This is a genomic window from uncultured Gardnerella sp. (assembly GCF_947280595.1).
Lineage (GTDB): Bacteria > Actinomycetota > Actinomycetes > Actinomycetales > Bifidobacteriaceae > Bifidobacterium > Bifidobacterium vaginale_A.
On the sequence record NZ_CAMYOS010000003.1, the window covers coordinates 1 to 115,343 of the forward strand.

A 115,343-nucleotide genomic window follows, 5' to 3' on the forward strand; every position below is an offset into this window, starting at 1 on the left:
CGCATTATTCTTTTAACGGGGAGTCACTTGACTCCCCGTTTTCTTATATTACTTTAAACACTATTAGTCTTTACTACTTTAAACACTTTATGGTTTAGCTGTTTAAACACTCTTAACACTATTACTTTAAACACTTTATGGTTTACTATTAACCCCTATAACCCCTATTATTTAAACACTTTGGGGAATAACCCGGAATAGCCCGCTTTTTAACCTGAAAGTAATAGGTTACAAGGGATTTACAAGGGATTGTAAGCAAAAAAGTAGAGTTTAATGTTATAAACCAAAGTTCATAAAATAAAAAAATAAAAACCTCACAATTAAAAGCCAAAACAATGAACACGTTATAAGCACTCGAAACGCTAGTCTTAGAAACGCTAGTCTTCGCTTATAACACGTTTTATAGACCGGCTTATAAGTTAAGCACGGTTTATAAGTTAAATTAAAAACCCTGGGGCTTTAGTCCCAGGGTTTCTAACTAAAAGAGAAGAAGAAAATTAAATTATATTAAACACAACTCAAAACCATTAAACTCAATGATTTAAATCCTATTAAAAATAAAACCACACTATCCTGAACAAAAGAATACCAAACCCTTAAAAAACCCTGAAAAAACAACGTTAATTATCTAAGATTCTTATTTTTTATATTTTATATTATTTCTTACTTATATATTTAAAGCATGAGAACAGTTATAACGTTTGCTAATCGTAAATAAAGCGATAATTGCGTGTAAATAACGCCACATTGCGAGTAAAGATTGCTACCACACTAAAATGAGCTGAAGTAGACGAGAATAACGAATAGATCGCGCGATAACGTTTGCTAATCGTAAATAGGGAAGTTGTGATTACATGTGTGAGAATTTGTTATTAAGTACACTCGTATGATTTTGCGATTGATTGATAGTGTAATAATTTATGATTGATTGAATAATGATTTGTAATTTAGTGTGTATGATTTTGCGAGTAATGATCTTAAATTTTGGTAATTCTCTAATTTGCCGTATGCTTGAACTATGCCTGAAGATATTTCGTCTAATTGTGAAGCTCAGAAGTCAGCTTACGATGGTGTGAAGCCCGAAGAAAATCACTCAAATAGAGGGCTTTGCTGTGAGTCTAATGGTGAGCATTTGCATGCAAATAGTGAACTTTGCAATGAACCTTCGCATGCGAATAGAGAATGTGTGCTTAGTGAAGACGTAGATAGTAGATATGGCGAATGTGATTTGCTTAATGTTGGTGTGAATGCAAATTTGAATATTGCTAATGATTCTAAACTTTATGAGAGCCGTGTTGATGAAAATGATTTTGCATGTAGTCGCGTTAGTGAAAATGATTCAGATGAAGTAAACGTTGTAAAAAGTAGTGTTGAAAGTTCTACTACTCATGATGTTGTAAAGTCTAATGTTAAGTTACCTTTATCTATTTCAGCGCGACTGGGTCAATTGCAATTCCATCTTTCTGGAAAGTTTCGTGTGCTTCAGTGTGCTGATATACAAGAAAATTCTAAAGTTTCAAAAGATACTATTCGTCTTATTGAAGCTGCTTGTGATGAGGCTAGACCAGATATAGTTATTTTCACTGGAAATCAGATTGCGGGATATGATAAAGATTTTTCTAATACTTTTACGCGCCGTCGTTGGGAACATAATTTAGATTTTTCAGATTCTGATTTAGAAGATACGCGTGAAAAAATTCGCAAGCATATAAGTAGCGTTGTAAAACCCTTGGAAGATAGGGGGATTCCGTGGGTTGTAACTTATGGAAATCATGACAATCAGTGTGGTTTGAGCAATGCACAATTAGATGATTTATATAGAGAATTTTCAGGTTGTTTAAATCATAGCGGAAATATTTCCGATAGAATGGAATATGAAGATAAAAATTGTGATTTTAGTGAAGAATCTGCCTTTAAATCTGTAAAAGTACAACATGCAAAAGGTGTACAACGCGTGCATGGAATATTGCCTAATCAAGTGATTTTTCCTTGTGAACCTGGTACTTTAGCTTTGCCTGTAAAAGACTGTAAGAATAAAGATATAGTGTTTTCTTTAGTGTTAGTGGATTCTGGTGACTATTCTCGCGCGGGTGGTTATGGTGAGCCATCTAAAATAGCTCTCGATTTTTTGAGCAAAATTTCTAGCTTTTTGCCTGCAAGGTTTTGTGTATTCCAGCATTTTGCTCTTAAGCAATATTACGATTTGCTTAGAGAAGTACCTAAGAAAAATGCAAGTGCTGAGCGTGCGATAGAAGGGTATCGTGCTTTTAGTGGAAAATACTATGTGTTAGATGAGTCTAAAGTTTTATCTGATTGTTATCTGAGTGAAGGCGTAAGCTGTCCAGATCTAGATAGTGGTGAATTTGCTATTTTGCGTAAAAATGGCACGTTTTCTATTGCTTCTGGGCATGATCACCGTAATTCTTTTGCAGGTAGAGAGAAGTCACATAATATGCTGCTTGTTTCTACTCCAACTTGTGGATTTGCTTCTTATGGCCCTGAGCCTTATAAGCGTGGTATTCGTCTTTTTGAATTTGATATACGTCATCCATTTGAACCTCGTACTCAGATGCTTGAGTTTGGTAAATTAGTTGGTAAGCCATCATCTCGTAAAGCCTATACTTATGGTCTAACTGCAGAATCTGAACACAATCTTCCTGAAGTTGATTTATTGCGCAAGCCGTCTATATTTACGCGTTTAATTCATAGATTACGTAAAAGGTGATTTGTTTTAGTTTTTGTTTTAGTTTTTGTTTTAGTTTTAGTTTTTGTTTTAGTGCTTTATTGATTAGATTTGCTGATTTGCTTTAATTTTTAGTGCTTATTGCTGTCGTGCGAGAGTTTCGCGCGTTTGTATACGTATTTCATACGCGCATTTTGTACGCGCGTTTTGAAAGTCTGTTTCGTGGGTAAGTCTTTCGCTATTATATATATAGTATTTTGAGTGCGCTGCAATTTTCATGCAAAATGTGAGTTTTCTTGTCAGCGATTGCTTATGGAAGTTTTGACTATGCACGCGCGTAAACGAAAGAGGTAAATGTGTTTGCACAGAGCGTAGCTGATACTAGCGATAATAACGCATTAGATGTGTTACATGTTGAAGGTGGTAAGCCCTTAAATGGCACTATTAAGGTACGTGGTGCGAAAAATTTCGTCAGTAAGGCAATGGTTGCGGCACTGCTTGCTGCTGAAAAATCTACATTAAAAAATGTTCCCGAAATTCGCGATGTGCATGTTGTTTCAGATTTATTGCGTTTGCATGGTGTTAATGTTGATGTAAATGTTTCTGATGGTATTGTTGAAATTGATGCTGCAAAAGTTCAATTAGCAGACGTTGCAGATGTTGACACTCTTTCAGGCTCTTCTCGTATTCCAATACTTTTCTCTGGTCCATTGTTACATCGTTTAGGGGAAGCTTTTATACCTGCATTAGGCGGTTGTAATATTGGTGGACGCCCTATTGATTTTCATTTAGAAACCTTGAGAAAATTGGGCGCTAATGTAGATAAAGATCACGAGGATGGCATACATATAACTGCTCCTTACGGTTTGCATGGAACTAAAATTCATTTGCCTTATCCGTCTGTTGGTGCAACTGAGCAAACATTATTAGCAGCTGTTTTAGCTGAAGGACGCACTGAAGTTTCTGGAGCTGCAATTGAACCTGAAATTATGGATTTGGTTGCTGTATTACAAAAAATGGGCGCTATTATTTCGGTTGATGTTGACAGGACTTTCCGTATTGAAGGCGTTGAAGAGCTGCATGGATATACTCACACTGCTTTAACTGATCGTATTGAGGCTGCATCGTGGGCTTCTGCTGCATTAGCAACTCATGGAGATGTGTTTATTAAAGGTGCAACTCAGCCTGAAATGATGACTTTCCTGAATGTTTTTCGTAAAGTTGGCGGTCGTTTTGATGTTACTGATCAAGGCATTCGTTTTTGGCATCCGGGCGGTGACTTGCAACCTGTTGCGATTGAAACAGATGTGCACCCTGGTTTTATGACTGATTGGCAGCAGCCTTTGGTTGTGGCTCTTACTCAAGCAAAAGGTTTGAGTATTGTGCATGAAACAGTGTATGAAAACAGGTTTGGTTTTACTAAGCCTTTGGTTGATATGGGTGCAAAAGTTCAGCTTTATAGAGAATGTTTAGGATCTTTGCCGTGTCGTTTCCAGCAGCGTAATTATAAGCATTCTGCTGTGATTTTTGGACCTACTCCTTTAACTGGTCAAGATATTGATGTTCCTGATTTGCGTGGTGGCTTTAGTCATTTGATTGCTGCATTGACTGCTAAAGGTCCGTCTAATGTACACGGAATTTCGTTGATTGATCGCGGTTATGCTGATTTTCGTGGCAAGCTGCTTGCTTTAGGTGCAAATATTGATTAGCTATTAGTTTGTTAGTTTTTTAAGCTGCTAAATCTTAGTTTTTTAAGTGGCTAAAGCGATGTTTGTCTATTAAAGCGTCATATGTTTCTGTGTGTTATAGTTTTCTAGGTGTTTTAGAGCGTTCGCAAGATTCTTGTGAACGCTTTTTGTTTTACATTAGTGTTAGATTTTGTAATATTTAGTTTGTTTATGTAATAAAAATGTTGTGTTAAACTTTCGACCACATTGGCGGAAAAAGCTTGGCTTAGTAAAAAATCTTCATTAAAGTAATATTCACATTGAAGTGTAGCTGCTTTAAATAATTGTTTTTAGAGTAAAAAGTTTGCGTATTTGGTTTTATAGTTTTTTTTTTATTTGAGAGTAGATGTTATTTGGAAGCGTACATAACAATATGCGAATTGCTGAAAATTGGGGGAATAATGAATTGCGTAGGTGGTAGATACCAGCTACTTGGCGAGTTGGGGCGAGGTTGCACGTCTATAGTGTATCTCGCTGTAGATAATGTATTGCAATGCAAATGGACTGTGAAAGAAGTTGTTCTTGAACAGTCTAATCAGTCTGCAGATGTATTGAAACAGGCATTGCGTGCAGAAATCGCTATTCTTAATCGCTGTGATAACCCGTATATACCACGTATTGTCAATTATTTTGAAGAAGGGAATCGTGCTTACATAGTTCGTGATTATGTTCAAGGAAATCCACTTTCTTATATAGTTTCTAAGAATGGTGCTCAAAATATTAAATTTGTGATCCGTATTGGTATTGAATTATGTGAAATATTAAAGTATTTGCATAATTTGCATCCTGCTGTTGTTTATGGTGATATGAAGCCATCGAATGTGATGATAAATCATGATGGTCACGTAAAACTTATAGATTTTGGTGCTGCTCAAGAATTGCGTACAATTCAGCGAGAAAACTTAATGAATAGTAGTAACGTGACTTTTGGAACTAAAAGTTTTGCTGCTCCTGAACAATTTTCTAATTTAGGATTAGTAAGTGTTCAATCAGATATTTATTCTCTTTCTGCAACTTTAGCTTATGCGCTTTTTGGTAGAAAAGTTAATGGGAAGATTGATTTTTCGCGATTTTGCACCGTAGATGATTGTAATGAATTAGACTTTTGCTCTACATCCGGTGTTCCTAGTGTTCTGGGTGTCTCTAGTTCTCGTAGCGTATCTAATGCGTGTGAAACATCTAGCATGTTTCGTGATGGCAATTATAAGCGAGTGAGCGCTTTAGATAGAGATGGCTATGCGGATGATAAAAATAATTTTTGTCGAAAGTCTAATGATGGATTTGATGAAAGTTTGTTATTAAATAATTATGTAATGGCAAAATTATGTAGTGTTATAGCTCGCGGTATGTGCATAAAACCAGAGAACAGATATAAATCTTGCGATTCCATGATGGAAGATTTGCTAAATTTGCAAGAATTATTGATCAAAAATAAATATTGCAATAAAAATATGAAAATTGCTGAATCTCGTGATTGTGGATTGCATGGTTGTAAATCTCTGGATTGCGAATCGTCATCTTGCGAATCGCGTGATAGCAAATTGCGTGATTGTGAATCTAGCGATTGTAAATCGTATTCCGGAAAATCTAAGTCAGATAGTTCAGTTGCTAGTAATTTAGATCTTGAAAAATCAAATTATATTGAGTTAAATTCTCTTGAATCTGGTGTTCGTGAATCTCGTGATTGTGAATCTGGTGTTCGTGAATCATCATCTCATGAATCTGGTATCGATAATTCAAGTTTTAGTCAGTTTGATAGAAAGTCTAATAGAGTTAAGAAATCATTTGTTAGTAGAAGAGAAATTAGGGCTAGAAAACGTAGACATTTTGCTTATGTTTTAGTTCTAGCGATTTCTGGGTTATTGTGTTTTGTGCTTAGTCCAGTAAGTTTTGCTGTTTCTCAGCGTGTTCGTAATGAGAATTATGACAGAAATATTCGCAATTGTTCTTTAGCATTGGATTCTGAAAATGCTGAAATGTATTGCGAGCGTGCAATAAGTGATGAGTCTATGCCTATGACACCTTTATTGCAATTATTGAAATATCACTGTAGAGATTTTCGTTGGGATTCTCGCGAAAGGCGCGTATTTAATAAATTGCTTTCGAAATATGATTCTAGATTGCGTAGTCAAAGTGAATTGTGGTCTAAGCTTTCTTTTGAGATTGGTAAAGCGTATTGGTTTTATGCTTTTGATTTTACTAAATCAGAAAATGTTGGGAATAATTCACTCTTAATTGATAGAAATGATAAATTGAAGAATTCTTCATCTCAAGATGATGCTTTAGAAAATGAGTATGTTGAATATGTTCATGAAGCATTAGATTGGTTTGATAAAGCATCGCATGATGTTAGTTATCAGCAGCATGAGCTTATTTCGTTATATAAATCTGTTGCTAGTGCATATTTTAAGATAATACAAAATTCTCAAGTTGATTCTAAAGAAGATAGTGCTATTGGAGATAAAAATGTTGGAAATTCTGATAAAAGTTTTAGCGATAATGAGAAAGAGAGTAATAGTGTAAAAGATGTTTATACGGATTCGTATTATCGCAATTTTTGTATGAATCTTCTCGACTTTCTTGAAGTAAATCGTAATAGCAGTAATGAAGTTGTTCGTATTGGTAGTGCAGAAGTTGCATTAGATAGTGCTCAATTCTTGGAGAAAAAATTAAGTTCTGAAGAAGATAGTAATTCTATAGAAAAGCTTTATAATCTTTCGCTTGATATAGCTAAATCAACTAAGACTACAAGTTATGTAACAGAATCACGTAAAAAACAATTGCTTAGTGTTTTTGAACTTTTTGAAAGTAGCAAGAATGTTAATCACGATGTAGTAAAAGGGATTCTTATTAAAAAAGAAGATTTGAGTTCAAATAAATATGCGAATACTGGTGGAGTAATTATCAATGATGACAGTAAAGATTCTGAGAAAGATTCTGAGAAAGGAGATAATAAAGCATCGCGTAAAGCATTTGGTAAAGGCTCTAAGAAGGGAAAATAAGGAAAGAAAGTAAGGAAATTGAATGAAGTTAAAGAAAGAAAAAGTTAGCTAAGGAGGGAAGTTAAGTGGGGGTGTGTTAAGTGGGGGTGTGTTAAGTGGGGGTGTGTTAAGTAGGGATGTGTTAAGAAAGTTAAGAACTTTAAGAAGGGAGTTAAGAAGGGAGTTAAGAAGGGAGTTGAGAAGGAAATTTAAGAAAGGAGGTTAAGAAATTTAAGAAGGAAGATTTGAAACCTGAAAATAAAGGATCTTGCAGAAAAGAGATAAAAATCATTTGTGAGCCTAGAAAAGATGGGAGGCGTGGATAGTGATGAAATAAATGAAGATAAAGAAAATCTTAATAATATTTCTGAAGGAACGAATTGGAGTAGTACGCGAGTTGAATACAACAAAAATATAAAAAGAAAAATAAATGAATTAGATTTCTTCATAAAATTTAGTTCATTTGCATGAGTTTCGGGGGATTTATGACAGCTGGAATGTGGAGCATGCTGGGGTATTTTTTGCTAATAATTGGAGCTTTACTATGCTTTAGTGCAATTATTGTGTCAAAAATCATAAAGATAAAACGTGCGATTAGATATATAAGTTCGTTTTTATACACTTCTGCAAGACATAGTCATAAATCATCTTTAAATTCTAGAAAGCTTTTTCTTCGTTGTAAGTCGAATCTTGCAGGTTCATGTTTGATTGATAAGGGTTCTGCTGATAAGGGTTCTGCTGATACGTATTCAGTTGATACGTCTTTGGCTGATGTAAATCATGCTGTAAGTATAAGGCATATGAATCGCAAGAATAGAGTTAATAATTTAACTAGTATGAATCGCGCGAATTATATGAGTGACGTAAACAAGTCGAATATAGTTACTTCAAAATCTCGTTCTGCTTGTGCTAAAAAGCGTTTGCGTGCTCTTGTTTGAGTGCGCTATTCGAATGATTGTATAGAAAATATCACTATTTATTGGGGGAAATGTGATGATGAGAAAGTTGAGTAAGCATACTTTTTATGGAAAATCATCGCTAAGGAGATGGGTTTATGCTGCTATAGTTTGCGTTGTTATTATGTCTTGGATATGCATTGGTAGTGAAAATATTGCATCGCTTGTATATAATACAAAATCTTCTTCTGCTATGGCAACAGAATCTGTTTCTTCTGGGACAATTGGCGAATATATTGATTCGAGTTCGATTTCGAGTTCAATTGAAGAAATGCAACCTAGTATGCTTGGATTGCGTTATATTCATGTTAAGAATGTTGATTTTTGTGGAGAAAATTCAACTGAGATATTGAATAAAGGAGCTTTCGCGTTTGCGCATGCGTCTGTTCGCTTAAAAGTCAATATTGATGGTTTTACTCGTGCTTTTGCAAAACGTTTGCAAAAATTACGTGTAAGTATACAAAAATATAAAGTTACAGGTGATTCTCGCATTCTTGAGCCAACAAAATTATTGTCAGAAAGCGTTGATGTTCATTATAGGGAAGATCCTCAAACGAAGAGTCTGACTTTAGATGCTCCAACTAGTTATACAATCAATTTAACTCTTAGTGGTGAAGGTGTATACGATATTGGAACGTTAAAAGTACGCGCAATTGCTCTTAAAAGCATACCAAAAGCAAATAGATACTTCACTAATAGTAGCTTTGTGAAAAATTCTTATGAGAATACTAATAGTTCCATAATTGATTCTATACAAAATCCTACTGGTGTTCGTTTCATAGTAATCGACAACACGCGTCCTTCTATGAAAGTTATGTATGAAGATAAAAAAGATGGTAATACTAAGTATTTTAATCATCATCGAATCGCGCATATAACTGTTAAAGATGCGAATTTTTCTTTAATGAAACTATTGCAAAATGATGCAATAGCTCGTACAGATGATGAAAAATCTCAAGTTATTATTAGTGCATCTGATTTTATAAAAGATAATAAATCTAGTGAAATATGGCATTCTACTTTGAACTACGATGATGGCGATTGGCGTGTGATTTACAGAGTAACTGACATGTCTGGTAATAAATCGGAGTATGTAAAAAATTCATTTATTGTTGATACTAAAGATCCTAATGTTGAAATTTCTGATATTGCGAGCAATAAAACTTACGAAGTAGAAAATTCTGGTTTTCCATTTAAAGCGATTGTTCGCGATAATATGCGATTGAAGTCTTTTCTTATGCGCGTTAACGGAAAAGTGGTTATAAAGTGGAATTCTAGTTCTAAATCTGAAAGTAATAATATTAACTCTGATTCTGAAGATTCTAGTTATTCTAATGGCGTTGTAGTAAAAAATGTTTCAGATTCAGAAAAGTTATTAACTTACACGTTAGAACCTTCCGAAAAGCTATACGATGTTTATGTTGAAACTACGGATTTTGTTGGTCGTACTGTGTTCCAGAAAATTGAAAATGTTAGAGTTAAATCGCGTTCTAACAATAGTTCAAATTCTGATAGTAACAAAGTTGTGAACGATTCTTATGATAGTGAATCATCTTTTGATAAACTTTACAATATTGTGCGTGGAATTATTAAAATTCCAGTTTCTACAGATAAACCAATAACTAATACTGATCAAGAGAATCAAAATTCTGTAAATTCTGGGAATTTAGGTAAACAAAAGCCTGCTTCAAGTGAAAAATCTTCTAAAAAATTATCTCATCATTCTATAAGTCCGAAGAAAATACTTTCTAACAATGGTAATAGTGTAGATAATTCACATTTGAAGAATCAAAAGACTTCGCTTAAAACTAAAGATCCGTCCAAGAGTCAAGGACCAAATGAAAAAGATTCATTAAAAAGTGGAGGAGATAGCAAAGCTCACAATTCAGATTCAAATGATGAATCTTATGGTCCAATAGATAAGAAAAACTCAAAAAATAAAAATGTAAGCGAGAATGAGAATAGTATTTTGAGTAGCTCTTATAGGTTGCATCCGAGGTGGAAAGCAATATTAAAAGAACGTAATCGAGTTATATCGCATGACTTAGCTGATGCTATACATTTGCATAGTTCTAAAAATGTTAGTAATGGGAATGATAAGAATAGCAGACATAATGCTGATGTTGCTCACTCTCGTTTTAGTGATAAAACATATGATTCGCAAAATAAATTGCGAAATAAGAGTAAAGATGCTAATAAAAATGACAAAGATTTGGTTAGTGGAAATATGAAGAAGAATGAATCTAGTGGAGATGATAGCGAGGATAGTTATAAAAAAGATTCTAATGATGATTCTGAGGAATTGTTAGATAAAGACACGCAAAAACTTATTTCTGACGCAAAATCGGATTCGCATTCTAATGATTCTAATAATTCTAATAATTCTATGATTATTTTGCTAACAATTGGAGTAGTAATTATTAGCATCGTTTCTGTGTTGGTAGTTGGATATGTTGTTTATAAACGTAATGGAGGAATTTTTATGAAACACTAATTTCATGTATTACTGTTCCTTACTTGCGCTCGCAACTCTCTTGAGCGTCAAGCATAAGTATTGTGCTTAAACTCTAGAGAGTTGTTGTTTAGTGTTTAAATATTTCTATTTAATATGACTATAGTTTGCTTGTGCTGTGAAGGACAGTTGATGTTTAGTTACTTTAGCATGTTGATGTTTAATTACTTTTAAGCGTTGGCTTTTAGTTACTTTAGAATGCTTGCGTTTAATTACTTTTAAGCGTTGGCTTTAATGAATAGTCACTGTTAAAAAATATGAGTTAAGAAAGCTAGTTAGTTAAGAAAGCTAGTTATTTAGTGCGTCACGTATTCTTCCAATAGTAATTGCTGTTTGCAAAACGTACGCTTCACGCGGATCTGTGGCGTCCCAACCAGTTGTTTGTGCTACTTTTCTTAAACGATATCTCACTGTATTTGGATGAACATTAAGCTCATGTGCAGTTTGATCTAATGCTCCGCCAAATCTTAGGAACATATCTACAGTAGGAAGAGTTGGATCATCTGTGCTGTAAGGCGCTAAGCTTTGATAAACAGATTTATATAGAGTTTCTATTGCAGATGAATCTCCAATGAGCGCTCTTTCTGGAAGAACGTCATCTGTGTGAATAATATTTGGCAAATGATTAACAGCTGGTGCTACTGCAAGAGATGCTAAAGTAGCTGTGATTGCGTCCGCAACTTGATTTACGTTTTGAGCTATTCTACTAACTGCAATCGGCTTTTTAGAAGGAGCAAATAACTGACATAGTTTTTCTAAAGCTTGATCAGATGGATCTTCTCGAATTGCGAGAATAATAATATGAGATGGAGCTGAAAAACTTGAAGTTCGCGTAGCTGAACTAATATTCCATGCATGTGCTATGCGCTCTATTGCATCATTTTGAACGCTTTCAACTATTGCATCATAAGCATTACAAGATCCTAACATTGGCCAAACTGCTCTTCGCAATGAGTCAGTGTTGTTTGCGAATTCATGTGTAGCAATATGCCTTGTTGGACCATTATCTTTATGCTTTATTGCCCCATATGTTCCTGCAATAACAATAATTTTAGGATTATTTTGCCATTGTAAAAGATGCATCAATGCGCTTACTCTCTGATCTGCAATTCCATTCATAAGGCAAGTTGCAATAAGAGTGTGTAAACGAAGTCGTGTTGTTGAATCAAAAACTTTTCCATCGCGATTATCGTAAATACCAAATTGTTGTTCGCATATTGGTGCTGTTGGCAATACAGTGAAATGTGGAGTTTCGCTGTTTGTATTATTTTGAGTTTTTTGAGTTTTTTGTGAATTTCTAGATCCAAAATGCCAAAGACGATGCTTATGTTTTTTTGTATAATCTTCAGAAGGTTCTGTGTTTTCTATTTGCGAATCTTTTTGTTGTGTATTTTTGTAGTTTTTATGTTCAGATTCATCAAATGTTGTTTCTTTTAAAGAAGATGAAGAAGAAGATGATTCAGATTCAGATGATGAAGACGAATTTTCTAAAAGTTGCGTTTCAATATTGTTTGAATAAATACTACTTCCATCTGCTTTAATGCCTGTAAGCAAAGAAAGAAAATCAAAGTCATTTTTAATAGATTTAGGTACGGAACTTCTAGGAGAGCTTGAGTCGCTTTGCGCAATTCTCTGGCTGTTCTCATCTTGAGAATCATGGCTATCAGTCGAAATTGCATCAATCATTGCACACCTTGTTATTTGTAGTAAGCATAGAAGTTTCTTCTATTTTATTCACATTCATGCCATTTTCTTTTTCAATCGGCATTTTGTTTTCTTCTAATAATTTTTTAGTATTTAGTTCAATAGATTTCTGCTCTTTGCTAGATTTGCTAGATTTGCTAAATTTATTAGATTTACTAGATTTTGATTCGTTATTGCTGAGTTGTGATTCTTTACTAGATTTACTAGGTTTCGGCTCTTTGCTAGATTGTGATTCATTCCAGAAAGTTAAAGCTGTAAACCAAAAAACAAAAGTTATAGGTAACATGTGTCTTTCAAAATTATTTGCTGGAGCTAGCATCATAACTCCAACTAAAAGCGCTAAAGGTATGTGTAAAGCAACTGTTTTCCATCGTTTACAAATAATTTCAGCTGCTCCAATCAGCAAAGTTGCAATAACATAAGTATTTCCGTGAATTAGCCAACCTAATTCAGTATTATCACTGAAATCGCTTGCGTTCCTATAAACTTTATTTCTCCAATCAGGCATCCAATAGCGAATCCAAGTTGAATTTTGAATATTATCTGTGTTTATATAATATTCAGGACCAACATAAGGTTTATCTGTTATATCAAAGTACCCATAAGTTTTAGCCAAAAATGCGTCTATTGCTGTGAGCGGACTGTTTTTAACAATCAGCCACCATGCTCGATTAAACTTTTGTAAATCTTTTTTAGTTACGTAACGCCATCTATAACTTACTTTTTTTGATTGTAGCCCAGAAGATTTAACAGGATCTGCGTCTTGCGGATTGTATGTTTCTGCAGTCTGATCTAGGTTGAAAATCGGCTCTATATCTTTTCTAGCTTCGTACGGAATGCTTTTTGGATTTAATCTTGCGGTTCTAGCTATTTGTTGAAGTTGTAATCCTTTGCTTTCAATAGGATCTCCACTTATAATTACTCCGTTGTGTATGAGCAATGAGATTGATCCGTGAATAGCAATAATTGGAAGAAGTATGCAACAAACCCATATGCACCAACGTTTTCTTTCGCTTATAAGTAATATTACGAATTGAATTATTAAAATGTACCATGCATATTTTGCTGCTATTAGCATTACGCATACAGATATAATCAGCTCAAATATTGTGTGGTATCGATAATTTTTATTTCGAAGTTCATATAGTGTTCCAAACCACCACACGAATGCGAACGCGAATAATGGTGATTTCGTTAAAGATATAGTGCTGAAAGTTACTAGTGGGCTAAATAAGAATGTAATAAGTATTGCTAATCTAATAAAAACGGGTGTGCTTGTTGTGTTCGATGAGATTGGTGTGCTCTGTGTGCTAGTTGCGTCATCTGCGATCGTTTCGCTTGTTTCGCACACCGTACTAGTTCCACCAGTTTCGCTAGATGTAATGCATGTTTGTTTTATGTCTTTTATGCTGTTATTCCATGGTTGATTCAGAAATCTATTTGCGCTCGCTGAACAGCACCATATTGCGAATAAAAATTGAAGTGCTGCTAATAAAACAATTCCAGCATCATTTGAATTTGTAAAATATCTAGAAACTGCAGTAACTGATCCGTAAATAACAGTAAGAACAATATTATGTTGATCAGTTAAATATGTTGGGTTTTTGGGCCATAAATAATGTGCAGTTGGATAAATATCTGCAGGCACAAAGCTAAAGAATCCAATATAAGGTTGTTTTAATCCTGTAACTTGATTCCAAGCCCAGCTATATTCTCTTATTTGTGAGCAGATGTCAGCTCCGTAAGCAGCCAAAAGCGTTACTGGAATCCATAGCCATCCTATAAATAGCGTAATCATAATATTTCTACGCGTTCGTGTCATGTGTATTATGCACGCGCGCGCGAATTTATATAAGATTTTGAATAGATTATTTAAAGCTTTTGTGAATGTGTGTAAAAACGTTAAAAAACGTTGTGAATTTTTATGCGAGAATTTCGATACTATTTTTAATACAAAAGATTTTATGTGCTTTAATAAGAGTAAAAATTTGTGAGAAAATCGAATAATATGATTTGGCAAATGAGAAGTTTTACCAAAATGAACTATTACGCAAAGTATAAAATAATACAAAGCGAAAGAAATAACAAAAATTAAGAAATGTTGTAAACGGAAATTTGCGATAGAAGCGAAAACTAAATCGTCATTATGTGATATGTACTTATAATCTTGTGATCGGAAAATAGGTCCGATGCTTGTACATAAAGCGAACCATGCGCATAGTAGGACCATAAAAATATGGATTGCTATTGCTTGCGCAATTTTTATAGCGCTTTTGCTATGCGTGGAAGTGTTTTTCATATTCTACCTATGCTAGTAATAAAAACTACTTTATTAGCTTACATCTTTTACTTACTAAATTGTGTGTTTGTGTTTTTTAAATATTTGCGTGAATCGTGTTTGTGATTATTTTTGTGATTATTTTTCGTGATTATTTTTTGTGATTGCAATGTTCGTGATTGTGTTTATGCATTTGCTTTTTCAACTGTATGATTGTTCTTATTTTTGTTGATTTTGTAAATTTTATACAATCATAATTTAGCAATTTAATAAATATATAACTGTCAATATTTCATATAATAAATATTATGAATATTCCTATTTTTTCAGATGAAACGAAATTGCCTTCTAAAGCAGATTATGAAGTTTTGCCTTTGACTAAAAGGCAAGCAGATGGATTAGTTTACGTATCTTGCACTGATTCTACTCAAAATATTGCAAGAAATATGATTAAGAATGGCGATATTTGTGCTAGTAAAGATGGGAAATTACCTGTTTATGCAATAGTTGCAGATGATCAAACAGCAGGTAGAGGTCGTCTTGGACGCAAATGGGTTAGTAGACCTGGAGAAAGTTTTCTAGTTTCTTTCGTTGTTTTATTGCCTAAAAATATAGTAATGGACGCGAGTAGGAATGGATGGCTTCCAATAATTGCAGGTCTTTGCGCGAGGGATTCTTTACTTGAAACTTTTAGCGAATATAAAAGTAAAGCGATTCACGGTGATGAATGTACTTTGAAACTTAAATGGCCAAATGATATATTTTTGCATGATTGTAAAGAAGGCGGAATATTAACTGAACTAGTTTCTTCGACTGACAATAATTATATTGGAGTAGTTTTTGGAATTGGATTGAATTTGCATGTTCCGCAATTTGTTTTGCCTATAAAAATGGCAACTTCTTTGCAAATGCATATGACTTCTTTGCCTGAATCTTTAAAATTGCGAGATTTTATTGCTTCTCATATTGTTAGCGCTTTGCGTTTGCGATTAAGTGATTTTATAGAAAAATATCCAAATAACTATGATGATTTGCTTAGCGAATTTACTAAAGTTTGTTGGACGCTTGATCGTTTTGTTAGCGTGCATCCTGTTAATGGTAACGCTATTAAAGGTTTAGCGTTTAGAATTGGCGAAGATGCTTCGATTGCGATTCGAGAAGATTCTGGTAACGAAGTAGTTGTTAAAAGCGGAGATGTGCATGCTGTTGCGTATGAGAGTGAAGACTTGCTTTAGAGTTTAGTGCTTAGCATCCAAGCTTTTAGTGTTTAGAGTTTATGGTTTTTAGAGTTTAGATCTTAGAGTTTGGATCTTATAGTTTAGATCTTATGTTGATTAGCAATGTTGGAAAATAAATTCGCACGGGGAATCCATTGGACTTTCCGTGCGAATAAGCTTTTATTTTAATGTAAAATTTATGACGCTTTTTAGATTATAAAGCGAATCTTTTAAGCGCGCTTTTTATTTAAAGCATTGTATAATCCTGAGCAAATAGCGCTTGCTGCGAAAGCTTTAATCAAATCTCCAATCATGAAAATAATCAAAGTAGATGCAGCTGTTTGTAATGCCATTCCGGTTAAGTAGCTTTGTCCAAAGATTCCAAACGCGTAAATCACGATAGTGCCGATTATAGAAGCCACGGAGTAAGTGCAGAATCGTACGAAAGTCTTTTTGAATGAACGTTCTGGCATCATTGCATCGAGAGCAATGTCAAATATGCGTTTCAAAGCTGCAGTTGCTGCAACGCCAAAAATAAAGCCAACAAGGAATCCAGCAGTTGGTCCAACTAATACAGCTAAACCTCCTTTAAAACCTGCAAATACAGGCAATCCTGTAGCACCCAGAGCAAGATACATAACTACTGAAGCAATACCTTCACGCCATGTTAATGTTAAGCCAATAATGCATAAAACAAGAGTTTGCAATGTAATTGGCACAGGTGTAATAGGAAGATAAATTGCGCCTGCCATTGTAGATAATGCTAAAAGCACAGTAAGAAGAGCTGGTTTTGCAATCCAACGAGCTGCATAATTAACATTTTCTAATAAACGTGATGATGTTGTGCATTTAGTAGTGTTATCTAAATTGCTCATGATTAACCTTCTTTCGTTTATTTTTCCGGTTGATAAAAACATTACGTGCACTAAAAATCATGTGCATTGGAGAAGTGTACAAAATTTTGCATTAGGTTTTGTGTATGTTGGCTCATACTAAAACAGGATTTTTCAGATATTTTTTATCGTATGGTTACGAATATCAAAAAATTACTTATCGCTAATCGTGGTGAAATTGCTTTGCGAGTGATCCGCACAGCGCATGAAATGGGCATTTCTACTGTTGCGATTTACGCACCAACTGATCGCAATGCTCAATTTGTAGAAATGGCAGATGAAGCTTACGCACTTTCTGGAGATACATATCGCGATACTTATTTGAATGAAGACGCGATTCTTGAAATTATTAAAAGAAGTGGCACTGATGCTGTACATCCTGGATATGGATTTTTATCTGAAGTTGCGTCTTTTGCGCAAAAAGTCAATGACGCAGGTGTGATTTGGATAGGTCCTCGTCCGGAAGCTTTGATTGACCTTGGAGATAAGATTACTGCTCGCCGAGTTGCTGTGCGAGCTAAAGTTCCGCCTGTTCCTGGAATCTCTGAGCCTGTAAAAGATATTCGAGAGCTTTTAACGTTTGCTCAAACTCACGGTTACCCTGTGATGATGAAACGCACAGATGGTGGCGGTGGTCGTGGTATTACAGTCGTGCATAACGATGACGAATTGCGCGGTTTTTACATGAATCACGATGCTTTGCAAGGCGGAGATTTAGACGAATACTTCATTGAACGTTTTATAGACAAAGCTCGTCACGTTGAAACGCAATGCGGACGTGACGCTAATGGGAATTTCACCGTATATTCCACGCGCGATTGCTCTGTGCAGCGCCGAAATCAGAAATTGGTTGAAGAAGCTCCTGCACCGTTCTTAACGGACGATGAAAATGAGCAGCTTCGCAGATATTCTCGTAACCTATTTGAAGCTGTTGATTACGTAGGTCTTGGCACGTGTGAATATATGGTGACTTCTCAGCATAAAGTTTATTTCCTTGAAGTAAACCCACGTTTGCAAGTGGAACACACTGTTAGTGAAGAAGTAAGCGGACTCGACTTAGTGCGCGAACAGCTCAATATTGCTGACGGCAAGAATCTTACTAAAGATCCAGAGCCTAGAGGTCATAGTTTTGAGTTGCGAATCACTTCTGAAGATCCTGCTACTAATTTGACTCCAAGCTCTGGAACTTTAACGAAAATAAAGTGGCCTTCTGGTCCTGGAATTCGCGTTGATTTTGGAGTAGAAGAAGGTGATAACGTATCTCCAAAATTCGACTCTATGATGGGTAAGTTGATTATAACTGCGCAAAATCGTGAAGCTGCTGTTGCACGTGTTCGAAGAGCATTAAAAGAATTGTGTATTGAAGGTGTGCCAACTCCTGCAAAATTATTTGAACAAATCTTCAACGATCCTGAGTTTACTGCAGAAAATCACAGTTTTGACGTATCGACTAAGTGGTTGGAGCGCAAATATTTGAATCGTGTTCCAGCTGCATCTTTGGGAGGTCAGCCAGCTTCACTTGTTTCAGGACAAACTTCTGACGATTCTGAAAATAAGCAACCGGCAATGGAATCTTTCGTAATTGAAGTTGATAACAAGCGTGTAAAGCTTACGATTCCTCAAGATATTGTTGATAATCTTACTGGTTCTGCTCGCGTTCGCAACGTTTCTAGAGTTTCTCAACCTTTGCGAGGTCGTGGACTTAGAGGAGATACGCATAAAGGTGAAGAGCAAAAACAGATTCCAGGTGTGATTGCAGCTCCAATGCAAGCTGTTATTACTCGCGTGAATGTTGCTGAAGGTCAGAAAGTTGCTAAAGGCGATTTACTAGCTGTTCTTGAGTCTATGAAGATGGAAAATTACGTTTATGCTCCAGCTGCAGGAACTGTTACTGGTATTTTTGTTGCTCCTGGCGATGGCGTGGAAGCAGGAGCAAAGATTGTGACTATTGAAATTGCTGGAGATAGTGATAAGAATTCTTCGAATAAAACTGAAGGAGCACAAAAATGAGCAATTTATTGCAAGAAAAATCTGCTGTTTCTGAGGTTTCTTCTGTTTCTGGAATCAATACAAAAACTGTTTCTAGTTCTACTGTAGAAAATAATTTACAACCTCGTAGAGGTAAAGCTGCTGTGCAACACGCTGCTCAATTAGCTAGAGATGCAGAACAGAGCGCGTGTGATAAACAGCATGCTAAAGGAAAAGGAACTGCTAGAGAGCGTTTGGATTTGCTTTTTGACACTGGCTCTTTCGTGGAAATCGGTCGTTTTAACGGCGGAGATATTAACAATGATGTAGCTGGATGTGCTGTAATTACTGGTTTTGGTGAAGTTTATGGCAGAAAAGTTGCCGTGTATGCACAAGATTTTTCTGTAAGAGGTGGCACTCTTGGAAAAGCCGAAGGTGAGAAAATTTGTCATCTTTTAGATATGGCTTTAGAGCTTAGAGTCCCTGTAGTTGCTGTAATAGATTCCGGTGGCGCTCGCATTCAAGAAGGTGTTGGAGCGCTTATGCAATACGGGCGAATCTTTAAGAAAACTTGTGAAGCAAGCGGCTTAATTCCTCAAATCTCGCTTATTCTTGGACCTTGCGCTGGTGGTGCTGTGTATTGTCCTGCATTAACAGATTTGATTATTATGACTCGCGAGCACTCCAACATGTTCGTCACTGGTCCAGATGTTGTTAAAGCTGCAACAGGCGAAGCGATTAGCATGGACGATTTGGGCGGAGGACTTGTGCATAACGCAACTTCAGGAGTCGCTCATTATTTGGGAGAAGATGAAGCTGATGCAATCGATTATGCTAGAACTGTTTTAGCTTATTTACCTTCGAGTTGCGAATCTAATCCTCCTACTTTTGCTTATTGCGCAACGCGTGCAGATCGAGAAACTGCGCGAGAATTAGCGAATATCGTTCCAGATAACGATCGACAGCCATACGATGTACTCGATGTAATTCGAAGAATTGTAGACTATAGCGAGTTTGTACAAGTACAAGAATTGTATGCTGCTTCTGCAGTGGTTGGATTTGCTTGCATTGAAGGCCATCCAGTTGGAATAGTAGCTAATCAGCCTAAAGTGAACGCTGGAATATTGGACGTTAATTCTTCTGAAAAAGTTGCTCGATTTGTGAGATTGTGTGATGCGTTTAATTTACCTGTTGTGACTTTAGTTGACACTCCTGGATATAAGCCTGGATCTGATCAAGAGCATGCTGGAATTATTCGCAGAGGTGCAAAAGTGATTTACGCTTATGCAAATGCTCAAGTTCCTCTTGTAACTGTGATTTTGCGTAAAGCTTTTGGCGGTGCATACATTGTTATGGGCTCGAAATCTATGGGTGCAGATGTTAATTACGCGTGGCCGACAAGCCAAATTGCAGTGCTTGGTGCTCAAGGAGCTGTAAATATTATTCATCGTAAGGATTTGCATAAAGCAAAAGAGCGTGGGCAAGATGTAGATGCATTGCGTAAAAAGCTTGTTGATGAATATGAAGCTACTACTGTAAATGCAAATCTTTCTCTGGAAACTGGTCAGATTGATGCGATGATTGATCCTGAGCAAACGCGCGATATGATATCTGGCTCTTTAAGTCTTTTGCGTAGTAAAAAGCGTATTAAAAGAACTGGAAAACATCATGGGAATCAGCCTATGTAAAAGAAAGAAGAAAGTCTTCTGATTTACAAAATCCTAATAATTTTTAACTAAATATAAACCAATATCAGATTTACATCAGATTTATAAAAGATATACATCAGATATAAACGAGAAGGAAATATCATGACAACATACTTTTTCGATCGCCTTGCTAAAGATCCTCATGTGCTCGCTTTCGCCGGGCAATCAACACCATGGGTTGAATGCCTTTCTTCATTGTGCAAGGATGCTGAATTAGACGCTGAACTTCACCGTTATGAAAATGGTGCAAAAGCGTTATTATCTCCAATTTATGCAGAATTATTGGCTAATGCCGGTGGAGATATGAATGTTTTTGATGCAATCGAAAATAAGCATATTCATGCATCTGATGCTAAATTAAGTGTGCCTGGAATCGCTTTAGCGCAATTGGGAGCGGTTTTAGATTTAACTAATCTCGGTTATAACTTTGAAGTTAATAAGCCATATGCTGTACTTGGTCATTCGCAAGGTGTGATTGCAGCTAGAATGGTTGAAGCTCGTATTAAATCTGGATCTTGGCAGAAAGCTCGTGCACAAATAGAGGAATTGCTTGCTTGCGCTTATATAATTGGAGCTGCTGGAGATCGCGAATCGCGTATGCTTGAAATCTCTGGAGATGGCGATTTAACTCCAATGCTTTCACTTAAAGGCGTGACTGAAAAGCAAGCTAAAGCTTTGATTGCACGAGTTGAAAGAACGAAGGGCGCTATATCAATTGCTGTTAAGAATTCTAGAAATCATGTAGTTCTTTCTGGATATCCGGAAGATATGGAATCTGTTGCAAATGAAGCGCAAAAAGAAGCTAAGCGTTCTAAAAAATTGCGTGAAATGAAAGTGCGTGGTGGAGCTGTTTTCTCTCCTGTAGCCGAATATTTGGATGTAACAGTTCCATTCCATTCTCAAATGATGGAAGCTGCAGTTTTGCAGGCTGAAAATTGGGCTATGGAAGCTGGATTGAACGTAGAAATAGTGCGTTCTTTGGCTGATGAAGTTTTGGTTAAGGCTGTTGATTGGTCTGAGATTGTTAAAAATGTGCTTGAAAACACTGAAACTCGCACTCTTTGGATTCTAGATATGGGTCCTGGGGAAGTGCTTGGTAAGCTAACTAGTGTGCTTGTTCAAGGAACAGGCGCTGGTGTAGTCGAAGCGTCTAGCGTTAATTCTCGCGCAAATCTTTCTACATTGGATTGTGCTCCAGAGCGTAGTGGATGCTGGGCTGATTTTGCACCTCGTGTTATTGAAACTCCTGCTGGTCGTAAAGTTCTTACTAAGTTTAGTAAGTTGACTGGTAAAGCTCCTGTATTGCTTGCTGGAATGACTCCAACAACTGTTGAGCCAGAAATTGTTGCAGCAGCTGCAAATGCTGGATACTGGGCTGAACTTGCAGGCGGCGGTCAAGTTACTTCTGAAGTATTCGATAGGCATATGGATTCCCTAGAAAAGCAGCTTAATGAAGGCGCTACTGTGGAATTTAATGCAATGTTTATGGACCGTTATTTGTGGAATTTACAATTTGGTTCTAAGCGCATTGTGTCTAAAAAACGTCAATCTGGTGCTCCAATTGATGGTGTTGTAATTTCTGCAGGTATTCCAGAAATAGATGAAGCAAAAGAATTAGTGTCTTCTTTGCATGCTGACGGATTCCCGTATGTTGCATTTAAGCCTGGTACTGTTAATCAGATTCGACAAGTTATACGTATTGCTAAAGCTGTTTCGCCATCTATGATTATTGCGCAAGTTGAAGGTGGATCTGCAGGCGGACACCATTCTTGGGAATCGCTTGATGACTTGCTTATAAGCACGTACGCTCAAGTTCGCGAATGCGATAATTTAGTTCTTGTTGCTGGCGGTGGAATTGGTACTCCTGCTCGCGCTGCGGATTATATTTCCGGCGAGTGGGCGAATGATTATGGTTTGCCAAATATGCCTGTTGATGCTGTGATGATTGGAACTGCAGCAATGACAGCAAAAGAAGCACATACAAGTCCTGAAGTAAAGCGTATGCTTGTTGAAACTCCTGGAATTGTAGCTCCTAAAGCATCTAGTGTTGAAGGTTTTGATGATGATCCATTTGCTCCAATGGGAGAGCGTTGGGTTCCATCAGGTGGTGTAATTGGTGGAGTCACAAGTGGTTTGAGTCATTTGCATGCAGATATTTACGAACTTGAAAATTCATCTGCTAAATGCGGACGTTTGCTCGTACATATGATGAAGCATCCAGAAGAGCTTGAAACTCGTCGTGACGAAGTTATATCTGCTCTTAATGCTACTGCTAAGCCTTATTTTGGTGATGTTGAAACAATGACTTATGCTCAGTTTGCGCAAAGATTCCTTGATTTGGCTTATCCTTGGGTTGATCCTACTTACGCGGATCGCTATTTGCATTTGCTTCAACGTATTGAAGCTCGTTTAGTGAGCCAAGATTCCGGTGAGTTTACTTCAACTTTGCCATCTAGAGCAGAAGTTAGCGAACATCCTCAAGATGCATTGGATTCTTTGCTGAAAGTATTGCCTAAAGCGCGTGAACTTAACGTTGTTCCAATGGATGCAGCATGGTTCCCAACTTTGGTTCGCGAATATCCAAAGCCAATGCCATTTGTGCCTGTTATTGATAACGATTTATTGCGTTGGTGGGGACAAGATCAACTTTGGCAATCGGAAGATTCTCGCTACTCGGCTGATGCTGTTCGCGTAATTCCTGGACCTATTTCTGTATCTGGAATTACTACTATGGATGAGCCTGTTGCAAATATACTTGCTCGATTTGAATCAGCTATGATGCAACGTGCAGAAGCTCTAGGTGTTGATAATAGCTCAAAGAGTATTGCAAAGGGTAGTGCAAAGGGTAGTGCAAGAGATGCAGAGAAGAATTTTGAAGTAAATAAGATTGCTTTCAGTCAAATTGATGATTCAAAAGATGTTGAAGCATACGTGCGCGCATGCCCTAATATTTCTTGGATTGGTCATGTGACTTCTAATCCAGCTTATGGCACTAATATTAACGATGAAAATTATGTTATTAGTGTTCTTGATGAGAAAAATAATCTAATTAAGCTTGATTTGGATATTAAGTTAGACACTTTCTGGGATAATCAAAATTCTAATGATTTTGATAAATCAAATAAGTCATCTAATAAATCGGCTAACAAGATTGCATCAAATCCAAATGATAAATCTTCTGCTCCTAAGCATGCTGTGCGTGATATTGTTATCCCGCTGATCGTTGATTCTTCACGCGCTGGAAGTATTCCTGTAGTGGATCGAGATCGACTGCCTGAGCATGTTTACAATATGCTTGCTGCTACTGCAGGTATTGGAAATACTGCTATTACTGGCGATGTGCTTGAGAAAATGCCAAAAGTTGAAACAAATGGTGAAGGATCAAAGCTGAATTCAGATTTGATTGCAGAAGGTTATTCTGATTCTCCGTTTGGCTTAGTTCGTTCATCTTATACTTTCTCTCGCAATCTTGGAATAGATCATGAATCTGCTACAGCAGGTCGTCTTCCTGATGGCTTAAAGGCATCTCGAATCGTTCCAGATGCTTTAGTTGGACCTGCTTGGCCAACTATTTACTCTGCTCTTGGTTCAGTGCTGGTTGACGGTTATCCGATTATTGAAGGCTTACTAAATGCTGTTCATTTAGATCATTTAGTTGAGCTTGATATTGATGCTTCTGATTTTAGTAATTACGTAGGCAAGCGAATTAACTTGCTTGGCTGGGCAGAACAGTATTCTGAGTCTGCGTCAGGTCGTGTTGTAACAATTCATGTAATTCATACAGCTGCTGACGGAACGCGTCTTGCACATGAAACTGAGCGTTTTGCTATTCGTGGACGTAGCTTCAGTAATGCGCTACCAACTCCGGCTGCTGAATACGGTGACGCTGCTTCATTGCATGGATATGAGATCGAAGATACTCCACGCAGAGCGCTTCGAAGAGTTACTGTTCGCGCTCCTCATGATATGACAGCTTTTGCGCGTACTTCTGGAGATTTCAATCCAATTCATACTTCTAAGCGTGGTGCTGCAATATCTGGACTTTCTGCTCCTCTAGTTCATGGAATGTGGCTTTCTGCAACTGCTCAGCATGTTGCTCAAGCAGTTGATGCAAAAGGCGCGCGTTATGAACTAATCGGATGGTCATACAACATGTATGGCATGGTTCAGCTAGATGATGAAGTTGAAATAACTGTTGAGAGAGTAGGAAAGGTCCGCCGTGGTGGACTTGCTTTGGAGGTTACTTGCAAAGTTGCAGGTCAAATTGTTTCTAAAGCAAGTGCGTTAACTCGTGCTCCTCGTGCAGCATTCGTATATCCTGGTCAGGGCATTCAGAAGCAAGGTATGTCTTTGGATGAGCGTGCAAAATCACCAGCAGTACGTGAAACTTGGGAGCGTGCTGACAAGCTCACTCGTGAAAAGCTTGGATTCTCAATCCTTGCTGTTGTGCGCGATAATCCAAAAGAACTTACTGCTCATGGAGTGACGTATCGTCATCCTGAAGGATTGCTTAACTTAACTCAATTTACGCAAGTTGCTCTTGCAACTGTAGCTTTTGCTCAAACGGCAAGATTGCGTGAATCTGGATGCGATATTTGGCCTGCATATTTCGCTGGGCATTCTCTTGGTGAATACAATGCTTTAAGCTCTTTCGCTCAAATTATTCCACTTGAAACAGTGTTGGAATTAGTGTTCCATCGTGGCTCTACAATGCATCATTTGATTGACAGAGATTCTCAAGGTCGTTCAAATTATCGCATGGGTGCTCTTCGTCCTAACCAATTCGGCGTGGATGATAGCGGAGTAAAAGCTTATGTTGACGGTATTGCTAAGGAAACTGGCGAATTTTTGCAAATTGTAAACTATAATTTGGCTGGTCAACAATATGCTGTTGCTGGAACAATCAAAGGTTTGAAAGCTTTGGCTTCAGACGCATCTAAGCGTGCAAAAGAATATGGTGGTAAACCTCCATTCATGTTTGTTCCTGGAATTGATGTTCCATTCCATTCTCGCATTCTTCGAAAGGGTGTGCCGGAATTCCGCGATAAGCTTGATTCTTTGCTTCCAAGCAATATTGACTATTCACGTTTAGTTGGAAGATATATTCCTAATTTGGTAGCTGTGCCTTTCGAGTTGACTCGTGAATTTGCGCAGAAGATTTTAGACGTTGTTCCTTCCGAGCGTATTGAGGCTGCTTTAGAGGATGAAAATACTTGGAAGTCGTATGCTGAAGATGAACAAAAATTAGGTAGATTACTTCTTACGGAATTGCTTTCATGGCAATTTGCTTCTCCAGTTCGATGGATTGAAACGCAAGCTCTTATGTTTGCTGATCGCGCTCGTGGTGGACTTGGTGTTGAAGAATATGTTGAAGTTGGTTTAGGTAATGCTCCTACTTTGGCAAATCTTGGTGCTAAAACTCTAGCTTTGCCTGATTTTAGCGGTGAAAAGGTCACAGTTTATAATGTTGGCAGAGATGAAGGTCGAGTGTATATGACTGACACTGATTCTCTTGTTCCACAAAGTTTTGATGAAGAAGATAGTCAAGACGCAGCTCCTGCTTCTGTGCCGGCTGCTACTGAGTCGTCTGCTTCTGCTACTTCAGATCAAGCTCAAGCTCCAGCTCCTGCTGCTACTACTTCTGCTGCTCCTGCATCAAGTGGACCTGTAGAAGACTTGCCTTTCAAAGCGTCTGACGCAATCTCAATGCTTATTGCTTATAGTGCAAAGATTCGCATTGATCAAATTGGAGATACTGATACCACTGATACTCTTACAAATGGGGTATCTTCTCGAAGAAACCAGCTTCTTATGGACATTAGCTCCGAGCTTGGTGTTGCTAGTGTTGATGGTGCTGCTGAAGCTCCAATGAGCGCATTGCGTAAGTTGGTTAATTCTGTTGCTCCTCGTTACAAGGCATTCGGTGCAGTGCTTTCAGATATTGTTCGTGAACGTTTACGCGCGCTTTTCGGAGCTGCAGGCGTGAAACCAGCTCAAGTTGACAAGCGTATTAGCGAAGTTTGGCAATTGGGTGACGGTTGGCGTGCTCACGTTCTTGCTGCATTGGTTTTGCAAACGCGTGAAGGAGCGAGTGTTAGAGGTGAAAACCTTGCTCAGATTTCAACGCAGCCGGCGAAGAATGTTGCTGCAGCTGATGCTTTAATTGATGCTGCAATTGAGCAGGTTGCTCGCGCTAATGGTGTATCTATATCTAAGCCTGGTGCATCTGGTTCTGCTGGTGGTGCTGTAGTTGATTCCGCTGCTCTTGATGCTTTTGCGCAACGCGTTGTTGGTAGTGATGGTGTTCTTGCTGCAACAGCTAAATTCGTGTTAGCAAAGCTTGGAGTAGAGGCTCCTAAAGTTGAAAATGGAGAAGATGAAAACGCTGCTGTTGTTGAAGCTGTTGAATCTGAGCTTGGTGCGGATTGGCCAAAGCAGGTAGCTCCTCGATTTGATGAGCGTAAAGCTATACTTTTCGATGACCGTTGGGCATCTGCTCGTGAAGATGTTGCGCGTTTGTATTACGAATATGCTTTAGGTGATAACAATGCGTCTTCTGCTAATGATGTAGATCCAAGTGATGTTGCAGGAATATTAAATAACATTGGTAAATTCTTAGGTGCAGGATCTTCTGTTGCTGCTGAAGCTGATTGGTTTGCAAAGAAATCTAAAGAAAAATGTCTAAATAATTTATCTGCAATATTCGAGAAGATATCTAAGGATGCTAGAACAAGCGTATGTGATGCGTCTTGCGCTCAAGATGATAGCGAATCTCAAACTCGATTTGCGTCAGATATAGCAGTTGTTACAGGAGTTGCTCCTTCTTCGATTGCTGCTCAAGTAGTTACAGGTCTTCTTGCAGGTGGAGCTACTGTTATTGCAACATCTCACAGTTTTAAGCCGAGTGTAAAAGCGTGGGCAAAGAAAGCTTATCGTCAATATGCTTCCAAGGGTTCGAAACTGTGGCTTGTTCCAGCTAATTTATCTAGTTATCGTGATGTTGATGCGCTTGTAAAGTGGGTCGGCACTGTTTCTAAGAAGGTTAGCGGTGCAAAAACAACTATTTTGAAGCCAGCTTATGAGCCTAGCTTGTTCTTCCCATTTGCAGCTCCTCCGGTTCATGGAACTTTGGCTGATTCTGGTTCGCTTTTCGAATCTCAATCAAGGCTTATGCTTTGGGGTGTTGAGCGTGCTATTGCAGGATTTGCTCAAATTGGAGCTGATACAGATGTACAACATCGTATGCATGTTGTTTTGCCTGGTTCTCCAAATCGCGGTATGTTTGGTGGAGATGGAGCTTATGGCGAAGTTAAGAGTGCGTTTGATGCGATTGTTAATCGTGCGCATGCTGAAAGCGTGTGGTCGAATCGCGTAACTTTCGCACATCCTAAGATTGGATGGGTTCGTGGCACTGGCTTAATGGGTGGAAACGATCCATTAGTAGATGTTGTTGAGCGTCATGGTCTTACAACTTACTCAACTAAAGAGATGGCAAATCGCTTGCTTGATTTGTGCACAAAAGAATCGCGCGAGCAGGCTCTAATAGCTCCACTAGACGTAGATCTTACTGGAGGATTAGGTAAAGAGCCTCTTGATTTGAATGCTCTTCGTGCTGAAGCCTTAGAGGATCAACGTTTGGCTGCTCAAGCTAATAATGGTGGCAATTCAGATAATGCAACTAAAGATGATGAGAATAATGCATCTTCAAAGTCAACTAATAAAGCGTTACCAACTCCTTACGTACCTTCTCAGCCACGTGTCAATCTAGATGATTGGAAGAACGTAACAGCGCGTCCGGAAGATGAGATTGTAATCGTTTCTGTTGGAGAGCTTGGACCGTGGGGATCTGGACGTACAAGATTTGAAGCGGAGCTTGGAATTCAAGAAGATGGTTCTGTGGAGCTTTCTGCAGGAGCAGTACTTGAATTAGCTTGGAATATGGGATTGCTTACTTGGCAAGATTCTCCAAAGCCGGGTTGGTACGATTGCGAAGGAACGCTTGTTCCAGAAGCTGACATTGCTGAAAAGTATCGTGATGAAGTAGTAGCTCGCTCAGGTATTCGTCCATTTGAAACCGGTATGGGTGGCGATTATAAAGATGGAGCTAATGAGGAAGAAGCAGAGATTTTCCTTGACCATGATGTTAGCTTTAATGTTCCAACAGAACAAATCGCTAGAGAATACGTATCTCTTGATGAATCTAATACTGAGATTTCTAGTGATGATGAGTCTGGAGAATGGATTGTAACTCGTAAATCTGGATCTGTAATTCGTGTTCCTCGCCGTGCTGCAATGACTAGAACAGTTGGCGGACAATTCCCTAAGGGATTTGATCCACTTAAGTGGGGTATTCCAGCATCTATGGTTGGAAGTGTAGACACAATTGCGTTGTGGAATATTGTTACAACCGTGGACGCTTACATTTCTGCCGGTTTCACGCCTTCTGAAATTTTGCAATCAGTGCATCCGTCAATGGTTGCTTCAACTCAAGGTACAGGATTCGGCGGCATGAGTTCTATGCGCAAGCTGTATTTGGATCGTTTCCTTAACCACGAAATTCCGACCGATGTGTTGCAAGAAGCTCTACCAAACGTTGTTGCTGCTCACGTGATGCAAACATATATTGGTGGATATGGAAATATGATTCAGCCAGTATCTGCTTGCGCAACTGCAGCGGTTTCGCTCGAAGAAGGCGTTGATAAAATAGCGCTTGGTAAAGCTGATTTCGTTGTTACAGGTGCTATTGACGACATCGGCGTTGAGTCCGTAGTTGGCTTCGGCAATATGAACGCTACAGCAAATAGTGAAGAAATGTATGCAAAAGGCATAGATCCACGATTCTTCTCTAGAGCAAACGATCGTAGACGCGGAGGATTCCTTGAATCTCAAGGCGGCGGTACGATTCTCATAACTCGAGGAGATATTGCATTAAAGCTTGGATTGCCTGTTGCTGGAGTAGTTGGTTTTATTCATTCTTACGCTGATGGTATTCACACTTCGATTCCAGCTCCTGGATTGGGTGCTTTAGCTGCAGGAATGGGTGGAGCTAAATCTAAGCTTGTGCGCGATTTGGCAGCTTTAGGTGTTACTTCGGACGATATTGCTGTTGTTTCTAAACACGATACGTCTACGAATGCAAATGATCCGAATGAATCTGAGTTGCACAATACTTTAGCTCATGCAATCGGACGCACGGAGGGAAATCCTCTGTTCGTAATCAGCCAGAAGACGCTGACTGGTCACGCAAAAGGTGGTGCTTGCATATTCCAAATCAACGGTTTAACTCAACTGTTTAGAACAGGAGTAATTCCTGGAAATATCTCGCTTGATTGCGTAGATCCTGCTCTTGAGCGCGATGATCACATGGTGTGGTTGCGTAAGCCAATGCGTGTTGGTTGCACTTCAATAAAGGCTGCGCTCGCTACTTCTCTAGGCTTTGGTCACGTAAGTGGATTTGTGGCTCTTGTGCATCCTGGCGCATTTGAGTCAGCTGTAGCAGCTACTTGTGGTGTAGGTGCATTAGAAGAGTGGCGAAATCGTGCTAACGCGCGTTTGGCAGCAGGTCAGAGGCATTTGCAAGAAGGCATGATGGGGCGTGTTGAACTGTTTGAACCAGTTGAAAATCGTCACTTGCTTAAGGATGGTACTCGTATGGCTGATGGAACTCGCTACAATGGACATGAAGCTGAAAAGGCGATGTTGCTTAATCCTGACGCTCGCCTTAACGCGGATGGCTACTACTGCTGATTTTTAAGTTAATTTTATAAGTTGATTTTATAAGTTAATTTCAGCGTGATTATTGAGCTTGCTAAGGTTTTAAGCATATTATGCTTTCAGCTTTAGCAAGCTTTTTTATGAAGTGCAGCTTAATCATAAAATCCGCATGTTTTTGTTATTGTTGCTTAGGTGTTTGAAAAATAAAATAATATAGTAAGCTCTATTGGTAAAGAGTAAGTTTAGTTTTGTAAATGGGATTGTTACTTGCGATAGAAGGTTTAAATGTTTTGTATAAATTGCGGAAATAGGATTGACGAAGGTGATAATTTCTGCTGTTTTTGTGGATTTGCTGTTGAAGATGATGTGGATTCGAAAGCAGAAACGCAATCTTTTAAATATCAAGAATCAGATATCGCGAATAATCCAAGTAATTTAGCTATTCCAACTAAATATGCAAATCCGAATGCTTTTAATGAATCTAACAATCCTAATACTTCTACTGAATCAAACAATCTGAATACTTTTAATGAATCTAACAATCCGAATACTTCTACTCAATTCAATACTTCTAATAAGTCAACTTCGTATGACAATCACAGCAATAAGCAAAATCTTAAAAATCGCAAAAGTGTTGTGATTATTCTTGTTAGTGTTGTGCTCACAGTTGTACTTGTTTTAGCTGGTTCGATTTGGTATTTTGCTAAAAATAGAACTTCTGGCACTAATTCTTCAAGCGCAAATTCGGTGCTAATTCCTGAAGCGAAATCTGGCGATAACGCTGATAGTGTGGCAAAATCCTTGGAAAATAAGGGTTTTCGCACGAAGATTATTGATGAGTTTAGTGCATCGAAACGTGGAAACTTCCTTAGATATGCGAATGTTAAGCCTGGTTCGAAAGTGTCAACTAGAAAAGTTGTGAAAATTATAAGATCTAAAGGTCCTGGCGTTCCAGCTAGGGGAGTTGTTGGAGAGAATTTAAGTCAAGCTTCAAAAATTGTTAAGTCGATGGGTGTTCCAGTTAAGCTCCATCGAGTGCCTGTAACTGATTCTGCAGCAGATAAGATTGTGGCGTCTAGTCCACTTCCTGGAAACGCTGTTGGCAAAGACGGTGTAATAAATATTGCTGTTGGTGAAAAGTGCGATGGTGTTCCAGTTGATTTGTTTGGGTTAAATAGAGACAAAGCTAAGGATATGCTGTCTTCTAAGCCTTTTAGTGTGGATCTTCGCCCGAAGTTTTCATCGCCAAAATATTTTGGCAAAATTGTTGGTGCTTACCCTGCTTTAGGCACTAAAGGAAATCCTAAAGAAGTAACGCTTTACTATGGAGTTGACGCATCTAAAGCAAAAGATGTTGTAACTGAACCAATGAATCTTGGTGACGAAACGGCTTATCTTGTGCAACGTGCAGGCTCTTTTGTTGGCAAATGGTGTACGAATAGCGGTAAATGCATAACTCTTGTTCCGCATCGTATGCGCAATGAACAATTCGTAGAAGAACGAAATATTAGGAGTCTTATTCCAGTAGATTTTGATGATACAGACGGAAGAGTATCTGATTTAGATAGCATGGGTTATATAGATAATAAGAGTATTCTTGATTTGAATTCTGGAGGTCAAGATCCTACGGATTACGCTGTATTTGATAAGAATATTAAAAATAGTTCAATGATGAGGAATCATCTTATTTCCGGCGATACTGGTGCTGTAGAGCTGTATTCTGGAGGCGCTATTGTGCAATGTGGCAATCAAGATGTTCCTATTTGGGGTTCAGGAGTTACATGTTTGAACGGGAAATATACTGAGGCTCCTACTGATTCTTATGAGCAAGCAAGAATTGACAATGATCCAGGTAAAGGTATTGGATATTATTACACGATGCGAGATTTTATGGTAATAGTACCTGTTGGAGCGAAGTTCGATGAGCTTTTAAATAGTGGATATTTCGTTGGAAAGCCTACACGCAAACCAGATTTAAAGCGTCCGTTTATTTTGCGAAGGGATTCTGACCTTTATAAAGAAACACGCAAAGATTTGCCAAAAGGTGATTTTGTTAATCCTTTTGTTCCTACTTATCAAGGACATGCAGTGCCTTTTGCGCCAGCTCCAGATGATTCGAACGCGTACTATCTTGTTGAAGAGCCTTTTGACTGGAGCACAAATCCTGGCGAATCGCTGTGATTTCTCAGGAAGATGGTTTGTATGATTGCAGGACTTGGACACGATATTGTTAATGTTTCGCAATTTGCTGAGCAAATGAGCGTAAGCAATGGTTGGCGTGCGCTATTTTCTACTCGAGAACTTCGACAGTGTTCAATAATCGCGAAATGTAAGCATGATAATGAAGCTATACATATTGCTGCACGTTGGGCTGGTAAAGAATCTGTTATAAAAGCTTGGTGTGAAGCACTTGGAGCTTTTGAAGCAAAATATCCATATACTTTAGATAACACTCCATGGAATCAGATTGAAATTCTTAGTGACTCCCATGGTTGCCCTAGCATACATCTTTCGAGTGAAGTAAAAGAAAAACTTGTAGAATCGTTAAAATTGCAATCTTATGAAAACGTAAAATGGCATATATCGTTATCTCATGATGGAGATGTTAAAAGTGATTGTGCGCTTGCGTCTGTGGTTGTTATTTTAGAAATTTTATAGGATTTGCATAGTGTTTGAATAGAAGTTGATTGGTAAATAAAAGTTAGGGCATTTAGAGTTAGATTTGCGGATAGAAGTTAGACTTTCGGATAATTATGTAAATTGTGAGTGTTGCAAGCGTTTGTTTAGTGTATTTTGGCGTGTTATAACAATTCTATTTGTTATATGTCTTAAGTACCTGTATAATTAGACGAGTCGCCATTTTGCTGTGAAGTAAAGTGTGATGATTGCGGACGTAGCTCAATGGTAGAGTCTCAGTCTTCCAAACTGATTACGCGGGTCCGATTCCCGTCGTCCGCTCCACTTGAGGAGAGTTGATATATCAATGTTCTTCGCCTGTTCCTACGTCTTAGAAATAGGCTAAATGTGCAAATAATGTGTGCAATTGAATCTATTTGTTCTAATAGTTATTAGTGATTCAGTTAAATTCTTTTTATTTTATAGTTTTTCTCATATAGTGTTTGGTTTATATCTTTTTAACTCGTTTTTGATATTTACATTCATTCATCATGCGTTTGCAATATACTTGCATATCAAAGGGCATAAAGAATTTATAGTTGATTAGGAATACGGAATTGCAAAAATTTTTAGAAAAATTTTTAGAAAAAAATAACGCAATACGAAAAATATTACCTTTCGTAACAATATTTGTAATAACTGGTCTTATTGCAATCGCATTCTTCAGCAACCTGTATCTTGCGTACAATTCACGTAATTACGCGCAAAAACCTCTTGTTTTAAGTAAAGCAATCATACCGGATTTAAGCAGTTACAACGAGCGAACCGGTGAAAAAAATAACAGAGAACAAGCGCAAATTATCGGCAATTCCATTTCTATCCCAAATTCTGGTGCAGATGTAATATTAAGCGGAATTAACGAAAATACTAAAGCTTTAAAAATCGAGTTGCAGCAAGAAAAGCCGTCAACTTTCGTCACTGGCACGTTGGAAATTGAAGACTTTGGCATAGCTCCAAACGCGTACACTCTAGCGGATTCTTTCCAAATGTCTACCGGAAAGCACAATACTAGAGTTCTTCGTTTTGAAAGTCACGGAACTGCGTACAAAGCTAAGCTGCATTTTAATCAAACAGGAGCTCCTTTCACACTCAAAGCTGTTACGGTAAATCCGCCTTTTGCGCTGCATGTAAACTTTGGAATGTGGGCAGTACTTTTCGTTGCAAGTTCGCTTATATTCTTGGTATACAAGAAGAAGTGGTATTTGCTTAACTATGATCGCCACAATCTTACGCAAAATATAGTTTTTTGGGCACTGTGCGTAATGCTTATGGGATTCTCGCTCTACCTGTGCTTTGTTGTGTACCGTGGTCATGGCATACGAGTGCCATTTCCGTCTGACTTATATGATCGTGTCAACGGAAATCCGTACACTGAGCAGCTTAAAGCTTGGAAATCAAACTCTTTTGCGCTTCTGCAGCAGCCGCCTAAAGAATTAGTAGAATCCACAAACCCGTTTAGTTGGGGTGAGCGCATGTACTTGGGTTCTAAAGGAGTGTATATACCTTGGGATGTGGTGTTCCACAATAATCATTACTATTGCTACTTTGGTATAGTGCCGTTCTTGCTCACTTACGTGCCTTTTAATCTGATATTCCCACATGCAGTTCCTTCTGCAATATTAGTTGTTACAATATTTGCAGTTGCGATTATTCCGTCTATGTTCGCGCTTCTTAAAGAAGCTGTTGAGTTCTTTGCAATACGCGCCAATTACTGCCTGTTTTTGCTTGCTGCAGCAGCTTTCCCATTCGGATGCTTAATCTTCTACTTGCAATCCTCAGCATCCCTTTACTATATTCCGCTTCTTAGTGCAATACTGTTTGGAGTCTTATTCTTATATGCTTCTCTTAAAGCTGTGCGGCTTCATGCGGTCCGTCCGTGTGCTGGATATGCGCTTTTTGCACTAGCTGGCATAAGTCTTGCTTTGCAATGTGGATCTAGGCCAAACGCGTGCATTCCTGTCGTTGCTTTTATAGCGCCATTATTTATTGCGCTACTATTTGATGTAAAACGAAGTATTTTAAATCGCGTTGCTGCAGCTTCAAGCTTCCTTGTGCCTGCAATTGTAGGCGTATCTGGAATATTAACTTATAATTACTTGCGTTTTAAGTCTTTCTTTAATTTTGGAAATGAAGAGCAGCTTACTAATTTCGATTTGCGGTTTAATAGTAAATCTTTTGATCCTACTAAGGTTCGCGATATTATCCTTAATTATTTCTTAAAACCTTTTAATATTTCGGAAAATTTCCCATATATTTCTATATCTTGGGCAAATAATCAAGGTTATGGAAATTCTTTCTATACGCATATGATTTTCGGTCTTATGATGATTCCGCTTTTCTGGTGGCTGTTTACATTAAGACGCAAGTTTATGCAAAAAATTGAGTATATTATGACAGTTGTTGGATTAGCAGCATCTTTCTTGCTGTTGTATCTTAACTACTGTTTGGGTGGTAATTTGTACCGCTACTATTGCGATTCGATTATTATATTTATTTTGATTGCAATAATGAGTATGCTTCACAGAGTTAAGCCTTATAGCAAAGATCTTGATGTTACTTGTGAAGAAGATTGCGCAATTGCTGAGCAATCGTCTTTGCGTTTGTATGTCCCAGCTGTGCTTTGTGCAGTGGTAACTATGATAATAGTTGGTTTATTAGTATTCAGTAATCATACTGAGCCATCTGCAGATATACAAAACATAAACCCTGATTTATTCCTTAAGTGGAGTGATTTATTTACGGTTGGTCGCTGATTTGCGCATTTACTGACGTGTATTGATGCGTATTTTATATTGATTTGTTACATTTTACGCGCTAATCGTATATAAAAATGGTCAGCAAACTAGTAAATTAGCTTACTGACCATTAAATTATTTATGTTTTAGTTTACTTATGCTTACCTTGCTTTTAGAACATCATTCTCGCAACGCTGATGCCACCAGCCTCTGCCAACGTAACGCTCATCTTCAATAGGTCCGCCAACTTTATCAAATCCGCCGCGAGCATAATAATCTTTGCGAAGATTGAACATAATCACTAACTTCTTATCTCGGCCGTGAGTCCAAACATCACCATTCTGGCAACGTTGACGCCACCAATCGCCGCCCATATCCTCTTCATCAGCAACAGGAGCACCAAGCCAACCAGCACCACGATGTCTGTTGTAAGAGTCACGTAACTCGTACTGAATTACGTACTTAGTGTCTGTACCGTGAGTCCAAACATCGCCATGTTGGCAATGTTGGCGCCACCAGCCGCCGCCCATATTCTCTTCTTCGGCAACGGGGGCGCCTAGACGACCGAATCCGCCGTGATTGTAGTAGGAGTCACGTAACTCAAACTGAATCACAAACTTCTTATCTCGGCCGTGAGTCCAAACATCACCATTCTGGCAACGTTGACGCCACCAATCGCCGCCCATATCCTCTTCATCAGCAACAGGAGCACCAAGCCAACCAGCACCACGATGTCTGTTGTAAGAGTCACGTAACTCGTACTGAATTACGTACTTAGTGTCTGTACCGTGAGTCCAAACATCGCCATGTTGGCAATGTTGGCGCCACCAGCCGCCGCCCATATTCTCTTCTTCGGCAACGGGGGCGCCTAGACGACCGAATCCGCCGTGATTGTAGTAGGAGTCACGTAACTCAAACTGAATCACAAACTTCTTATCTCGGCCGTGAGTCCAAACATCACCATTCTGGCAACGTTGACGCCACCAGCCGCCGCCCATATTCTCTTCTTCAGCAACAGGAGCGCCTAGACGACCGAATCCGCCATGCTTGTAATAACAATCGCGCAATTCATATTGCAAAGTAAATTTCTCACCGTATCTACTCCACTTTTCACGCCTACCGTATCTGCTTACGTTCCAGCCATTGTAATCTTGAGCAGGAGAATCATCAACCCTATCAAAATACATCAAAGGCCCACTCGTAATAGGACTTCCATCATCCAATCCGAACGCACTCAAATCAGCATTACCTTCTACACCGTCAACGTGGCCATGAGAAGTGTATTGCCATCCTCTAAGTCTTGTAGACATAGAGAATCCAACACGAGAACTATAACTTGCAACCCAACTTGTACGATCATGAATAAACTTAGAATTCAATTCATTAAGCAAATAGTTCCTATACGAGTAAACACCAAGATTATGGTATCCAGCGTCAATCAATTGATTCCACCATGAAGCCACAATATCTTGATACTCTGAAGGAGAAGTTGGACGAGAGTGACCAGACCAAGTCCAATTTTCCAAATCGTAATACACAGGATAAGTCAAATCATCTGGGCTTACACCCAAACTTCTCAATTTCCTTACTAAATCACGGCCTTCATTAGCTCCATCCTGAGCATCTTGTGCATAAGAATAAAGATAAACTCCGAATGGAATACCAAGACGTTTACAAGCGTCAATATTTCGCTGAGCTTCAGGGTCAACACCATTATCCCATCCATAACCTACTCGAATAATAGCTCCATCAACGCCAGAAGTATAAACTTTATCCCAATCGATAGTTTTTTGATACTTAGAAACATCAATTACAGCTGCAGCATTGCGAGCAAACACAGTTCCGTCAGCTTCCTTGAAAATTGCATTACCAGATGAATCCTTATCCCAATAAGCACCTTCAGAGTTACCGTAAATGTCAACATTATAAACATCGCTTATGTAACGAACTATGCCTGAAGGATTTGTATGAGTAGTATTGAAACCATTCTTTAGAACAGCATTACTAGCTAAAGTACTATTCGTATTTCTTCTAGACTTAAGCAAAGGAGAGCGCAACACAGAATTTTTTACAGAATTTTGCGCAAAATCACTTACAGAATCACGCGCAACATTATTGTTTTTAGAATTCTTAGACTTTTCAGACTTCGCAATAGTTTTACGAAGTTCAGAAACTTTCACAGGCTCAAAATGCTCTCCATTGGTTATATTCAACGGATCAGCAGGATGATCTTTAGTACCAATAATGCGCTTGTCTGTTATAGTCTTTCCAGTTGCTAAAGACTTTAATTTCCCATCTTTAGTAAATGCATATTTCGAAGAAATAACTTCAGCGTCTTCTGGAATAGAAGCGCTTATTTTCTTAGGAAGTTCTACATTATTACTTGTAATAGAAGATGAATTATGCTGATTTAAGTTGGATTCTAAACTAGAAATACCATCAGCATTGCCAACGTTATCAACAGATGTAGTATTAGAAATGCTTGAATTTATTGACTTGTTAGCTCCAATCATATTCATGCTAAAAACAGTAGAAATTGAAACTAAACCTACAAGCACACGTATAATAATCTGTTCCACGAGTCCTCCAGACTTATGCTTTACGTGTTTATACGCTACTACAGTAGCAACAGCACCATAAAATTGGCGCAAAATCAACAGAAATGTTGTTTTTTATTTCTCTACGTGGCTTTAGATTCTTGTACTAGACTATACTGTTTACTTGTAAATACAGTTTCTGGAGATTGCTAGATTATGAATACTTCGTTAAACGGTGCGCGAGAAAGTATGCCAATTTTGTACATTGTTGTACCTTGTTTTAATGAACAAGAAGGTCTTAGTAAAACTGCAGAAGTTCTTAAAAATAAAATCAATAATCTTGTGTCTTGCGAGCTTATTAGTTCCTCAAGTCGCGTGATTTTTGTAGACGATGGTTCTAAAGATTCAACTTGGAATCTAATCGCCTCATTTAATAGCGAAAATCCTTCGCTTTTTGGCGGTGTTAAGTTAGCTCATAATCGTGGTCATCAAAATGCTTTATATGCAGGTCTTATGTATGCGCGCGAGCAGGGTTGTGATGCTGCTATTTCTATGGATTCAGATTTGCAAGATGATGTTAATGCTGTTGACGAAATGGTTAAGAAATTTGTGCAAGAAGGCTGTGAGATTGTTTATGGCGTTCGTTCTTCACGTAAAAAAGATACTTGGTTTAAGAGAAACACAGCTTTAGCTTTTTATAAGGTTTTTGCTTCAATGGGCGCAGAAGTTGTGCCTAATCATGCTGATTATCGTTTGATGAGTGCTGTTGCTTTAGATGCTCTTTCAGAATATAGCGAAGTGAATTTGTTCTTGCGCGGAATAGTTCCTATGATTGGTTTTAAAACTGGGAAAGTTTATTATGAGCGCGGTGAGCGAACTGCTGGAGTTTCGAAGTATCCTTTGAAAAAGATGATTTCTTTTGCTTTAGAAGGTATAACTTCATTCTCTGTTAAGCCTCTTAAGTTAGTAACTTATATGGGTTCTGTTTCTATTCTTATTGGCTTAGCAATGTTTGTTTATGTAATTGTGTCGCTGTTTTCTAATCATATTGCTGTAGGATGGTCGTCGTTAATGTGTTCAATATGGTTTATTGGCGGTTTTCTTATGATTTCTATGGGTATTCTTGGAAGTTATATTGGCAAAATTTATTTAGAATCTAAACATCGTCCGCGCTACTATATTGAGCAATCTTTATAAAAGGGGTTTAAAATTATGATTGAGCGTTTGCAACATATGAGCGTTATGCTAGGACGCTTTTTTAGTAATGCTGTTGTGTGGTGTTCTGCAATATTTTTCAGCGCTCTAGCTGTTACAAGCTTAATTCTTTCAGCTCATCTTATTCCAGGGCAGTATGAGTTGGAGTTTTGGTGGTTTCAATCTCCATTTGTGTTAATTATAAGCGTTTTAATATTTGCTTTAATTTATTACGCTCGCCGCAAAAATATTGTTGAAAAGATAAATCTTCGAATCGTTGCAATAGTAGTTTTTGCGTATATGATTATTTCTGGATTTGTTTGGATTCTTATTACTAACGTATGGCCTGAATGGGATTCTGCTTTTTTGTTTACTGCAGCAAAGTATTATTTGGATCCTAATCAAACACCTGTAAATTGTGCTGTTGATACTTCTCAATTGGCTTTTATTATTTGCCCGGGGGGTTATCTAACTAGATTCCCGTTCCAAATGCCTCTTGCTTTTCTTATTAAATTGCTTATTGCAGCTTTTGGTTCTAACGCATATTTTATTTTTGAAGTTTTGAATATTGTGTGCTCTGCTGTTACAGGAGTTCTTATTGCATATTACGCAAATATATTGTTTAAAAATAAGTCTGTAACTTTACTGTCTTTATTGTTGTATGCGCTGTTTTTGCCAATGATTTTTTATACAACATTTGCGTATGGTAACACTCTTTGTTTGCCATTCGTATTTGGAGCACTTATATTACATGCAAAGAATATTCGCACTGGATTATGGTGGCAAGCTATAGCATCTATGCTATGCATGTTTTTTGCAATGCTTTTGAAGTCAACTATGGCTTATTGCCTTCTTGCAATGATAGTTGTTTGGATTATATCCGCTTTGAAATCTAAAAAATTTAAGCATGCTGTTTGCGTGCTGATCGCGCTTGCATGTTTCATGAGCAATAATATTGCTGTTAGTGCTATTTCTGGCTCTTTCAATCAAAACGCTAAAAATGGTCTTCCTTCTACTGTTTGGATTGCAATGGGAACGGATCCTGTAAGAAAGATCGGCCCTAATAATCCTGGTTGGTATAGTGGATATCCTGCTAGTTTTGATGTTAAAACGTATAACAAGGAAAATATTAAGAAGGATTCTACTACGCGATTAGCTAATAATATTAAGCATTTTGTAAATAATCCTTCTGATGCTTTGAGTTTCTTTACTAAAAAACTCGCAAGTGAGTGGTTAGAGCCTACTTATGAATCTTTGCTTGCAAGTAGCTGGAGGTGGAGGGGTACAAGTGGGCAAGCTTTATTGAGTCGCAAGATGAATCGTTATTTGCGTTCTATTTATGAAGGTAAGTTAGGTGTTGTTGTATTTACTTTCTTAGATGCTCTTCAATTTATGCTTGCAGCGTTTGTTGCTGTATTTTTGTGTGTTATGTTGCGTAAGCGTAAGATGCTTTCTAAAAAAGATATTTGTGGACTTGAGTTTGAAAAAGATTCTTCTAATGGTCTTCTTGGAAAGCTTAGTGATATTCCGTGTGAATACTTAACTTCATTCGTTATTGTATGCGGAATGTTAGTTTTGTATCTTATGTGGGAAGCTCAAGCGCAATATATTTTGCCTGCTTATTTGCTTATTATTCCTTATGCTGCTCGTGGATTCGACATGTTATTGTCTTGCTACGAAAATCGTAGTGCACATAATAGTAAAGCAGCATATCCAAGCAATAATTGATGGCATTGTTTGGTAAATTAGCGAAGCTGCGACCATTGCCCATACTGCATATGTGACGTTTGCTGCCATAGCACGAGATGCTCCTACTTGTGCAATTCCGCGATAATAGCTTAAGTATGAGCCTGTTCCTAATAATCCTATTGCGATTATTATAGGTAATGTAGTTAAGTTCAATGATTCGAATATTTTACTTATTTCAATGTGTGATGCAAAGCATAATATTGACGCTATTATTGTGTATGAAATAGCTGATGTTGTTTCTCGAATGTGCAAGATTGTTTCATCGTCTATGCTTTGTTTTCTAGTTGCCCAAGCGCATACAACAGCTTCGCTGCCCCAGCCTATTACGCTTAAAAATGCTCCAGATAAGCCTAATAATACGTTGAGAATTGTAGAACTTACAGTGTTTTGAGCATCGTTACAAGAGTAGTATCCAAGTATTCCTACTGCTATAAGAGCTAAGGAGAAAGCTATATATTTTTTTGCGCTTAATCGTTCTCGTAATACGACTGCTGAAAGAACAGCTCCAAAAGCAGGATATAGTGCTGATATTGCTGCAGCGTATCCTGCGCCTATAGTGTTTGCTGCTAAAACGTATCCGCTCATTCCAAGAGGGCCGCCAAGTAAAGAACTTACGATAATTATTATGAAAATCTTTGGATTTTTTAATATTTCAAAAGTTTTATGCAATTTTTTTCGTGTGCTTATGTAAATCCACATGAAAATTGCGCATATAATATCGTGAAGTAATGCTCCAATAATTCCTGTTAATATCACAAGTGAAATACTATTTTCGTGTGCATTTGATCCTGCGAGCGTGAACAATGTAGTTAAAACAGCCAAAAGTACAGTGTCAATGCCCCATAAAAGTCCGCTGAGAAATGAATATTTCATAAAAACCTACTTGTGCTATTTGAATGTTTTATTGTTCTGGTAATTGTTCTGCTGGTTTTAGTTTTGGTCTTGTCTTTGGTCTGGTTTTGCTGCCGGTTTAGTTTTATTAGTTTTGGTCTTTGGTCTGGTTTTTGTATAGTTTCAGCTGTTTTACGGCTTTACGAGCTAGTTGGAGCTTGCGATTTTATGCTTTTATTTATTCCTTTTAGTTATTCGTATAAAGTTGCAAAGCTTTAGTGACATATTGTTTTGCGTACTTGTAGTATGTGTACATACAAGTTCCTACATTTTCTCCTTCATCTTCTTTAAGTAACGACCACAAGTGCCAACACCATCCTGCTAATCCTATATAAGCTAGTAAGTGACGTTTTTCTTCCATGCTTGCAGTGTGTGATAAGTATAGTGGAATCGCTTTTTCGATCTCGTTTTCATTAAATGCTTCAGATACGCATAATGTAGCAAAGTCTTGAGCGTAATCAGACATTCCTGCATATTCCCAATCAATTAGATGATAGCGATTCTGCTTGTCTATTAAAATATTTGCCCCTAGTATGTCGTTGTGACAAATACAAATATTCGTATTTTCTTCATTTGTTAGATAATTATGAAGACTTTCTACAATAGTTTCTAAATCGATAATTTCTTGAGGTATCGATGCGTTTCTATCTTTAAGTTCTTTCATGTAACGCTTAGATTCTTCGTAAAAGTCAAATTTACGATTCAATATTTCTCCGCTTTTATGTAAAGCTTGTACTAATTTTAAACATTCTTGTAGTTGATTGTAATCGTGCATATCAGCTGTTTTGCAATCTGGTAAGAATCGTGAAATTTTCCATCCTTCATTTGCGTTTGCGTCAATAAACGTACCGTCTAAGCCGAGTTTTTGGGCTTTCTTCAAAGCTTCTGTTTCTGCTTTTCTGTTAATAAGTATGTCTGTGCCTATTCCAGGATGCCTGTAAACGTATTCATTATTCCCAACTGAAAAATGGCAAGATAAATTAGTAAGACCTTTTTTAAGCGGATAAACATTATGAATATCAGACTTTTTGCAGTTAAGTGTTTTAGTAATATTATCAAAAATTTTACTATCAATATTTTCTAAGAAAAGCGGATCGAATTCTCTTAATTCGTCAATAGAATCAAATTCGTGAATGATTGGAGGATCATATTTTCGTATTTGCATGTCTAATTCATCAATATGCTCAATAAAAATATCTTCCCAAAGTTTTCCTGCTGTTTGCGCTAAATCGTATTCTTCATTAAGAATTTGCATGAAGCGCTTAGAAAACTCTTTGTCAAAATATACATGACCAATCATGTACCAAGAGTCGCTACCGCCAATAGTAACTTTCGTAATGCGATTGTGCGCTCCATAAGATATGCACCATTCTTTAGTGTGTCCTGTGTGATATTGAGCTGAATAATAAGCTTTCCAAACGTATTGTTCAAATGGGTTTTTGTCAAAATAATTATCTGATGAACAGATATAAGTGTTAGATAATTGATTTGAAACAGCTTTTATAGAGCTGTTGTTGTTACGCGTGCTATATTCGCTGTTAGTTTTAATTTTTACGTTAAAAGAATCTTCTAAGTAGAAAAATTGTTCTTGTTTATATCCAACTACAACTGTTATATTGTTGATTCCTGCTTCATGTAGTTGTTTGATTTGTCTTTCAATAAGTACTTCTCCGCGTACTTTAATAAGACCTTTAGGTTTTTCATAAGATATTGGTGAGAATCTCGATGAAAAACCTGCAGCCATAATAATCGCGTTGTGTACTTTATATGGTTCAAGTGATTGCATTCCTTGTTTTGTGATGTGCAATCCGTTTGTTAGTGCAATAAGATTCTTATTCTTTGCACTTTTAATTGCGCTATTTATACTTCCTAGAGATAATTCAGTGTGTTCTGCAAGATTTCTTTGGCTTATAATTTCATTGTTTTGTGTTGTATTTTTTATGCTTAAAAGTGCTGTAAGCAATTTGAATTCATTATGATTAAGTTGTTTTTCTTGATTTAATTGTCGGGTTTGTTGAGTTTGTTGAGTTTGTTTGGGTTGTTCTTCTTTAATTCGCATAATATCTTCCTCTTTCTAGCAATAAAATAATTATACAATGATTTGTTCAAAATTATCTAGTAAATTTTTTATTTGAACGAGTAGGCTTTTGCGCTCGCATTTGTTTTCGTTTCTTAATATTTACAAACGCATGCATTTTCATATTCGAAAGTCTTAGATCTTCTACGTAATGCTACGTAATATAAATAAGCAAGTGTTAAGATGTGAAAACGTATTATAATTAGCTGATGTATGTCTTATTGCAAATAATGAGAATAAGGTGAAGGGTGTGAACTTATGGTATCTATATTTCGCAAAGCGATGCGTAAAATTATTGACCATTTACCTTCTTCTAAACGTTCAATAAGAGATTTGAGGCAGCAGGTTAATGATTTAAACTTGAGAGTCGAAAACTTGCAATCTTTGCTAGATGGTAAGTTGCAAAACATTCTTGAAAATCAACGCAATATGCGTATTGATACACTCACGAATCGAGAACATGAATCTTTACTTGCTTGGGCAAATTATCGCCGTGAAAATGAAAATGATTTCGATGCGCATAAGCGCTTCTATTATAATCTTCCTCAAGCAACAGGCTCAGTTAGACTTATACAACGCGGATGCGCTACATTGCTTAGTGAATTTGCGCATTTTTCTAAAGAACATAATTTGAAGTATTGGGCTGATTTCGGTACTTTACTAGGAACTATTCGTCATCGTGGATTTATTCCATGGGATGACGATACTGATTTAGGCATGATGAGAAGTGATGTTGACAAGCTCATAGAATTGCTTAAAACAGATAAGGAATTATCTAAACGTTATCGCGCTGTTCTTGTTTTCGATCCTTATGTTCTATGTAGACAGTTGCGATTGCGTTATGCGAATCCTGAAAATCCAAGTTTTATTGATATTTTCTTCTATGATTACATGCCTAAATATGACGAGCATAATAAACAGAGATTCATTGAAATGCGTAAAGCTTTACAAGATGATTTGCGCTCACAGACTTTTTACGCTAAATGGCTTGAACATGGATATTTAGAAGATGGCTGCGAATTTAGTAGTCAAATAGAAGACGTTTTTACTAAATATCAAAATTTAGCTAAAAGTGAAAATATCATTTCGCGAGAAAGCCCTAACGAAGATTGCAACATTATATATGGATTAGATAACGTTGATGCTGACAAAATATATACTGCGCGATATGACGATGTATTCCCATTGAAGCAATCAGAATTTGAAAAATCTAGTATTTCGATTCCGTGTAAAGCAGAAAAAATTCTGTTTAGTTATTATGGAGATATTTATCAACTTCCATCAGATATGGTTTCTCATTTGCAACACGTTAGCAGAGAACTACTCGAAAACAAGTGTATTGTTGATGCGATCGAGAAAGATATTGCAGCAAATCCTTATAAAAGTGAAGTAGCTTAAAAATCTTTAAGTTAAGCATGTAGGAATCTTAGTTTTAAGCGTGCGTGAATATAGATGTAGCGCTTGATTTTCACCAAACGCTACATCTATATTTGCATTTGCATTTACATTTACATCTATCTATATGTTAAAAATTATTATTTGTTATCTCGCTTCATAAGGCGCATTTTTTTCTGTAATTTAGCAATAAGAGATGGGAAAGCTATCTTCTTTGCTGTTTTTACGATTTTTTCTCCGACTAAGTAACGTGCAGAAGTGCGTATATCGGAAATTTCATGTTTATAATTTTCGCTTGCGCGTTCAAAGTCAAACATGCGCTCTTTAAGCCATAAAATTCTAGAATCTTTATTCAATCTGATCTTCTGGAATTCGTTATATGCTTCTTCATTGTAGAAATATGTAGGTAAATTGTCTTTTTCGCAATTGCTTACAATATTTGCTACAACCTGTAATTTTTCTTCAATGAACTTTTCCAAAGATTCAGGCGTTTGACGCATATGACAATCGCGTATGAAACTTGTCATCAAAGCGTTTGCATAGCCTTGTTCGTATGTTTTGAGCAAACCTTTACTCTCTAGCCATTTACCTGTTTCAATAACGGAATCAACATCAAGAGGGAATTCATCTATAGAAATATTTTTTTCAATTGAAAGCCAGAAATTTCGTGGAATTTGTTTATTGTGAAGATTCTCGAAACCTTCTGCTGCTCCTACGCTAAATCTTCCATATGCATTTTCATATGCTTTAGCTAAATCGCAATACATAATATTTTGTGCATCTATTGCTGCTCTAGAGCTGAAAGTCATAAGTGTTGAAGGTTCATCGTTTATTCCAGCTTCTATGTGTGCATGCTTCAAAAATTCAGTTCTCCAAATTTTCTGCCAACCGTAGCTGTAACAACTATTTATAACAAGATCTGCAATGTCTTTAGGATTATAAGGTCCATAAGACGTATCTTTTACAGTGTTTTCATTGTCGATTGGCTTAATGAAGTTTTCTCTAGAAAGCTCAATGTTTTTCTTAATATCTTGCTTAATAGCGCAATCAATCAAATAATCTGTGTGTAAATTCGTATTATTGAAGAACGCTAAATCTATTGGCTTATTGTTGTTAGAGTACTTTTCAATATTCTCTAAAGCTTGATTTAGAACGATTTCATTGATGATATAACTCGATGGCATGCAAATCGTATATTTTCCATTAGCGCGTTCAATTGCTTGCTTAAGAATATCATTTATATTTTCATTATCTTCATGTTGCTGAATAGTGAAACGTTTATTGTTTTCAGTGAATTTTTTAGCAATAGCGATTGTGCTGTCGTTTGAATTATTGTCAACAATAATAAATTCGCAAGGAATATCTTGTATTGATTCGCAAGCTTTTAGTGAGTCAACAATCCAAGAATGAGCGTTATGCGTAAATATTATTATAGAAAGTTGAGGTTTATCTTGTGCTTTTTGTTTCTTTACTTCATATGACGATCCTAAGAAATCCATGTAATAATCCATGAATTTTGGCTGTAAACGGAAAGCCATAAGGAATACTTCTTTTGAATCCATAGAGCTAAAAACTTCATGGATTAGATTGCGAATTTCAGGATTTTTATCGTCAAAGCCAAATTCTGTAATAAGCGAGTTTACGTAATCAAATTCTCTAGAATAGAATGCTTGTAAAACTCCTCGTGAAAGTTTTTGCGTGTTAAGGAATTCTCGCATGTCCCGCAATCTGTCGAATGGCAGATGGAAATCTTTTAACAAGCTTGAAGCATTAGGATTAGTTTGCCTGTAGTAGTAGTACTTTCCAGGATTCCAACAAATCTTATTTGCTAGAACTAAAGTTTGAGCAAAGAAAGGATTGTCTGTCCAACCTGCTCCAGGAATTGGCTTAAAGCGTATTACTTTGTTGTCTTTATTATCTCCATTAAGAAAGTCTTTTCTATAAATTGCTGACCATATAGAAGGATGATGATAGAAAGGTTCAGCAAATTCATTCAGATTGAAGATTACTCTATTTTTAGGCATGAAATAGCACAAATTAGGCGTTTCTACAGCGTCTTTATATCCGTCTTTTCCATCGTAAAAAAGCCAATATCCGCCTTTAATAACGTCAATTTTTTCGTGTGAAAGTTGAGTGTTGCTTAATAATCTTTCATACATGTGTGGGTCAATAAAATCATCAGGCTCAATAATGCTAATCCATTCGCCTTTAGCTTTTTCTAATCCTCTGTTACAAGTAGCTCCGTATCCTTCATTAGATTTTTCGATTACTACGAATCTGCTATCTTTTTGCGCAAAAGATTTCATTATATCTATAGATCCGTCTTTGCTCCCATCAGAGAACATAAGGCATTCCCAATCAGTGAAAGTTTGATTTTGAATAGACTCTAAGCATTGTTGTAAAAATGCTTCAACGTTATATATAGGAACAATAATTGATACTTTTGGCATACACATGATGTTAGCATATGTGCTTTATGTGTAAATTTGTAAATTTATATTTTAGTATTCACTTACAATGTAGTCGCAAGTATTCGTTTACATTCTAGTTGCGAGTCTTCATTTACAATTGAGTATTCACTTACATTCTAGTTTCAAGCGTTCAATTACAATCTAGCTGATAATATGAGTATCGTGAAAAATCTAATAGATCATTGTCGTAAAAAATACTCTTACGCTAACATTGTTCTTCGCGGTTTAGTGAAAACTGATTTTAAGTTGCGCTATCAAGGATCTTTCTTAGGTGTAGCTTGGTCTGCTTTGAAACCGTTATTGATGTTTTGTGTAATGTATCTTATTTTTGGCAAGTTTTTGCGTATGACTGATGGCACTCCTACTTATCCGGTTGTGCTTCTTTTAGGTATTAGCGCATGGCAATTTGTTCAAGAATCTACGTCTATTGGATTGCGTTCTTTAGTTGATCGTGGTGATTTACTTCGTAAGATTCATTTTCCTAACTACATTGTAGTGGTTTCTGCAACTGTTGGATCTTTAATAAGTTTCTTAATTAACTTAGTAGTCGTACTTATTTTTGCCATATTTGGCGGTGTTCAGTTCACATGGAGAGTAGTGTTATTGCCAATTAGTTTGGTTCAGCTTTATATGATTGCTATTGGCATTGCTCTTTTAATGTCTACTATGTATGTGTATTTCCGTGATGTTATGCATATTTGGGAAGTTGTACAGCAGCTACTGTTTTATGGTATGCCTATTATTTATCCGTTAAGCTATGTGATTAACAAGGGCGGTATTTTTGCTGTTCTTGCAAAGCTTGAATTACTAAATCCTATTGCGCAATGTATTCAAGATATGAGGCATAATCTTCTTGCTCCGCAAACGCAGCCTACTGTGTGGAATGAATTTGGCTTCTCCTGGATTTCTTTGATTCCTATTGTTCTAACAGTGCTTATTTTGTGGCTTGGTATTTATGTATTTAAGAAAAATAGTCGCGCTTTCGTTGAAGTTATGTGATTTATTTAGTTTTAGAAAGTTTTGGAGAAACGCATATTATGAGTCAGTTGAGTGAAAATAATGAAGTTGTTATGAGTGAAAATAATGAAGTTATCACGAGTAAAAATAATGGTAATTCTGACGATGATATAGTTTTATCAGTTAATCATGTGGGTAAATATTTTAAGCTACCAACTGAGCAGGCGACTGGATTAAAACAAGCTTTTATAAATCTTACTAAAGGCATTAAAGGATATAGGATGCAGCACGTGCTTAAAGATATATCTTTTGATGTTCATCGTGGTGAGTTTTTCGGTATTGTTGGTAGAAATGGTGGCGGAAAATCAACGCTATTGAAAATTATTTCGCAAATTTACTATCCAAATACTGGAAGTGTTGAAGTAAAAGGTAAGCTTGTGCCATTTATTGAGCTTGGTGTTGGTTTTAATCCGGAGCTTACTGGACGCGAAAACGTGTATCTTAATGGAGCTTTATTAGGTTTTACTCGCGCGCAAATCGATGAAATGTATGACGATATCGTTGAATTTGCTGAGCTTGAAGATTTTATGGATCAAAAGCTAAAGAATTATTCTTCGGGCATGCAAGTTCGTTTAGCGTTTTCTGTTGCTATTAAAGCGCAAGGAGATATTCTTGTGCTTGATGAAGTTCTAGCAGTAGGGGATGAAGCATTTCAGCGTAAATGCGATGCGTTCTTTAGTGATATTCGCAAAGATCCTACTAAAACAGTTATTTTAGTTACTCATGATATGAATGCTGTTAAGAGATATTGTACTCGAGCGATGATGATTAGCGATGGTGAAGTTTGCGCAATTGGGAATACTGAAACCGTAGCAGATAAATATACTTTAGCAAATATTGAAGCTGAGAGAAAAAAGCAGGAAAAATATAATGAGAAAGCTGCTCATGGGCAGTATCCGCAAGGTTTGAATGAAAAGTGTCCATTATTAAGAACGTATGCTTTAGAAGACAAGATTTATAGAAGCGATGAGGTTTTCCGCTTTGCAGTTGAATATCAATATGATGAGCCTGGAGATTTTTATTTGGCTATTGCTCTACACGATATTCGCAGAGGTGGAATCACTTATGATACTGGTTCGAAAGTTTTGAAGATGGAAAAGCGTGGGCATCAAATTTTGCATTTTGAGATGCCTTTAAACTTGTTTAACAATGGTGAATTTACGTTATTCACATCTTTAAGAACTCCAAGTAAAACTGATGATTCAAGCACAGATTTACTAGCTGTTGCAGTTGACGCAAACTCTTGCACATTTGTGATTCGAGATAGTCGTAATCGTGATTATGCGCTTTTAAGTGATCGAGCTATGACGATTAAGCAAATTTCGTGAGTGTAATATCGCTTGTTTTTAATATATTTGCGCTCGCGTGGTCTTTTGCTTTTGCAGTGCATAATATACGCGCATAATATACGCGAATATGAACGCATAATATGCGAGAATAATATACGATTAAGCTACTAGTTTTTAAAAAGTAAAGTTTCACTTGTTAGTGTTTCTAAAGATTTTCTCCCATGTATTTACGCTAGCCATATCATAAGAGCGGTACGCTTTAGATAGTTTTTTCCATCGTCTAATCATTTTTAGAGATAAAAATACATCTTTACGCAACATTTTACGAAATAGCTTGCTATCTCTTTGGAAAAGATTAACTGTATTTCCATCTGGTGATGTAACAATCGCATTATTAATGCCTATGAATGAAGGCCAAGAAACGTCTTGAGCTGGAATTGCTACTTCTGGAATAAAATCTTTACTTTGTTTTTCTTTACTTCGTTTTTCATTAGAGAATAATGCTTGTCTTATTGCTTTAATTTGTAGCTTTCGTAAAGCTTTAGCATTATGTGCAGTGAAAGGTGTTACGTGCTCTCTTAAAACATTATTTCTCAAATTTACATCACTTATTGGCTGAGTGTCTGTAAAGTTTTGTCTTGCTTTTCTTACTTCGTTAAGCTTTGTTGGCATTGAATCTATTATGTATTGTGGCCCCATGAGAATATCTTGTAATCCCATGTGATGCAAGTGCATAGCTGAATACACGAGTTTCATTCCGCAAGCTAAGTCGCTTCTAAGCATTTCAATCGCAAAACGTAAGCTTGGGCGAGTGCAATGTAAAAGTCCACAAATCCAACGATTGCGTTGGAAGAAGTATTCTTCCCAAGTTCGCGAAGGATCTTTATCGTGCCAAGCTTGATGCCAAACGGCAACTCCTGGCAAACAAATCGTATGGTATCCGTGTTCAAGTGCTCTAATCGAGTATTCTGTATCGTCAAACTTAATGAAAACTGGAAGTGAAAGTCCGATTTCTTTCATAATTTCAGTCGGAATAAGACTCATCCACCATCCGTTGTAATCAGTGTCAATTCTTTGATGTCTCTCCGGGCAATCTTGCAAAGTGATAGCAGCGAAATCATGATTGTAATCTAAGTTATGGGATGATTTCATCCACACATTATCTCGCGTAAAACGTTCACCTTGAGTGTAAAGTACAGTTCGATTGTCAAGATGAAGCATTCCTCCGCCAATAATTGCAGGTTTTAGCGTATAATCTGCAAATTGCAGCGCGCGAAGAATGCATTCAGTTTCACTAATCGCGTCATCATCAAGTAGCATTGTGTAGCTACTTTTTCCAGCTTTAAGTGTTTCAAACATTCCTCGAGAGAATCCGCCTGATCCTCCTAAATTAGCTTGTTGTATGTATGTGAGTTGATCTTTTAGTTCTTCGCGAGTTTTTTCAAAATCAGGTTGATTTTTAACTAAATCAGTGCCTTGATCTGTGCAATAAATTGTGTCAAGACGTTCTCGTAGCGCTTTATTTGATGCGATCGCTTTTAATTGATTATGGCAATACGAAGGTCGATTGAAAGTTGTTATAGCAATAGAGAAAGTGCTGTTTTGCCTGTTTTCGCAGCCTTGTTTGTTTGTGCTGCTTTCATTGTTGCCTTTGTTTCCTTTATTTTGTTTGTTTTCTTTAGGAACGCTCCATGTTGCATTGCTTATATTTAAAGAAGTTGAGTCGTTTGCTTTAGCTTCAAACCAAAAATAGCCTCCATCTGAAACGCCTTGCATAGGTATTTCATAACTAATTTCGGTTTCATTATTAGATTTCAAAGAAAATTCTTTTATAGGATACGTAAGACCTCTGCCAGTAGATTTAATTAAAAGAAGTGAACCTTGACCTTTAACTTTTGCATTAAATTTTACTGTTTTTACATCTGTCCAATGTTGCCAATAACTTGCAGGAAAAGCATTGAAGAAAGTGCATAAAGATACGTGTTTTCCAGCTTTAACACTGAGCGTTTTGCGATCTATAACGTCACAAACATCGTGTGTTTCAACATTAGGTAAATGACTGCTTGTATCTGCTAATAATTTTTTAAGTTCAGATATATTTAATTTAGATAAATTTAAAGATTGCAAATTTATTCTTGGATCAAGCACATTACGTTGTAAATATGAACGATGCCAAGGTATTACGTACAGTGGCATCGTGATTTCTGCGTCTTTTATTGGATAAACTACTCGATTTACTACTTCCCAAAAAGTATTCTCATCTTGCTCATTTTGTTCTTTATTTTCGTATTCTTTTTTATTATCTTTCATATCTGCACGTTCTGCACTAGTCATAGTGACTATTATATATACGCTTAAGCCTATTCTTAAAGTGTATTGTGCTTGAATGAATTGAGTTGGATTCATGATTTTGAGTGCCGCTAAGAACTGTACGCATGAAAGGTAATATTATGATGGAATCAGCAGCTTACCCAGATTTAGTTGTTGTTGGAGCAGGTTTATTTGGTTTAACTGTAGCTCAGCAGGCGGCGGAAAAAGCAGGCGCTCGCGTTGAAATTATTGACGTGCGCAATCATATTGGCGGAAACGCTTACTCTTATTTTGATGAGAGTACAGGAATTGAAATTCATAAATATGGAGCGCACCTTTTCCATACAAGTAATAAGCGTGTGTGGGATTATGTGAATCGTTTCACAAGTTTTACTAATTATGTGCATCGCGTGTATGCAACGCACGATGGGGAAGTTTACCCATTGCCAATCAACTTAGGTACAATCAATCAATTCTTCCATGCGCATTACACGCCTGAAGAAGCAAAAGCTTTGATTGAAAGTCAAGCAGGAGAGCTTGCTGGAAAAGATCCTCAGAATTTAAACGATAAAGGCATTAGCTTAATTGGCCGTCCACTTTATGAAGCGTTTATTAAAAATTACACAGCAAAGCAATGGCAGACTGATCCTTCTGAGTTGCCTGCTGGAATTATTAAGCGTTTGCCTGTGCGTTTTAATTATAATAATCGTTATTTTAAGGATACTTGGGAGGGTTTGCCTAAGGACGGTTATACTGCTTGGATGCAACGTATGATTGACAATCCTCTTATTCACGTTTCTCTTGGAGTTGACTTCTTTGATGAATCTCAACCGTTCAATAAGCGTTCTTTGGCTCAAGCTGGAATTTCTGTTGTTTACACAGGTCCAGTGGATCGTTATTTTGACTACAAGCTTGGCGAGTTGAAGTGGCGTACTGTTGACTTTAAGGAAGTTAGGTATCGTGAGAGTGATCATTTTGGTTGCCCTGTTATGAATTATTCAGATTCTGACGTTCCTTTTACTCGCGCGATTGAGTTTAAGAACTTTAATCCTGAGCGTCAAGAAGTTGATGATTCTGCAAGTTTTGAGCCAGGTAAAACTGTTAAGGCTTGTGAAACTGTTGTGTGGCAAGAATATTCTCGTTCTGCAACTCGCGATGATGAGCCATATTACCCTGTGAATACTGATGCAGATAAAGCTTTGTATGCTCGTTATGCTGAGCTTGCTGCTCAAGAGCCTAGAACTGTTTTTGGCGGACGTTTAGGTACTTACAGTTATTACGATATGCACAATGTGATTGATATGGCTTTGCGTGCGTATGAATCTCAAGTTTCACCTCTTTTAGGGAAGTGATTAGTTTTGAGCGCAAGTTTCATGCAAAATGATTCTGTTGATATGCCATTACATTTACTTGTTACTGGCGGTGCTGGTTTTATAGGGTCAAATTTTGTACACTATGTTGCTGAACATCACCCTAGTGTTGCTATTACAGTTTTAGATTCGCTAACTTATGCAGGTAATATTGCGAATTTGTATGAATTGCCTACTGAATTCTTTAATAATAAGTATTCATTCATAAAAGGTGATGTGCGTGATTCTGATTTAGTTGATTCGATTCTAAATCCTTTTGCTCAACATAAAACTGCAGCTGGCTTAACCTTGCCAGCAATTGATGCAATTGTTCATTTCGCTTCTGAATCTCATAACGATAACGCAATCGAATGTGCTGATCCGTTTATTACTACGAATGTTTATGGTACGTACGTGTTACTTAATGCTGCTAGGAAATATAACATTCGTTTTCATCACATAAGCACTGATGAGGTATATGGTGGATTGCCAATAGGTAGTGAAATGCGTTTTAATGAGGAAAGCCCATATAATCCGTCTAGTCCGTATGCTGCTTCTAAAGCATCGAGCGATCATTTGGTTCGCGCTTGGTATAAGACTTATGGAGTTAGAGCAACTATATCTAATTGCGGTAATAATTATGGCCCTCGTCAGCATATTGAGAAGTTTATTCCTAGGCAGATTACGAATATTATGAGTGGAATTCCAGCTAAGTTATATGGCAGAGGTGATTCTGTACGTGAGTGGATACATGTTGAAGATCATTGCGATGCGATATGGCGTGTGCTGACTCGTGGAACAATTGGTGAAACATATGTTGTTGGAACTCAATGCGAGCTAAGTAATATTGATATGCTTAAGATTATTTTACGTATTATGGGAGTTCCAGAATCAAATATAGAGTACGTGAATCCGCGGTTAGGTGAAGATAAACGTTATGCTCTTGACTCTAGTAAGATTCGCAGTCAACTTGAATGGGAGCCTAAGCATTCGAGTATAAACATTGGAATACAAGATACAATCAACTGGTATGCTTCACATTTTGATATGTGGAATAGCTATAAAAATATAGTTGAAAATCATTATGCTAAATCTGGGCACTGATTTTAGATGAATTCTGGGATATTCCAAGGGTTTTGGGCATGAAAAAAGGGCTTCTAGCGATTGGCTAGAAACCCTAAGCGCGGAGAATACGAGATTCGAACTCGTGAGGCTGTTACACCAACACGCTTTCCAAGCGTGCGCCATAGACCACTAGGCGAATTCTCCAAGTCGAATGCCAATCGAAGTCCGTTCGGCAAACAACTTAAACAGAGTAACACATAGCAAAGATAAAGTAAATACGGTGTGCCGCATTTACTTTTGTTTTAAATAGTTGTGAAAAGTTGCTAAATAGTAGCTAAATAGTCGCGAAATAGTGAATTAAGATTATCGAGTTTTTGTTTTTAGGTTGGTTTGTTTAGCTAGAATCTAATTAGTTATAAGAATACTAAATTAGTTAATTGCGGAAGGCGTAAGTCATATGTCTATAACGCTTGAAACTTCGCTCGCTTCTATTATGAGCAATAAGCGTCGTATTTCAGCTTTGAAATCATTAGGTGTATTAAATATAAAAGATGCACTTACGTATTACCCTTTTCGCGTTTGCAAACCTATGAAAGTTATGCAGCTTAAAGACATACGCTCTGGAGATTCGTCTGTTTTCGTATGTGTTGTTGATTCTGTTTGCGTTGTGCCGATGAACTCGCGTCATGGATTTCGTTTGGAAGTTAATGTTTGTGAGCCTTTGCAAAATGTTGTGAATGATTTTCAAGATTCCTCAAGCGTATCCTGTGCTTCTCTTATCTATTTTTCGCAAAAGAAACCTTATATTGATTGGATGCTTTCTAAATTCCACAAAGGTGAGAAAATCGTTGTTTGCGGAGTTGCAAGTGAATTTAACAGTAGATTGCAATTCACTCATCCAAATATCATGAACGTTTGTGATGAAAAAAATTGCAATAATAATGATAATAATGATTTGAATAATTCTAATAGCGTGGAATATTGTCTTAAAAAGCTAAGTTCTCCTATGCCTATGTATCACGCTAATTCTCGAATATCTAGTGAGCATATTCACGATGTTATTTTGTTAGCTATGGATTCTATTGAAGAAAATATTCCAGATATAATTCCAGAATCTATGCGAAAAGCACATAATTTATTGCATAGAAAAGATGCTTTTTTTCAAATTCACAATCCACAATCTATTGATGATTTTAAGAAAGCTTTAGAAACTTTAAGATATGAGGAAGCGCTTGTATCTCAAATTGCAATATTATCTTCAAGAAATAGCTCTTATTCTGCTGTGGCTCAAAAATGTGCTTGTAATGATATGCGCAATTCTTTTATAAATTCTCTTCCTTTTGAACTTACAAAAGGTCAGAATGAAGTTATTGGTGAAATACTTAAAGATATGTGTAGCAATAAGCCTATGAGAAGGCTTTTGCAAGGAGAAGTTGGAAGTGGCAAAACAGTAGTTGCTATGAGTGCTATGCTACAAGCGATTGGCTCTTGTAAACAAGCTGTTTTAGTTGCTCCTACTCATGTTTTAGCTTTACAACATGCTGATAATTTGCGGAATATGATTCATAAAGCTGGGCTTCCTGTTAAGTTAATTGTTGTTACAGGAGGCATGAAACTTAGTGAGCGTCGTAAAGCTTTGGCAAGTGTTGCTAGTGGTGAGCCGGCAATTATAGTTGCAACTCACGCTGCTTTTTCTTCTAGTTTTAATCCAACTAATTTAGCTTTGGTTGTTATTGATGAGCAACATAGATTTGGAGTTGAACAACGTAATTCGCTTATGCGGTCTTTTGGTAGTGAATCTACTGTTCCTCCTACTGTTCCTCATCTGTTAGTTATGACTGCTACTCCTATTCCTAGATCTGCTGCTATGACATGGTTTGGAGATTTAGATGCATCGTATCTTACGCAATTGCCTGCAGAGCGCAAACCTATTCGAACTATTATCGTGAAAGAAAGCGATTCTCATACTATGGCTGCTATGTTCAAGCACATTCGATCTAGGATTGATTGTGGTGAGCGAGCGTATATAGTATGTCCTCATATTGAAGATTCTGAGATTGATTCTGAGATTGATTCTAAGATTGGCTCTAAGTTTAGCTTGGAGATTGGCTCTGAGATTGATTCTAAATCTAAATCTATAAGTAATCTTGCTGACGATAACAAAGCTTTTGATAATGAGTCTTTTATAGAAGAGGACGAGAATATTGAGTCTAAACAAGTAAGAAAGCTGCATACTGTTACAAATATTCTTAAAAGATTATCGTCTATTGAGCAATTTAATAACATTCGTTTGATTGCGCTTACTGGTAGAAATAGCGATGAAGAAAAGCAAGAAATAATGCGTAAATTTATTTCAGGTGTTGCTCCAATATTGGTTTCTACTACTGTAATTGAAGTTGGTGTTGATGTGAAGAATGCCACTTGCATGGTGATTTTTGACGCGGATCGTTTTGGTCTAGCTCAGCTTCATCAATTGCGTGGAAGAATTGGACGTAGTAATTTGCAATCATGGGCTTTTCTTGTATCTTGCGCTGAAGATGGTAGTTTAGCTAGTAAGCGTTTGCAGGTAGTTGAAAATTCGTGCGATGGAGCAGTTATAGCGCAAGAAGATTTGCGATTGCGAAATGTTGGCGATGTGCTGGGAGATAGGCAATCTGGAGGAAAATCTAGTCTTAAATTATTGCGTGTTATACAAGACGCATCGATTATTGCATCCGCTAGAAAAGACGCTAGTGAGTTGATTGCAAATGAGTCTGAGCTTAATGAAATGCAATATTTGCGTGGTGCTGTATTGGACTTTACTCGAATTGGATCGATTATTAGTAATTGATTTTTAGATTTAATTATTGTGTGATTTGACTATTGTGAATATCCTAGAAAGTAGTGGTTATTAGTTCTAGTTGTAGTCGTATAGAGACGAGGCAATGATGACTGAGAGAGAACAACAAATATTGGCTTGGATTCAACAAAATCCAATGATTAGTCAGCAAGAACTTGCTAATCTTGCAGGAATTACGCGCTCCGGTGTTGCAGCGCATATTTCTAATTTAATACGTAAAGGTTATCTTCGTGGTAAAGGATACATTGTTACTCCTCCTAGTTACGTGACAGTAATTGGCGGAATTAGCATGGATGTTTTGGGTGTTGCTCGCGGAGATTTAATGGATTACACTTCTAACGAAGCTCGTGTGCGTTATATGTTGGGCGGAGTCGGAAGAAATATAGCAGTTGCGCTTGAAAGATTGAATGTGCGAACTAGCATGGTTTCTGTTTATGGTGGAGATCATAATGGTGAGCTTTTTAAGATAGATGCTTCTGCTAACGGTTTAGATATTGGATATTCAAAGCAATTGTCTGATTTAATGACAGCATCTTATATGTATGTGGGAGATGCTTCTGGTCAACGTTTGCTTGCTCTTGACGATATGAGTATTTATAATCACATGACTCCGGACTTTTTGCGCGAAAGATTCTCGATTATTGAGAATGCAGATATGGTTATTATGGATACGAATATTCCGCAAAAATCTTTGGAATGGGTATGTGATCATTATAATCGCCCTATTATTGTTAGAGCTATAACAGATGCAAAAGCTCCGCGTGTGCTTTCTAGACTTAATCGTATAGATACCTTAGTGCTTGATACAGCTGAATCTCAGGCTCTTACAGGAATTAGTGCAATTGATGAGCGTTCTGCTGTGCGCTGTGCAACAGTGTTGTTAAAGCGAGGAGTCAAGCATGTGTTCGTTAATGTTGGGCGCGAAGGTGTTGCTTACGGTAATTGCGAAGATGTTGTTTTCTATCCTGTTTCAGTTAAGCGCGTTCAGCGAATGATGCTTACGCATGATGGTGGACGTGGTGGAGTAAAAGCAGTTGGAAACGATAACGGATCTAGCGATACTGCTACTGCTGCTTTAATTTACGCACGTTATGCTGGTTTTGACGATAAGAAAGCTAGTAGATTTGCTGTTGCTGCTGCTGTGCTGAATACTGAATCTATGGAAGCTGTTCACGAATCCTTAGATGCTGATTTAGTGTTGTCTTATATGGAAAAGATTCATGAGCGCGCGTGATGTAGAAAATGGCGTAAAGCGTGATTTTAAGCGTGATGTTAAGCGTGATGTAGAAAATGGCGTAAACCATAATTTTGCGAGAGCTGTAAAAGAAAGTAATTCAGAACATCCTGTAAAAGAAAGTAAGAATTATTCTATTATTGCTTTAATGATTGCATTATTTGTGTCAATCTTTTCTTTTCAGCTTAATATTTCTATGCTTTCTCCAGCTCTTGCTTCTATGGAATACGAATTACATATTTCACAAGTGCAAGTTGGATTGATACAAACTGTATTTTTCACGTCAGCTGCATTATTTTCGTTATTTTTGCCGCGACTTGCAGATCATATTGGTCGTAAAAAAGTATTGCTTGGTATTCTTACAGCAACAGTTATAGGAAGTTTTATATCTGCTATTACTTCGAATATTGTGATTCTTTCTATTGGACGCATTATGCAAGGTTCTTCTGGACCTATGATGCCATTATGTTTGATTATGCTTCGAGAGCGTGTTAAAGATGGTAAGCGTTATGCGCGTTTGATGGCTATTCTCACTTCCGTAAATGGTGGTATTGCTGGAATAGATGCTTTAGTTGGTGGGTGGATGTCAAGCGCGTGTGGATTTAGATCGATTTTTTGGATTATGGCGCTTATTGCAGTTTTCGCTGTGTTTTTAGTTATATGTACAACAGAAGAATCTAAGGCTGTCAATAATGCGAAAATGGATTGGTTTGGCGTTATTACATTATCAATTGCATTTTTATCAATGTATATTGCGATTGACGAATCACAAAAACTTCTAAATGCGCGCTTTTGGATTATATCTTTGCTTGTATGTGTTTCAATAGTATTTTTCATAATTTTTTGGCAAATCGAAAAACATATTAGTAATCCTATGGTTTCAACGAATTATATGAAACATAGGCGTACTTGGGGATTGTTAAGCACTACGTTATTGACGATGACTGGTGTTTTTGCAATTATGAATGGCGTTGTTCTTAAGTTTGCTCAAGATAAAATATCTGGAATAGGACTTTCAGAAGCTTTAGTTCCATTTGTGACTCTTACTCCGTATGCGATTGTTGGATTTTTATGCGGTCCTATTTCTGGTTTTTTGGCATCTAAATATGGTTATAGACGTGTTTTGCGCTCTGGTATTTTAGTAAGCATAATAGGATTATTATGTGGAATATTTGTTATGAAAAATCCTAGTATTCCAGGGTTGGTGGCTTTGTCTGTGTTACTTGGAATAAGTTATGCAGGAGTAGCCAATATTATGCTTAATGGGTTGGGAATTGTGTTATCTCCTAAGGATAATCCTGGGTATTTGCCTGGTATGAATGCTGGAGCTTTTAATCTTGGAGCAGGTTTAAGTTTCGCAATTATTTACGCGATTATGGGAATGTTTAACGTTAATATAACGCAATTGTCTATTCAATCTTCATCTTCTATTTCTGCAAGTGCGTCATCTAATGCTGCTTCAAATGCAGTGCAAAATGTAATAACTGTTGTAAAATCAGTTCCGTCATGTTCAAGTTATGTGTCTTCTATGATTGTTGGCGCTGTATTACTTGTTGGAGCAATATTGTGTTCGTTGTGGATTCCAAAATCTGAAGATTAGTGACATGGTCGGTGATAATCTAAACATATGACTATAGCAGTGTGCCCCGGTTCTTATGACCCAGTTACAGCTGGACATTTAGATGTGATACAACGTTGTACCAAGCTTTTTGATGAAGTTCATGTGCTTGTTGCTGTTAATTCGGCAAAAACTCCTATGTTTACGGAGAGTGAACGAGTTCAGATTATTTGCGATGCTGTAAAGAATATTACTAAGAATAATGAGGATTGTGAGGATAATATTCAGAATCGTGATGATTGCCAGAATCGCGAGTGTTGTAGGGATAATATTCAGAATCGTAAAAGTAGTGTTGGGAATTTAGTTGTTGCATCAACTGACGGTCTTGTTACGGATTATTGTAAGAAAGTTGGTGCTACAGTAATTGTTAAAGGTTTGCGTCAGAATGGCGATTATGAGGCAGAGCTTGGAATGGCGCTTGTTAATCGAAAACTTGCTGGCATAGAAACTATGTTTCTTCCTGCGGATCCGGTTTTAGAGCATGTTTCTAGTTCTGTTGTTAAAGATGTTGCGCGTCATGGAGGCGATGTTACAGGCATGGTTCCAGATAACGTAATACCTTTATTACAGAAGTTGTTTGCAGAGAAAATTTGAGAAGAACAGACAGGAGTTTGAAATTATGAGTGAAGATGATAATACTGAAGCGCAAACAGTTGTAACTGGTGAAAATAGCGAAATTCAGGACGATACTATGGAGCGCAAGGTTTCTGGTAATCTTGAGCAAAATCTTCCTAATCTTGAGCAAAATCTTCCTTTGAATCCTGCAATAAACCCAGATGATTCTTTGACAGATTCTATTTCAGCTGTTTCTAAAGATAATTCTGATTCCGCTAAGGATGCAAATAATACTGAATCTAGTGAGGATTCTGAAGCCTCTTCATCTGCTGAGGATTCTTATGAAAAATCATCTGTAAAGCCTTTATTCCCTATGCCTGATTTGCGTGAGCGTGATGATTATAGTGCTGCAGATTTTGACAGTGAAGAAGATGGGAATTCAGATCATATTGATGTAAAAATAAGCGATGAAGCTCGTTCAAAAAGTCGTGCTGAATTTACTACTGTTTACGACATTATAGATGTGATGGAAGATACTCTTTCTGAATCAAAAGGTGTTCTATTCTCTCCTGGAATGGTGAAGATTAGTCGTGAAGATTTTGAGGATCATCTTTCTCGTTTGAAAGATATGTTACCTGTACAGTTAGAGCGTGCTTCTGCGCTAATGCGTGAAGCAGAACGCCGTTTGCGCACTGCTCAGGCTCAAGCTAATTCGATTGTTGCAACTGCACAATCTCAGTCTGCACAGCTTATTTCAGATGCTGAAGAACGTGCTCAATACCTAGCTGGTCAAGAAAATGTGACTGCTATAGCTCGCCGTAAAGCTGCTAATATTTTGGAAGTTGCTCAAGCTAAGTCAGATAAGCTTACTCATGGAGCAGATCAATATTGTGCAACTGTTATGGAAGGCTTGAAACAACAATTAGATAAGCTTGAGCAAGATGTTCAAGCAGGACAGCGAGTTTTAGAGGAGCGCTGTCGTGGTGCTGCTCATCTTCAAGATGAAATTAGCGCTCAAGCTCGTCTTGATGATTCTGGCGATGATTATGATGAAAGGAATAACTAATGACATCGCATCCCTCTCAATCCTTGTGGGCTATACCTGTTGCACAAATGGGTGCTCGTGCTGGTCATAGTATGCATATTGATCGCGCATTTCCTGCTCCAGAGGGTATAGGCGATTGTGTTATTGGTGTAAAGCCTGGAAGTGATGTTCAAGTTACAGGAGATTTTGATTCTGTTGTAGATGGGCTTATGTTTCAGGGTAGTATTACTGCGACTGTTCATGCAGAATGTACGCGTTGCTTAATGCTTTTAAAGCGCGATTGGAAAGTTGATGTTTGCGTGTTCTTTCCATATAAAGATATTACAGAAGTTCAATCTTCTAAGCTAAATTCTACGAGAAAAAATGGTGTTAAGGATTCTAAGAGTTCCAATAAGAATAGCATTGAAGATGATTCACAAATATGGGAAGATAACGATGATTCTGGATGCTCGTATCCATTGGTTGCTGGCGGAGATTTTGCAGATATTGAGGCATTGATTCGAGATACTATGGTAAGCGAATTGCCTTTGCAACCTTTGTGTGAGCCTGATTGCTTAGGATTATGTTCTCAATGTGGTGAAAATTTGAATGAACATCCAGAGCATCATCATGATGTTAGTGATATTCGTTTTGCTGCTTTAGAAGGATTGAAAGAGCAATTAGAAAATAAGGATAAGTAAGCAGAAAGCACGCGAAAGCGAGAAAATGAGAATAGCTTAAGTAAGGGAATGTCTTAAGTGTGGGAATAGCTTAAGTGATTTTCTAGGCAATTCTCTAAGTGACTTTCTGTTCTGCAATCTGTGCTGTTTTCTAAGTAATCTTAAGATTAAAATCCAGTAAGATATGTGTAAAAGTATTGTTTTAAAGCTGTATTTTAATTAAATGTATGGCGCATGCTGTAATATACAGAACGCTTAAGCTCAATCGGTTGAACGAAATAGAGGAAAAATTATGGCACTGCCAAAATACAAGACCTCGCGCGCTAACACGCATTCGCGTCGCGCTAATTGGAAAGCGTCTGCCGTGCAGACTGTAACTTGCTCGAATTGCGGTTCGCAGGCATTGTCTCACATGGCTTGCCCGAATTGCGGTAACTTCCGTGGTCGCGTGTATCGCGAAGCTATCCGCTCGGCACATACCAAGTAGGTTGTATTTATGAAACCCTGCCATCGACGGGTGGTAGGGTTTTTCTTTATTGTGAGTGCTTGAGTGAGTGCTTGAGCGAGTGATTATTTTTTAGTGTTTTAGTTAGTTTTTTTTTAGTTAGTGTTTTACTAGTGTTTTAGTTGGTATTTTCCATAAGCGGGATAGTGAAAGTATTATGAGCCATAAAAATAAAAAAAATAGCGGTGTAATGCATTATGACGGTGAACCTCATGATGGCGATCCATCTAAGGCTCTTTTAGATGCTTTAGGGACTAGTATTTCTCCAGATCTGTTAGTAGAAGCTTTAACTCATCGTTCGTTTTCTCATGAGCATCCTGGAACGAGAAATTATGAGCGTTTGGAATTTTTAGGCGATGCAGTTTTGGAATTAGTTTCTACTGAAACGCTTTTTTCTAAGCACCCAGATATGAGCGAAGGGCAATTAGCAAAGTTACGTGCTAAAGCTGTTTCTGAGTGGGCTCTTTCTGCTGTTGCTCGTGAAAAATTGCATGTTGGTCCTTATATTTTGCTTGGTCGCGGTGAGATGGAGCAGGGTGGTAGTAATAAAGACTCGATTTTATGCGATATTGTTGAGGCTTTGATTGGCGCTACTTTCGTTGAACACGGTATTGATGAAGCTAGAGTAGTTGTACATCGTTTAATTGACGACACTTTAGCTGAAGTTCTTACTGAAGGACCTGCTTTAGATTGGAAAACATCGCTTACTGTTAAGGCTCACGATATGGGATTGCCGGATCCTGAGTATCGTATGGCTGTTTCTGGTCCGGATTTTGCTCCAGTTTTCGAAGCTCGCGCTGTATTGCCTTATTCTGATGGAGATGAATTGCTTTCAGAGGGCACTGGATCAAGTAAACGTAAAGCGCAATTGGCTGCAGCTGAAAAAGCGTGGCATGCACTTGATGAGCGTAAAACTAAATAATTTTAAACAAAGTAATGCGTTTTTTATTCTGTGTTTTGGTCTATTTTGGCAAAATTTGGCGTATCTTATAGAACGTTTTTGAGTGTTATCGGCGTGTCTTAACTTGCATTAGTCTCGCTCTCGTGGCACAATAACAAAGTTGCCGTTTGGAGTTATTCCTTACGATAACGTTGGCGGGTTACCAGAGCGGCCAAATGGGACTGACTGTAAATCAGTTGCTTCGTGCTTCAGTGGTTCAAATCCACTACCCGCCACGCCTCGATAGCTCAGTGGTAGAGCACTTCCTTGGTAAGGAAGAGGTCGTGAGTCCGATTCTCACTCGAGGCTCTCTGGCGGGGTAGCTCAGCTGGCTAGAGCGTACGACTCATAATCGTAAGGTCAAGAGTTCGAGTCTCTTCCTCGCTACAATGGCCAGCAGGAGTTGGTCAACATACAATATTCTAGAGGTGAACGAAATGGCAAGTAAGAGCGCAGACATCCGTCCAGGCATTACGCTTGCATGCACGGAGTGCAAGGAGCGTAATTACATCACGACGAAGAATCGTCGTAATACGCCTGATCGTCTTGAGTTGAGCAAGTTCTGCCCACGTTGTGGTAAGCACACACTTCATCGCGAAACTCGCTAAGCTTTTAAGTTTTTAGTTGATCGCGTTTTAAGCGTGTCTAGCTTTGAAAGATTTTACCTCGCTTTTTGCGGGGTTTTCTTTTATCTAAAATCTGAAGTTTAGTTTGTAATTATCTATTTTTACGTGAGTATTACACATTCGTGCATATTATTGTATAGAATCATTGACGGACCTGCTATGCAACCTTAAAAGAGAGGAATCGCCCGTGAATACCCAATTAGATACCCCTATTAGTGAAAACAAAGCTGTTATAACTGTTGTTGGCAAAGACGCAGTTGGCATTATTGCAGGGGTTACAACTCATTTAGCTGACCGTAAAGTGAATGTTTTAACAATATCTCAAACAATAGTAGACGGCTTTTTCAATATGATGATGATTGTTGATATTTCGAATATGAGCGTTGAATTTGGTGATCTTGTTTCTAGTTTGGCTTCTCTTGGTGAAAATCTTGGAGTGCGTATACGCTGCCAGCGCACAGAAATCTTTACAAGCATGCATCGCGTGTGATAGGAACATCTTTATTAAAGGGGAATTGCCATGTTAAATATGATGGAAGTTCGCGAAACTAACACCATGATTGAGCAGGAAAAGTTAGATGTTCGCACTATCACTATGGGAATCAATCTTCTTGATTGTGCTTCGTCTGATTTGAATGAAGTTTGCGAGAATGTATATAAAAAAATCACAACTTTAGCTAAAGATCTTGTTTCTACTGGTAAAGCTATAGAACGCGATTATGGTATACCGATTGTAAATAAGAGAATTACTGTAACTCCTATATCTTTGGTTGGATCTTCTGCGTGCAAAACTCCTGAAGATTTTGTTAAAATTGCGCATGCATTAGATAAAGCTGCTAAAGAAGTTGGTGTTGATTTAATAGGTGGTTATTCTGCTTTACCTGCAAAATCAATGACGAATGCAGATCGCATGTTAATTGAATCATTGCCTAAAGCGCTTTGTGAAACGGATATTGTTTGTTCTTCTGCTAACGTTGGCTCTACTCGTACAGGCATTGATATGAATTGCGTTAATTTGCTTGGGCGAGTGATTCGAGATATTGCAATAGCTACAAAAGACAATGATTCTTATGGGTGCGTTAAGTTTGTTGCTTTTTGTAATGCTCCAGACGATAATCCGTTTATGGCTGGTGGTTTCCATGGAGTTACAGAGGGCGATGCTGTTATTAACGTTGGCGTTTCGGGGCCGGGAGTTGTTTCTAGAGCTTTAGATGAAGCGCGTGGCAAAGATTTTGCATTTTTGTGTGAAACTATTAAGCGTACAGCTTTTAAGATTACTAGAGTTGGACAGTTAGTTGCTCAAGAAGCTTCGCATCGTCTTAATGTTCCTTTTGGAATAATTGATTTGTCACTTGCTCCAACTCCTGCAGTTGGTGATTCTGTTGGTGAAGTTCTAGAAAAAATTGGTTTATCTCAGGTTGGTGCTCCTGGAACTACAGCTGCTCTAGCTCTTCTTAATGATCAAGTTAAGAAGGGCGGAATTATGGCAAGTAGTTATGTTGGAGGTCTTTCTGGAGCTTTTATACCAGTTTCTGAAGATGCGAATATGATTTCTGCTGCAAAGACTGGATGCTTAACTATCGAAAAGCTTGAAGCTATGACGTGTGTATGCTCTGTTGGGCTTGATATGATTGCGATTCCTGGAGAAACTAGTGCGTCTACAATTTCCGGAATGATTGCAGATGAATCTGCTATTGGTATGATAAATCAGAAAACTACAGCAGTTCGTATTATTCCAGTGATTGGTAAAACTGTGGGAGATATGGCGAACTTTGGCGGTTTGATGGGGTATGCGCCTATTATGCCTGTTAATAACGCTTCTTGCGAAGAGTTTGTTAATCGTGGCGGACGTATTCCTGCTCCTGTTCATAGTTTTAAGAATTAGTTTTGGCTTTAATACTTAAGTTCGTGGATTTGCAAAGCTACAGAATTAAATAAACTTAGAATAATCAATAAGAGGTAATAATGACGCGTGAAACATCTGAAAATCAGCATGTAGATGAGAATAATGATTGCAATATTTGTAATTCATCTTCTGAGCAGTTGAAAAATCAAGATAGTGTATCTCGCGTACAACAAATGTATGAATATGGGTATAGAAAATCGGATTATGGCCCAGATGAGTTAGTTACAGATGCGCATGGTAATCCTATTAGTGTTGTTGACGCTATGCTTAGTGCTGATGATGCTGCGCGTAAAGAAACGCATACTCCTCATTTGTGTTTTTACTCTCCTAGGATTCCTGGAAATACTGGTTCAGCGATTCGTTTATGTGCTGTAACTGGCACTATTTTGCACTTGGTTGAGCCTTTAGGGTTTAATCTGCACGATACTAAATTGCGCCGCGCTGGATTAGATTATCACGATATGGCTCATGTTGTGATTCATCCAGATTTCAATAATCTTGTGGAATCTATGCCAAATTCGCGCATAATCGCGTTTACTGCAAATGCTACTAAGCTTTATACGGATATTGAATATAAGCCTAATGATATTTTGCTTTTTGGTCCTGAGCCTGGAGATATTCCTGATCCTATGGATATTATGGCAGGTCCTCATGTTGCGCAGCAAGTTCGTTTGCCTATGCGACCTGCTTTGAGGAGTTTGAATTTAGCTAATTGCGCATCTATTGCTGTTTATGAAGCATGGCGTCAGCTAAATTTTGCTGGTGGGAAGTAAGCTTTATAAGATATTTATATTTCAATTCATGCGTTACAATGCACTAGAATGGACATTATGACCAAACAATCGCAGCGATTTACTAGAGATACTAGACGAACTAAGAAACGCGTTATGAGCGAATCTGAAAAGCATGCTATGTATGTTCGTCGTAGAATTTTTGTTGGCGTGATTGCGTCGTTTGTTCTAGTTATTGCGTGTTTTTGTGTCTTTAGCATCGCTAAGGGCATTTCAGATTTAAGTGGTGGGCTTTTTTCATTTCATGAAGTAAATATTTCGCGTAAAAGCGTGCCTGATCCTCGGCCTGCAAGTTTAACACGTGATTGCACATCTCAAGATTTGCGTTTAGAGCTTTCTTCTAAGAATCAAAATGTTTCTATGGGTGGAAGTCTTGATTTTACTGCTCGAATTATTTTCGTAGGTAAAGGTTCTTGCTTAGTTGATGCGTCTAATAATAGTCTTGTTATGGCTATTAGCGATACGAATTCGTCCGATACTTCAAAAGACAAATCTGAAGATAATTCTGACAAAGGGACGACTGAAAATTCCGATAAAAATTCTGATAAAAATTCTGAAGATTTATCTAAAAATTCCGATAAAAATTCTGACGAAGAAAATAAAAATGATATATGGCGTTCAGATGTTTGTGTTGCGCCTGGTAAGCCGTTGCTTATGACTCAAGGCGATCATTTTGACGAAAAGTTTACATGGGATACGAATTCAACTCGAGGTGTTGGCTGCACTGAAAAGGATAACATGCCAAAGGTTGATCGTGGATCTTATCTTGTTAGACTTTATCATAAAAATATTTCTGGATTACATAGCGATTCTTTAGTCGTAAATGTTAAATAGCATGCCGACACGCCGCTAAAAATACTGGAAAATAGTCTTAATGTATCTATAAAATAGAAGGTCTGTATACGGTGTGTCATATAGCGGGCATACTGAATAAGTCGATGAAGCGCCCGCAGTTGCACATCAATTCTATGGCGTGTTTTTGCGCTTTTGCTTCTTGGCTTTTCAGAGTTCACGCATGCACTTACATGTGTATGCATAGGTAATAGCGAACGATAAGGAACGTCCATTGGCTGCTGAACAAGCTACGACGAGCACCACTAAAGTCATCGCGCGTGCTGACGAACACGACATTAAGTTGCATAAAGCGTCAGATCGTGTGAATTTTGGCTCAATTTGTGAGCCTATCGATGTGCCATACCTTCTTGGTGTGCAAACCGACAGCTTTGATTGGTTGATCGGTTCAGATCGCTGGAAGAAGCGCGTTGAAGAAGACGAAGCAAATGGTACTCACACAGTGCCTCATATTTCTGGTTTAGATGAAGTATTCCAGGAAATTTCCCCTATTGAGAACTTCGCTCAAACTATGAGCTTAACGTTCTCAGATCCATATTTTGAAGAACCACGTCATACAGTGTTAGAGTGCAAAGAGAAGGATTACACTTATTCTGCTCCTTTGTATGTGAATGCTGAATTTGAAAACGGTGAAACTGGCGAAATTAAAAGTCAGACTGTTTTCATGGGTGATTTTCCATTGCAAACTCCACACGGTACTTTCATTATTGGTGGTACTGAGCGTGTGATTGTTTCGCAATTGGTCCGTTCACCAGGCGTGTATTTCGATTGCACTCAAGATCGCGCTTCCGATAAAGATGTTTACGGTGCGAAGATTATTCCAAGCCGTGGTGCATGGTTGGAATTTGAGATAGATAAGCGTGATTTCCTTGGAGTTAGAGTAGATCGCAAACGTAAGCAGTCTGCAATCGTATTCTTAATGGCAATCGGCATGACTAAGCCTGAAATTGCTGAAGCTTTCAAGGGATATCCTTTGGTGCTTGATGCGCTTGATAAGGAAGTTATTGAAACTCAGGATGAAGCATTAACTGATTTGTATCGTAAGATTCGTCCTGCAGATACAGCAACCCCAGAAGCTGGTCATACTTTGCTTGACTCCTTCTATTTCAATACTAAGCGTTACGATTTGGCTCGCGTTGGCCGTTATAAGATTAACCGTAAGCTTGGTTTGGAAGCTGATTACAATGACCGTAGCTTGAATCGTGAAGACATCATTGCAACTATTAAGTACTTAGTTACTTTGCACGCTAATGCTACTGCTAAGAGTGCTGCTTTGAAAGCCACTAACCCTGCAGATAAAGCTGCTGCTTTGGCTCAAAGTGAGCAGACATTCCCAGGAAAGCGCAATGGCGAAGACGTGCAATTGCGTGTGGAAGTTGACGATATTGATCACTTCGGTAATCGCCGTATTCGTCAAGTTGGCGAGTTGGTACAAAATCAGCTTCGTACTGGTTTAAGCCGTATGGAACGCGTTGTGCGAGAACGTATGACTACTCAAGATGCTGAGGCTATTACTCCACAGTCGTTGATTAACATTCGTCCAGTAAACGCGACTATTAAAGAATTCTTCGGAACTTCCAAGTTAAGTCAGTTTATGGATCAAAACAATCCATTAGCAGGCGTTACTAATAAGCGCCGTCTTTCCGCACTTGGTCCTGGTGGTCTTTCTCCAGATCGTGCTTCTATGGAAGTTAGAGATGTTCACCCATCTCACTTTGGACGTATGTGCCCAATTGAATCTCCTGAAGGTCCAAACATTGGTCTTATTGGTTCTTTGGCAACATTTGGTCGCATCAATCCGTTCGGTTTCATTGAAACTCCGTACCGCAAGGTTGTGAACGGTCACGTTACTGATGAAGTCGAATATATGACTGCAGATCGTGAAGCGGATCACGTTATTGCACAAGCTAATCAGGAACTTGATGAAAACGGTAACTTCGTAGGCACTCAGGCACTTGCTCGAGTGGACGAAGAAGAAGCAGTCGATGTTCCTGTAAGCACTGTTGACTACATGGATGTTTCTCCACGTCAGATGGTTTCCTTGGGTGCTTCTTTGATTCCATTCTTGGAGCATGATGAAGGTCACCGTGCTTTGATGGGTACTAACATGCAGCGTCAGGCTGTTCCGCTTATTAAGTCTGAGCGACCACTTGTAGGTACAGGTTCTGAATGGCGTGCAGCTGTGGATTCTGGTGACGTAATCTTGGCAGAAAAGCCGGGTGTTGTTACATATGTTTCTGCAGATATTATTCGCGTTATGAACGATGACGGAACTCAATCAAGCTACAAGCTTTCTAAGTTCCAGCGTTCTAATCAAACTACTTGCTACAATCAAGTTCCACTTATTAAAGATGGCGAACGCGTTGAAGCAGGAACAGTTTTGGCTGATGGTCCTGCAACAGATAAGGGTGAGCTTGCTCTGGGTAAGAATTTGCTTGTTGCATTCATGCCTTGGAACGGTTACAACTACGAGGATGCTGTTATTATTTCGCAGCGTTTAGTGCAAGACGATACGCTTTCATCAATTCATATTGAAGAATATGAGATTGATGCTCGCGAAACAAAGCTTGGCTCTGAAGAGATTACACGCGATTTGCCGAATGTTGGCGAAGATGCTATTGCAAATCTCGATGAGCGCGGTATTATTCGCATCGGTGCTGAAGTTGAAGCCGGCGATATTTTGGTTGGTAAGGTAACTCCTAAGGGTGAAACTGAGCTTACTCCAGAAGAGCGTTTGCTTCGTGCAATCTTCGGCGAAAAGAGCCGTGAAGTTCGTGATACTTCTTTGCGTGTGCCACACGGTGAAACTGGTACTGTTATTGCAGTTAAAGAAATCACTCGTGAAGATGCTGAAGATGATGGCGATGAGCTTCCAAATGGCGTAAATCAAATGATCCGCGTTTATATTGCGCAGCATCGTAAGATTACGCAAGGAGATAAGCTTTCAGGTCGTCACGGCAACAAGGGTGTTATTTCTCGAATCTTGCCAGAAGAAGATATGCCATTCTTGGCTGATGGTACTCCAATTGACATCATGTTAAATCCGTTGGGCGTTCCTTCTCGAATGAACTTGGGTCAGGTACTTGAGCTTCACTTAGGTTGGATTGCTCACGCTGGTTGGGATATCAATTTGGATCCAGATCTAGAAGCAGCTTGGAAGAAGTATGTTCCGCAAGGAGCAGAGCATGGCGATCCTGGAACTCCAGTTGCAACACCAGTGTTTGATGGCGTTCGTCCAGATACTTTGAAGGGATTGCTTAGCACAACTTTGAAGGATGCTGATGGAAATAAGCTTGTTGGTTCAGATGGTAAAGCAGTGCTTTACGATGGACGTACTGGTGAGCCTTTCACTAAGCCAATTTCTGTTGGTTACATGTATATCTTAAAGTTGCATCATTTGGTTGATGATAAGATTCACGCTCGTTCTACTGGTCCTTACTCTATGATCACTCAGCAGCCGTTGGGCGGTAAAGCTCAGTTCGGTGGCCAGCGCTTCGGAGAAATGGAAGTTTGGGCGCTTGAGGCTTATGGTGCTTCGTACACATTGCACGAAATGATGACTACTAAGTCTGATGATGTTTCGGGTCGTGTGCGCGTGTATGGTGCAATCGTGAAGGGTCAGAATTTGCCTCCTGCAGGTATTCCTGAATCCTTCAAGGTGCTTCTTAAGGAAATGCAGTCGCTCTCCTTGAATGTTGAAGTGTTAAACGCTGATGGCGTTGCAATTGACATGAAGGATGAAGAAGACGATCCTGTTTCGTCCTCGGATGATTTGGGCTTTAATATTGGCGCAAGACCAGATTCTTCTGCCAAGGAAGATCAAATCATTTCTGAGCCGGAATATCAGTGATCGGCTATAGCCGCACTTATGTGATAGTAAAACGTTAAAAATTTCACAGACAGGACAATAAGAGTGCTGGACGTCAACACATTTGACAAATTAAGGATTGGACTGGCTACCGCTGACGACATTCGCGGATGGAGCCACGGTGAAGTAAAGAAGCCAGAAACCATTAACTACCGTACCTTGAAGCCGGAGAAAGATGGTCTGTTCGGTGAGCAGATTTTCGGACCGACTCGAGATTGGGAATGCGCATGCGGCAAATATAAGCGCGTGCGTTTTAAGGGCATTGTTTGCGAACGATGCGGTGTAGAGGTTACTCGTAGCCGCGTTCGCCGTGAGCGCATGGGTCACATCGAGCTTGCAGCTCCTGTGACGCACATTTGGTTCTTCAAAGGCGTGCCAAGCCGTTTAGGTTACTTACTTGGTATTGCTCCGAAGAATTTGGAGAAAGTTATCTACTTTGCAGCTTATATGGTTACAAGCGTAGATGTTGAGCAGCGTCATCAAGATATGCCTGACTTGCAAGACGAGTTTGACACCGAGATTTCAAATCTTGAAAAGCGCCGCGATAATGAGATTGAATTGCGCGCTAAAAAGGTTGAAGAGGACTTGCGTGAGCTTGAGGAATCAGGCGATACCAAGAGCGGTACCAAAGCTAAATTGCGTGCAAGTGCAGAGCGCGAAATGTCCACAATTCGCCAGCGTTATGACGAACAAATTAAGCGTTTGGATGCAGTATTCAGCCGCTTTAAGGAAATTCGTCCAGGAGATATGGAAGGCGATGTGGACTTGTGGCGTGAAATGGAAGATCGTTACGGCGATTATTTCCAAGGCTGCATGGGCGCTGAAGCTATTAAGAAGCGTTTGCAAGACTTTGATTTACAGGCTGCTGCAGACGAACTTCGTGAAGAAATTGATAGTGGTTCTGGACAGCGTAAAGCTCGCGCTTTGAAGCGTTTGAAAGTTGTGAATGCATTCTTGACTACTGGAAACAAGCCAGAAGCAATGGTTTTGGACGTTATTCCAGTAATTCCGCCAGATTTGCGACCAATGGTTCAGCTTGATGGTGGTCGTTTCGCAACTTCTGATTTGAACGATTTGTATCGCCGTGTAATCAACCGTAACAATCGTTTGAAGAGGCTGATTGAACTTGGTGCCCCTGAAATCATGCTTAATAACGAAAAACGCATGCTTCAGGAAGCAGTTGATTCTCTGTTCGACAATGGTCGCCGTGGACGCCCAGTAACTGGCGCATCTAATCGTCCATTAAAGTCACTTTCAGATATGCTTAAAGGTAAGCAAGGCCGATTCCGCCAAAACTTGCTTGGTAAGCGTGTAGATTACTCTGGTCGTTCTGTAATTGTTGTTGGTCCAAGCCTTCGCATGCATCAATGCGGTTTGCCTAAGCCAATGGCTTTGGAACTCTTTAAGCCATTCGTTATTAAGCGTTTGGTAGATCAGGGATTTGCTCAGAATATGAAGAGCGCTAAGCGATTAGTAGATCGCGGTGATTCTGAAGTTTGGAGCGTTTTGGAAGAAGTTATTTCCGAGCATCCAGTACTTCTTAACCGTGCTCCTACTCTTCACCGCTTGGGTATTCAAGCATTTGAGCCAATTTTGGTTGAAGGTAAAGCAATCCACCTGCCACCACTTGCTTGTGCAGCATTTAACGCTGACTTCGATGGTGATCAGATGGCAGTGCATCTACCTCTTTCTGCTGAAGCTCAAGCTGAAGCTCGTACTTTGATGATGGCATCAGATAATATCTTGAAGCCGGCAGATGGTCACACTGTGACTATGCCTTCTCAGGATATGATTTTGGGTCTTTACTACTTGTCTACAGTAATTGAAGGCGCTAAGGGTCAAGGCCGCGTATTCTCTTCTCTTGCTGAAGCTCAAATGGCTCTTGATAAGCATGAGATTGATATGCAAGCTAAAGTCTTGATTCGCATGCCTGAAGATTTCGTTCTTCCTGAAAATTGGGAGCCGAGCGATTTGAAGGTTATTGAGCCTGAAGCTGGTAGCCCAGATGTTGTTCATGAAGAGCGTTTCAAGGATGGAACTGTTTTGTTTGCAACGTCTTATGGACGTGTGCTTTTCAACGAAACTTTGCCAGTTGATTATCCATTCGTCAATGAGCAAGTTCCTAAGGGTGTTCTTTCTAAGATTGTTGACGATATTGCTACTCGCTATCCAACTGCACAAGTTGCTGCTACTTTGGACGCTTTGAAGGATCTTGGCTTCACTCGCGCTCCATGGTCTGGAGTAACTATGGCGTTCTCGGATATTGTGCTCCCACCAAATCGCGAGGAAATTGCTCAATATTATGAGAATCAGGCAGCTAAGATCAACATGCGTTACGAAACAATCGGTGATTTAACTGATGAGGAACGCCGTCAAGAATTGATTAACTTGTGGACTGAGTGCACAGATAAAGTTGCTGAAGCAATGCGTGAAAACTTCCATGACGATAACAACGTTAACATCATGGTTCAGTCTGGAGCGCGTGGTAACTGGATGCAGATTCGTCAGATTGCTGGTATGCGTGGTTTGGTGGCTAATCCTAAGGGTGAGATTATTCCTCGTCCTGTGAAGTCTAACTACCGCGATGGCCTTTCAGTCTTGGAGTACTTCATCTCTCAGCACGGTGCTCGTAAGGGCTTGGCAGATACCGCTTTGCGTACTGCAGAATCTGGTTACTTAACTCGTAAGCTTGTTGATGTTTCACAGGAAGTTATTGTTCGTGAAGAAGATTGCGGAACTAAGCGTGGTCTTAACATGAAGATTGCAGATCGTGATGCTGATGGCAATTTGACGCTTGTTAAAGCTGCTGATGGTGGACCATATTCTCGTTTGCTTGCTGCAGATGTGATAGATCCTGTAGATGGCGAAACTGTTTTAGCTAAGCGTGGAGATGCGCTTTCTATGCAGGTTCTGCGCGATTTGGTTGCTCATGGCGTAGAAGAAGTTAAAGCTCGTTCTGTGCTTACTTGCGAATCTAAGCGTGGAGTTTGTGCAAAATGCTATGGATGGTCTTTGGCTACGAGCCGACTAGTAGATGTTGGTGAAGCTGTTGGTATTGTTGCAGCACAGTCAATTGGCGAGCCTGGTACTCAGCTTACTCTTCGTTCCTTCCACTCTGGTGGTGTTGCTTCTGCTTCCGATATTACTCAGGGTCTTCCTCGTGTTACGGAGCTTTTTGAAGCTCGTACTCCTAAGGGTGAAGCTCCAATTGCAGAGTTCTCTGGAACTGTTGAGATTCAAGATACTCCAGGTCAAGGTCGAGTAGTCAGGTTGATTCCTGATGATTCTACTGTTGAGCCAATTGAGTATCCTGTAACTCGCCGCGCTCCAATGTTGGTAAGAGATCATGAGCATGTTGAGGTTGGTACGCAATTTATTGAAGGTTCTGTTGATCCTAAGAAGATTTTGCGAATCCTTGGTACTCGTGCTGCACAAGTCAACATTGTTGAGGAAGTTCACAATGTGTATCGTTCTCAGGGTGTAGATATTCACGATAAGCATATTGAGGTTATTGTTCATCAAATGCTTCGCCGTATTACTGTGATTGATTCAGGAGATACTAATTTGCTCCCAGGCGAGCTTATTGATCAGACGAAGTTCCGTGAGATTAACCTTGAAACCGTGAAGAATGGTGGCAAGCCTGCTGCTGGTCGTCCAGAGCTTATGGGTATCACTAAGGCTTCTTTGGCTACTGATTCTTGGCTTTCTGCTGCATCGTTCCAGGAAACTACTCGAGTTCTTACTGAAGCTGCTTTGAGCCAGAAGGAAGATGATCTTAAGGGCTTGAAGGAGAACGTGATTATAGGTAAGCTCATTCCTGCTGGTACAGGTTTGTCGCGTTACCGTAATTCTAATGTTGACGCAACTCGTGAAGCTCGTGAGAAGATGTATCCAAACTTCGGTTTGAATAATCAAGACAGCACTCCGTCTAACTTTGGTGAAACAGATATGGCGGATGTTGATTTCGCGAATATTGATTTCGGAGACATGAGTCTTAACGATGATTTCAACCCTGATGATTTCCTTGACGATCAAGGTGGTCAGAGTGATTACAACGATGAGTTGTAAACATTAGTTGAAGATTGAAATTTAAGCTCAGCTAAGTGGATTGTTAATGCGATTCACTTAACTGAGCTTTTTGTTTTGATTTTGTTTTGATTTTGTTTTGATTTTGTTTTGATTTTGTTTTGATTTTAGTTAAATTTTGGGGAATAACCTTAAATTTTAGTTTGATTTTAGTTTGATTTAGAACGTTGATATTTTAGAGCTTTAGTAATATAACTTTGCACTTAGCACTTTAGCAACAGAACCATAGAACTATAGAACTATAGAACCATAGAACCATAGTACTAGCACGTTAGAGCTTTAGTAATAAAACTCTAGTATTGAGCGTGAGTGTGATCGTGCATCACGTCTTTATTTTCAGAAGCATGCGGAATATGCAATACTTTCATTCTTGCAATCGCTCTTCGCGCCAGAGCGTGAGCAGATCCTGCACCTTCGCCTTTAATTCCAAAAATCACGATTGCTGCCATAATCGCTGTAATAATAGCGCTAATTCTAAGAGTCCACTGTACTCCAAAAATGCTTGCAGCTACGTCTGCAGCATGCCCTGAGCCTGCATAAGCATGTTTCCAGGTCGTTAGTGCAGTCATTGTTACAACTAGCACAGGAGCGCCAATTGCGCCCCAAAGTTGGCGCATTGTATTAGTTACAGCAGATCCATCTCCAAGTTCTTCGTGCTGTAAGCAATTTAGCGACCATGTTGTTATAGGCATGAGCAAGAATCCCATGCCAATCTGCCTAGTGAATTGCCAAATAGAAATCCACCAAATCCATGTGTGCATATCTATAAGACTCATCATAACCGTGCCGAAAAGTAATATAAGAGATCCTGCCATTGCAACAGGTCTAACGCCGAGTCTGTCAAGCATACGACCTCCTGCGAATTGTGAAATTGCCATTCCGAATGCGCCCGGAAGTAATATAAGACCACTCATAGTTGCGCTAAATCCGCGATCGTCTTGGATATAAAGCGGTATAAGTACCATAATCGAGCTGAAAGCGAAGAATGTTAAGCAAGCACAAATAGTTCCGATTGTGAAGTATTTATTTTTCAATACACTTAAGCCAAGGAGGGGGAGTTCTCCATGTTTTTGTTCGAGTAATTGCCTTGTTACGAACCATATGATTCCGATTGATCCGATTATCATAGGAGCAAACGCCATTGGGTGAGTGATTCCGTATGCTTCAATATTTGTGAATCCAAACATAACTCCGCCAAACCCGATAATTGAAAGGCTTACTGAGAAGAAGTCTGCTTTAGCTGTTTTATCTTGTTCGCCGAAATTATGTAATAGGAATGTAGAAAGAATTATAGAAATGATACCTATGATTGTTAAGGAGAAGAATATTGAACGCCAACCGTTAAAATCTGTTTGTAAACCTCCGATAGTTGGTCCAATTGCAGGCGCAATACTCATTGCCATTCCAACGCTTCCCATTGCCATTCCTCTTCTAGTTAGTGGGAAAACGGAGAATACTGTGATTTGTAACACTGGCCACATAACGCCTGTTCCAACTGCTTCTAGAGTGCGTCCGATTAGCGCCATAATGAAGTCGTTGCTGAGCCAAGCGAATATAGATCCTATTGTGAATAAACACATAGATGTTATTACTATTTGTCTAGTTGAAAATCTTCTTGTTAAGAATGCTGTTAGTGGTACCATAATTGCCATAATCAGCTGGAAGATTGATGTAAGCCATTGTCCGGTTGTGACGTTTATGTTGAATTCTCGAACAATAGTCGGTAGTGCTGCTGTTAGCTGTAATTGAGCGAAGTTGCCTATAAACGTTATGAAAGTGAGTATTGCTAAAGAGATTAAAGCAGGACGAGTTAAGTGATTGTTGTTGTATGCTTCTTCACCTGTTAAAGCGTGGCTTAGTTTATTTTTATTATGCTTATTTCTAGTTGATTTTTTACTGTTAGGCGAAATGTTTGCAATAGAAATATTGCTAGATTTATTACTAGAAGATTCAGCATGGCTCGATTCAGCATGGCTCGATTCAGTATTGTGCAAAGATTTTTTATTTAGCCATGTTTTATTTAGCCATGATGATAACGTCACGTTTTAATCCTTTCATAAGATAGACAGTCTTTTAAAAGCCTTCTGTTTTACTTCTAAGAGAAGACTTATACCGAAGTATAAAAGCAAAGCGAAAACTTAAGCGAAAACTTTTTATATCAAAGACAAGTAAATACTTAAGTGAATCCGATTTAAGTGAATCCAACTCAAGTAGATTTTGCTTGAATCTAAATCTTACTTCAAGCTGAATCTTGCTCAAGTAAATTCTAACTCGCTAATCAGTAGTTGTGGTGTTTCATCCAATAGCTATAAGCGCCTTGAATTGAGCCGTATCTTCCATTGCAATAATTCCAGAACCATCTAAGCTGAGTTTGATAGTTGGTTGCCCAATCAGCGCCTGCTGAAGACATTTTCCTACCAGGAAGAGCTTGTGGTAAACCGTATGCTCCAGAAGGATTCATAGCATTAACGCGCCAGCCGGATTCATGCGTAATAATAAATACTGTAGCTGTAAAATCTGCTTCACTGTATCCATTTGAAATAAGCCAATTATGCGCCCATTCTTGCATTTCTCCTGCCGGAACAGTTGTGCCAATGCTAAATTCTTCTGCAGAATCCGCTCTAGCACCACCAGTTCCCACAAGTACTACTTTATCTGTTGGAGCTTTTTTAACGTAAGATGCAAAGATATTAGACGAAACAACTTTATTTCCAGCATGTCTAACTATTTTCGTTGTTTCCATAACACCGTTAGCGCCCTCTTGTTGTACTTTCTCAGTACCTTTTGGAAGGGAAGTGGTTTCCTTCTTAACAGTGTTAAATGCAATAGGCTCATCTGACGTTTCGAGTTTAGCGCCAGTTCGTTGAATGTTAATAACAGTGGATTCACTAACTTTTGTATCTAGTGAAGGAGTTACTACATCATGAGGTTCGAGAGTGATATCTCCGGCTTTTAACACGGAACGCACGTCAGTGAATTTAGTTCCTAAAACAGTGCGGTTATGCCCATTTATAACAACAGTAACGTATGAAGTGTTGCTGTTAAGCACATCACGAGTAGCTCCACGGGAAACAGTATTAAAGTCTTCTGTTGCTGAATAAGAAGTTACGGCAGTTGTATGGGAGGTTGTTGACTCGTAAAAATTTCGAGAAACAACGCAAAGTACCACTAGAGCTACTACGCTTGTGATTGCTGAAATCACCATAATCCATTGGCGAATACTAAGCGATGTAAGCGTGACTGTATGCTTGCGGTGACTTGCCATATCCCTCCCACTCTTGAATGAACTTTAGCTAGTTTTGTGATTAGTTTTCAATCAATAGCTGAAAATACAAACTGTTTATATTCTAATATCACGTAAAGAGAAGGGCAGTATTTCAAGGATTGATTGATTTTTATTTTAATCACTGTTTAATATTGTTAGTTTGCTGTTAGATTTGTTTTTGCTTTAACGTTTTTACTTTCCGTTATTTGTTTTTTACTTTTTGTTTAACGTTTTCGTTTACCTGTTTAACGTTTCTGCTTTTCGCTTTTTGCTTTCGTTTTCTCTTCTTTGTTGTTGCTTTTGCTGTTAGTTTTCGTTAGTGTTACCTGCATTAGCTGCGTTATCGTCATCTTCTGCGTTATTTTCGGCTTCTTCTTTCACAACGACTTTCTTAGCTTCGTTTACAACCATTTCCAAATCATTTTCGCTTATAGATCCTTTGTGATCCCATATTTCTAAGCGATTTTTTATGACTTTAATAGTCGGAATTGAACGGATCCCAGCTTCTTGAGCTATTTGTTGATTTTCGTCAATATCTATTTTAATAAAAGTTATTTCTGGATGATTATCACTAACCTTCTCGTAAATCGGTCCAAAAGCTCGGCATGGAGCGCACCACTTCGCCCAAAAATCCACGAAAACAATTTCGTTAGAGTTGATAATCGAATTAAAATCTTCTTGTTTTGCGTGTATAACTGCCATTTTTACTCCTTAATATTAGTTTGTATGAAATTTTGTTTGCAATTTTGTTTAATCTTCAAAATCGTATTAAGTTTTAGTTTTTCAACATTGAATCTAACTTAACACATTTTAATTCAATCAATAAAAGCAAGTATACACTATCTCTTATTCAATCATCTGTCTTCTTACGGCATTACTCTAGGAAACATGCTTGATATCCAATTTATTCGTGAACATGCCGACATTGTAAAGGAATCGCAGCGTAAACGTGGCGAGTCTGTTGAATTAGTCGATGAAGTATTGCGCGCCGATGATTTGCGCCGCACGTCATTAAAAGCGTTTGAAGAAGCTCGCTCGCAGCAGAAGGCGATTGGTAAAAAGGTTGCATCTGCAAATGAATCTGAAAAAGCTGCTCTTATTGCAGAAACTAAAGAATTAGCTCAGAAAGTAGCTGAATTTAAAGCCGAATCCGAAAAAGCTACTGCAGACTACACAACAGCTATGTGGAAGCTTTCAAACATTGTTGAAGATGAAGCTCCAGAAGGCGGAGAAGACGACTACGTTGTAGTTAAGAAGGTTGGTACACCTCGCGATTTTGCAGCTGAAGGTTTTGAGCCTAAAGATCATTTAACTCTTGGTACAGGCGTTGCAGGAATTGATATGCGCAGAGGTGTAAAAGTTGCAGGCTCTCGTTTCTACTTCTTGCGTGGTTCTGTTGCTCGTTTGCAAATCGCAATGCTTACAATGGCTGTAGATCAAGCTGAAGAGCATGGTTTTACTCTTGCGATTACGCCAACTCTTGTTCGTCCAGAAGTTATGCGCGGAACTGGTTTCTTAAATTCTCATGCAGATGAAATTTATCGCCTTCGTGAACCAGACGATCAGTATTTGGTAGGTACTTCTGAGGTTGCTTTGGCTGGCATGCATGAAGATGAAATCCTAGACTTAAGTAACGGTGCTTTGCGTTACTGTGGATGGTCTAGCTGCTATCGCCGTGAAGCTGGCGCTGCTGGTAAAGATACATCTGGAATTATTCGCGTGCATCAATTCGATAAAGTTGAAATGTTCGTATATTGCAAGCAGGAAGATTCTCGCGCTGAGCATCAAAAGCTACTTGGAATGGAACAAGAAATGCTTGCTAAAGTGGAAGTTCCTTACAGGATTATTGATACAGCTGCAGGAGATCTTGGTTCTTCTGCTGCTCGTAAGTTTGATTGCGAAGCATGGGTTCCAACTCAGGGACGCTACCGTGAGTTGACTTCTACGTCTAATTGCACTGAGTATCAAGCTCGCCGTTTGAATGTGCGTGAGCGCATGGAAGATGGTGGTACTCGACCAGTGAGCACTTTGAATGGTACTTTAGCTACTACGCGCTGGCTTGTGGCTATTCTTGAGAATCATCAACACGAAGATGGCTCGATTGATATTCCTAAAGCTATGCAGCCTTATATGGGTGGCAAAGAGGTGATTGAGCCAACTAAGTGGGAAGCGTGAGTGTAACGTTTCGCGCGTTGTGAGTGTTTGGAGTGTTTCATTCTAACGTTGCGAGTGTTTCGTTCCATGCATGATGATATGCTTTCCACTTGTGCGTTGTGAGCAGATTTATTTGTGCTCTATGCGCCAATGGATGGGTGTCCGAGCGGTCTAAGGAGACGGTCTTGAAAACCGTTGTAGGGAAACCTACCGCGAGTTCGAATCTCGCCTCATCCGCGAATAGGGTTTCTAGCAAATCGCTAGAAGCCCTTTTTTCATGCTGAAAACCCTTGAAATATCAACGTTTTTGGCTTGTTTTCAGTGTTCTTGGGTTTGTGAGGTGTGGGAATTACTTACCTCACAGGAGCTTCAACTTTTTACGCATTCTCAAATGTTGTTGCTTGTGGTAGTAAAAGTTAGATTTTAGCTTACTTTAGTTTTATAAAGAGTTTGGATTAGGTGTAACTTCTTCAGCACCGTTTCGCTTTTTATTGTTCGTTAAGTAATTTCCACACCTCACTAGTACATAATGAGCGTGAAATTACATTGTCAACAAACTATTATTTTGATTACAAATGGGGTGTTTAACGGGGCGCTTCGTAATGTGTTTAACTTGCGTTTAAGTGTGTATTTTGAGCATATTTGATGTGTAGTTTTTCTTGTAAATTCGTTATGTGTTAAGTGTTGTAGTTTTCCTACTTAAAAAATATATTTTTTGTATTTAAATACTTTAAAATTTGCATCAACACACTGTGTAAGTAAAAATATTTACAAAGTTTTTTCGTTTGCTTGAGTTTTTCCGGGGGGGGGGGTATAAAGGCTAAGGCATATGGATAGTTGCGTTGGGCGTGTGTCTTCAAATTTGTATTTTATAAGAATTTCGTCCTATAGCACAGGATTTTATAAAGAAAGGTGAGCTGATTATGTTGCCAGCAAAGTTCCGTGGATTCGCATCACGCTTGTGTCGTCTTGCGTTGCGCGCTTTTGCTTGGCACAAGATTAGTGATCGCGATGGCGCAGCTCGCACTTCCAGCACTCTTCATCGAGCAATACTAGCGCTTCTCGTTGCTGTAATCACTGTATTAACCATGCTCATCATTCCGCCTGCACAACATGCAATGGGTTGGGCAGATGGTAAAGCACCGATTCATGCTTGGTGGAATAGTTTTGGTACAGGCTTTGTGTCTGGTTCTGGCTTTGGAATAGGGGATGCTCCTAGTCAAATTGCTTCTAACGTTGAAGTTGTTCGCAATGTTTATGACTCTTCTACTGGTAGAAATAGAACTCAGATTAAATGGGAAGTGTTCTTCAATACTTACTCTCAAATGTACGAGAGCATTGTAACAGGTGAACCTTATAGCGGTAGGAAAGAAGATAAAGCGTTTGGTGGTAAAAGACCTCTTCTTATGGCTTGGCTTCCAAAAGGGATTGATAGAAAAAGTATAAGGATTAGTAGAAGGAAGTCTGGTAATAGAGCTGGTTACCGTAACTATGGCTGCTGGCCTGAAACAGACAGCTGGTATAAAGCGTTTCCAAAAGATAAACAGTTTGATAAAACTGATAACGGTCGTGGATGTAGAGCAATTCAGTATCAAGAGCCTATTGTTACAATTAATAAAACATTAGATGAGTTTGTTGACAGTAGTTCTAGATGGGCTCATTCGTTCGATGGTAATTTGTATGAAGGTAAAGCTGGTAAAGAGGGTGCTGGTAAAGATCAACAGCTATTTAACTCTTATTGGGATAATGCTTTAGGTACTTCCAGACTTACATCGTATTGCGATTCGAACGACAAGCATGACATGTGCGAAATTAGAAACTGGAAGAATGATTTCTCTACGGTTCTTGCTGACTGGGAAGTTTCAGGTAATACGGCTTTTCAGTGGAATATCACTGCGTTTGTTGATGAAAGTATGGAAAATCGCTCAGATTTAGTATTGAAGAATCTTCCGTTCTCAGCTGGATGGAACTCCGGTAAAGGTACATATTCCGAAAGCGATTTTGGAGATTTAGAAACGAAGAAAAATGGTGCTGTAGAAGTTAGAAGTAAGTGGACTTTTATTGGACCTTTCGATAGTGATGGCGATGGTATTCCAGATTCTATGGAAGGCTATGACCATAAGAATCCTGACGCTTTGCCTGATTTTAGTAATAGTGATCAGCCGCATACTGTTTTGAATAATATTACTGATCCAAATGGTAAGACTGAAATAAAATATCCTCAATATTCGTCTAGCATGATGAATGATTATGTAAAGAAGTTAAATAATCAGAATTTAAGCTCGGACACTACTTATGGTGGCGTAGAGAATGTGCCTGTTACTACGTATGGTACGCCTGTAACAATTAAGCCGTACGTTAATACTGGTTCTTGGCAGGGATGGGATTTAGGCGAATGGGACGGTCAATATTCTCTACAAAACCATTATGGCGGTCACTATGTTGCAGGAAAAGATACGGATACTACTACTAATATTCCATCAGATTTTCCTAACGGCTCTAGTATGAAGTACGAGCTTACTTCTATTCCACAAGGTGTTAAGCAATCTAGTAGTTGTAGTACTGGTAAGAATAATTCTTACAAAGGTTGCGTGAGCATAGATAGTAAAACTGGTTATATCACTTATAATCCAGGAAAGTTGGATCGTAACTCTGATGGTATTACTTTTAAGGTGAAGATTACGCACCCAACTCCTAGCACTTACCAATACAACTGTAAGTATAAGACACCGATGGTTCAGGAAAATGTTCCTATAAAAATCAAGGTTGTTTCTAATGCCATGTTGTACAACCCGCAGTACAAGGAAACTACTGTTGACTACAATAAATCTACGAATAAGTTTAATTCTACTACCAGCGAAGAGCCTAAAAGCGTACGAGCTAACAAAAAGCCGTGGGTTAGGGTAGGTAGTCTGCCTAACGGTTCTACTTTTAAGCTAGAGCAGTACACTAAATACAGTCTTCCAGTGCTTGATTGGTCTAAGATTGATCAAAATAATTCAGGAAACGGCAAGGTGACGTTTACTCCGTCTAATGCTGAAGCTGGTGCAAACACTAAGACTCCTGTTGTTGTAACGTACCCGGATGGTTCTACGTCTAAAGATAATGACTCTGGTAATAGTGGTAATCCTGTGTACGCTCCTGTTACAGTGGGTGATTTGCCGATTTCAGGTAGTGACTTGAATCTTGGTTTATACAATGGCAAGAAAATAGATAATAACGCGTTTGGCGGTTTTTCCTTTGGACATAAAAGTAATCCGCACGAGATTGATAAGGGCAAGAAAATAGGTGCGAAAGATAAAGATAACCCTAGCCCTAATAATGGTATTGTATTCGATTCTTGGGCGAACCATGGTAAAGGTCCTATTACTTTCCGCGTGATATGCCATAGGACGGATGTTGATAATTCTCCGTTCTCGTTGCTTAAGCCTGCAGAGGGTGGCGCGAAAGCTAGCGGCGAGATTAACGGCTTGCATTTTGAGGATTTCCGCCAGTGGATTCGAGATAACGACAGTAGTTGCAAAGGTAAGGATTGCAGTAACCCTAACAAATTCCTTCATTCTAGCGAATACAACAGAGACACTATGGAGCGTTCGCGCGCGCTGATTGGTGGCACGCCTAAGGAAGGCGGATCGTATGAGTGTAAAGTGTTCGCTTTCCACCAAAAGCCTGGTGATAAAGACAGTAAAGATTATAGTGCATCGCTTACAGCATTTGAAAATGCGTCATCAGGTGGTTCTATTGCGCTTCAATCACTTTTTACTAACTATGAGACTGCTAAAAAAGACGCAAAAGGCTCAGAGTGGGTTGCTGGCAGCTTCTACTTTAAAATCAAGCTTAAAGACAACCAAAAGTACAACCCGACTTATGTAAAGATGCCAACAATTCAGGCTGGTAAGTCAATTAAGGATGGTAGGTATAGCAGTCCAACAAAAGACAATATCAGCACTGATCAGCCAAAGAGCACTAAAGATGGAAATGGTGTTGTTCTGCCAGCTGATCAAGCTAGCATTCTTGTTGGTGATCTTCCTGATGGCACGTGGTTTGAGATTAAGCGCTTTGTTAAGGCTGGCGATGTTAGTAACTCGAAGGCAATCAGTTTACCTTGGGCTAACTTTGAAGACGGCGAAGATAACGTTACGCGCGATGAAAAAGGCAAGCCTGTTATAGATAAGAAGAGTGGCAAAGTAGTTACTTTAGATCAGTCTAGTCGCGAATACGGTTCTGTAACTTTCCACCCAGATAAGTGGCAGTCTGCTGGTCAGTATTGGGCTGAAGTTAGAGTTCACTACCCAGACGGCTCTGTATCAGACGGCGAAGGCTCCGTGAACAAGGATCACCCTGTGTATGCGAAGGTGAATGTTACTGCTAAGCCTGGCAATAATACATTTGGTCTTAATTTGTTTAGGTATACAACGGATTCTCAATACAGAACTATCAGCGTTGAAAATGGCATAAACCTTCATCCAGGAGATTTACTTTCTGGCAACGATCGCCCTATGTTTGATTCTTACTTAACAAACGCGATTGGCAATCTTCACCAGCATATGATTTGCTCAAAGCAAAGCAAGGATGGTAAGAAGCAAACCGAGTACACGTATGGCATGCTTCCTGGTCATGTTAATAATGAGAAGTCGCAGAATGAGAACGAAAAAGACGGTTTGCGTCTTTTAGAACCACAGACGATTTGGAAGCATTCATCGCTTAAGAATCAGCTTGAGTGCAATGCAAATAACAAAAATTGCAAGTCTGATACTTACTTATATGATGACTGGGTTGATAGTGATAAAAGCTTTAACACTTTTGAGCGCACGCATGGATCTTTTGGCGGTGTAGCTCAGAAGACTGGCGACTATGTGTGCAAAGTCTACGTTATAAAAGGCGATGCTGAGTCTAATAAGTTTGAGAGTGCTGTTAAGGCTAATATCGAGAAGAATAATAAGGCTAAGAAAGACGTTGACCCAGTTGACGGAGTGCTGAACGCTAGAGGTAATCCATATGGCACAGAAGGTGTGGGGTATAAAACTGGCGCATTCTCTGTGCATATTCATAAAGACAATCAGCTGTATAATCCGACTTACACGAAGATTCCAGAAATTCAGGCTGGTAGTACTTTTGACAAGAATCTTAAGAAAGGCAACAAGGCAGCTATAAGCTCTGACGCTCCGCAAAGCAAGAAGAAGGTTACCGAGGGTAACACCGAGGTTAATGCTAACGGTGTTCCAAAAGAAGATTTGGTGAACGTTAAGGAAGGCGCTTTGCCTGCTGGCACTTGGTACGAGATTAAGCGCTTTGTTAAAGCTAGCGATATTACAAATTCGAAAGCAAGCAGTTTGCCTTGGGCTAACTTTGAAGACGGCGAAGATAACAAAGCTGACGGTAAGCAGGAAGCAAAAGATAGTAACGCTACTGGCAAAGGCTCCGTCACCTTCCGCCCAGATAAGTGGCAGTCTGCTGACGAGTATTGGGCTGAGATTAGGGTTCACTACCCGGACGGATCTGTTTCTGACGGTGATGACTCTATTAACAAAGATCACCCTATCTACGCAAAGGTGAAGGTTACCAGACCAGCTGTTGGCAGTGGCGATTTGCATCTTAACGTTTACAAGCAGTATGAAAATGGCAAGTTTACTGGGGATGTAGACAACGTGAATGGCATTACTGTTATGAAAGGCGTTGGCTTGCTGAAGGATATGGGCATTGACTCGTGGTCCACAGCCAAGCCTGAAGGCATTACGCTTAGAGCTTTGTGTAGAGATGACAGTGATGAAGCTAGAAAGAGTACAACTCATACCTGGAGTGAGGATCTCGATAATCTGTTCTTCAAGCTTAATTGGCAGCAAGCGTGGAAATATCCAACTTTTGCTCGTCAGGAAGCTTGCCGTAAGGGTAGCAATAATGGTGATGGCTGCAATGCTACAGATGAGCATTTCCTGTTCGATAGCACTGGCGGAACTATGGAGCGTGCGCGCGGAACTATAACTAGTAGCAAAGCTCCTACGAAGTCTGGCAAATACTATTGCGTTGTGCTTGCGATGAAGCTTACGGATTTGGGTAAGTATAAGAAAGCTATTAAGAACAGCAAGATTAGCGTTACTGATAATAACTTTGCTAAGGCTATGGGCTTTACAGATACTGAGGGCATTGACTACGCTGCAAAGTTCTTCCCAGTGCACGTGGTGGAGCAGTTTAAGCTGCCAAAGACCGGCGGCGAGGGGATTAGCATGGCGTGGATTGTGCTGGCGATGATTGGCATGTGCGTTATGTGCGGCGCGTTCTTCGTTGATCAGACGAAGTGGGGTCACGCAATGCTTGCTGGCTGGCTTGCTTGCATGATGTGCGGTTTGCGCTCTGCTACGCAAAATAGCAACAGTAAAATTTCCAAAATTTGGCGCGGTTTAGTCAAAAAAGTAAAGATTAAGCGATTTGACGATTATTGCGCGCATCTAAAAGATTTTGTCTGCAAAGCTACCAAATGGTGTTTCAACGTAATGTTGCGCATCGGAAGGTGGATTACCGAAAGGTGGCGATGCTGATGAAAAATTTTCTGCAGCTTAAAAACTGCAGTAGCTTCGCCGCTCAATAACGGCTTTGATTGTTCACGCACATATTGCAATGCAATTTGTGGGAACGTAAAAAACAAAACTTAAAACGAGAAAATAACATATCTTCCTAAACCATGCACGAAAGTGCGCTGAAATAAAGGAGAAGAAAGTGAATAAATTCACTAAACAATGCGTGGCTGCATTCGCCTCGCTCGCAATGGCTGGTACGCTGTGCGTTGCCGGCGCTGTTGCTGTAAACAGCTCTGCTTGGGCTGTGGAAAATCAAACTGCTGCTAAGGCTCCATGGGATGATACAGCCAAGACTGGTACTATCACCATTCACAAGCAGGATGATACTACTAAAGAAGGTATTGGTGGTGCTACTTTCACAGCTGAGAAAGTTAAAACAATTGATGGTAAAGCTGTTGATTTAACTACTCGAGATGGCTGGGATAAGCTTGCAACATTAGTAGATAGGCTTAATAAGAGCGCTACTACTGAAGATAATAAAATTGCATATGACACAGCACAGCCTAAACAAACAGCATCCGAAGATGGTAATGGTATTAAAAAAGGTGACGCCAAGTTCACTGGTCTTTCCATTGGTATCTATCGCATTAAGGAAACGACTCCACCTACTGGCTATACCTCTGATGTTGTTCCATTCTTTATGACTGTTCCAGAAATTACTCGTGATAATAAATCTACCAACAACACGTACACTTACGATGTTCAAGTAACTCCTAAGAACCACGATGTAAGAAATGCTATTACTAAGACAGCTGATACTAAGAATATGGTTGGTGTTGGTGATGTTTTGCCATACACTATTGATGCTACGCCAAACAAGACTAAGGCAACCAACCTTAAGAATGGTAAGGCTACTGATCTTACAGCTGATGATCTTAAGCAATATGCAATCTTCGATGATGCGTTGAAAGACGCATATAGCAATGCTACTAAAGATGTTGATGTTGAAGTTAAGGTTGATGGCGTACAAAATGCTCTTACCAAGGGTACTGATGCAAATGATACAACCAACGATTACTATGTGACTGCTGCTGAAACTCCTAACGACAATACTCGTACTCGTATTTCTGTTGTGTTCCTTAAAAAGGGTCTTGAAAAGATTGTTGCTAAGTTGAATGCGGTTAATGGTAATAATCAGCCAAAGGTTCACGTAACCTTTAAGTTCAAGATTGCTGCAACTGTTCCTACTGGTAGCGATCACAAGCTTATGAACAAGTATGGCTTCATTCCTGGTGGTAATGATGGCGAAAATCATGATCCTGTCGTGCCTACTACTCATACCGATACCGAGTTCCGTAAGTTCCACATCTTCAAGTATGACGGCAAGAAAGGCGAAACTGCTGAGGGAACAAAGCTTAAGGATGCAAAGTTCAAGGTGTTTGCTGGAGCTACTGGTGATAATACTGCTGATGCTGCGGCTTTGAAAGTAGCACAGAAGTGTGCTGATGATCCTACTGCGGCGAACGCATGCGATGCAGCTCTTAAAGGTTTTGAGGATTCTACAAAGACATATAATAAGACCGACGAAAACGGTGTAACTGAGGATTACACTGCTAAGGTTGGTCAGAAGTTCTATGTTGTTGAGACTCAAGCTCCTGCAAACTATGCTCGTTCTACCAAGGTTTATGAAGTAACTTTGACAACTGCTAAGAATAATGAGGGTGCACAGGTTGTTAAGATTGCTAACGTTCCAGTTAAAGACAACGGTGAGAACTGGTTCAAGCTTCCAAAGACCGGTGCTGCAGGCGTTGCAATCTTCGCATTGGCTGGTATGTGCTTAGTGGCTGCTGGCATCTTCGTTTTCATGTGCAATCGCAAGAAGGAAGAGCAAGAAGCCTGATTGCATAGTTTGCAATCATTCCAAAATAATAGTTTCTTAGTGCCATTTAAGCGATTGTTGCTATGGCACTAAGAGAAACTATTGTTTTGCAATATAAAGCTCAACAGATTTAATTGCGTTGCTGTGCATAGCGTTTCGCACACAATTTGCGTTATGTACATCCCTCTTTTTCGCGATTAAGTCTGTTGTCTAAGTGGAGTCGGGAGGAATACTCTCGACTCCATGTTATCTATTTATATCAGTAAATTCGTGTAAAAGTTACGTTTAGTTTAAGATTTTTGCGCACTATTTGAACTTTTTAAATAAGTTGCTTTCGCTTGAGTTGTATTTAATTGCGATTTAAATCATTAGAGTCAGTTTTAAATATTCACATAAAAATTATTAGTATTTTGAATTGAGGATTGGGGGAGTATGAAGTTAAATGACTTTGCCATGCGATTTTCACTTCCAATTTTTAAAAAGCTATTATTTAAATCAAATAAAATCAATCGCAAAAATAATTCAAATCAAAAATCCAAGCTACGCAAAATACTTGAGCCAATTGCATTCGTTTTAGCTGGACTTTTATGTTTCAGTTATCCGCTGTGTTCTACTCTTTGGAACAATAGAGTTACAAAGGAAATTTCCACAGCATACGACAAATTCAATCACAATCAGGCTGGTGATGTTAGAAGAGCGCATATAAGAGCTGCGAAACTTTATAATAAAAATCGTAAAAACATGCTCACTCAAGACCCTTATGGTGGCGATGGTCGGCAAGACCTAACTAATAAGCCTGAATATAAAGAATATCTTAAAGTTCTTGACGAGCCGATGGGAATTATGGGAATCGTAAAAATTCCTAAGATTGGCGTGAAATTGCCAATTTATCACGGCACGACTCAGCAAACTCTTGCTCATGGTGCAGGTCATTTGTTTGGCACTGATTTACCTGTTGGCGGAAAGAATAGGCATACTGTTATAACAGCTCACACAGGTTTAGCGGATTCAACTATGTTTGATGGGCTTGTTGATTTAAAAAAGGGTGACTATTTTTATTTGGACGTGCAAGGTGAAACATTGCGATACAAAGTGTTTCGCATTAGCGTTGTAGATCCGCACGATATAAGTTTGCTTCAACGCGAGAGAGGGCGTGATTTAGCGACTTTGCTTACTTGTACTCCGTATGGCGTTAATTCGCATAGGCTTTTAGTTACAGGGTATCGCGTGTTGCCAGATCCTGTGAAAGTGCCGATGGATCACGTTCAATGGCCTCTTTGGATGACGCTTTTCTTGTTTGCTATGATTCTTTCTTGCGCTGTGCTTTCAATTATGATTATTGCAGCGATTTCAAAGAAACGTAAAAATAAGGAAGTTTGCGGTAAGCATATTAAGGATGCAAGAAGAAAATAAGCGTTATTTTTTAGATGTAGTTTCGCTCTTGCGAGCTAATAGAGTTCAAGAAGAATTGCGTGCGTTCGCGATGTGAGCTGTCGCTTACAAAGTCTTCTGGGCAGTATTTAGCTACGCTGTTAAACATTTTTTCGTATTCGCTAACTGTTAATTTCACGCGCGAATTAAGCATTTCAATATGTTCGCTTGCAAATAGAGCTTGCTTAAATCCTTGCATAAGAGTTCCTGTGAAGAATTCGCCAATCGCGCCTGAGCCGTAGGAGAATAATCCGATTTTGTCGCCTTCTTTAAGTGAGCTGAATTTTTGATTCTCGCATGACGAGTTTGTTTGAATTGTGCTTGTTTGAATTTCGTTTGTTTGAATTGAAGTTGCTGCTGGATTTGCTGCTCCCGGATTGACTACTTCTGGATTGGCTATTTCTGTATTTCCGTCTAATTCTAGAAGCGATAACAATCCTAGGTACAAAGAGCCTGTGTAAATGTTTCCTATTCTCCTGCTGTATTTTGTGCTAGTTTCATACTTTTCAAGTAATCGAACTCGTGAAGTTTCAGAAAGATTTTCGCTAGAATCCATAGCTGCTCTCAAAGCTTTCAACCCCATTTTTGTATAGGGCAAATGGAAGCAAAGCGCGGCAAAATCGTTTAAATCGCAAGAGTTTTGTTCTGAATATTTTTGCCATACATCTAAGAAAAATTCAATATATTTTTCACTAGAGAATTTTCCTCGCGCTAAAGCAGTATCTTGATAAACTGGTCTCCAAAAGTCTTGTATATCGCATGATTTCACCACACTATCATCGTTAATTTTGAGCACGTGAGGATTCGCGCTTATTAGCATTGCAACTGCTCCAGCACCTTGAGTAACTTCTCCAGGAGTGTTAAGCCCGTATCTAGCAATATCTGCAGCTATAACAAGAACTTGCGAGTCTTTGTGAACGCGAACGTAATCGCATGCTGTCATAAGTGCTGCAGTTCCGCCGTAGCATGCTTCTTTTATTTCAATGCAGCGTGCGCATGAGTTAAGTTTTAGAAGATTGTGAATGTATAACGCGCTGGATTTGCTTGCATCTACGCCGCTTTCTGTTCCAACGATTAACATTTTCAGTTTATCTTTTTTAACATATTTTAAAAGTGGCAGCGCTGCTTGAGCGCCAAGAGTTACTATGTCTTGATTGTTTGGAGGAACAGATTGTTCGCTTTGCCCAATGCCAATAGTGAATTTGTTTGGATCTATTTCGCGAGCTTTAGCTAAATCTGTTAAATCAACGTAATAGTGCGGTGTTGTAAAGCTGATTCTGTCAATTCCAACGGGATTGCTTTCAACGCTTGTGTTTTCATTATCTTTAAAAAGTTGTTTAGCGTGGTTGCTCTCAATGTTTTTAAGAGAAAAAGTCATTTTTTACTCTTTTCTTCTTTAAGAATTTCGTAAATCTTCAAGAAGCATTTTTGCAATTTTAATATTTCTATTTTTATCGCTCATGCTTGCAAGCTTATTCGTTATTTCTTCAATCTCTTGCATTTTCGCTCCTGCTGCTATTGCTATATTAGCTGATTGCAAGCGCATATGACCTTCTTGAATTCCAGGACCTGCAAGAGCGCATAATGCTGCTAGATTTTGAACTAGTCCAAGAGCTGCTAAAACGTTTCGATACTCGTTACAAGTAGAGTATTTTCCAACGTGTATTGCTATTTGCGCTAATGGCAATGAGCTTATAGATCCGCCAACTATTCCTATTTGAAGTGGGATTTGGATTCGTCCGTAAAGTATTTTATCTTCGAGGCACCATGTTGAAAGAGGCATGTATCTTTTTGAGCGCGCAGCCCACGCATGAGCAGCTGCTTCTAGCGCTCGCGTATCATTTCCTGACGCGAGTGCAGCACCAACTATTCCGTTGAGTATTCCTTTGTTATGCGTTGCTGCGCGCTCGGGGTCAGCGGCGGCATATGCGCTTAATGCCGCGATGCGCCGCGCGAGTCGCGCACCTTCCTCTGCTCTTTGACTTTCAGGCAATTTTGTTGAAGCTAAGGCAATTGTAGGAAGGTGCACTTCTGCTGTAGTTGCTTGTTTGCTTGTGTTCGTGAGTATTGCTGTTAGCGCTCGCGCGCCGAGCCAGCTTTCCAGCTGGGCTTTTACTGCTTCGCCAATAGTGTTTACGATGTTTGCGCCCATTGCATCGCAAGTGTCTACGTCAATCGACAGTTTGGCGAAGTTCGTAAAAGCTTCAACGCGGCATTCTCGCGCGCCGCCGCCTCTTTGCACAATCGATGGGTGAGCATCCTTTGCAATATTTAATATTTTTGTTTTTTCAGTTTCAATAATGTTTTTTAATTTCTGAGCGATTTTTCCGTTTAAGTCTTCGAAAATTATTTGTACTGTTGTTAAATATTTTTCAGATGATGCTATAACGCCATGTTCTTCGCTCATCGATGCGATTCTAGCTCCGTTACATGCTGCTGCAATCACAGACGGTTCTTCTGTAGCTAGAAGTACATTGTGTGTTTTGCTGTTTACAATCAATCCTCTGACTACGCCAACTGGGAGAGTGTATTTTCCGATTTGATGTTCAATCATGTGGTTTGCAACATCTGCAGGTATGTTAGTTTCAGAGCTTTCAGCTAATTGTTTTAGTAAAAGTTGTGATTCTTCTTCGTTTAGAAAACCTTCTGATTGCAACGTTTTTATGCGATTTTCTACGCTTAATTCACGGAAAGCAGTCATTGAAATCTTTTCCTTGTTTTTACTTTTACTATTTTTTTTTAACTTTATTCTTTCGCCGAATTTTTTTAAATTTTCCGCTTAATCAGACAAGCTTATTCAGCAATCTTAATCTGCCATCTTAATCTGCATCGCGACTCCAATTCCGCCGCCAACACATAATGCTGCAACTCCATTTTTTTGTTTACGCTCACGCAAAGCATATATAAGCGTTGTTAAAATTCTTGCTCCACTTGCTCCTAACGGGTGTCCGAGAGCGATAGCTCCTCCGTGCACATTTAACTTTTCTTCGTCAATATGCAATTGTTCGGAAACTGCAATACTTTGAGCTGCGAAAGCTTCGTTTATTTCAAACAAATCAATATCTTTAACGCTAAATCCTGTAGAATTTAGCATTCGTTCCATAACGTGTTTTGGAGCATAGCCCATTAAATCAGGGTCAATTCCACCTTCAGCAAATCCCACAATTTCAGCAAGATACTCAATTTTGTGTTCAATCGCGTAATCTTTACTCATAAGAACTAAAGCTGCAGCTCCATCGTTAATTCCACTCGCGTTTCCAGCAGTTACAGTTGATTCGTGTGAGCAAGCTAATTCATTTGAAGTATTAAAAAGCGTGTGAAGTTTAGATAATTGTTCAAGGCAAGTATCTTCTCTAGGGTGTTCATCTTTAGATACAACGCTTCCGTCTTCAAGAGTTACAGGCGCAATTTCTAAGTCAAAATCACCATTTTTTTGTGCTGCTACAGCTTTGCGATGAGAATTTAGTGCAAAAAGATCTTGAGCTTCTCTTGTTATTCCAAATCGTGCTGCAACGTTTTCTGCTGTTGTGCCCATTGCGTTGCCAGTGAAAGCATCGTTTAAGCCATCTCTTTTTAAGCCGTCAACAAGAGTGAAATCACCGTATTTGTGTCCGCTAAAACGCATGTTAGTTGCGTAAAAAGGAACGTTGCTCATGCTTTCTGTGCCGCCTGCAACTACAACTTTCGCATCTTTCATTACTATTGCAGATTGTGCTAAACGTATTGCTTTTAAGCCAGATCCGCATACTTCGTTTATTGTCATTGCACAGCTAGATGTATCTAATCCTGAGCGCAACGCAATTTGTCTAGCTATGTTTTGACCGCTTCCAGCTTGTAACACGTTTCCGAAAATAGCTTGGTCAACATCTTTAGCGTCAATTGATGCGCGCTTGATTGCTTCTTTTGCTGCAATCGCTCCTAAGTCAACTGAGGATAGCGAAGATAAACTTCCGCCGAACTTTCCGATAGGTGTGCGTGCTGCGCTTGCAATCACAACTTCAGACATATGTTTAGCCACCTACTCAATTGTTTATGCGTATATTTACTAACCAGAGTACTTTACCGTATTTTTATGCAAAAGTGAGATTTGCGCAAAATTCTTCTCGTTTCTTTCACATTTTTATATAGATATTTTTCAGGTATATTTCATGCACATATTTTAGATATCATTTTTAGGTAGCTATTTCATTTGCATATTTTATGTATCTATTTCAATGCAGTTTTCATATGCTTTAGAATAATCTATATTTTTAAAAATACTTTCACACACTACTTACGGAAAGCACTACTTACGGAAAGCACTACTTACGGAAAGAAATAGAGCCATCTGTTGGATTCATTTCCTCAACAATAGCTAGAGAATCTAAATCGTATCCAGCGTCCCTTAACGCATCTCCGCCACCCTGGAAACCTTTTTCAATCGCAATTCCAATTCCAGCAACCGTAGCTCCAGCATGATTACAAATATCAATCAAACCTTGTAAAGCTTTACCATTAGCCAAAAAATCATCAATAATCAATACTCGATCTTCTTGACTTAAATATTTGCGAGAGACAATCACAGGAAACTCGCGTTGTTTAGTAAAAGAAAAAACAGTAGATACGTATTGATCTCCATCAAGATTTATAGATTGCGCTTTCTTAGCGAAAACTACAGGAATATTGCCAAAATGCCTTGCAGCTACGCACGCAATTCCAATTCCAGAAGACTCAATTGTAAGAATCTTAGTTATATTTGAATTTTTAAAATGCTCAGCCCATTCTTTGCCCATTTTGTCAAATAATTCAACATCGCATTGGTGATTAAGAAAAGCATCAACTTTCAAGACGTTTCCAGGTTTCACGATGCCGTTTTTGCGGATGCGTTCTTCCAGTTCTTGCACGATTGCTTTCCTTTCATAACAGTTTTCTTACGTTTTTAGTTTTTAATTTTGCAAACTTTAAATCTTTTTGCTAGTTGTGTGTGTGCATGAAATATTTGTATAAACACGCAATGTAATATAGTAAAACTCAAGCATACCCCTGACTGTAATACAAATACGTATAGAAGCTTGTAAATTATGCTATTTTACTTGATTTTATTTGATCTTACTTGATTTTAGTATTATTTTCTTTCGCGATTTAATGACTGTTTTCTGCTTTTAATTATTATTTATTATTATCTTCATATTTTTTAAAAAAACTAAAAACACTAAAAGCTATTTTTAATTCAAATTCGATATTAAGTGACCTTAGTATGTGGTAAACCTGAGTGAATGAGTTTAAGCATGTACGTTACTGATTTGTTTGGCGATCCAGTTGAAAATGATGATGATAAAAATGATAAAAATCATGTTTCAAAGTCATCTTCTAAATTGTCTCTCGAGTCTAATCTGAAAGCAGATAAGACTAAATCGCATATAAAAACTCCGAACACGCAGAATCGTATGTTGAGTGCGCAAAATCAGTCTACTAGCTATGGCGATCAGGATGCTATCTATCGAAATCAAATGTCTAGCTACCAGAGCAATCAAGACGCTGACGATTATGTCACTACTGACACTCCTAACACTCATGCCACTCATAAGTATCGTCAAAATGATTTTCAACAAATCGAAATTGATCCGCATAAACTCATAGATGGTCTTAACGAACAACAATCTAAAGCAGTGCAATACAAAGGTTCTGCATTATTGATTGGTGCAGGTGCAGGTTCTGGCAAAACGCGCGTGCTAACTCGAAGAATCGCTTGGATTTTAAGCCAATTTCACGAGTGGCCAAGTCATATTCTTGCAATCACGTTTACAAATAAAGCAGCTCAAGAAATGCGCGAACGCTTAGCTACGCTTATAGGGAATGAAGCTCTTAATATGTGGGTTTCTACATTCCATTCAGCTTGCGTAAAAATATTGAGAAGAGATGGAGGAATGATTGGTCTTAAACCAGGATTTTCTATCTATGACTCTTCAGATAGCGAGCGTTTGATTAAGCAAATCGAAACTGATCTAAATATTGATATTAAACGATTTACTCCAAAAGTTTTACGAGGAAAAATATCTGATTTCAAAAATAGTTTGATAACTTGGCAAGATCAATTGGAAGCTTACGCTCCAGATTATCACGTAGGAGTAGGCGGACAGAAGATTTCTAAAGTAGGTCAAAGTGAGTCTTTATACGCAACTGTTTACGCAGAGTATCAATATAGGCTTTCTATTGCAAATGCTGTTGATTTTGATGATTTGATTATGCGAACTGTGGAACTTATGAGAAAAGTTCCGCAAGTTGCACAAAAATATCGTAGAAAATTCAGATACATTCTAGTTGACGAGTATCAGGATACGAATCACGCTCAATACGTGCTTATTCGCGAACTATCGGGAGTAGATGCGCAAGTTAAAGGATCTGCAGGGTCTGCAGGATCTGCTTCAGCTCAAGTTTCAGAATCTTCAGGATCTTCAGAATCTACACAGAACGTTTCTAAGACTGTTTCACAGCATGTTTTATCACCTGCATCAATTACTGTTGTAGGTGATTCAGATCAGTCTATCTACGCTTTTAGAGGTGCGGATATACGAAACATACAGGATTTCGAAGAAGATTTCCCAGACGCTAAAACAATTATGCTTGAGCAAAATTATCGTTCTACTCAAACGATTCTTGACGCAGCAAACGCCGTTATATCTCATAATCAAGAGCGCAAGCCTAAAAAATTATGGACAGCATTAGGCAAAGGCGATCCAATAATTGGCTACGGTGCTCAAAACTCTTCTCAAGAAGGATTATGGATTGCTGAAGAAATATCCAGACTTAAAACTAAAGAAAATATTCCATACTCAAATATAGCTATTATGTACAGAGCTAATGCTCAATCGCGTGCTCTTGAAGATGCTTTAATTAAATCTGGATTACCATATCAATTAGTTGGCGGAACGAAATTCTACGAACGCAAAGAAGTTAAAGATACTCTCGCTTATATGCAAAGTATTGTGAACCCAGACGACGATATAAATATGCGTAGAATCTTTAACGTACCTAAAAGAGGTCTTGGGAATCGCGCCGAATCGCTTTTACTTTCTTATGCTAAAGCTCAAGGAATTAGTTTTTGGAATTCGATTGAACAATGTGAAAATATATCTGGAATGCCAACGCGTAGTATTACTCAAATCAAAGCATTTCACACTCTTATGTGTGAGCTTACGCAAATGGCTATAAAAAATGATTCAAGACCTTCCATAATAGTTAAAAATATACTCGATTCAACAGGTCTTTTAGATGAGTTGAAACGTTCAGAAGATGAACAAGATTTAAATCGCGTTGAAAACTTATCACAATTGCAATCAGTTGCATCTGAATATGAGCAGAATGCAGATGAAGTGACTCTTGCTGGATTCCTTGAGCAAACAGCTCTTGTTGCAGATTCCGATCAACTTCCTACAAGTAGTGAAGATACGGGAAAAATTACGCTTATGACTTTGCATACTGCAAAAGGTTTGGAATATCCTGTTGTTTTTCTAACAGGTATGGAGCAAGGAACTTTCCCTCATTCTCGTTCAATGGATAATGAATCTGAGCTTTCTGAAGAAAGACGATTAGCTTATGTTGGAATTACTCGCGCGAAGCAAAGATTGTATTTGACTTACGCATCTGTGCGCTCGCAATGGGGAGATGCGATGGATATGATTCCTAGCCAATTCCTTGATGAAATTCCTGAAGATTTGATTCATTGGAATTCTAAAAAGCCGTCTTATGATTATGACTCAGATGATGATTTTGATGATGAAGTTGATGATTTCGATGATGATTTCGACTATGACGATGATTTTATAGATGATTTTGACGATTCTTACGCTTCTCGTACTTCGTTTGGATCTCGCGCGCATAAGTCTAGCTCGAGTTTGAAATCTGCTAAAACGCGTAAGAAATCTTCGTCTTATGGGAATAGTTCGCGCACGTCTTATGGATCGTCTTATGGATCTTCGTATTCAAGTAGTTCGCGTTCGTCTTCGTATGGTTCTTCTTCGCGCTCATCTTATGGTTCGTCTTATGGAAGTAGTTCTTCTTATTCAAGTGGTTCGTCTTATGGATCTTCTTATGGATCGTCAAAAGCGCGTTTCAAATCTAGTTCTGTAACTACTCGTAAATCTTCTATTACTTCTTCTCGCTCGTCTTCTAGTTCTGCTTCGCGCGATAATCAAGTAAATCGCGATAATCAGTTAAATATAGAAGATTTTCACGTTGGAGATAAAATTACGCATGACCAATATGGATTGGGAACTATAGTTGCAACGCAAGATAAAGGCAGAAATTCGATTATTACAGTTGATTTTGGCTCTGATGGCGTAAAGCGTTTAATGTTGAGAGTAGCTCCTATTGAGAAGTTATGAAGTTTTGAAGTTGTGAAGTTTTGAAGTTGAAAAGTTTTATCTAATGTATGAAACAGTAAATTTAAGAAGCTTTATACTTGAAAATTTGAGAGTTTTTCGTTTGTAAAATGAAATTTTTCGCAAATGAATTGATAGTTTTCTTAGAAAGTTAATTATAAGAATTTGTGATTATATCTATGAAAAGAAAATATTCAAGACTTGTTTTCTTTTTGCATGTAAGAAAAAATAAGAATGAAAGTAAGTACAAAAGATAAAACAAACAAAATAACTGAATAGAAACATGCAATTACTGAATAGAAATAATTGAATAGGAACATAAAAATAACTGAATAGAAATAACAGCTACTAAGACTATTTAATAGCTTTTGGGGGAGTTGTTTTAAGTGAGCTTGAAAAATTAAAGATTTTAAAAGACGTGGCGTTTGCAAACGTGAGCGCCGTATAGCGTGTTGCATTAGAGAAAATGTGACACAAAAATATAAAAATATATTTAGAAAGAGATAAAAATTTATGAAGAACAAATTATTTGCATCAATTCCAGCGATTGTTTTCGGAATACTTATTGCTATTGCTCCGTTCACTTTTGCAAAAGTATGCGGCTCAATGGGTATGTCAAAAATGCATATGATGCATGGAGCTTGCTATTACACTGGACAAGCAGCATTGGGAATAGGAATTATTATTGCTTTACTCGGAGTTGTTGCTTTGTTTGTAAAAGCTCCTGTTCGTGCAGGTATTAGCATTGCAATAGTTGCAAATTCATTATTGATGATTGCCGTTCCTACTTTCCTTATTGGTGTTTGCAATAGCCCTATGATGAAATGCAATTCAGTTACTCGACCAACTTTAATCGTGTTGTCTGTTCTTACAGCTGTAATTTCAGCATCTTGCGCATACTTCGATTTGAAGAATGAGTCGGAAAACTAAAATTGCATAATAACAATTTGTATAATTTCTAATTATTATGCAACGAATTACATTAAAGCGTTTGCCGCTGGAGAATCTTAAACGTAAGCCATTAAGAACTATTGCTCTTATAGTAGTTGCTGCATGCTTATCTGCTGTATTCTTTGGCGGCGCGCTTATTTCTATGAATCTATCTCGCGGATTAAAAAGTATGCGTGAACGCTTAGGCGCGGATATTATGGTAGTTCCACAAGGTACTAATACTAAAGCTGAAGCCTTGCTCACAAATGGCGGTTCAAGCACTTTTTATTTCACAAACAATATAGAAGATTTAGTTAAACGCGCACCCGGAGTGAAAAAAGTTAGTGTACAAACGTATATTTCTTCACTCTCTGCAGGTTGCTGTGCTGAAAAGTTGCAAATTATAGGATTTGATCCTTCTACAGATTTTGTGATTGGACCATGGATTTACTCTCAGCATAGTTCTGTTTTGCATAAGGGAGATATGATTGCAGGCGCAAATGTTAGCGTATCTTACGACAATACTGTGCGATTGTACGGTCATAAATGGAATGTTGTTTCTCAACTTGCAAAAACCGGTACTAGCTTAGATAATTCTGTGTTTGTAAATAGGCAAACTGTGCCGCAAATAGTTGAATATTCAGCAAAAGTAGGCCATGTTGCTATTCCAAAAGAATATGCGACTAAAGCTATTTCCGCAGTTCTTGTGAAAGTAGATAAATCATATAGTCCTCAAAAAGTTGCAGATAATATTCGTAAAACAAGCGGATTAAGCAGCATTGGCATAATTTTTCCAGGTGGTATTACAGCAACAACTAAAGAGAACCTATCTATAGTAACTCGTTCAATTACAGTCGTAGTTGCTATTTTGTGGCTTATTTCAATTATTGTTATGGTTACAGTTTTTGCATCTTCTATTAGCGAACGCAAGAAGGAATGCGCGTCTTTAAGAATTATTGGCGTAAATCGAATAAGTTTAGTGAAAATTATTGTCAAAGAATCTTGCATAATCGGTTTAGCTGGAGGTGTGATTGGAGTAGCTTTTGCATCGCTTATCTTATTCCCTTATAATTCTTTGATTTCTAAACAATTGCAATTGCCTTATCTTGAAATTACTGCTATTCCTGTTGTTATTTTGATTATTGTAGGCATTTTAGTTTCATTGATTACTACTCTTTTGACTTCAATTGTTGTTACGCGAAATATTGCTGTAGGTGAAGCGTATCTTAAACTTCGTGAAGGGGAATGAGATCTTGCTATGAGTGAAAGTAATTCTTTAAAAGATACTGAAATAGTATCTCTTAGTAATGTTACGCGTAATTTTATTCGCAGAAAAAAGATTTTCTCAGCTGTAGATAACGTTAATTTTTCGTTGAAATCCGGAGAATTTGTGGCGATTGTAGGGAAGTCTGGTAACGGAAAAACAACGCTTATAAATCTCATTGCAGGTTTGCTAAAACCTACTTACGGTGATGTGGTTGTGTGTGGCTGTAATATTTCTTCATCGAATTGTTCCGATAATGAAATATCAAAATTGCGAGCTACTAGTATAGGTTATGTTTCTCAGACGCAAACGCTACTCCCAAATCTTACTGTGTGTGCAAACGTAATGTTGCCTATGTATGTAGCTTTTCCTGATTGTCAAGAAGATGATTCATATATTACTAGAGTTATGTTTTTGCTTAAAAAACTCGGTATTGATGATTTATTATGGTGTTATCCTAAAGAGCTTTCGGGCGGTGAAATGAAAAGAGTTATGATTGCTAGAGCAATGATGAGCGATCCTAAGCTTTTGATTTTAGATGAGCCAACAAGTGATTTAGATTCTGAACATACTCAGATAGTTATGGATATGCTAATGGATGCAGCAAATAATGGTTCAGCAGTTTTAATGATTACTCATGATTTGAAAGCAGCTAATTGCGCGGATCGCATATATTCTATGGATTGTGGAGTGCTCTCGCTATTAGAGAATAATGTTAAATAATTTTTAGGTTTGTTTACAAAGCATTGACCCCCGCAATGCGATTTGCATAGCAGGGGTCAAGCTGTATGTCCTTAAGAATGAAATCCAGAATTTAGCGAGCGTAGTACTCGACAACGTACTGAATGTTGACTTCAACTGGAATCTGATCGACTTCCGGTTTACGAGTCAAAGTAGCCTTCAAAGAGGCAAGATTCACATCGAGGTAACCAGGAACTGCTGGCAAAACATCGCGATGAACGCCTTCTGCAGCAATCTGGAATGGAACCATAGTCTGGCTCTTAGCACGAACCTGAATGGTCTGTCCTGGCTTGACGCGGTAAGATGGACGATCTACAAGATTGCCATCAACCAAAATATGACGATGCACAACAAACTGACGAGCCTGAGCTGTGGTGCGAGCAAAGCCTGCACGCAAAACCAAAGCATCAAGACGAGTTTCCAAATCGGTGAGCATTGCGTCACCGGTCTGACCTGCAGTGTGCGTACCCTTTTCGTAAACAGCGCGAAGTTGTTTCTCGGAAAGACCATACTGTGCGCGAAGACGCTGCTTCTCACGAAGACGTACTGCGTAATCGGACTCAGTACGACGACGAGTGCGACCGTGCTCACCTGGAGCATATGGACGCTTCTCGAAAATACGCTGAGCTTTTGGAGTTAAAGCGATGCCGAGGGAGCGTGAAAGACGCACCTGACGGCGAGAACGCTGAATATTAGTCATAACTAATCCTTTTAATTCTGTCGTTATCTGAACGGAACGCGAATCAAATCTTATGATTATTCGCGCTGAGCCGGCCTCTCCAGTGCTTCTTCGTGCATTACACACGAACACGTAAATAGCAAGATTTGCGTGCCGACCCACTGATGGGCTAAGGCTCCAGATGATGTCTATAAAATAGACATCGCAAGATATGTTACACGTAGTGTGGAATATTAGTGTTAAGTAAGTTTGATTGTACTTTATTGGCAAATGTTTAGATTATTATATTTTCTCGGCGTTTCGTAAAAGTTTACATTTTCTTACAAAAATATGTTAAAAATACACACACATATGATATAATCTTTACAAGAACGCTCGTTATGTTACAAAATCTAACATAGTGAGTGCGCAATATGGTAATAAAGCATAGAATAGAAAAAACTATGCATAGGTATCTTCGGATTCGAAGACGATGGAGTCGAGATGTCTTACAATATTTCAAAAGAGCCAGCTCGGGAAAATGGCAGCGAGGGAGATAAATTCAATAATGGGGGAACATCAAATAATACTTTATTTCGTAATACAATTAATGATAATTTACTAGAAAATGAGAAGACTTTAACACAAAACTTAGAAAATCAAAGCAAGAGTTACATTATGGAAAATAACATGAGCGATACTGAAGATTATTCAACAAGTAAATCTGATTCAAACGAAAAAACTTTCGCTATGGACGGTTTACATTCAATACCAACTAATGCAGGTTTTGCAGGCGCAGGCGCAGGGTTTGAAGGTGGAGCTGCTGCCGGTTTTGAAATCGACGAAAAAGGATCTGTCCGCTCTAAAATAAGCGATTCTCAAGTAATTAAAAGCTTAGAAGATACAGATGCTTTCGATGCTATAGACGTGGATTCAATTCGCGCATCGCAACAAAAAAATACTCCTGTAATCAATAAAATAACTAGTACAGGCGTTGGAGATTCTTCTCTAAGCGATCTTGTAACAAGCACAGAAGAACAATCCTCCTCGCTTCTTTCTTCTGAAGATGATTCTCCAGTTATATCAACTATTGCGCAAAGTCCTATCCGCGATTTTAACGGCGAATATCCATATAAACTGTATCGTCCTGGAACGTATGCAAGAGAGCATATTCGAATTACTGCTACAAAGCTTGCAGATGGACGTGATTTCTTCTATATGGACGACAATCCAGAATATGTAAGCGGTCGTAAAACTAGAGAGTTAAAAGATCCTCGCAAATTACCGTATCGCTTCTCGTATTTAGTAGATTCGGAAGGAAACGAAACGCCTTATACTGCTCCGCAAATGCGCCAAGATCCTCTTACCGGAGATTGGATTCCAATGGCAACTGCTCGTATGAACAGACCTATTACTGCAGGTCCAACTGTTTTAGCTAAAAGCAATCCTTTAGCTGCACGCAAACCGGGAGATCCTTATCAAGACGGTGAAGTTCCAGATACTGATTATGATGTTGTGATTTTTGAAAATCGATTCCCATCAATGGTTCAAGTTCCTGGAGAAAGCCGAGATATTAAGTATATTGATGGAAATCCTTTATGGAAGTCAGCTCCTGCTGCTGGTCGTTGTGAAGTGATTTGTTTTGGTCCAGATGAAAATCTACTTCCAGCAAATCTTTCAGTTTCTAGAATGCGTACAGTTGTTGAAGCTTGGGCTTTTAGAACTGCAGAAATCAGTCAAATTGATGGAATTGAGCAAATTTTCCCATTTGAAAATCACGGTGCAGAAATAGGCGTATCCCTAGCTCATCCTCATGGTCAAGTTTATTGCTATCCATTTATTGCTCCTAGACTTGAGCAAGAATTACGACATACAGAAGCATATTTTGATCGCACTGGTTCAAACTTGCTCAAAGATTTAATGAAAGCAGAACTTAATGCCTCAACTCGCGTGATTATGCGAAATCATAGTTGGGTAGCTTATGTTCCTGCTGCTGCTCGCTGGCCACTAGAGGTCCATGTTGCTCCTGTTCGTGACGTTTTAACTTTAGATCAATTAGACGATCAAGAACGTTGGGATTTAGCGCAAATGTATATTACTTTGTTGCGTAGAGGTAATAAATTCTTTGTGACTAAAGATGGTGAAGGAATGGATTTGCCTTATATTGCAGCATGGCATCAAGCTCCTGTTCATGATTCGAGAAGAGCGCATTATCGTTTGAATTTGCAATTCTTCTCATTCAGACGAGCTGCTAATAAGATTAAGTATTTAGCAGGATCTGAATCTGGTATGGCTGCTTGGGTTTCAGATACAACTCCAGAGCTTATCGCTAAGCGATTCCATGAAATTGGAGAAATAGATTTAGATTAAATTAACAGAAGGCAGATATGTTATTACATCTTTACTTAGTTCGACATGGTCAGACTATGTTCAATCGCTATAATCGTTTACAAGGGTGGTCTAATTCTCCGTTGACGGATAGCGGTATTGCAGATGCTTATAAAGCTGCCGAAAAATTGAGTGATATTGATTTTGCAGCAGCGTATTGTTCAGATACAACTCGCGCTCTCGCAACTGCTGAAACAATTCTCGATGTAAACGAATCATCTGGACACTCGCGACCAAATCTTGTAAGCGATATGCATTTTAGAGAACAATGCTACGGTTATTTTGAAGGTCAAGATATGTCTATGGCTTGGTGGGCTGCAGGTGCTCCACATGGAGTGCATTCTTATAATGAAATCGTTGAAAAATTTGGGCTTCCTGCAACTCGCGACATGCTTAAAGAAGCAGATCCTTTTCACGATGCTGAATCAGATGTTGAATATTGGACTCGCGTAGAAGGCGGTTTTTTGCTTATCGCAGCGAATAAGAGTTTGCAGAATGGAGATAATGTTTTACAAATCTCACACGGAAACACTCTTTTAAGTCTTATGCATCGTTTTGCGCGTGGCGCTTACGATCTAAGTGAACGTCCTCGTAACGGTAGTATTACGCGTCTTGATTTTGATACAACTAAGCCTTTAGATAACGCAATTAGTGTTCAAGGTTATAACGAGTAATCTTAGGTTTTATCTTTTTATGCATGATGATTTTTCTCTAATTTGCTGCTGTGATAAGTTGCTTTTATGAGTCGCGACCGTTAGTTAGTCTTGTGTCATTGAAACACGGCAATTTTAAGTAGCAGTAGTAGCAATATTAGTGAAAATCTTAAAATAAGGGAAAGAGGTACGATGAGCGTTGGAGAAATTGCGGGACTTATTGCAGCAATTGCGTTTGCAGTACTTTCTGGCGTTTTAATTTACCCACTTATTCGATTGGGTAAAATGTTTGATCAAATTGCAAACACTGTTAAAGATTCAGGCGATCATGCTATTGATGCAATTGACGAGTCTTTAACTACTATGCAAAAAGTTAATAAGACTTTAGATGATGTAAACGCTATGTCTGATTCTGCTCGCACTACATTAACGAATATCAGCGCTCTTACTGATTTGTATGGTTCGTTCTTAGGAAAGCCGATTATAAAAGTTGCATCCGTTGGGTATGCAATAAAAGATACTTTTAATTCCTTCTTTAATAAGCCTTCTGTTCCAACTTCTTCTGCTTCTGCTTCTTCGAGTTCTGCTTCTTATGGATCTTCTAAGAGCAAATCATCAAATTCTTCTAGTTCTTCTAATTTTTCAGGACTAAAAAATTCAGCTGGTCATATTTCTGATGCAGCTTCGTCTATAGCAATGTCTGTAGTTTCTTCATTAGCTTCAGTTGTTGCTTCTGCTGCAACTGCTTTTGAATCTGTTTCTACATCATTTTCAAAGTCTTCGCAAAAGTCTTCGGATGAGAAGTCTTCGGATGAGAAGTCTTCGGATGAGAAGTCTTCGGATGAGAAGTCTTCAGATGAGAAGTTATCAGATGAGAAGCGTGATGACAAGCGTAACGAAAATGGTTTGGAAGATCGCGCAGAACAACCTGCTGAGAACGAAAAACAGTATGTAAAATCATCGAAAAAGATGCGTGGAAGTTCGCGCGGAAATTCTAGCGGAAGTTCTCGCGGAAAATCGACATCTTCTAAATATTCTAAATATTCCAAATATTCTTCTAGTTCTTCTAATCTAGATTCCTAAAAAGGAGTAATGATGTTTAAGCGATTGTTTTGGATTAGTATTGGTTTTATTGCTGGAGTTTTAACTGTTAGCAAGTTTCGTGCTTATTTGAAAACTAGGCTTTCATCTACTGGAAGCAAAATTTTAGATGATGAGAATCCAGATAATATTACTTTGCAAACTCTTTTAATTCTATTCAAAGATTTTAATTCAAGTCGCAAAAAGCGTGAAGAAGAATTAAATTCTAAATATGCAGAGGAATTTAACGTTTCCAAATACGAATATCATGATTTAGAGAGTTGATTTTTTAAATACTCGTAGGATTATTTACTATAGCGTAGGATTATTTACTATAATTAACAATCCTGAAGATAATAAAATATTGCAGATTTATATATCTGTCTTAGCGCCTTAAGCATGATGGTATGATATTCTTTTGTGCCGCACTGTTACACGGCGTTTAATATAACACAAGGAGTTCATACCTATGCGCACAGCAGAAATTGCAAAGCGTTATCTTGATTACTTTGGTAATCATGGTCATATGGTCATGCCTTCAGCATCGCTGATTTCACCAAATCCAACTACACTTTTCACTATTGCAGGCATGGTTCCATTCATACCTTATCTTTTAGGAGAGCAGACACCTCCATCGCGCAGAATGGCATCGAACCAGAAGTGTGTAAGAACGTTAGATATTGACGAAGTTGGTAAAACTACTCGTCATGGCACATTCTTCCAAATGGTTGGAAACTTCTCATTCGGTGATTACTTTAAGGAAGAAGCAATTCATTACGCTTGGGAGCTTTTAACAACTCCACAAGATAAAGGCGGTTACGGTTTTGACCCAGAAAAACTTTGGGTTACAACTTATACTGACGATGACGAAGCTCGAGCAATTTGGAAGAACGAGGGCTTTGATCCAGAGCATATGCAAGTTTTCGGAATGGAAGATAACTTCTGGACTACTGGTGGCCCTGGTCCAGGAGGTCCATGCTCTGAAATTTACGTAGATCGCGGTCCTAAATATGGTAAAGACGGCGGTCCTGCTGCAGATGAATCTCGATTTATTGAGATTTGGGATTTGGTTTTTGAAAACTTCCAAGTAGATAACGTTAAATCTAAGACTGATCTTCATATTGTTGGAGAACTTGATCAGAAGAATATTGATACGGGCGCTGGTTTGGAGCGTTTGGCATACCTTATGCAAGGTAAGGAAAATATTTACGAAACTGATGAAGTTTATCCTGTTATTGAAGCTGCAGAAAAGCTTAGTGGCGTAAAGTATGGCAGCAACGCTGATGCGGATGTTCGTTTCCGTGTTGTTGCAGATCACGTGCGTTCCGCGTTGATGATTATGAGCGATGGCGTGCGTCCAAGCAATGTTGGTCGCGGATACGTGCTTCGCCGTCTTCTTCGCAGAACTGTTCGCGCAATGCGCATGCTTGGCGTGCAAGACCCAGTTTTGCCAACCTTGTTCCCTGTTTCTAAGGGCGCTATGGAACCAAGCTATCCGGAGCTTAACGATACTTTCCACGAGGTTAGCGAAGCTGCATACGGTGAGGAAGATGCGTTCCGCAGGACTCTAGAAAAGGGTACGACTATTCTCGACTTGGCTGTTGAAAAAGCTAAGAAAGAACACAGGGATGACCCTATGGTTGGAGGTGCAGACGCGTTTACTTTGCACGATACTTATGGTTTCCCAATTGAGTTGACTTTAGAGATGGCAGCTGAGCAGGGTGTTAAAGTTGACGAAGCTAAGTTCCGTGAGCTTATGAGTGAGCAGAAGAGCCGTGCGCGAGCAGATGCTTTGAAGAAGCGTCATAATGTTGATGTTAGCGTTTATGACGATATTAAGAAAGCATTAGAAAAACCGATTGACTTCCTCGGTTACACTGATTTTTCAAGTCGTTCCAATGTTCTGGCGATTGTTGAAGCAGGTAAAGGCTCTGTTAAAAGCGTTAGTGCTCCTGCAAACGTTGAGGTTATTCTTGATCGCACGCCATTTTATGCTGAACGCGGTGGTCAGATTGCAGATCAAGGAGAGATTATTTCCGATGATGGCGCAATTTTGGAAGTTGATGATGTTCAGCGTCCAATTAAGGATTTGATCGTTCACAGCTGCCGACTTACTGAAGGCACGCTAAGCGTTGGTGATCCTGTGAACACGAATATCGATCAAGTTCGAAGAGCTGCTTTAGCTCGTTCTCACACTGCAACTCATACTCTTCACAAGGCTTTGCGCGAGGAACTTGGACCACAAGCAACTCAGCGTGGTTCTGTGGTTGATCCAGATCGTTTGCGTTTCGACTTCCAGTGGCAAAAAGCTGTTGATAAAGACGCTTTAAGACGTGTTGAAGCTCGAGTAAATGAACGTATTCGCGAAGATTTGCAAGTAGTTCCAAAAGAGATGCCAATTGATGATGCTTTCAAGCTTGGCGCTATGCACTTGTTCGGCGAAAAATATGGTGACGTTGTGCGAGTTGTTGAGATTGGCGATGGTTGGAGTCGTGAGCTTTGTGGAGGTACTCACGCTAAGAGCACAGGCAAGATTGGAATGGTTACGATTTTGTCTGAGTCTTCTATTGGTTCTGGAGTTCGCAGAATTGACGCACTTTGCGGTGAAGCAGCGTACGAGTATGGCGCTCGCGAACATACTTTAGTTGCTCAGCTTGCAGATATGGTTAATGCTCGTCCAGACGAGTTGGTTGAACGTTTGGAATCTTTGCTTAACAAGATGAAGGATTCTGATCGTAAACTTGCTGCTGTTTATGAATCTCAATTAAATGAGTCTATTCCTTCTCTAGTTGAAGCTTGCAAGCAAAGCGATGCAAAAATTAAGCTAGTTGTGAAGAATGTTGGTAACTTTGGTTCTTTCGATGTTTTGCGAAAGACTGTTCTAGATGTTCGCTCTCGTTTAGGCGAGGATTATCCTGTAGTAGTTGCTCTTGCTGGAGTAAACGAAGAGGATCGTCCAATGGTTGCAATCGCTACTAATAATGCTGCTCGTGAACTTGGTGCTAAAGCTGGCGATTTAGTACGTACAGCTTCCAAGGTTCTTGGCGGTGGCGGTGGCGGAAAGCCAGACTTCGCTCAAGGTGGCGGAACAGATGCATCTAAGATTGATGATGCACTCGAATCAGTTAAAAACGAAGTTGCTAAGCTGTGAAGCATGATTATTTAACTTAAGCTTACGATGATTTGGCTGGGTGTTGATTTAGGTGATGCTAGGGTCGGTCTTGCTCTTTCCGACCCTGAGCTCACCTTTGCGCATCCTATTGGGAATGTGCAAGTTCAGGGTGATTCTTTTAGGGCTATAGATGAAGTACTTTGCATTATTGAAGATAACAGTGTTTCAAGAGTTGTGATTGGTTTGCCTTTACAACTCGATGGTTCTGAAGGTAAATCTGCTAAAAAATCTCGCAGGTGGGGTAAAAATCTTATAAAAAGAATGCAATTATTGTGTGATGAAAATGATTGGGAGTTATCTTACGTACCGGAAGTAGTTTGGAAAGATGAGCGTTTAACTACAGTAAGCGCTCACCGCCAGCTTTTACAGGCGGATCTTTCTACTAAAAAGCATCGTCCAATGGTTGATCAGCAATCTGCAGTTTTGATTTTGCAATCAGCTATTGATGATTACAGTAATGGAAGATGAAGGAGAGTATCTTGCCTGAGAATTTTGATGATTTTTTTGAGCGTAATGCTAAATGGACTAGCCAAGCTTCCGAGCAAGATGAGTTTTATGAGGATGATTCGCATGGTGTCGACTCGTCTAGTGTTGACTCGTCTAAATCAGATTCTTCTATAGATAACTCGTTGAAATCCATTTCATCAAACTCAAGTCCTATTTCATCAAACTCAACTTCTAGTTCGTCTAGTTCTTCTGAATCTAGCACGTCTAACTCATCTAATTCTTCTAGTTCATCTGAATCTAATTCATCAAAATCTAATTTACTTAATAGCAGAAAACACCGGCGGGCAATGCGAAGAAATAAATCTAGAAACTCAAGAAAATCGCGAAAACAAAAGCGTTTTAAAGCAATAATCATTCTGCTTATTGTTGCTCTTATTGTGTGCTTTGCAGGTTATGGTTTGGCGCGAGCTGTGCGTTCTATGATTGGGTATCAAAGTTTATCTGCATCAGAGGATTGGCCTGGTCCTGGTGAAGGCTCAATAAGTTTTAGCGTTGAAGTTGGTGAAAGCGCGAATTCTATTGGCTCTAGACTAGAAAAAGAAGAAATAGTTAAGTCTAAAGCTGTTTTTACAAGTATTGTTTCTTCTAATAATAAAATTTTGTATCCTGGAATATACGAGCTAAAAAAGCATATGTCTGCTATAGATGTTGCAGATATTCTTTCAAATAGAAAGAAAGCTACAGGATTTTTGGAAGTGAAAGCTGGCGAGCGTTCTGTTGATATTATTAAGCGCGCGTCTGAAATTTCCGGTATTGATTATTCTAAGTTTAAAGCGATTTTACAAGCAAAAGGAGCTGGAATTTTACCTCAAGAAGCATCTGGTAGCTTTGAAGGTTGGTTAGAGCCTGGTGTTTATAACGTTAAGGCTATGAAATCTGCTGAAAAAATAATGTCTGCAATGGTAGAAAAGCGAATCGCTAAACTTAATGCAATTGGTGTACCTAAAGGCGATAAGCGAGAAAATATCTTGAAGATTGCATCTATTGCAGAAGCTGAAGTAAATAATCGCGAATATTATGGGAAAGTTTCGCGCGTGATTTTGAATCGCATAGACAAAGATATGCCTTTAGGAATGGATACTACTATAGCGTATGGTGCTGGTGTGAGAGCTATAGATCTTACTAAATCAATGTTAGATAACGCAAATAATCCTTATAATACTCGAATTCATAAAGGTCTTCCGCCTACTCCTATAAGCATTCCTGGTCCTAACGCTATTGCTGCTGCAATGCATCCTGAAAATGGTTCGTGGCTTTATTTCGTTACTACTGATTTGAAAACAGGAGAAACGAAGTTTGTAAATACTCATGAAGAATTTTTGAAGATTAAAGATGAGTATAAGCGTAATAATAAGGATGCTAATTAGGCGCTTGGCTTGGCTGTTTGGCTTGCTGGTTGGTTTGCTGGCTGGCTTTATGGTTTGGTTTGCTTGTGAAGTATGCGCGCTTTAATGCGTAATGCGCAAGGTGGCTGGCTGTTGGCTAGTTAGCGGATTTGCTTGAAGTTTTGTTTGTTTAGCTAAGCTAGTTGGCTGGCATTTGGTGGCTGGTATTTGGTGGCTGGCTTTGTATTAAGTTTTGTGTTTTGTTAGATTTTCATGCTAGATTTTCATGCCAGATAAATTGCTATTGCAATAATTGCAGATAATACTTCAACTGGGATGAATGCAATTCTATTTTTATAGTTGCTTTCGCTGATTGAGATAGAGTTTGTGTTTGAGTTTGCGCTACGGATTGCGCTTGCGCTTGTGATTGTGTGAGAGTTTGCGTTGTTCATGCTTGCGTTATTTTCGCGAAAGTTTTGATAGTTTTTGTTAAATTCTGCACTATTGATTGCTTCTGGTGTTTTTCTATATTTTGTGTGAAATATTGCATGAAATTTTTTATGTATATTGCATATAATAATTGCAAAAATTCCGATTACTCCAGTAAGTGCAATCCATGTTATTATGCTTTCGAATCCAAATAATATCAACGCTTGAGCGAGCATAGTTGCACAAGTTATATCTCCGAGTCCAAGTGATTTTTTGCCTGCGATATAACGCATTATGACGTATAAACAACAACAGATAGCTGCGGAAATCCACCCTAAAAAAGTTATTGAAAAATCGTGTTTTAGAAGAATCGAATATATTGAAGTTGAAAGCGTTTGCAAAATAATCGCAAATATTACCCATGCTCGTGGCACAACAAAATAAAGTATGTCTGTAAAACATAATGCTATTGCGCATATTAGCGTTGGAATAGCTGCTATCAGTGCACTAATTTGAATCATGAAATTATGTTAAGAATCAAGTATTTTTTATTCAAGAAAATTCTTATATTGTGGTTAGAGGTTAGTGTATGTGGTCAGAACTTTTTCTACTGTGGTCAGAAGTTAGTACACATGCTCAGAGGTGAGCGCATGTGGTTAGAAGTTAGCGTATGTGGTCAGAAGTTTTTAATTGTGTGTCTAATTTTAAATATTGTTCTAAATTCTTATATTGTGGTTAGAAGTTAGTGTATGTGGTCAGAACTTCTTCTACGGTGGTCAGAAGTTCTAGAAGTTATTTATATGCTTTGAGAATATTATTGAATGAGTACAATGAAGTTTTAAGAATCAGCATTATGGGAGGATATATGTTACGTTGGCAAACTGCCGGTGAATCTCATGGTGAGGCATTGGTCGCTCTTATTGAAGGCGTGCCTGCAGGAGTGAAGATTACGAGTGAAGATATTGTTTCTGCACTTTATAGAAGACGCTTGGGTTATGGTCGTGGCGCTCGCATGAAATTTGAGCAAGATAAAGTTCGTATTTTAACTGGAGTTCGTCATGGAGTAACACTCGGATCTCCAATTGCTGTTGAAATTGCAAACAGTGAGTGGCAAAAGTGGAGTGAAGTTATGAGCGTAGATCCTTTGGATCATGAGATACTTCACGAAGGTCGTAACGCTGCGCTTTCTAGACCGCGTCCGGGGCATGCTGATTTAACTGGAATGCGAAAATATGGTTTTAATGATGCTCGTGAAGTTTTAGAACGTTCTAGTGCAAGAGAAACAGCGTCTAGAGTTGCAATAGGGGCAATTGCTGCTAATTTTTTGTATCAAGCTTTGTCTGTTCAAACTGTTGCTCATGTTATTTCTATAGGTGGAATTTATGCTAGTAAATCTTCAAAATTGCCTACTCCTGAAGACGTTTCTGCTTTAGATTCTTCGCCTGTTAGAACTCTCGATAAAGATGCTGAAAAGCGCATGATATCGCGTATTGACGAAGCTAAATCTGCTGCAGATACGCTTGGTGGAGTAGTGGAAGTTTTAGCTTACGGTGTTCCTGCAGGTATTGGCAGCTATGTTGAAGCAGATAGAAGATTAGATGCAGCTCTTGCCTCAGCTCTTATGTCAATCCAAGCAATTAAAGGAGTTGAAATCGGAGATGGTTTTGAAGAAGCAAACGTTTCTGGTTCTGTTGCTCACGATGAGATTGTAAGAGATGAAAATGGTAAAATCACGCGTCTAACTAATCGAGCTGGTGGAATTGAAGGTGGAATGTCTAACGGCGAAACAATTCGCGTTCGTGCTGCAATGAAACCAATCCCATCCATTCCTCGTGCTCTTCGCACAATCGATATACTAACTGGTAAGGCTGCTCATGCAATAAATCAGCGTTCTGATTTCACAGCTGTTCCTGCTGCGTCTATAGTTGCTGAAGCTATGGTGAGATTGACTTTAGCAAAATATGCTTTAGA

At 38.7% G+C, this 115,343-nt stretch carries 66 protein-coding genes, 6 tRNA genes and 2 pseudogenes (1 of these 74 running past the window's edge); 56 read left to right on the forward strand and 18 right to left on the reverse strand.

Annotation, left to right across the window (positions count from 1 at the left end; all coding sequences use genetic code 11):
- Positions 1–1,426 precede the first annotated feature (1,426 nt).
- From Q0X59_RS01560 to Q0X59_RS01585, 6 genes are all read left to right on the forward strand, one after another.
- Positions 1,427–2,725, forward strand: coding sequence for a metallophosphoesterase (locus tag Q0X59_RS01560; RefSeq protein ID WP_297642816.1), 1,299 nt, complete (start codon positions 1,427–1,429; stop codon positions 2,723–2,725).
- Between the two features lie 314 nt (positions 2,726–3,039).
- Positions 3,040–4,392 carry a UDP-N-acetylglucosamine 1-carboxyvinyltransferase gene (murA, locus tag Q0X59_RS01565; RefSeq protein ID WP_075523476.1) on the forward strand — a complete coding sequence of 451 codons (1,353 nt, stop codon included), beginning with the start codon at positions 3,040–3,042 and terminating at the stop codon, positions 4,390–4,392.
- A 419-nt stretch (positions 4,393–4,811) separates the two neighbouring features.
- A complete protein-coding gene (locus Q0X59_RS01570) occupies positions 4,812–7,412 on the forward strand; it encodes a serine/threonine-protein kinase (protein ID WP_297642711.1) in 2,601 nt (866 codons plus the stop codon).
- A 273-nt stretch (positions 7,413–7,685) separates the two neighbouring features.
- Positions 7,686–7,862: a hypothetical protein gene (locus tag Q0X59_RS01575; RefSeq protein WP_297642714.1), complete on the forward strand. Its 177-nt coding sequence runs from the start codon at positions 7,686–7,688 to the stop codon at positions 7,860–7,862.
- Positions 7,863–7,876: 14 nt separating this feature from the next.
- Positions 7,877–8,329, forward strand: coding sequence for a hypothetical protein (locus Q0X59_RS01580; RefSeq protein WP_297642715.1), 453 nt, complete (start codon positions 7,877–7,879; stop codon positions 8,327–8,329).
- Between the two features lie 55 nt (positions 8,330–8,384).
- Positions 8,385–10,841, forward strand: coding sequence for a hypothetical protein (locus Q0X59_RS01585; RefSeq protein ID WP_297642717.1), 2,457 nt, complete (start codon positions 8,385–8,387; stop codon positions 10,839–10,841).
- 306 nt (positions 10,842–11,147) lie between these two features.
- On the opposite strand, the gene Q0X59_RS01590 is transcribed toward Q0X59_RS01585, so the two are convergent.
- The gene (locus Q0X59_RS01590; RefSeq protein WP_075523480.1) at positions 11,148–12,545 is read right to left on the reverse strand and encodes a helix-turn-helix domain-containing protein; all 1,398 of its coding nucleotides are present in this window, start codon (positions 12,543–12,545) and stop codon (positions 11,148–11,150) included.
- Positions 12,546–12,783: 238 nt separating this feature from the next.
- Positions 12,784–14,862 (reverse strand): annotated as a pseudogene (locus tag Q0X59_RS01595) (DUF6020 family protein); the annotation flags it as partial.
- A 287-nt stretch (positions 14,863–15,149) separates the two neighbouring features.
- Between Q0X59_RS01595 and Q0X59_RS01600 the strand changes: the two are divergent.
- A complete protein-coding gene (locus tag Q0X59_RS01600; protein ID WP_297642719.1) occupies positions 15,150–16,076 on the forward strand; it encodes a biotin--[acetyl-CoA-carboxylase] ligase in 927 nt (308 codons plus the stop codon).
- 212 nt (positions 16,077–16,288) lie between these two features.
- Here Q0X59_RS01600 and Q0X59_RS01605 read toward each other — a convergent pair whose 3' ends face one another.
- The gene (locus Q0X59_RS01605; protein WP_075523482.1) at positions 16,289–16,933 is read right to left on the reverse strand and encodes a biotin transporter BioY; all 645 of its coding nucleotides are present in this window, start codon (positions 16,931–16,933) and stop codon (positions 16,289–16,291) included.
- Positions 16,934–17,083: 150 nt separating this feature from the next.
- On the opposite strand from Q0X59_RS01605, the gene Q0X59_RS01610 reads away from it, so the two are divergent.
- The 7 genes from Q0X59_RS01610 to Q0X59_RS01640 all read left to right on the forward strand — a co-directional run bounded on the left by Q0X59_RS01610 (position 17,084) and on the right by Q0X59_RS01640 (position 35,771).
- Positions 17,084–18,961, forward strand: coding sequence for a biotin carboxylase N-terminal domain-containing protein (locus tag Q0X59_RS01610; RefSeq protein WP_297642722.1), 1,878 nt, complete (start codon positions 17,084–17,086; stop codon positions 18,959–18,961).
- A complete protein-coding gene (locus tag Q0X59_RS01615; protein ID WP_297642724.1) occupies positions 18,958–20,607 on the forward strand; it encodes an acyl-CoA carboxylase subunit beta in 1,650 nt (549 codons plus the stop codon). The genes Q0X59_RS01610 and Q0X59_RS01615 overlap by 4 nt, the downstream gene beginning before the upstream one ends.
- A 123-nt stretch (positions 20,608–20,730) precedes the next feature.
- On the forward strand, positions 20,731–30,375 hold the full coding sequence (locus Q0X59_RS01620; protein WP_297642727.1) for a type I polyketide synthase: 9,645 nt from the start codon (positions 20,731–20,733) through the stop codon (positions 30,373–30,375).
- 252 nt (positions 30,376–30,627) lie between these two features.
- A complete protein-coding gene (locus Q0X59_RS01625; RefSeq protein ID WP_297642730.1) occupies positions 30,628–32,523 on the forward strand; it encodes a PASTA domain-containing protein in 1,896 nt (631 codons plus the stop codon).
- Between the two features lie 21 nt (positions 32,524–32,544).
- Positions 32,545–33,000, forward strand: coding sequence for a holo-ACP synthase (locus tag Q0X59_RS01630; RefSeq protein ID WP_103042817.1), 456 nt, complete (start codon positions 32,545–32,547; stop codon positions 32,998–33,000).
- A 229-nt stretch (positions 33,001–33,229) separates the two neighbouring features.
- Positions 33,230–33,303: transfer RNA gene (locus Q0X59_RS01635), tRNA-Gly, on the forward strand.
- Positions 33,304–33,557: 254 nt separating this feature from the next.
- Positions 33,558–35,771, forward strand: coding sequence for a hypothetical protein (locus Q0X59_RS01640; RefSeq protein WP_297642733.1), 2,214 nt, complete (start codon positions 33,558–33,560; stop codon positions 35,769–35,771).
- A gap of 143 nt (positions 35,772–35,914) precedes the next feature.
- Here Q0X59_RS01640 and Q0X59_RS01645 read toward each other — a convergent pair whose 3' ends face one another.
- On the reverse strand, positions 35,915–38,332 hold the full coding sequence (locus Q0X59_RS01645; protein ID WP_297642735.1) for a GH25 family lysozyme: 2,418 nt from the start codon (positions 38,330–38,332) through the stop codon (positions 35,915–35,917).
- 174 nt (positions 38,333–38,506) lie between these two features.
- Here Q0X59_RS01645 and Q0X59_RS01650 point away from each other — a divergent pair, with 174 nt between their 5' ends.
- Both Q0X59_RS01650 and Q0X59_RS01655 read left to right on the forward strand, forming a co-directional pair.
- Complete coding sequence (locus Q0X59_RS01650) at positions 38,507–39,487, forward strand: glycosyltransferase family 2 protein (protein ID WP_075523487.1); 981 nt, start codon at positions 38,507–38,509, stop codon at positions 39,485–39,487.
- A 15-nt stretch (positions 39,488–39,502) separates the two neighbouring features.
- Positions 39,503–41,212 (forward strand): glycosyltransferase family 39 protein, encoded by a 1,710-nt coding sequence (locus Q0X59_RS01655; protein WP_103042818.1) that lies wholly within the window; start codon positions 39,503–39,505, stop codon positions 41,210–41,212.
- Here the strand turns inward: Q0X59_RS01655 and Q0X59_RS01660 are convergent.
- Both Q0X59_RS01660 and Q0X59_RS01665 read right to left on the reverse strand, forming a co-directional pair.
- Complete coding sequence (locus Q0X59_RS01660; protein ID WP_296156791.1) at positions 41,147–42,106, reverse strand: DMT family transporter; 960 nt, start codon at positions 42,104–42,106, stop codon at positions 41,147–41,149. The two genes, Q0X59_RS01655 and Q0X59_RS01660, sit on opposite strands and share 66 nt — an antisense overlap.
- A 205-nt stretch (positions 42,107–42,311) precedes the next feature.
- Positions 42,312–44,183: a phosphotransferase gene (locus tag Q0X59_RS01665; protein WP_297642740.1), complete on the reverse strand. Its 1,872-nt coding sequence runs from the start codon at positions 44,181–44,183 to the stop codon at positions 42,312–42,314.
- A 276-nt stretch (positions 44,184–44,459) separates the two neighbouring features.
- Here Q0X59_RS01665 and Q0X59_RS01670 point away from each other — a divergent pair, with 276 nt between their 5' ends.
- Positions 44,460–45,599 (forward strand): LicD family protein, encoded by a 1,140-nt coding sequence (locus Q0X59_RS01670; protein ID WP_297642743.1) that lies wholly within the window; start codon positions 44,460–44,462, stop codon positions 45,597–45,599.
- Positions 45,600–45,736: 137 nt separating this feature from the next.
- Here Q0X59_RS01670 and Q0X59_RS01675 read toward each other — a convergent pair whose 3' ends face one another.
- Positions 45,737–48,046 (reverse strand): glycosyltransferase family 2 protein, encoded by a 2,310-nt coding sequence (locus Q0X59_RS01675; RefSeq protein ID WP_297642745.1) that lies wholly within the window; start codon positions 48,044–48,046, stop codon positions 45,737–45,739.
- Between the two features lie 183 nt (positions 48,047–48,229).
- Between Q0X59_RS01675 and Q0X59_RS01680 the strand changes: the two genes are divergently transcribed.
- Positions 48,230–49,066 (forward strand): ABC transporter permease, encoded by an 837-nt coding sequence (locus tag Q0X59_RS01680; protein ID WP_075523492.1) that lies wholly within the window; start codon positions 48,230–48,232, stop codon positions 49,064–49,066.
- Between the two features lie 71 nt (positions 49,067–49,137).
- Positions 49,138–50,412 (forward strand): ABC transporter ATP-binding protein, encoded by a 1,275-nt coding sequence (locus Q0X59_RS01685; RefSeq protein WP_297642818.1) that lies wholly within the window; start codon positions 49,138–49,140, stop codon positions 50,410–50,412.
- A 150-nt stretch (positions 50,413–50,562) separates the two neighbouring features.
- On the opposite strand, the gene Q0X59_RS01690 is transcribed toward Q0X59_RS01685, so the two are convergent.
- Positions 50,563–52,707, reverse strand: a complete 2,145-nt coding sequence (locus Q0X59_RS01690) for a glycosyltransferase (RefSeq protein ID WP_297642747.1) — start codon at positions 52,705–52,707, stop codon at positions 50,563–50,565.
- A 116-nt stretch (positions 52,708–52,823) separates the two neighbouring features.
- On the opposite strand from Q0X59_RS01690, the gene glf reads away from it, so the two are divergent.
- Together glf and rfbB are read left to right on the forward strand one after the other, a co-directional pair.
- Positions 52,824–54,035: a UDP-galactopyranose mutase gene (gene glf / locus Q0X59_RS01695; RefSeq protein WP_297642749.1), complete on the forward strand. Its 1,212-nt coding sequence runs from the start codon at positions 52,824–52,826 to the stop codon at positions 54,033–54,035.
- Between the two features lie 21 nt (positions 54,036–54,056).
- Positions 54,057–55,136, forward strand: coding sequence for a dTDP-glucose 4,6-dehydratase (gene rfbB, locus Q0X59_RS01700; protein ID WP_366517012.1), 1,080 nt, complete (start codon positions 54,057–54,059; stop codon positions 55,134–55,136).
- An 80-nt stretch (positions 55,137–55,216) separates the two neighbouring features.
- Here the strand turns inward: rfbB and Q0X59_RS01705 are convergent.
- Positions 55,217–55,301, reverse strand: a tRNA-Ser gene (locus tag Q0X59_RS01705).
- A 253-nt stretch (positions 55,302–55,554) separates the two neighbouring features.
- On the opposite strand from Q0X59_RS01705, the gene Q0X59_RS01710 reads away from it, so the two are divergent.
- The 18 genes from Q0X59_RS01710 to Q0X59_RS01795 all read left to right on the forward strand — a co-directional run bounded on the left by Q0X59_RS01710 (position 55,555) and on the right by Q0X59_RS01795 (position 76,603).
- Positions 55,555–57,927 carry an ATP-dependent DNA helicase RecG gene (locus tag Q0X59_RS01710; RefSeq protein ID WP_297642752.1) on the forward strand — a complete coding sequence of 791 codons (2,373 nt, stop codon included), beginning with the start codon at positions 55,555–55,557 and terminating at the stop codon, positions 57,925–57,927.
- A gap of 97 nt (positions 57,928–58,024) precedes the next feature.
- A complete protein-coding gene (locus Q0X59_RS01715; protein WP_075523496.1) occupies positions 58,025–59,170 on the forward strand; it encodes a PfkB family carbohydrate kinase in 1,146 nt (381 codons plus the stop codon).
- A 148-nt stretch (positions 59,171–59,318) separates the two neighbouring features.
- Positions 59,319–60,770, forward strand: coding sequence for an MFS transporter (locus Q0X59_RS01720; protein WP_233186111.1), 1,452 nt, complete (start codon positions 59,319–59,321; stop codon positions 60,768–60,770).
- A gap of 27 nt (positions 60,771–60,797) precedes the next feature.
- On the forward strand, positions 60,798–61,382 hold the full coding sequence (locus Q0X59_RS01725; RefSeq protein WP_297642754.1) for a pantetheine-phosphate adenylyltransferase: 585 nt from the start codon (positions 60,798–60,800) through the stop codon (positions 61,380–61,382).
- Between the two features lie 25 nt (positions 61,383–61,407).
- Complete coding sequence (locus tag Q0X59_RS01730; RefSeq protein WP_075523498.1) at positions 61,408–62,409, forward strand: hypothetical protein; 1,002 nt, start codon at positions 61,408–61,410, stop codon at positions 62,407–62,409.
- On the forward strand, positions 62,409–63,068 hold the full coding sequence (locus Q0X59_RS01735) for a DUF177 domain-containing protein (protein WP_297642756.1): 660 nt from the start codon (positions 62,409–62,411) through the stop codon (positions 63,066–63,068). The genes Q0X59_RS01730 and Q0X59_RS01735 overlap by 1 nt, the downstream gene beginning before the upstream one ends.
- A gap of 271 nt (positions 63,069–63,339) precedes the next feature.
- On the forward strand, positions 63,340–63,534 hold the full coding sequence (gene rpmF, locus Q0X59_RS01740) for a 50S ribosomal protein L32 (protein ID WP_075523500.1): 195 nt from the start codon (positions 63,340–63,342) through the stop codon (positions 63,532–63,534).
- A 175-nt stretch (positions 63,535–63,709) separates the two neighbouring features.
- Positions 63,710–64,474: a ribonuclease III gene (gene rnc / locus Q0X59_RS01745; RefSeq protein ID WP_233186084.1), complete on the forward strand. Its 765-nt coding sequence runs from the start codon at positions 63,710–63,712 to the stop codon at positions 64,472–64,474.
- Between the two features lie 172 nt (positions 64,475–64,646).
- Positions 64,647–64,728 (forward strand) — tRNA-Tyr (locus Q0X59_RS01750).
- Between the two features lies 1 nt (position 64,729).
- Positions 64,730–64,801, forward strand: a tRNA-Thr gene (locus tag Q0X59_RS01755).
- A gap of 4 nt (positions 64,802–64,805) precedes the next feature.
- Positions 64,806–64,879: transfer RNA gene (locus Q0X59_RS01760), tRNA-Met, on the forward strand.
- Between the two features lie 50 nt (positions 64,880–64,929).
- Positions 64,930–65,100 (forward strand): 50S ribosomal protein L33, encoded by a 171-nt coding sequence (rpmG, locus tag Q0X59_RS01765; protein ID WP_004114322.1) that lies wholly within the window; start codon positions 64,930–64,932, stop codon positions 65,098–65,100.
- A gap of 205 nt (positions 65,101–65,305) precedes the next feature.
- Positions 65,306–65,608: an ACT domain-containing protein gene (locus Q0X59_RS01770; protein WP_075523502.1), complete on the forward strand. Its 303-nt coding sequence runs from the start codon at positions 65,306–65,308 to the stop codon at positions 65,606–65,608.
- 30 nt (positions 65,609–65,638) lie between these two features.
- Entirely contained in the window at positions 65,639–67,003 is a 1,365-nt protein-coding gene (locus tag Q0X59_RS01775) for a PFL family protein (RefSeq protein ID WP_297642759.1), read from the forward strand.
- An 80-nt stretch (positions 67,004–67,083) separates the two neighbouring features.
- On the forward strand, positions 67,084–67,797 hold the full coding sequence (locus Q0X59_RS01780) for a tRNA (cytidine(34)-2'-O)-methyltransferase (protein WP_230955905.1): 714 nt from the start codon (positions 67,084–67,086) through the stop codon (positions 67,795–67,797).
- A 57-nt stretch (positions 67,798–67,854) separates the two neighbouring features.
- Entirely contained in the window at positions 67,855–68,649 is a 795-nt protein-coding gene (locus Q0X59_RS01785; RefSeq protein WP_297642762.1) for a peptide ABC transporter permease, read from the forward strand.
- A 232-nt stretch (positions 68,650–68,881) separates the two neighbouring features.
- On the forward strand, positions 68,882–72,517 hold the full coding sequence (gene rpoB, locus Q0X59_RS01790) for a DNA-directed RNA polymerase subunit beta (RefSeq protein WP_296157868.1): 3,636 nt from the start codon (positions 68,882–68,884) through the stop codon (positions 72,515–72,517).
- A gap of 63 nt (positions 72,518–72,580) precedes the next feature.
- The gene (locus Q0X59_RS01795) at positions 72,581–76,603 is read left to right on the forward strand and encodes a DNA-directed RNA polymerase subunit beta' (RefSeq protein ID WP_075523506.1); all 4,023 of its coding nucleotides are present in this window, start codon (positions 72,581–72,583) and stop codon (positions 76,601–76,603) included.
- A 311-nt stretch (positions 76,604–76,914) separates the two neighbouring features.
- Here Q0X59_RS01795 and Q0X59_RS01800 read toward each other — a convergent pair whose 3' ends face one another.
- From Q0X59_RS01800 to Q0X59_RS01810, 3 genes are all read right to left on the reverse strand, one after another.
- A complete protein-coding gene (locus tag Q0X59_RS01800; protein ID WP_297642820.1) occupies positions 76,915–78,540 on the reverse strand; it encodes an MDR family MFS transporter in 1,626 nt (541 codons plus the stop codon).
- 359 nt (positions 78,541–78,899) lie between these two features.
- Positions 78,900–79,886, reverse strand: coding sequence for a G5 domain-containing protein (locus Q0X59_RS01805; protein ID WP_297642765.1), 987 nt, complete (start codon positions 79,884–79,886; stop codon positions 78,900–78,902).
- A gap of 306 nt (positions 79,887–80,192) precedes the next feature.
- Entirely contained in the window at positions 80,193–80,588 is a 396-nt protein-coding gene (locus Q0X59_RS01810) for a thioredoxin family protein (protein ID WP_297642767.1), read from the reverse strand.
- Between the two features lie 186 nt (positions 80,589–80,774).
- Here Q0X59_RS01810 and serS point away from each other — a divergent pair, with 186 nt between their 5' ends.
- The 5 genes from serS to Q0X59_RS01835 all read left to right on the forward strand — a co-directional run bounded on the left by serS (position 80,775) and on the right by Q0X59_RS01835 (position 91,847).
- Positions 80,775–82,061: a serine--tRNA ligase gene (serS, locus tag Q0X59_RS01815; protein ID WP_075523509.1), complete on the forward strand. Its 1,287-nt coding sequence runs from the start codon at positions 80,775–80,777 to the stop codon at positions 82,059–82,061.
- A gap of 131 nt (positions 82,062–82,192) precedes the next feature.
- A tRNA-Ser gene (locus Q0X59_RS01820) sits at positions 82,193–82,277 on the forward strand.
- Positions 82,278–82,963: 686 nt separating this feature from the next.
- Complete coding sequence (locus Q0X59_RS01825; RefSeq protein ID WP_297642770.1) at positions 82,964–88,576, forward strand: Rib/alpha-like domain-containing protein; 5,613 nt, start codon at positions 82,964–82,966, stop codon at positions 88,574–88,576.
- A gap of 178 nt (positions 88,577–88,754) precedes the next feature.
- Positions 88,755–90,455, forward strand: a complete 1,701-nt coding sequence (locus Q0X59_RS01830) for a SpaH/EbpB family LPXTG-anchored major pilin (RefSeq protein ID WP_297642772.1) — start codon at positions 88,755–88,757, stop codon at positions 90,453–90,455.
- A gap of 432 nt (positions 90,456–90,887) precedes the next feature.
- Positions 90,888–91,847: a class C sortase gene (locus Q0X59_RS01835; RefSeq protein WP_366517013.1), complete on the forward strand. Its 960-nt coding sequence runs from the start codon at positions 90,888–90,890 to the stop codon at positions 91,845–91,847.
- 10 nt (positions 91,848–91,857) lie between these two features.
- Here the strand turns inward: Q0X59_RS01835 and Q0X59_RS01840 are convergent, their stop codons facing one another.
- From Q0X59_RS01840 to Q0X59_RS01855, 4 genes are all read right to left on the reverse strand, one after another.
- Positions 91,858–93,243, reverse strand: a complete 1,386-nt coding sequence (locus Q0X59_RS01840) for a hydroxymethylglutaryl-CoA synthase (RefSeq protein ID WP_297642776.1) — start codon at positions 93,241–93,243, stop codon at positions 91,858–91,860.
- 18 nt (positions 93,244–93,261) lie between these two features.
- The gene (locus Q0X59_RS01845; protein WP_297642821.1) at positions 93,262–94,614 is read right to left on the reverse strand and encodes a hydroxymethylglutaryl-CoA reductase, degradative; all 1,353 of its coding nucleotides are present in this window, start codon (positions 94,612–94,614) and stop codon (positions 93,262–93,264) included.
- Between the two features lie 57 nt (positions 94,615–94,671).
- Positions 94,672–95,871 carry an acetyl-CoA C-acyltransferase gene (locus Q0X59_RS01850; protein WP_075523014.1) on the reverse strand — a complete coding sequence of 400 codons (1,200 nt, stop codon included), beginning with the start codon at positions 95,869–95,871 and terminating at the stop codon, positions 94,672–94,674.
- A gap of 295 nt (positions 95,872–96,166) precedes the next feature.
- Positions 96,167–96,748: a xanthine phosphoribosyltransferase gene (locus tag Q0X59_RS01855; protein ID WP_199172704.1), complete on the reverse strand. Its 582-nt coding sequence runs from the start codon at positions 96,746–96,748 to the stop codon at positions 96,167–96,169.
- A 372-nt stretch (positions 96,749–97,120) separates the two neighbouring features.
- Between Q0X59_RS01855 and Q0X59_RS01860 the strand changes: the two genes are divergently transcribed.
- The 4 genes from Q0X59_RS01860 (at position 97,121) to Q0X59_RS01875 (ending at position 103,142) form a co-directional block, all read left to right on the forward strand.
- Entirely contained in the window at positions 97,121–100,228 is a 3,108-nt protein-coding gene (locus Q0X59_RS01860; RefSeq protein ID WP_297642779.1) for a UvrD-helicase domain-containing protein, read from the forward strand.
- Between the two features lie 510 nt (positions 100,229–100,738).
- Positions 100,739–101,155, forward strand: a complete 417-nt coding sequence (locus tag Q0X59_RS01865; RefSeq protein ID WP_103042839.1) for a DUF4418 family protein — start codon at positions 100,739–100,741, stop codon at positions 101,153–101,155.
- A gap of 37 nt (positions 101,156–101,192) precedes the next feature.
- Entirely contained in the window at positions 101,193–102,404 is a 1,212-nt protein-coding gene (locus Q0X59_RS01870) for an ABC transporter permease (RefSeq protein WP_297642782.1), read from the forward strand.
- 9 nt (positions 102,405–102,413) lie between these two features.
- Positions 102,414–103,142: an ABC transporter ATP-binding protein gene (locus tag Q0X59_RS01875; protein WP_297642784.1), complete on the forward strand. Its 729-nt coding sequence runs from the start codon at positions 102,414–102,416 to the stop codon at positions 103,140–103,142.
- Between the two features lie 91 nt (positions 103,143–103,233).
- On the opposite strand, the gene rpsD is transcribed toward Q0X59_RS01875, so the two are convergent.
- The gene (gene rpsD / locus Q0X59_RS01880; RefSeq protein WP_075524039.1) at positions 103,234–103,860 is read right to left on the reverse strand and encodes a 30S ribosomal protein S4; all 627 of its coding nucleotides are present in this window, start codon (positions 103,858–103,860) and stop codon (positions 103,234–103,236) included.
- A gap of 1,062 nt (positions 103,861–104,922) precedes the next feature.
- Here rpsD and galT point away from each other — a divergent pair.
- The 7 genes and pseudogenes from galT (at position 104,923) to mltG (ending at position 112,985) form a co-directional block, all read left to right on the forward strand.
- On the forward strand, positions 104,923–106,188 hold the full coding sequence (gene galT, locus Q0X59_RS01885; RefSeq protein WP_196489661.1) for a galactose-1-phosphate uridylyltransferase: 1,266 nt from the start codon (positions 104,923–104,925) through the stop codon (positions 106,186–106,188).
- A 17-nt stretch (positions 106,189–106,205) separates the two neighbouring features.
- Complete coding sequence (locus tag Q0X59_RS01890) at positions 106,206–106,880, forward strand: histidine phosphatase family protein (RefSeq protein ID WP_297642786.1); 675 nt, start codon at positions 106,206–106,208, stop codon at positions 106,878–106,880.
- A 171-nt stretch (positions 106,881–107,051) separates the two neighbouring features.
- A pseudogene (locus Q0X59_RS01895) lies at positions 107,052–107,483 on the forward strand (DUF948 domain-containing protein); the annotation flags it as partial.
- A 471-nt stretch (positions 107,484–107,954) separates the two neighbouring features.
- The gene (locus tag Q0X59_RS01900) at positions 107,955–108,224 is read left to right on the forward strand and encodes a hypothetical protein (protein WP_075524037.1); all 270 of its coding nucleotides are present in this window, start codon (positions 107,955–107,957) and stop codon (positions 108,222–108,224) included.
- Positions 108,225–108,408: 184 nt separating this feature from the next.
- Positions 108,409–111,090: an alanine--tRNA ligase gene (gene alaS, locus Q0X59_RS01905; protein ID WP_296156417.1), complete on the forward strand. Its 2,682-nt coding sequence runs from the start codon at positions 108,409–108,411 to the stop codon at positions 111,088–111,090.
- 27 nt (positions 111,091–111,117) lie between these two features.
- On the forward strand, positions 111,118–111,579 hold the full coding sequence (gene ruvX / locus Q0X59_RS01910; protein ID WP_297642789.1) for a Holliday junction resolvase RuvX: 462 nt from the start codon (positions 111,118–111,120) through the stop codon (positions 111,577–111,579).
- Positions 111,580–111,590: 11 nt separating this feature from the next.
- Complete coding sequence (gene mltG, locus Q0X59_RS01915) at positions 111,591–112,985, forward strand: endolytic transglycosylase MltG (RefSeq protein WP_296156415.1); 1,395 nt, start codon at positions 111,591–111,593, stop codon at positions 112,983–112,985.
- 242 nt (positions 112,986–113,227) lie between these two features.
- On the opposite strand, the gene Q0X59_RS01920 is transcribed toward mltG, so the two are convergent.
- A complete protein-coding gene (locus Q0X59_RS01920) occupies positions 113,228–113,665 on the reverse strand; it encodes a hypothetical protein (RefSeq protein WP_297642792.1) in 438 nt (145 codons plus the stop codon).
- Positions 113,666–114,237: 572 nt separating this feature from the next.
- Here Q0X59_RS01920 and aroC point away from each other — a divergent pair.
- A protein-coding gene (gene aroC / locus Q0X59_RS01925) for a chorismate synthase (protein ID WP_297642794.1) crosses the window boundary here: on the forward strand, positions 114,238–115,343 show its 5' portion. It continues 82 nt past the right edge of the window; the window shows 1,106 of its 1,188 coding nt (coding positions 1–1,106); it begins with the start codon at positions 114,238–114,240; its stop codon lies beyond the right edge, outside the window.

Excerpts from the sequence above, each read along its gene's own strand:
- Q0X59_RS01570 (WP_297642711.1), top strand. The coding sequence starts at position 4,812 with ATGAATTGCGTAGGTGGTAGATACCAGCTACTTGGCGAGTTGGGGCGA.
- Q0X59_RS01580 (WP_297642715.1), top strand. The coding sequence starts at position 7,877 with ATGACAGCTGGAATGTGGAGCATGCTGGGGTATTTTTTGCTAATAATT.
- Q0X59_RS01585 (WP_297642717.1), top strand. The coding sequence starts at position 8,385 with ATGATGAGAAAGTTGAGTAAGCATACTTTTTATGGAAAATCATCGCTA.
- Q0X59_RS01590 (WP_075523480.1), bottom strand. The coding sequence starts at position 12,545 with ATGATTGATGCAATTTCGACTGATAGCCATGATTCTCAAGATGAGAAC.
- Q0X59_RS01600 (WP_297642719.1), top strand. The coding sequence starts at position 15,150 with ATGAATATTCCTATTTTTTCAGATGAAACGAAATTGCCTTCTAAAGCA.
- Q0X59_RS01605 (WP_075523482.1), bottom strand. The coding sequence starts at position 16,933 with ATGAGCAATTTAGATAACACTACTAAATGCACAACATCATCACGTTTA.
- Q0X59_RS01610 (WP_297642722.1), top strand. The coding sequence starts at position 17,084 with ATGGTTACGAATATCAAAAAATTACTTATCGCTAATCGTGGTGAAATT.
- Q0X59_RS01615 (WP_297642724.1), top strand. The coding sequence starts at position 18,958 with ATGAGCAATTTATTGCAAGAAAAATCTGCTGTTTCTGAGGTTTCTTCT.
- Q0X59_RS01620 (WP_297642727.1), top strand. The coding sequence starts at position 20,731 with ATGACAACATACTTTTTCGATCGCCTTGCTAAAGATCCTCATGTGCTC.
- Q0X59_RS01625 (WP_297642730.1), top strand. The coding sequence starts at position 30,628 with ATGTTTTGTATAAATTGCGGAAATAGGATTGACGAAGGTGATAATTTC.
- Q0X59_RS01630 (WP_103042817.1), top strand. The coding sequence starts at position 32,545 with ATGATTGCAGGACTTGGACACGATATTGTTAATGTTTCGCAATTTGCT.
- Q0X59_RS01650 (WP_075523487.1), top strand. The coding sequence starts at position 38,507 with ATGAATACTTCGTTAAACGGTGCGCGAGAAAGTATGCCAATTTTGTAC.
- Q0X59_RS01655 (WP_103042818.1), top strand. The coding sequence starts at position 39,503 with ATGATTGAGCGTTTGCAACATATGAGCGTTATGCTAGGACGCTTTTTT.
- Q0X59_RS01660 (WP_296156791.1), bottom strand. The coding sequence starts at position 42,106 with ATGAAATATTCATTTCTCAGCGGACTTTTATGGGGCATTGACACTGTA.
- Q0X59_RS01665 (WP_297642740.1), bottom strand. The coding sequence starts at position 44,183 with ATGCGAATTAAAGAAGAACAACCCAAACAAACTCAACAAACTCAACAA.
- Q0X59_RS01670 (WP_297642743.1), top strand. The coding sequence starts at position 44,460 with ATGGTATCTATATTTCGCAAAGCGATGCGTAAAATTATTGACCATTTA.
- Q0X59_RS01675 (WP_297642745.1), bottom strand. The coding sequence starts at position 48,046 with ATGCCAAAAGTATCAATTATTGTTCCTATATATAACGTTGAAGCATTT.
- Q0X59_RS01685 (WP_297642818.1), top strand. The coding sequence starts at position 49,138 with ATGAGTGAAAATAATGAAGTTATCACGAGTAAAAATAATGGTAATTCT.
- Q0X59_RS01690 (WP_297642747.1), bottom strand. The coding sequence starts at position 52,707 with ATGACTAGTGCAGAACGTGCAGATATGAAAGATAATAAAAAAGAATAC.
- glf (WP_297642749.1), top strand. The coding sequence starts at position 52,824 with ATGATGGAATCAGCAGCTTACCCAGATTTAGTTGTTGTTGGAGCAGGT.
- rfbB (WP_366517012.1), top strand. The coding sequence starts at position 54,057 with ATGCAAAATGATTCTGTTGATATGCCATTACATTTACTTGTTACTGGC.
- Q0X59_RS01710 (WP_297642752.1), top strand. The coding sequence starts at position 55,555 with ATGTCTATAACGCTTGAAACTTCGCTCGCTTCTATTATGAGCAATAAG.
- Q0X59_RS01715 (WP_075523496.1), top strand. The coding sequence starts at position 58,025 with ATGACTGAGAGAGAACAACAAATATTGGCTTGGATTCAACAAAATCCA.
- Q0X59_RS01720 (WP_233186111.1), top strand. The coding sequence starts at position 59,319 with ATGATTGCATTATTTGTGTCAATCTTTTCTTTTCAGCTTAATATTTCT.
- Q0X59_RS01725 (WP_297642754.1), top strand. The coding sequence starts at position 60,798 with ATGACTATAGCAGTGTGCCCCGGTTCTTATGACCCAGTTACAGCTGGA.
- Q0X59_RS01730 (WP_075523498.1), top strand. The coding sequence starts at position 61,408 with ATGAGTGAAGATGATAATACTGAAGCGCAAACAGTTGTAACTGGTGAA.
- Q0X59_RS01735 (WP_297642756.1), top strand. The coding sequence starts at position 62,409 with ATGACATCGCATCCCTCTCAATCCTTGTGGGCTATACCTGTTGCACAA.
- rpmF (WP_075523500.1), top strand. The coding sequence starts at position 63,340 with ATGGCACTGCCAAAATACAAGACCTCGCGCGCTAACACGCATTCGCGT.
- rnc (WP_233186084.1), top strand. The coding sequence starts at position 63,710 with ATGAGCCATAAAAATAAAAAAAATAGCGGTGTAATGCATTATGACGGT.
- rpmG (WP_004114322.1), top strand. The coding sequence starts at position 64,930 with ATGGCAAGTAAGAGCGCAGACATCCGTCCAGGCATTACGCTTGCATGC.
- Q0X59_RS01775 (WP_297642759.1), top strand. The coding sequence starts at position 65,639 with ATGTTAAATATGATGGAAGTTCGCGAAACTAACACCATGATTGAGCAG.
- Q0X59_RS01780 (WP_230955905.1), top strand. The coding sequence starts at position 67,084 with ATGACGCGTGAAACATCTGAAAATCAGCATGTAGATGAGAATAATGAT.
- Q0X59_RS01785 (WP_297642762.1), top strand. The coding sequence starts at position 67,855 with ATGACCAAACAATCGCAGCGATTTACTAGAGATACTAGACGAACTAAG.
- Q0X59_RS01805 (WP_297642765.1), bottom strand. The coding sequence starts at position 79,886 with ATGGCAAGTCACCGCAAGCATACAGTCACGCTTACATCGCTTAGTATT.
- Q0X59_RS01810 (WP_297642767.1), bottom strand. The coding sequence starts at position 80,588 with ATGGCAGTTATACACGCAAAACAAGAAGATTTTAATTCGATTATCAAC.
- serS (WP_075523509.1), top strand. The coding sequence starts at position 80,775 with ATGCTTGATATCCAATTTATTCGTGAACATGCCGACATTGTAAAGGAA.
- Q0X59_RS01825 (WP_297642770.1), top strand. The coding sequence starts at position 82,964 with ATGTTGCCAGCAAAGTTCCGTGGATTCGCATCACGCTTGTGTCGTCTT.
- Q0X59_RS01835 (WP_366517013.1), top strand. The coding sequence starts at position 90,888 with ATGCGATTTTCACTTCCAATTTTTAAAAAGCTATTATTTAAATCAAAT.
- Q0X59_RS01840 (WP_297642776.1), bottom strand. The coding sequence starts at position 93,243 with ATGACTTTTTCTCTTAAAAACATTGAGAGCAACCACGCTAAACAACTT.
- Q0X59_RS01850 (WP_075523014.1), bottom strand. The coding sequence starts at position 95,871 with ATGTCTGAAGTTGTGATTGCAAGCGCAGCACGCACACCTATCGGAAAG.
- Q0X59_RS01860 (WP_297642779.1), top strand. The coding sequence starts at position 97,121 with ATGAGTTTAAGCATGTACGTTACTGATTTGTTTGGCGATCCAGTTGAA.
- Q0X59_RS01865 (WP_103042839.1), top strand. The coding sequence starts at position 100,739 with ATGAAGAACAAATTATTTGCATCAATTCCAGCGATTGTTTTCGGAATA.
- Q0X59_RS01870 (WP_297642782.1), top strand. The coding sequence starts at position 101,193 with ATGCAACGAATTACATTAAAGCGTTTGCCGCTGGAGAATCTTAAACGT.
- Q0X59_RS01875 (WP_297642784.1), top strand. The coding sequence starts at position 102,414 with ATGAGTGAAAGTAATTCTTTAAAAGATACTGAAATAGTATCTCTTAGT.
- rpsD (WP_075524039.1), bottom strand. The coding sequence starts at position 103,860 with ATGACTAATATTCAGCGTTCTCGCCGTCAGGTGCGTCTTTCACGCTCC.
- Q0X59_RS01890 (WP_297642786.1), top strand. The coding sequence starts at position 106,206 with ATGTTATTACATCTTTACTTAGTTCGACATGGTCAGACTATGTTCAAT.
- Q0X59_RS01900 (WP_075524037.1), top strand. The coding sequence starts at position 107,955 with ATGTTTAAGCGATTGTTTTGGATTAGTATTGGTTTTATTGCTGGAGTT.
- alaS (WP_296156417.1), top strand. The coding sequence starts at position 108,409 with ATGCGCACAGCAGAAATTGCAAAGCGTTATCTTGATTACTTTGGTAAT.
- ruvX (WP_297642789.1), top strand. The coding sequence starts at position 111,118 with ATGATTTGGCTGGGTGTTGATTTAGGTGATGCTAGGGTCGGTCTTGCT.
- Q0X59_RS01920 (WP_297642792.1), bottom strand. The coding sequence starts at position 113,665 with ATGCGTTATATCGCAGGCAAAAAATCACTTGGACTCGGAGATATAACT.